This window comes from Streptomyces sp. NPDC044571 (assembly GCF_040647115.1).
GTDB lineage: Bacteria > Actinomycetota > Actinomycetes > Streptomycetales > Streptomycetaceae > Streptomyces.
Genome location: NZ_JBEZBN010000008.1, coordinates 56,980 through 151,220, shown reverse-complemented (window position 1 = coordinate 151,220; position 94,241 = coordinate 56,980). Strand labels below are relative to the sequence as shown.

Genomic DNA, 94,241 nt, shown 5'->3' with positions numbered 1-94,241 from the left:
GTGGGCGGCCGCCGCTGTAACTCGACGGGGGCCCCCCGGCGGGGGGCCGGGCGCCCCTTCGCGTACGTCGTGACGGCTACGCCGACTTCTCCTGGGGGCCCTGGTCCTTCGGGACGATGCGGGGGACCAGCGTCGGGTTGACGTTCGAGCGGACCACGTCGGCCGTGATGACCACGCGGGCCACGTCCTTGCGGGACGGGACCTCGTACATCACCGACATCAGGACCTCCTCCATGATGGCGCGCAGGCCGCGCGCGCCCGTCTGGCGGAGGATCGCCTGGTCCGCGATGGCCTCCAGCGCCTCGCGCTCGAAGTCCAGCTCGACACCGTCGAGTTCGAACAGCCGCTGGTACTGCTTGACGAGGGCGTTGCGGGGCTCGATCAGGATCTGGAGCAGGGCCTCGCGGTCGAGGTTGTGCACCGAGGTGATGACGGGCAGACGGCCGATGAACTCGGGGATCATCCCGAACTTCACCAGGTCCTCCGGCATGACCTCCTGGAACTGGTCGCTCGCCTCGATCTCCCGCTTCGAGCGGATCGTCGCCCCGAAGCCGATGCCCTTGGCGCCCGCGCGCGACTCGATGATCTTCTCAAGGCCGGCGAAGGCGCCGCCCACGATGAAGAGCACGTTCGTCGTGTCGATCTGGATGAACTCCTGGTGCGGGTGCTTGCGGCCGCCCTGCGGCGGCACCGAGGCCGTCGTGCCCTCAAGGATCTTGAGCAGGGCCTGCTGGACGCCCTCACCCGAGACATCGCGGGTGATCGACGGGTTCTCGCTCTTGCGGGCGACCTTGTCGATCTCGTCGATGTAGATGATCCCGGTCTCGGCCTTCTTGACGTCGTAGTCGGCCGCCTGGATCAGCTTGAGCAGGATGTTCTCGACGTCCTCGCCGACGTACCCGGCCTCCGTCAGCGCCGTCGCGTCGGCGATGGCGAACGGGACGTTCAGCATGCGGGCGAGCGTCTGGGCGAGGAGCGTCTTGCCGGAACCCGTCGGGCCCAGCAACAGGATGTTGGACTTGGCGAGTTCGATCGCGTCGTCGCGGCCCTGCGCGCCGCCGTTCTCGCCCGCCTGGACCCGCTTGTAGTGGTTGTAGACCGCTACCGAGAGCGCCTTCTTCGCCGGCTCCTGGCCGACGACGTAGCTCTCCAGGAACTCGTAGATCTCACGAGGCTTGGGGAGTTCCTCCCAGCGGACCTCGGAGGTCTCGGCGAGCTCCTCCTCGATGATCTCGTTGCAGAGGTCGATGCACTCGTCGCAGATGTACACACCGGGTCCTGCGATGAGCTTCTTCACCTGCTTCTGGCTCTTTCCGCAGAACGAGCACTTGAGCAGGTCGCCGCCGTCACCGATGCGTGCCACGAGGTGCTTCCCCTTCGCCTGGGAGACGCCTGGTTCAGCGGCTCCTGGTGCCTCATATCCGACGGTACCTTGCCGGGGGCCCCGTACGGGGCCCCCTTGACGTGGTTCACATCGCTGAATGCGACTGCGTGCCCACGCCAACTGGCGGCAAGGATCAGCCCGCGCTGCTCTTGCGGGTCGAGACGATCTGGTCGATCAGGCCGTACGCGAGCGCGTCCTCGGCCGTCAGGATCTTGTCGCGCTCGATGTCCTCGCGGATCTTCTCGATCGGCGTGGTCGAGTGCTTGGCCAGCATGGTCTCCAGCTGGTCGCGCATGCGCAGGATCTCGTTGGCCGCGATCTCCAGGTCGGAGAGCTGCTCGCGGCCGGTGCCGCCGGACGGCTGGTGGATCAGCACGCGGGCGTTCGGCAGGGCCATGCGCTTGCCGGGGGTGCCCGCGGCGAGCAGGACCGCGGCGGCGGAGGCCGCCTGGCCCATGCAGACCGTCTGGATGTCCGGCTTCACGAACTGCATCGTGTCGTAGATGGCCGTCAGCGCGGTGAAGGAGCCGCCGGGGCTGTTGATGTAGATCGAGATGTCGCGGTCCGGGTCCATCGACTCCAGGCACAGCAGCTGCGCCATGACGTCGTTGGCGGAGGCGTCGTCGATCTGCACGCCGAGGAAGATCACGCGCTCCTCGAAGAGCTTCGCGTACGGGTCGTACTCGCGGATGCCCTGCGAGGTGCGCTCGACGAAGCGCGGGACGACGTAGCGGTTGTCCAGCGGCGCGCCGGTGTAGAGGCCGCTCGCGGGAGAGAGGTTGTTCATGTGCATCTGGGTGTTCACCGTCCTGGTGGCGTTCTGCGGGCTGAGGCTTGCCTGGTACGGGCTGGCGGGGTCGTACGGGAGTGCACGCGCCGCCGGGGCCGGGATCAGGCCCCGGTGCCGCCGCCGCCGGGGACCAGGGACGCGGCCGAGATGATCTCGTCGATGAGGCCGTAGTCCTTGGCCTCCTCCGCCGTGAACCAGCGGTCGCGGTCGCCGTCCCGGATGATCGCCTCCACGGTCTGGCCGGAGTGGTGCGCGGTGATCTCAGCCATGCGCTGCTTCGTACGCAGCAGGTACTGGGCCTGGATCTTGATGTCCGAGGCGGTGCCGCCGATGCCGGCGGAACCCTGGTGCATCAGGATGTCGGTGTTCGGGAGCGCGAAGCGCTTGCCCTGGGCACCGCCGGTGAGCAGGAACTGGCCCATGGAGGCCGCCATGCCCATGCCGATGGTGACGACGTCGTTCGGGATGTACTGCATGGTGTCGTAGACCGCCATGCCCGCCGTCACGGAGCCACCGGGGCTGTTGATGTACAGGTAGATGTCCTTCTCCGGCTCGGCGGCCAGGAGGAGGAGCTGCGCGGTGATCTTGTTCGCGATGTCGTCGTCGACCTGCTGCCCGAGGAAGATGATGCGCTCGCCGAGCAGCCGGTTGTAGACATGGTCGCCGAGGCCGCCACCGATGGACGGCTCACCCGCGGCGTAAGGCTTCAGATTCGTCACGTATCCACCTGCTCGTCTCCGACGGCCACATGCCGTCTCAGCGTCTCGTTCTGGGGCGCGGACCGGTCGGGGCGGCGGTGGCCGCCGGCGTCCGGGTACTCCCGTGCCCTCGTATTCATGGACCCTAACGCGCAGGTCGGACAACGCCATCCCGCTTCCCGAACTGTTCGCTCGGAGCGCAAGCTCCGGGGGCCGGGCGCAGACCGTGCGCAGACCGTGCGGCGGCCGGGCGGACGGCTGCGGAAGGGCCGTGCGGAGGCCGCGCGCGGGCCATGCGGAGGGCCCATGCGGAGCGCCATGCGGAAGGGCCCGCACGCGGCTGCGTACGGGCCCTCCGGGGCACTGCTCAGCGGGCTTTCGCCCGGGGTGTCACTTGGCCTCGTCGGCCGCGTCCTCGGCGTCACCCTTGGCGGCGGCCTGCTCGGCGGCCTCGTCCTCGTCCTCGTCGGACAGGTCGACGACCTCACCGTTGGTGTCGGTGACCTTGGCGGCCTCGACGACGACCGCGAGGGCCTTGCCGCGGGCGACCTCGCCGACGAGCATCGGGACCTGGCCACCCTCGACGACGGCCTGCGCGAACTGGTCGGGGGACATGCCGGAGGAGGCGGCGCGGCGCATGAGGTGCTCGGTGAGCTCCTCCTGGTTGACGCCCAGCTTCTCCTTGTTGACCAGCGCGTCGAGGACGAACTGGGTCTTGATGCCCTTGACCGCCTGCTCCTTGGTCTCGGCCTCGAACTCCTCGACCGTCTTGCCCTGGAACTCCAGGTACTTCTCCAGGGTCAGACCCATCTGGCCGAGCTGGTGGTGCTCCAGGTTGTGCTTGCGGGTGTTGACCTCGTCCTCAAGCAGCTTCTCGGGGATCGGCACCTCGACGAGCTCCAGCAGCTTCTCCAGGACGCGCTCCTGGGCCTGCGTGGCCTGGTCGTACTGCTTCATGTTCTCAAGGCGCTTGCGGCTGTCCGCCTTCAGGTCCTCAAGGGTGTCGAACTCGCTCGCCATCTGCGCGAACTCGTCGTCCAGCTCCGGCAGCTCGCGGGCGGAGACCTTGGTGACCTTGACGGTGACCTCGGCGTCCTTGCCCTCGGCGGAGCCGCCCTTCAGCTGGGAGGTGAAGGTGGCCTCGCCACCGGCCTCCAGGCCCTTGACGGCCTCGTCGATGCCGTCGAGGAGCTCGCCCGAGCCGATGGTGTACGAGACGTCGGAGGCGACACCGTCCGGCAGCACCTCGCCCTCGACCTTGGCCTCCAGGTCGATGGTGACGACGTCGCCGTCCTGGGCGGCGCGCTCGACGTCCTTGGTGGACGCGAAGCGGCCGCGCAGCTGCTCGACCGACTTCTCGACGTCCTCGTCGGAGACCTCGACCGCGTCGACCTCGACCTCGATGCCGGAGTAGTCCGGGATCTCGATCTCGGGGCGGACGTCCACCTCGGCGGTGAAGGCCAGCAGCTCGCCGTCCTTCAGCTCCGTGATGTCGACCTCGGGCTGGCCCAGCGGGTTCAGGTCGGCCTCGTTGACGGCCTCGGTGTAGAACTTCGGGAGCGCGTCGTTGACGGCCTCCTCCAGCACCGCACCGCGGCCGAAGCGCTGGTCGATGACACGGGCCGGGATCTTGCCCTTGCGGAAGCCCTTCACCGTGACCTGCTGGTTGATCTTCTTGTAGGCCGCGTCGAGGCTGTCCTTGAGCTCCTCGAAGGGCACCTCAACAGTGAGCCGAACCCGAGTCGGGTTCAGGGTCTCCACGGCGCTCTTCACGGTTCGGTCTCCTTGTGGCTGACTGCTGGGGGTCTCTGCTGTCGCTGCGATTCAGCGGTTCAGCGGATTCGGCCCGGCATCAGACACACGGGCACGCAGCTTGCATAGTAACCGCAAGCGGCAATCAGCCCACAACGCGATCACCGTGGACGGCGGTACCAGTGGTGCCGGTGTTGCTGGTGGTCGGGGTGGCCGGATTCGAACCGACGACCTTCCGCTCCCAAAGCGGACGCGCTACCAAGCTGCGCCACACCCCGTCGGTGCGACACGTAGGGTACATGCCCGGAGACCCTCTGATGCGCGGGGTTTCCCGGCCCACCCCCGCGCCACGACCCTGCCGGGGCGAAAAGCGGTGTGCACTCCCCCGCCTCGACCCGCTAGGATGCTGTCCGTGCCGCGGCCTCCGGACCTGCGGCGCACGTCATGCGGGCGTAGCTCAATGGTAGAGCCCTAGTCTTCCAAACTAGCTACGCGGGTTCGATTCCCGTCGCCCGCTCTGAACGACGATGGGCCAGGTCAGAGGATGTTTCCTCGACCTGGCCCACCGTCGTTCCGGAGCAGGGGGAGCCGGGGCGGGCGGTGAGCCGCCGCCGGGCGCGCCTCAGTGTTGGACCGTGGTGCAGGCGACCGTGGTCTTGCCGTCGGCCGTCTTGACGACGTACTTGCCCCCGCTGAGACCGCCGAGGTCGAACCTTCCCGACTTGTCGATGGGGACCGAGCCGGAGGTGGATCCCGAGTAGGTCACCGTCGTGCCGGCGGGGAATCCCAGACCCCACAGGTGGTACTTGCCGACCGAATCCTTCTCGACCTTGCACGCCGCGCCGGCCACGGCGCCGGGGGCGGCGGTGGCCGAGGCGTGCGCGGCAAGGGCAGGGCCCACCGCGAGAGCGGGGGCCACCACGAGCGCGAGTGCTGCAAGACGACGTGTCCGGTTCATCATTCAACCTGCCTTGGACGCTGACGGGGCGGCCGGTCAGGCGTGACGGCTCCGGTCCCCGGGCAGCGGCCGCCCGGACGCCGAGGGACGCTCTCGGTCCGTTCTGCCATGCTGATGCCGGTTCAAGCCTATAGTCCGGTTTGCCCCATGGCATCTCGCGGCGGTCCCTCGAAAGCGTGACGCCCCGTACGGCACGGCCGGGCTCCGGCTCCGTCGCTAGAGCTTGATGCCCGCGATGGTGTCCGCCAGGGAGTTGAGGAAGCGGTTGACGTCCGGGGCGATGGAGCTGGACGCCAGGAAGAAGCCGAAGAGGACCGCGACGATCGCAGGTCCGGTCTTGAGGTGGCCGCCGCGGACGAGCACGACCAGGATGACCAACAACAGAACCACCACTGAGAGCGAAATGGCCACTACTGATCACACCTTCGGTCGTCCCCTGGTCGGCCGGGGCGCACGGCCACGCACGCTCCCCTAGGGACCATCCTCCCACCAACAGGGCTCGGCTATCCGCCCCGTGGCCAAACCGCATCGGCTCTTTCGCGCCAACCGGGCGTGCGCGAGGCATATTTCGGGAGGGCGGCGCGGGTCACGGGATGGTGAGGCCGAGCAGAGAGCGGACATACGCGTACTTCGCGGACAGCCGCTCGCGCGTGGGCCCGTCCAGTACGGCGAGCCGCGCCGGATCCGCGTTGTGCGCGAGGTCGGCCTCCTTGACCAGGAGGGCGCCGGGGGTGGCGAGGATCCGGGCCGTGTACTCCTCCAGCGGTTCGCCCGGGCGCTTGGTGACCGCGAGGACCATGTCCTTCACCGGCTGCGGGAGAGGGGCGGAGTCCAGCCACTCCCGGGACAGGGCGTCGTCCTCTACGGCGTCGTGCAGCCAGGCCGCCGCCTGCTGTTCGGGGCTGCCGCCCCGGGCGCGGACGCCCTCGGCCACGGCCGCCAGGTGCTCCGCGTACGGCCGGCCGGCCTTGTCGGTCTGGCCCTCGTGCGCGGCGCGGGCCAGGGCTTCGACCTCCAGGAGGGTCAGGGGCCGGCTCGTCATGCGATCTCCCTTGCTGCCGTACGCAGGGCCTCGGCGGCCCGGCGCACATCGGACTGCGTGGTACGCCAGTTGGAGAACGCGGCGCGCAGGGCGGGGGTTCCCGCGTAGACGGTGGGGGTGACGAAGACCTCCGACCGGATCGCCTCGCGGATGGCCGTGAGGCGAGCCGCGGTGGGTTCCGCGGCGAGGGTGAAGCAGACGACGTTCAGGCGGACCGGGGCGAGCAGGCGGAAGGCGGGGTCCCGGTCAAGGGCTGCGCCGAGGGCCTCGGCGCAGGCGATGTCGCGTTCGACGATCTCCCGATGGCCTTCGCGGCCGTACGCGCGCAGCGTGAACCAGGCGGCGAGGGCGCGCAGCCGGTGGGAGTTCTCGGGGGTGAGGTGGACCAGGTCGGGGTGGTCACCGAGGGGGCCGAGGTAGGCGGCGGCGTTCTGGAAGACGCGGGCCTGCAGGTCGCGGCGGCGGGTGAACTGGACGGCGCTGTCGTACGGGACGTTCAGCCATTTGTGCAGGTCGACGCAGAGGGAGTCGGAGGCGTCGAGGCCGGCGGCGAGGTGGGCACGGGCCGGGGAGAGTGCGGCGAAGGCGCCGAAGGCGGCGTCGGTGTGCAGCCAGAAGTCGTGGTGCTCCTTGAGGGCGGCGACGGCGCGGAGGTCGTCGAAGTCGACGGTGTTGACGGTGCCCGCGTTGGCCACGACCACGGCGGGGCCGGGGGTGTCGGCCAGCGCCCGGTCGAGGGCGGCCGGGTCCACGGCCTCGCGGCCGGGCAGGGTCGGGACGGCCACGAGGGAGCTGCGGCCGAGGCCGAGGACGGAGAGCGCCTTGGCGATGGAGGAGTGCGGGGCGCCGGAGAGGACCCGGACCGGGCCGAGCGCTGCCGCGCCGTCTTCGGCCGGGGAGACGCCGAGCCGTTCGCCGAGCCATTCGCGGGCGATGGCGAGGCCGGTGGTGTTGGACATGGTGGCGCCGCTGACGAAGGTGCCGGTGTGGGCGGGGCCGAGGTGGAAGAGCTCGCGGAGCCAGCCGACGGTCTCGCGTTCGAGGGCCTGGCCGGCGCCGTCGAGGGCGGAGTTGGAGTTCTGGTCGTGTACGGCGGTCAGCCAGTCGCCGGCGAGGGCGGCGGGGGTGGCGCCGCCGGTGACGAAGCCGAGGTAGCGGGGGCCGGCGGAGGCCGACAGGCGGGGGGCCCAGCGGTGTTGGAAGGCGGCGAGAGCCCCGTCCGCACCGGCGGGGCGGTCGGGGAGGGGCTCGTGGTGGGGCTCCGGCCCTTCCGGCCCCTCCGGCTCCGCACGGGGTACGACCGGACGCGCGTCGAGGGTCGCGAGGGTCTCGGCGGCGGTGCGGTGGGTGGCGGCGAGGAGCTCGGGGAGCCGGGCGAGGTCGGCGGCGAGGGCGGGGTGCATGGGGGAACGGTAGGAGCGGGCCGCCGCCCGGGGGCGGGCCAATCCGGCCCAAGTGGCCCGCCACCACCCGCACGGCGCCACCCGCACGGCTCCGCCCCTCGCCCACGCCGGCGTCGCGTCGGCGTCGGCGTCGGCGGCCCAAGTCCGGGGCCGTGCAGGGGTGCTGGGGCGGGAGGGGCGCCGTAGGGTCGGAGGATGAACGGGATGCGGTGGGTGGCGGGTGTGGTCGGTGGGGCCCTGGCGGCCGGGCTCCTGGCGGGGTGCGACGCCCCGCCGCCACCGAGGGCGGCGCCGGGGCCCACGGCCGGGACCGGCTCCGCCGGGACTCCGGGGCCGGTACGGCCGGAGTCGCCGTACGGCAGCGCCCCGCGGAGCGCGCCCGCCCCGGACGGGCCGTGCCCCGAGGGCGGGGTGCGGCTGCGCGAGGGGACCGGCGATGCCGCCATGGGGCTGCGGGTCGCGGACGTGCAGCTGGTGAACTGCGGTACGCAGCCGTACGCGCTGGAGGGCTATCCGGAGATCCGGCTGCTGGACAAGGCGCGTAGGCCCGTCGAGGTGACCGTCGGGCACGGGTCGAGCGGCATCACCACGGGCGCCCCCGCGATGGACGAGCCGCCGCGCCCGATGACGCTGGAGCCGGGGCAGGCCGCCTCGGTGGGGCTGGTGTGGCGGAACCTGGTCACCGATACGACCCGCCCGGCCGCCGAGGGCTGGGTGCTGGAGGTCACGCCCCGCCCCGGCGCGCCCCGGGTGGCGCTGGAACTCGCCCACTCCGTCGATCTGGGGAACACCGGGAAGCTCGGCATCGGCCCCTGGACCGGCATCGCGCGCTGAGCCCCGCCGGGCGTCGGCCTCCGAGCCCCGCTGCGCGTCGGCCCCGGCCAGCGGTCGGGGCGGTCAGGGCGAGCGGCGGAGCAGGAGGAGGGCCCGGTCGTCGTTGACGTCCTTGGCCACCTTTTCGATCAGGTGCCAGGCGGCGCCCTCCCAGCCGGCGGCGACGTAGCGGTCGGCTTCGCCGGTGAGGCGGTCGATGCCCTCGCCGATGTCACGGTCGGCGGTCTCGACGAGTCCGTCGGTGAACAGCATCAGGACGTCCCCGCGGCGCAGGTTGCCGCAGGCCGGTTCGAAGGCGGCCCCGTCGTAGACGCCGAGGAGCGGGCCCTCACCGGACACCTCCTGCCAGCGGCCGGTTCCGGCGGAGAGCTGGAGGGCGGGCAGGTGCCCGGCGGAGAGCAGTTCGTAGTCGCCGGTCTCCAGGTCGAGGACCAGGTGGATGGAGGTGGCGAAGCCCTCGTCCCAGTCCTGGCGGAGCAGGTAGCCGTTGGCGGCGGGCAGGAAGCCCTCCGGGGGCAGCGCGCCGAGCAGCCCGCCGAAGGCACCGGACAGCAGCAGGGCCCGCGAGCCGGCCTCCATGCCCTTGCCGGAGACGTCGGTCAGCACCACCTCCAGCGTCCGGCCGCCGTTGGTGCGGGCGGCCACGACGAAGTCCCCGGAGAAGGACTGGCCGCCGGCCGGGCGCAGGGCCATCTCGCGGTGCCAGCCGCGCGGCAGGGCGGGCAGCTTGCTCTGGACCCGGATGCGTTCGCGCAGGTCGAACAGCATGGTGCCGCCGCGGCGCCAGGGCACGCCGACGCGGCTGCGGAACTGGGCGATCACCAGCCCGAAGAACCCGCAGGCGGCGACGACCAGGACGGTGCCGGGGGTGACCCGGGCCGGCCCCTGGGTGTACGGGCCGAGGACCAGGGCTTCGACGATCAGGGCCGCGGCGGAGGCCGCGTACAGCCCGAGCAGGCTCGCGGGCCGCAGCAGCAGGCCGCCGGCGACGATCGGCAGGACGAGGGCGGAGGGCGAGAACCAGACCGGCAGCATCAGCGTGCCGCAGGCGATCGCGGGAATGGTCAGGAGCAGCCCGCCGAACGCGAGCCAGTCGGAGGCGTCGCCGCGGAAATAGTCGACGGCGGATTTGCGCAGGCTGGTGCGGACCCGGGCCGACAGCATGCGGGCCCGGGCCGTGAGCGTCTCCATGCGTGCTCCGGCCATTGCATCGGGACCCTATCCATCCTGGCCGTGCGCGCGCAGCGGGACCCCCTCAGCCGAGACGCACCTGAGATCACCCTCGAACACAGGCGCGTCGAACGCCGTGCCGGACGGCGGTCCTACGGCGCCTGGCAGGTGGGGCACCAGAAGAGGTTGCGGGCGGCCAGGCCGGCGGTGCGGATCTCTCCCCCGCAGATGTGGCAGGGCATGTTCGCCCTGCGGTAGACGTACACCTCGCCGCCGTGGTCGTCGACGCGGGGCGGGCGGCCCATGGCCTCGGGCAGGTGCTCGTCGCGGACGGTGTCGATCCGGTTGTTCCGTACGCCCTCGCGCATCAGGGCGGCCAGGTCGCGCCACATGGCGTCCCACTCGCCGCGGGTGAGGTCCTTGCCGAGGCGGTACGGGTCGATGCCGTGCCGGAAGAGGACCTCGGCGCGGTAGACGTTGCCGACGCCGGCGACGATCTTCTGGTCCATGAGCAGCGCGGCGACGGTGGTGCGGGAGCGGGAGATCCGCTCCCAGGCGCGGTCCGGGTCGTCGCCCTTCCTGAGCGGGTCGGGGCCGAGCCGGTCGCTTATCGCCTGCTTCTCCCCGTCCGTGATCAGGGCGCAGGTGGTCGGACCCCGCAGGTCGGAGTAGTGGCCTTCGTGGGCGATGCGCAGGCGGACGGTGTCGGTGGGCGGCGGTGCGGGGGCCGTGCCGATGGCGTACTTGCCGAACAGGCCCAGGTGGATGTGGACCCAGCCGCCGCCCTGGAAGCCGAGGAAGAGGTGCTTGCCGTGCGCGTCCACCCCGTCGAGGACACGGCCGTCGAGCAGCGCCGCGCTCTCGGCGAAGCGGCCCTGGGGGCTGCTGACCCGTACCTCCCGGCCCGCGAACCGGTCGCGGTGGTCCTGCGCCAGGCGGTGGATCGTATGCCCCTCGGGCACGGCTGTTCTCCTCGGATGTCCTCGAAGCGGGCCCGCCCCGTGCCGCCGGCCCCGCGGGCCCGGCGGCACGGGCGTGTCCTACTGGTCCTGCGGGTGGTGGGCCGGGATCGGGGGGAGCTCGCCGGTCTGCTCGTAGGCCGAGAGCATGTCGATGCGGCGGGTGTGGCGCTCCTCGCCGGAGTACGGGGTCGCCAGGAAGGCCTCGATGAAGGCGACTGCCTCGTCCTGGGTGTGCATCCGGCCGCCGACGGAGATCACGTTGGCGTTGTTGTGCTCACGGCCGAGCTTCGCGGTCTCGACGCTCCAGGCCAGGATGGCGCGGACGCCCTTGACCTTGTTCGCGGCGATCTGCTCGCCGTTGCCGGAGCCGCCGATCACGATGCCGAGGCTGTCGGCGTCCGCGGCTGTCTTCTCCGCGGCGCGCAGGCAGAACGGCGGGTAGTCGTCGACGGCGTCGTAAATGTGGGGCCCGCAGTCGACGGGCTCGTGGCCGTTGTTCTTGAGCCAGTCCACGAGGTGGTTCTTGAGCTCAAAGCCGGCATGGTCGGATCCGAGGTACACGCGCATGGGACGAGTGTGGCATGAGCGGCTCCGCCGACCCTCAGCGGGTGTCGCGTAAGTCACTTCTAAAGCTCAAGTAAACCCAAAGAGCGCAGATGAGACACCGTGGGACCAAGGTCCCGGACCTTGGTCCCTCCGCAACGATCCGGATTGAGGTCTTCCGCCCGCCTTCATCTCGGGTTTGAATGCCGCAACTCGTAACCCGAGAAACCTAAGGATTCGTCCATGAGCACCACGACGACCCTTCAGAAGGCAGGCGACCCGTCCGGTAACTCCGGTGACGCCACGCCCTCCGATGGTCTCAAGGCCGGTCTCAAGAACCGCCACCTGTCCATGATCGCCATCGGCGGTGTCATCGGCGCCGGACTCTTCGTCGGCTCCGGCGGCGGTATCGCCAAGACCGGCCCCGCCATTCTGATCTCCTACGCGCTCGTCGGCGCGCTGGTCGTCTTCGTGATGCGGATGCTCGGCGAGATGGCCGCCGCCAGCCCGAACTCGGGCTCGTTCTCCGCCTACGCCGACCGTGCGCTGGGCCGCTGGGCCGGCTTCTCCATCGGCTGGCTGTACTGGTTCTTCTGGGTCGTCGTGCTGGCCGTGGAGGCCACCGCCGGTGCGGTGATCCTTGAGGGCTGGGTCCCGGCGGTCCCGCAGTGGGCCTGGGCCCTGATCGTGATGGCGGTCCTGACCATCACGAACCTCGGCTCCGTCTCCTCGTACGGCGAGTTCGAGTTCTGGTTCGCCGGCATCAAGGTCGTCGCCATCGGCGCCTTCGTCGTGATCGGCATGCTCGCCGTCTTCGGCGTGCTGCCGGGCTCCGACAACCCGGGCGCGGGCTTCGCGCACCTGACCGACACCGGCGGCTTCATGCCGAACGGCTGGGGCTCGATCCTCACCGGTGTGCTGATGGTCGTCTTCTCCTTCATGGGCAGCGAGATCGTCACCCTGGCGGCCGGTGAGTCCGAGGACCCGCGCCGCGCGGTCACCAAGGCCACCAACTCGGTGATCTGGCGCATCGGCGTCTTCTACCTGGGCTCGATCTTCATCGTGCTGACGCTGCTGCCGTGGAACGACGCGTCGATCGTCAAGAAGGGCTCGTACGTCGCCGCCCTGGACTCCATCGGCATCGCGCACGCCGGCCAGATCATGAACGTGATCGTCCTGACGGCCGTGCTGTCCTGCCTGAACTCGGGCCTCTACACCGCCTCCCGCATGGCGTTCTCGCTGGGCGAGCGCGGTGACGCGCCGAAGGCCTTCGCCAAGGTCAACGCCAAGGGCGTGCCGACCGCCGCGATCCTCGGCTCCGTGGTCTTCGGCTTCGTCGCCGTCTACTTCAACTACGCCTTCAAGGACACCGTCTTCAGCTTCCTGCTGAACTCCTCGGGTGCGATCGCGCTGTTCGTGTGGCTGGTGATCTGCCTGACGCAGCTGCGGATGCGCAAGATCCTGGTGCGCGAGGCGCCGGACAAGCTGACGGTGAAGATGTGGCTCTTCCCGTACCTGACCTGGGCCACCGCCGCGATGATCACCTTCGTCCTGGGCTACATGGTCTACGACAAGGACAACCGCGAGACCGTGATGCTGTCCCTGCTGGTCGCCGCCATCGTGCTGGTGATCGGTGTCGTGCGCGACGTCCGCCGCAAGGCCGCCGAGCGCGCGTAGGGACCCGCCCGTACGTACGACAGCAGCCCCGGACCGCCGCTCGCGGTCCGGGGCTGCCGTGCAGTCGGGGGCTGCCGCGCAGGCAGGTGCCTCAGCTGCGGCCGGCCAGCTTCCACGCGGCGGGCAGCAGGCCCATCGCCAGGGCGGCCTTGAGGGCGTCGCCGATCAGGAACGGGGTCAGGCCCGCCGCCACGGCCGCGCCGAAGGACATCCCGGTGGCCAGGGCGAGGTAGGGCACGCCGACCCCGTAGATGATCGCGGAGCCGAGCGCCATCGTGCCCGCCGTGCGCAGCACCGAGCGGTCGGCGCCGCGCCGCGCCAGGGCTCCGACGACGGTGGTGGCGAGCAGCATGCCGAGGACGTAGCCGAAGGAGGCGCCGCCCGCGCCGGAGGTGCCGTTCGCGAACCACGGCACGCCGGCCATGCCGACGAGGGCGTACAGGGCCAGCGAGAGGAAGCCGCGTCCGGCGCCGAGCGCCGTGCCGACGAGCAGTGCGGCGAAGGTCTGGCCGGTGACCGGGACCGGTGAACCGGGAACGGGTACGGAGAGCTGCGCGGCCAGACCGGTGAGGGCGGCTCCGCCGACGACGAGCGCGATGTCGCGCACCCGGCTCGCGGGCAGCAGGTCCGCGAGGACGGCGCCGGGGCGGAAGGAGACGGAAGCAGTGCTCATCAAGGGCTCCGCGGGATGAGAGGGGACGGGACGATCACCGACGCTAGTGCGCGGTCCGCCGCCGCCCCACCGCCGCCCGGGACAAAGCCGTACTCCCCGGTTTGGTGGGGAGTGCACAAAGAGCCGGGTTCACACCCGAGTTGTAGTGATACGCATCACGAGCCAGATCCAATCACACGTCCGTTTTGCGCGGACGGGCTCCGCCCGGCGAGACTGTAGGTTCCCGCCAATCCCCCGGCCACGACTGCCGGAGGTACCCGCACTGCGGAGCCCCCACCGCCGCATCGAGCACGAGAGACACGAGCATCCACTCATGCGCGACCGCTTGTCCGACACCCCAGCGACCGGGCAGGACCTGCCCGCGGAACCTCTGAGCCACAGCCTCAAGCAGCGCCACCTGACCATGCTGGGCCTCGGCGGCGTGATCGGCGCCGGGCTGTTCGTCGGCTCCGGAGCGGGCATCGGCATCGCCGGCCCCGCGATCATCTGCTCGTACCTGCTGGCGGGCGCGCTCGCCATGCTGGTCATGCGGATGCTCGGGGAGATGTCCGCCGCGATGCCCGCGTCCGGTTCCTTCTCCGTGTACGCGGAGCGTGCGCTGGGCCGCTGGGCCGGTTTCTCGGCGGGCTGGCTGTACTGGTTCCTGCTGGTCGTGGTGCTCGCCGTGGAGGCGACCGGCGCCGCGAAGATCGCGAACGGCTGGCTGCCGTCGGTGGACCAGTGGGTCTGGGTGCTGGTCTTCATGGTGGTCTTCACCGTGAGCAACCTGGCCGCCGTGAAGAACTTCGGCGAGTTCGAGTTCTGGTTCGCCGCCCTCAAGGTCGGCGCCATCGTGCTCTTCCTGATCCTCGGCACCCTTGCGGTCTTCGGCCTGCTCCCCGCTGCGTCCGATTTCTCTGGCGATCCCGTCGGCGCGGTCAACCTGAGCGGGCACGGCGGCTTCTTCCCGAAGGGCGCCGGAGGTGTCATCGCGGGCATGCTCGCCGTCGTCTTCGCCTTCGGCGGCCTGGAGGTCGTCACCATCGCGGCCGCCGAGTCGGACGACCCGGCGCGCTCGGTGGCCCGCGCCGTGCGCAGCGCCGTGTGGCGGATCCTGTTCTTCTACGTCGGCTCGATGGTCGTCATCGTGACCCTGCTGCCGTGGGACTCGCTGAAGCCGGGTCAGAGCCCGTACGTCGCGGTGCTCGACTCCATCGGCATCCCGGCGGCCGGCCAGATCATGAACATCGTGGTCTTCGTGGCGCTGCTGTCGGCGCTGAACGCCAATCTGTACGGGTCCTCGCGCATGGTGTTCTCGCTGGCCGAACGGGGTGAGGCGCCCAAGGCACTGCTGAAGGTGTCGGGCGGCGGGGTGCCGCGCCGGGCCGTGTTCGCCTCGGTGGCCTTCGGGTTCGCGTCGGTGGTGCTGAACCTGCTGTGGCCGGACACGGTCTTCCTCTACATGCTGAACGCCGTCGGCGCGGTGCTGCTGTTCGTGTGGGCGCTGATCGCGGTGTCCCAGCTGAGGCTGCGCGGGCGGTTGGAGCGGGACATGCCGGAGCGGCTGACGCTGCGGATGTGGTGCTTCCCGTACCTGACGTGGGCTGCGCTGCTCGGCATGGGCGCGGTGTTCGTCCTGATGCTGTTCGACGACTCGGCGCGGCCGCAGCTGCTGTGGTCCTCAGGAGCGGCGGCCGTGGTGCTGGTGGTGGCGTGGGTACGGGAGCTGCGCGCGGCGAAGTCCTGAGGTCGGCGTCTCCCCGCCTCCGCGAAGCCCCCCGTGCACCCGGCGCGGGGGGCTTCGCGCATCAGGTGCGCAGGTAAGAGGCGCCGTTGACGTCGAGGACCGCACCCGAGCTCCAGCGCGCGGCGGGCGAGGCCAGGTGGAGCACGGCGGCGGCCACCTCCCGCGGGGTGCCGACCCGGCCGAAGGGGCTCTGCGCCCGGATCCGCTCGCCCTCCTCGCCGTCGAGCCGCCCGGCGACCCGTTCGGTGGCCACGAAGCCGGGTGCCACGGAGGCCACGGCGATGCCGTGCGGCGCCAGGGAGACGGCGAGCGACTGGCCGAGTGCGTGCAGGGCGGCCTTGGTGGCGCCGTAGGCCGGGTGATCGGGCTCGCCACGGAAGGCCCCGCGCGAGCCGATGTTGACGATGCGGCCCTCCCGTCGGCCGTCGATCATGTGGCGGGCCACGCAGTAGGAGAGGTGGGCGGGGCCGAACAGGTTCACGGCGGCCGTGTGCCGCCAGGCGTCCTGCCACGCGTCGTAGGAGGTCGTGGGCAGCGGGTGCGCGACCATCACCGCGGCGTTGTTGACGAGTACGTCGACCGCGCCGAGCGCCTCCTCGGCCCGGGCCGCGAGCGCCTCCACCTCAGCCGGGTCGCCGAGATCGCCGGTGACGAGGACGTGGCCGTCGCCCGGCAGGTCCGCGAGGGTGCGCTCGGCGTCCGCGTGCCGGACCGTGCAGTGCACCGCGACGCGGTCGCCCTGCTCGGCGAAGGCCGCGGCGATGGCCCGGCCGATCCCCCGGGACGCTCCGGTGACGAGTACGCCCCGGCCCGTCGCGGCCAATTCCCGTATGCCGTGGTCCATTCGGTCTCCTGCCGCCCGTCACCCGTGTCCTGCCGCCAGCGTACGGGGGTGATCACGGCCGGTCATTCGGCTGTCCGGATAGCGGACTCCTCCCATCCGGAGATCGGACAGAGGTGAGACTGGGGCACTTCACCCCGTCCACCCGCACACCGGACAGGCACGCACCCTCATGAGCCAGACCACCGTCACCCCTCCCCGCGCCCCGGGCGCGCCGCCCGCGGGCGCCTCCGGATCGTCCCTCGGCAACGGCCTCAAGCAGCGGCACCTTTCGATGATCGCCCTCGGTGGGGTGATCGGGGCCGGGCTCTTCGTCGGCTCGGGCGCCGGCATCGCCGCCGCGGGGCCCTCGATCGTCCTCGCGTACGCCGTGTCGGGGCTGCTCGTGATGTGCGTGATGCGGATGCTCGGCGAGATGTCCGCGGCGAACCCCGCCTCCGGCTCCTTCTCCGTGCACGCCGAGCGGGCGATCGGGCCGTGGGCCGGGTTCACGGCCGGCTGGATGTTCTGGACGCTGCTGTGCGTGGGCGTGGCCATCGAGGCGATCGGTGCGGCGCACATCATGACCGGCTGGTTCCCCGGCACCCCGTCCTGGATGTGGGTGCTGGCCTTCATGGCCTTGTTCTGCGGGACCAATCTGGCGGCGGTCTCGCACTTCGGCGAGTTCGAGTTCTGGTTCGCCACGCTCAAGATCGGCGCCATCGCGCTGTTCCTGGGCCTGGGCGTGCTGGCCGTGCTGGGCCTGCTGCCCGGCACCTCGTCCCCCGGCGCCGCGAACCTGGTCCACGACGGCGGCTTCCTGCCCCACGGGGTGGACGGCCTGCTGGTCGGCGTGCTCGCCTCCGTCGTCGCGTACGGCGGCCTGGAGACGGTGACCATCGCGGCGGCCGAGTCCGACGACCCCGTCAAGGGCGTGGCCCGGGCCGTGAGGACCACCATGTGGCGGATCGCGGTGGTCTACGTCGGCTCGATGCTGCTCATCGTGACACTGCTGCCGTGGAACGACCCGGCGGTGGCCGAGGACGGTCCGTACGCGGCGACCCTCGACCACCTGGGCATCCCGGCGGCGGGGGAGGTCATGAACGTGGTCATCCTGATCGCCCTGCTGTCCGCGATGAACGCGAACATCTACGGCTCCTCGCGGATGGCCCACTCGCTGGTGTCCCGCGGCCAGGGCCCGAAGGCGCTGGGCAAGGTCAGCGGCCGGGTGCCGCGCCGGGCGGTGCTGGCCTCCTGCGGTTTCGGCTTCACGACCGTGCTGCTGTCGTACTGGTACCCCGACACCCTCTTCGCCTGGCTGCTGAACATGGTCGGCGGGGTCGTCCTCGTCGTCTGGGGCTTCATCGCCGTGTCGCAGTTCGTGCTGCGGCGGCGCCTGGAGCGCGAGGTGCCCGGACAGCTCGCCGTGCGGATGTGGGGCTTCCCGTACCTGACGTGGGCGACGCTCGCCGGGGTCGTCGGCGTGCTGGTGCTGATGGCACTGGGCGAGGACACGCGGGTCCAGGTGGTCTTCACCGGCGGACTGACCCTCGCCCTGGCGGCGACCGGATACGCCGTGCAGCGCCGGGAGGTGGCCGGCAGCTGACCCGCCGTGAGACCGAGGACGGCCCCGTGCGGATGCACGGGGCCGTCTGCGTTCCGGTGAGGCAAGCCTTACGTGTTGACTGGAATAGATACTGCTAGCGTGCAGTTGCGCATAACTTGCAATAAGAAGTTGGCACGCCGAGGGGACCGGACACACGCATGGCCATCTACACGCTTCCCGAGCTTCCGTACGACTACGCGGCGCTGGAGCCGGTGATCAACCCGCAGATCATCGAGCTGCACCACGACAAGCACCACGCGGCCTACGTCGCGGGCGCCAACTCCACGCTGGAGCAGCTGGAGGAGGCGCGCGACAAGGAGAACTGGGCCGCGCTGAACGGCCTGGAGAAGAACCTCGCCTTCCACCTCTCCGGCCACATCCTGCACAGCATCTACTGGCACAACATGGCCAGCCCGAAGACGGGCGAGGGCGGCGGCGAGCCGACGGCGGCGGATGGCCTCGGCGAGCTGGCCGACGCGATCACCGAGTCTTTCGGCTCCTTCGCGAAGTTCAAGAAGCAGCTGACCTTCGCCTCCTCCGCCACCCAGGGCTCCGGTTGGGGCGTGCTCGCCTACGAGCCGGTCAGCGGGCGCCTGATCGTCGAGCAGATCTACGACCACCAGGGCAACGTGGGCGCCGCAAGCACCCCGATCCTGGTCTTCGACGCCTGGGAGCACGCCTTCTACCTCCAGTACAAGAACCAGAAGGTGGACTTCATCGAGGCGATGTGGAACGTCGTCAACTGGCAGGACGTGGCCCGCCGCTACGCCGACGCCAAGGCGCACACCCCGCTGCTGATCCCCGCCAAGGGCTGATCCCCGTCACGGGCTGATCACCACCCCGGCCCGTCCGCTTCGTGATCGTCTTCTCACCTTTCACCGGCGGACGTGTACAGCAGGAGACCCCCGCGATGACGTGAATCGCGGGGGTCTCCTGTGTCTGCGCGGGGCTGTGCGGGACTGCTACTCGAAGCTCGGGCCCTGGGTCCGGCTGCGCTTGATCTCGTAGAAGCCGGGGGTGGAGGCGACGAGCAGGGTGCCGTCCCACAGCCGGGCGGCGGCCTCACCCCGCGGGGTGGGCGTGACGACCGGACCGAAGAAGGCCACATCGGAGCCGTCGGCACCGGGCACGGAGATCACCGGGGTGCCGACCTCCTGGCCGACGCGGTCGATGCCGTTGTTGTGCGACTCGCGCAGCACCTCGTCGTACTCGTCGGAGTCGGCGTAGGCGAGCAGCTCCGCCGGGAGGCCGACCTCCTCCAGCGCGGCGGCGATGACCTCGCGGGTGTTGCCGAGGTCCTGGTTGTGAATGCGGGTGCCGAGCGCGGTGTAGAGCTTGCCCGTGACCTCGTCACCATGCTTCTGCTGGGCGGCGATCACGACGCGCACCGGAGCCCAGCCCTTGGGGCCGAGCAGTTCGCGGTAGCGCTCGGGCAGCTCGTCGAGCTTGTTCTCGTTCAGTACGGCAAGGCTCATCACGTGCCAGCGGACCTCGACGTCACGGACCTTCTCGACCTCCAGCATCCAGCGGGAGGTCATCCAGGCCCAGGGGCAGAGCGGGTCGAACCAGAAGTCGACCGGGGTCTTCTCTCGCACCTGGGTGTCGGGCATGGCTCTCCTCGAATCGCATAAGGGCATCACAGGTCGTGTTCACCCTCGCCAACCAGGCCGGAGGCGTGCGCATTCCCCCGTGGGAGGATTCGATCCGGTATAGCGAACACGCACGAAGGAGTGCACGTGCCCGGAGAGAATCTGTCCCGTGACGAGGCCCGCGAGCGGGCGGAGCTGTTGTCCGTCGACGGGTACGACGTGGTCCTCGACCTGAGGTCCGCCGTGGACGAGGCCGAACCGGCCGAGGGCCCGCGGACCTTCCGCTCGGTGACGACGATCCGCTTCCGGGCCGCCGCCCCCGGCTCCGCCACCTTCGCGGACCTGATCGCCCCCTCCGTCAACTCCGTCGTCCTCAACGGCCGCGAGCTGGACCCGGCCGCGGTCTTCGACGGGGCGCGGATCGCCCTGGAGGGACTGGCCTCCGAGAACGTCCTGGTGGTGGACGCCAACTGCGCGTACAGCCGTACGGGTGAGGGTCTGCACCGGTTCGTGGACCCGGAGGACGGCGAGGTCTACCTCTACACGCAGTACGAGCCCGCGGACGCCCGGCGGGTGTACGCGAACTTCGAGCAGCCCGACCTGAAGGCGCCCTACCGCTTCGAGGTGACCGCGCCCGAGGGCTGGCAGGTATGGAGCAACGGCGCGGAGGAGTCCCGGGAGGGCGGGGTCTGGCGGTTCGCCGAGACCGCGCCGATCTCGACGTACATCACCTGCGTGGTGGCCGGCCCGTACCACTACGTGACCGACACCTACCGGCGCGGGGACCTGGTGATCCCGCTGGGCGCGATGTGCCGCAAGGGGCTGGCCAAGCACTTCGACGCGGACGACGTCTTCCTGGTCACCAAGCAGGGCTTCGACTTCTTCCACGAGCACTTCGACTACCCGTACCCCTTCGGCAAGTACGACCAGGCGTTCGTGCCCGAGTACAACCTCGGCGCGATGGAGAACCCGGGGATGGTGACCTTCCGCGAGGAGTACATCTTCCGGGGGAAGGTGACACGGGCGGCGTACGAGCGGCGCTGCAACACGATCCTCCACGAGATGGCCCACATGTGGTTCGGCGACCTCGTCACCATGAAGTGGTGGGACGACCTGTGGCTGAAGGAGTCCTTCGCGGACTTCATGGGCTCCTTCTCGCAGGTGGAGGCGACCCGCTTCGACCAGGCGTGGGTGACCTTCGCGAACAGCCGTAAGGCCTGGGCCTACGGGGCCGACCAGCTGCCGTCCACGCACCCGATCACGGCCGACATCCGTGATCTGGAGGACGCCAAGCTGAACTTCGACGGGATCACCTACGCCAAGGGCGCGGCGGTGCTCAAGCAGCTCGTCGCGTACGTGGGCCGGGACGCCTTCCTGGAGGGGGCGCGGCGCTACTTCAAGGCCAACGCGTACGGGAACACGACGCTGGACGACCTGCTGTCGGTCCTCGGGGAGGTCTCCGGGCGGGACATGGCCGAGTGGTCGCGGGCCTGGCTGCAGACGGCCGGCGTGAACGTGCTGACGCCGGTGGTGACGTACGACGCGGGCGGCCGGGTGACCGAGCTGGCGGTCGTCCAGGACGGCGAAGAGCTCCGCCCGCACCGGGTGGCGGTCGGCCTGTACCGGCGGGAGTCCGGCGCGCTGGTGCGCTACGCGCGGGCCGAGGCGGACGTGGCCGGCGTACGGACGGTCGTGGCGGAACTGGCCGGACAGGAGCGGCCCGACCTGGTGCTGGTCAACGACGAGGACCTCACCTACTGCAAGATCCGCTTCGACGAGGCCTCGCTGGAGACGCTGCGCGCGCACCTGGGCGAGCTCACGGACCCGCTGGCGCGGGCGCTGTGCTGGTCGGCGCTGTGGAACCTGACGCGGGACGGGCTGATGCCGGCGCGCGACTTCGTCTCCTTCCTGCTCGCCCACGCGGGCCGCGAGAGCGACGTGGGCGTGCTGCAGATGCTGCACTCGCAGGCGCTGACCGCGGTCACCCACTACGCGGCGCCCGGGTGGCGCGAGCAGGGCGGCAAGGCGCTGGCGGCGGGTGCGCTGCAGGAGCTGCGCAGGGCGGAGCCCGGCTCGGAGCACCAGCTGACCTGGGCCCGCTTCTTCGCGGCGGGCGCGACGACGGAGGGCGACTTCCAGCTGCTGCTGGGGCTGCTGGACGGTTCGGCGCGGATCGACGGCCTGGAGGTGGACCAGGAGCTGCGCTGGGACTTCCTGCTGCCGCTGGCCGCGCACGGCGCGGTCGACGAGTCGGTGCTGACGGCGGAACTGGCGCGGGACGACACGGCCTCGGGCAAGCGCCACCAGGTGCGGTGCCTGGCGGCGCGCCCCTCGGCGGCGGTCAAGGACCAGGCGTGGGCGGCGGTGGTCGAGTCGGACGCGCTGTCGAACGCGCTGGTGGAGGCGACGATCGCGGGGATGCAGCAGTCTTCGCAGCGGGCCCTGCTGGCACCGTACACGGAGCGCTACTTCGAGGTGATCGAGCGGATCTGGGCGGAGCGTTCGATCCAGATCGGCATGCACGTGGTGCGCGGGCTGTACCCGGCGCTGCAGGACGACCGGGCCACGCTGGAGGCCACGGACGCCTGGCTGGCGGCCCACGCCTCGGCCGCCCCGGCCCTGCGCCGCCTGGTGCTGGAGGCCCGCGACGACCTGGCCCGGGCCTTGCGCGCCCAGGCGTGCGACGCGGCGGCGGGCGCCTGACGGAGTCCTGGTGCCGCCCGCTTCCCGGCGGGGCCGCAGTGCGGCCCCGCCGGGAGCGACCGGGGGAGGCGAAAGGCAGAGGCGAACGGCGGTATCGGTCATCGAACGTCCGTACTTTAGCCCCAGCTTGTCCGGATTTGTCGACGGGATCGTAACAGGGGTTAGCGGGGCCGGGGCCAGCGGGAATCTCCGCAGCATGAACCACAACGCACCCCTCCCCCTCGCCCACCTCACCGCCAACCGCCCCCGGGTGATGACCCTGGCGCAGCTGCGCGAGCACGGCGTCACCGCTTCCGACGCCGCGGGGCGGCCCTGGCAGGAAATCCTGCCGGGGGTGTTCCTCCTCCACCCGGGCGCGGCCACCAGCGAGGAACGGCTGCACGCCGCCCTGCTGTACGCGGGCCGCCGCGGCGGCGAGGTCATGATCACCGGGCTGGCGGCCCTGGCCCTGTACCGCTTCGGCTCCGCGCCCGCCCTGCTCGGCCTCGCGCAGATCGACGTCCTGGTCCCGCACACCCGCCGGCTGCGCTCCGTCGGCAGCGTGCGCATCGTCCGGGCGCACACCCCTCCCCTGCCGCAGGAGGTGACCGGCCTGCCCGTGGCCCCGGTGGCGCGGGCGGTCGCCGACGCCGTCTCGCAGCTCTCCGACGCCGGGAGCGTACGCCGGCTGCTCAGCGAGGCGGTCCGCGGCGGGCACTGCGAACCGGCCGCGATCGTCCGGGAGTTGACGGTGGCCCGGCTGCTGAACCGGTCACATGTCGTGGACGCGGTCGAGTCCCTGCTCGCGGAGGGCCGGGCCATCGCCGAGGACCGCCTCTACCAGCTCGTACGGGGCTTCGAACTGCCCGAGCCGGTCTGGAACGTGGACCTGCGCGTGCCCGGCGGCCCGCACCTCGGCGGGGTCGACGCGTACTGGCCGGAGCAGGCGGTGGCCGTGGAGATCGACACCCGCGCCCCCCGGCAGGGCGAGGACGAGCAGTGGTCGGAGGCCGTGCGCAAGCGCGAGACCCTGGAGCGGCTCGGGGTGACCGTCATCCACATCACCCCGCGCAAGCTCCGCGACTGGCCCGAGCAGCAGGCCGCGGTCGTCCGGACCGCCCTGACGGCGTCCGGCGACCGCGAACCCGCCGCCTACCTGGTGGTGCTCCCCCGGTGAACCGGGAGCGCCGGGTTGGCCGGGGAGTACTCCGGCGCACTCCAGCGCAGCCGCCCGGGATGCAGTGCCTCCACCACCGATTCGACGGTGAAGCGGACACTGCGGGCCCCGTCCGCGGCGAACCCGGTCCGGGCCCGTCCGCTGAGCTGGAGCACCGACCCGCTCTCCCAGTCGGGGAACAGCAGCCCGGCCCGCGGATCCGCCGCCAGGTTCCCCAGCGTCAGGAACATGGCATTGCCGGGGTAGTCCGGCCAGGCCAGCTCGACCGGCGAGAGCACCTCCACGAAGCCCGGGAACCCGCCCCGGTGGCTGGCGTCGGCCCCGTCCTCGGCGGTGGTCGCGACGAAGAAGGTGTCGGCGAGGCGGACCGCCCGCTCCTGGCCGGGGGTGAGGGACCGCCCGCGCCGCACGACGCCGGGCCCTTCGTCGACGCGCTCCAGCGGCTGCCGCTTCTGGAGGTACTTCGGGCAGTTGGAGAAGACCTGCTCGGCCTCGACCGCGAAGCCGCCCCCGGTCACCTCCAGGGTTCCGTTGAGCCGCATCCGGCGCCGGGTGCGCGGGTCCAGGGCGATCGTCCCGACGCGGGTGCCGGCGGTGGCCAGCGCCTCGGCGAGCGGATCACCGACCGGCAGACCGCCGGCGACCGCGATCCGGTGCGGACCGGTGGCCCGTACGAATCCGGGCGCGCCGGTGAGCAGGGAGGCCCACAGGGCCCCCGCGGGGTCGGCGGCGCCGACGACCAGGTGCGGTTGCTGCTCCAGGAAGGCTGCGGCGACCTCGCGGATGCCGGTGCCGATCGAGCGGCCGACGTGCTCGGCGGCCGCGCGTACGCCGACCCGCTCCTGCACGGCCAGCGAGCCCTGGTTGTAGGGGCCGGGCATTAGAAGAATCCGCAGGTCGGAGCCCCCGCGGTGGGGGCGGGCGCGTTCTCGGCGCCGGCCGGTACGGAGATCTCCAGGCGGGTGCCGTCGGGGTCGTGGAAGAAGATGCCGCCGGAGGCCGCGCCCTCGCGGTGGGCCACGACGCCCTCGTAGGCGAAGTCGGTGCCCAGCTCGCGCAGGCGCGCCTCGTACTCCCGGACCTGCTCGATCGTGTCGGCGGCCAGCGCCAGGTGGTGCAGTCCGGCCGTGGCGGGGACGTACGCGCCGTCGGCCTGCTGCCACAGCGTGAGGACGAGCTCGCCGTCGTGGCCGAGGAAGGCGAAGCGGCGGCCGTCCTCCTTGCCCTCGCCGAGGAGGGCGAAGCCGAGGGCGTCGCGGTAGAAGGCGAGCGAGCGGTCCAGGTCGGTGACGTTGAGGCCCACGTGGCCGGTGCGGAGCGTGCTGATGGCGGTCGACATGACAGTCCCTTCCCCGGGGCCGAGCCCCGGGAATCCGAGATTTCTAACCTTCTAAATCGAGGTTAGAGGTTATACAGGGAGGCGTCAACCGCTCACGTACTCTTGAGGGGTTAGCGGCACGCAGGAGGCGGACATGACGACGGCGGACCCACGCCCCCTGACCGGGGAACCGGTCTCCCTCGACCTGCTGAACACCCGCTGGATGCGGGAGGGCGAGCTCACCGACCTGTTCGCCGGCGCGTTCGGCCTGAGCCGGGTCGAAGGACTCGCCGTCTGGCTGCGGAGCACCGGGCTGGACGACCGCTTCAGGGCCGACGCCGCGACCCTGGTCCACCTCATGACCGCCCGCGAGGCACTGGCCCGGGCGGTCGCCGACCCGGCCGACGAGAGCGCGCGGGCACTGGTCGACGCCGTACTGGAGCACGGCCGCATCCGGGCCACGCTGACCGCCGAAGGGCCGGGCGAGCGGGCCGAGTTCGACGATCCGTCCTGGGGGCCGGCCTGGACGGCCGCCCGCGACTACCTGGAACTGCTGCGCACCTCGCCCGAGCGGATCCGCGCGTGCGCATCCGAGACCTGCGTGCTGCACTTCCACGACACCTCGCGCAACGGCACGCGGCGCTGGTGCTCGATGGCCGTCTGCGGGAACCGGGCCAAGGCGTCACGCCACTACGCGCGCACGCGCGAGCGCTGAGAAGCCAAAAGTTGTCACACCCCGCCCTCGACTGAACGCGGTCCCACCCTCGTCACGCAGTCGGGAAGTCTACAAATCCACTCTTCAACCCCTGGGATTCGTAGGGGTATGCCCTGGTACGGCGCCGATGGCGGCTCCTCCGAGCTGGCGAGAGTCCGCCATGGCAGGTCTCGGTCAATGACAAGGCTCCCCAAACAGCTGTCACGTACGCAAAGCTGACCGGTCATCCGGCACCGAAATCCGGACCGTATCTTTCACTTATCCAGGGATGCTGATGACCCTCGAATCCCCCAGCTCCATATCCGGGGCCAGACGCGTCGCACGCGTCGCGGCCGCGGCCGGCCTGGTCGCCGCCCTCGCGACCGCGGGCGCCGTGCCCGTGTTCGCGGCGACCGGCACCGGCGCGGGCACCCCGGGCACCGGCCCGGCGGTCAAGTCCGCCGACCAGAAGCTCGGTTCGGCCGATGCCGAGCTGCTGCAGGAGGCCAAGGCCAAGGGTGACGCGACCGTCACCGTCATGATGGCCACGGCCCCCGGCCAGACCAAGCAGGTCGCCGACCAGCTCGGCTCGGTCCAGGGCGCTTCCGTAGGCCAGACGAACGACAAGCTCGGCTACGTGCGCGCCACCCTGCCCACCGGCAAGGCTGACGCCGCCCTCAAGGCCGCGGCCAAGCTGTCGTCCGTGCACGGCATCGACCTGAAGCACGAGATCCAGCTGCCGGACCCGCGCCCCGACGCGGGCAAGGAGTCGGGCTCGGTCCTGAAGACGGCCTCCGAGACGTACCCCGGGCCGGACAAGAACACCCCGGCGAAGAACCCGTACAACCCGTCCTTCGAGACCGGTGCGGTGGACTTCGTCGCCAAGAACCCGCAGGCCGACGGCCGCGGGGTCACCATCGGCATCCTGGACTCCGGCGTCGACCTCGGTCACCCCGCGCTCCAGAAGACCACCACCGGCGAGCGCAAGATCGTCGACTGGGTCACCGCGACCGACCCGATCCTGGACAACGACGCCACCTGGCGCGCCCAGATCACCCCGGTCACCGCCGGCGGCGGCTCCTTCACCGCGGGCGGCCAGAGCTGGAAGGCTCCGGAGGGCTCGTTCCAGTGGAGCCGCTTCACCGAGTCGATCACCGCCAACGGTGACATGAAGGGCGACGTCAACCGGGACGGCGACACCACCGACCGGTTCGGCATGCTCTACGACCCGGCCGCCGGCACCGTCCGCGTCGACACCGACCAGGACGGCGACTTCACGAACAACGAGCCGATGAAGCCGTACAAGGACGGCTACCAGATCGGTTACTTCGGCACGGACAACCCGGCGACCGACGTCGCCGAGCGCATCCCGTTCGTGATCCAGATCCGCAAGGACGTCCCGATGGACCCGCTGGGTGGTGACTGGGTCGGCAAGAAGGCCGACTTCGTCAACATCGGCATCATCGAGTCCGAGCACGGCACGCACGTCGCGGGCATCACCGCCGCCAACAGCCTCTTCGGCGGCAAGATGAACGGCGAGGCGCCCGGAGCGAAGATCGTCTCCTCGCGCGCCTGCTCCTGGGCGGGCGGCTGCACCAACATCGCGCTGACCGAGGGCATGATCGACCTCGTCGTGAACCGCGGCGTGGACATCGTCAACATGTCCATCGGCGGCCTGCCAGCGCTGAACGACGGCAACAACGCGCGCTCCGAGCTCTACAAGAACCTCATCGACACCTACGGTGTCCAGCTCGTCATCTCGGCGGGCAACGAGGGCCCCGGTGTCAACACCATCGGCGACCCCGGTCTCGCGGACAAGGTCATCTCCGTGGGCGCCGCGGTCTCCAAGGAGACCTGGGCCGCCAACTACGGCTCCGGCGTGGCCAAGAAGTACAACATGTTCCCGTTCTCCTCGCGCGGTCCGCGTGAGGACGGCGGCTTCACGCCGACCATCACCGCCCCCGGCGCGGCCATCAACACCACCCAGACCTGGCTGCCCGGCGGCCCGGTCAAGGAGGCCGGCTACGACCTCCCGGCCGGCTACTCCATGCTGCAGGGCACCTCGATGTCCTCGCCGCAGGCGGCGGGCGCCGGCGCCCTGCTGATCTCGGCCGCCAAGCAGCAGAAGATCGCGCTGACCCCGGCGAGCCTGCGCGTGGCGCTCACCAGCACCGCGAAGAAGATCGACGACGTCCCGGCGCACGCCCAGGGCGCGGGCCTGATCGACATCAACGCCGCGTGGGAGTCCATCCAGCGCGGTGCCAAGGCCAACGAGTTCACCGTCAAGGCGCCGGTCGACACCGCGATCGACCAGTTCCTGAAGACCCCGGGCTTCGGCACCGGCCTCTACGACCGCGAGGGCGGCCTGAAGGTCGGCCAGAAGAAGGTCTACGACGTCGTCGTGACCCGCACCACGGGCGTCAAGTACGGCACCCGGCACAACCTGAGCTGGCGCAACAACGACGGCACCTTCAAGGTCGTCGGCGGCTACGACTACGTCACCCTGCCGCTGAACAAGCCCGTCACCATCAAGGTCGAGGCCAACGTCAAGTCGGCCGGCGTCCACAGCGGCATCCTCCAGCTCGACGACGAGACCACCGAGGGCATCGACAAGCAGATCCTCGCCACGGTCGTCGCCTCCACCCCGCTGGCCAAGCCGTCGTTCACGCTGTCGGACACCTCCTCCGTGCAGCGCAACAGCCACAAGTCGTACTTCGTCACCGTGCCGCAGGGCGCGAAGTCTCTTGAGGTCGCCCTCGGCGGTCTCGCGGCGGGCAGCCAGACGCGCTTCATCTCGATCCACCCGTACGGTGTGGGCGTCGAGGACAGCGCCACGACCCAGTGCTACCCGAACTACGACAACCCGGCCAACAAGTGCCGCCCCGACCTGCGCTCGTACGAGAACCCGCAGCCGGGCGTCTGGGAGATCGAGGTCGAGTCGCGCCGCACCTCCCCGCTGCTCGACAACCCGTTCAAGCTGGACGTCAGCGTCCTCGGCGCGGCCTTCGACCCGGCGGTCAAGGTCCTGCCCGAGGTGAAGCAGGGCACCCCGGCCCCGGTCCAGTGGACCGTCAAGAACGAGGCCGCGGCCATCACCGACGGCAAGCTCCAGGGCGGCCCGCTCGGTTCCGCGAAGGTCGCCAAGCCGACCATCGGCAACGGCGAGCAGCAGACCACCACCGTCACCATCGGTGAGGGCGTCTCCCGCCTGGACGTCGCCATCGGCAAGGTCTCCGACACGGGTGCCGACCTCGACCTCGACGTCTTCAAGGACGGCGTGAAGGTCGGCTCCTCCGCGGACGGCGACTCCGAGGAGGCCGTGAGCCTGCTCAACCCGGCGGCCGGCACCTACACCTTCGTGGTCACCGGCTACGCGGTCCCGTCCGGCTCCACCACGTACGACTACCGCGACGTGTACTTCTCCTCCGCCCTGGGCTCCGTCCAGGTGGACGGGGCCGCCGCGGTGAACCTCGCCAACGGCGCCTCGGCGAACGTCTCGGCGAACGTCGTGGTGAACAGCGCGGCGCCCGAGGGCCGCCAGTTCTTCGGCCAGGTCAGCCTGCTCAACGCCCGCGGCACGGCCGCCGGCACCGGCAGCGTCCAGATCGAGAAGGTCCTCCCGTAGTTCCACCGGTTCCAGACCGGAGGGGCGGTGCCGACCCGGCACCGCCCCTCCGGGCTTCTCCGACCCGGCGGCGGGCGGCCGGCGAGCCCGGCTACCTGACGGTAACCGGATTCACATTCAGGACACTGTCCGTTCCTCGGACAATGGATTGGACAAGCCTCGTGGGGTCGAACGCATGATGGCTTCACGCGCGCCCGCGTCGTACGGAGCAGAAGGAGTCACCGTGAGGGTCGGAATCGTCGGAGCCACCGGTCAGGTCGGCGGAGTCATGCGCGGCATCCTCGCCGAGCGCAAGTTCCCGGTGGACGAGCTGCGGCTGTTCGCCTCGGCCCGTTCCGCGGGCTCCACCCTGGAGTGGGAGGGCCGGGAGATCACCATCGAGGACGCCTCGACGGCCGACTACACCGGCCTGGACATCGTGCTCTTCTCCGCTGGTGGCGCGACGTCCAAGGCCCTCGCCGAGAAGGTCGCCTCCCAGGGTGCGGTCGTGATCGACAACTCCTCCGCGTGGCGCCGCGACCCCGACGTGCCGCTCGTCGTCTCCGAGGTCAACCCGCACGCGATCAAGAACCGCCCCAAGGGCATCATCGCGAACCCGAACTGCACGACCATGGCCGCGATGCCCGTGCTCCGCCCCCTGCACGACGAGGCCGGCCTGACCGCGCTGGTCGCCACCACCTACCAGGCCGTGTCCGGCTCCGGCCTGGCCGGTGTCGCCGAGCTCGACGGCCAGGTCAAGGCCGTCGCCGGCGAGGCGACCGCGCTCGTCCACGACGGCGAGGCCGTCGCGTACCCCGAGCCGGGCGTGTACAAGCGTCCGATCGCCTTCAACGTGCTGCCGCTGGCCGGCTCGATCGTGGACGACGGCTCGTTCGAGACCGACGAGGAGCAGAAGCTCCGCAACGAGTCCCGCAAGATCCTGGAGATCCCCGACCTCAAGGTCTCCGGCACCTGCGTGCGCGTGCCGGTCTTCTCGGGCCACTCGCTCCAGGTCAACGCCCGCTTCGCCCGGCCGCTGAGCGTGGAGCGCGCGTACGAGCTGCTCAAGGACGCCCCCGGCGTCGAGCTCTCGGAGATCCCGACCCCCCTCCAGGCGGCGGGCAAGGACGCCTCGTACGTGGGCCGCATCCGCGTCGACGAGACGGCCGAGAACGGCCTCGCGCTGTTCCTGTCGAACGACAACCTCCGCAAGGGCGCCGCCCTGAACGCGGTCCAGATCGCCGAGCTGGTGGCCGAGGAGCTCCGCGGCTGATCCCGCATACACGACGGAGGGGCGGCACCATGACGGTGCCGCCCCTCGCCGCGTCGAGAGCGACTCCGCTGCCCCGGTGCCACGGCGCTGCCGCTGTCGTGCCCGCCCCGGCTTTACTCCGGCGCGCAGATCCCGCCCGCATGGAAGGATGGCCCGGCAACGTCACCATCGAAGGAGATGACCGCGTGCCAGGCACGAACCTCACCCGTGAAGAGGCTCAGCAGCGGGCGAAGCTGCTCACCGTCGACTCGTACGAGATCGAGCTAGACCTCCGCGGTGCGCAGGAGGGCGGCACGTACCCCTCCGTGACCACCGTGCGCTTCCAGTCCGCCGAGGCGGGCGCGGAGACCTTCATCGACCTGGTCGCCCCGGCCGTGCACGAGGTCGTCCTCAACGGCAAGGCGCTGGACGCGGCCGCCGTCTTCCGGGACTCGCGGATCGCGCTGTCCGGTCTGGCGGCCGGGCCCAACGAGCTGCGGGTCGTCGCGGACTGCGCGTACACCAACACGGGCGAGGGCCTGCACCGCTTCGTCGACCCGGTGGACCAGCAGGCGTACCTCTACACCCAGTTCGAGGTGCCGGACGCGCGGCGGGTCTTCGCCAGCTTCGAGCAGCCCGACCTGAAGGCGACGTTCCAGTTCACCGTGACGGCCCCGGAGGGCTGGACGGTCATCTCGAACTCCCCGACCCCCGAGCCCGCGGACGTCAAGGACAACGTCTGGCGCTTCGAGCCGACCCCGCGCATCTCCACGTACATCACCGCGCTGATCGTCGGCCCGTACCACGCGGTGCACAGCTCGTACGAGGGTCCGAACGGGCAGTCCGTCCCGCTCGGCATCTACTGCCGTCCCTCGCTGGCCGAGTTCCTCGACGCGGACGCGATCTTCGCGGTGACCCGGCAGGGCTTCGACTGGTTCCAGGAGAAGTTCGCCTACGACTACCCGTTCGCCAAGTACGACCAGCTCTTCGTCCCCGAGTTCAACGCGGGTGCGATGGAGAACGCGGGCGCGGTCACCATCCGCGACCAGTACGTCTTCCGCTCGAAGGTGACGGACGCCGCGTACGAGGGCCGCGCCGAGACCATCCTGCACGAGCTCGCGCACATGTGGTTCGGCGACCTGGTCACCATGGAGTGGTGGAACGACCTGTGGCTGAACGAGTCGTTCGCGACGTACACCTCGATCGCCTGCCAGGCGTACGCCGAGGGCACGAAGTGGCCGCAGGCGTGGACCACGTTCGCCAACTCGATGAAAACCTGGGCGTACCGGCAGGACCAGCTGCCGTCCACGCACCCGATCATGGCGGACATCCGTGACCTGGACGACGTCCTGGTCAACTTCGACGGCATCACGTACGCCAAGGGCGCCTCGGTGCTCAAGCAGCTCGTCGCCTACGTCGGCACGGACGCCTTCTTCAAGGGCGTGCAGGCGTACTTCAAGGCGCACGCCTTCGGCAACACGCGCCTGTCGGACCTGCTGGGCGCCCTGGAGGAGACCTCGGGCCGCGACCTGGCCGCCTGGTCCAAGGCGTGGCTGGAGACGGCCGGCATCAACGTCCTGCGCCCGCAGATCGAGACGGACGCGAACGGCTCGATCACGGCCTTCGCCGTGCGCCAGGAGGCCCCGGCGCTGCCCGCCGGCGCCAAGGGCGAGCCCACGCTGCGCCCGCACCGGATCGCGATCGGCCTGTACGACCTGCGCGACGGCAAGCTGGTGCGCACCGACCGGTTCGAGCTGGACATCGACGGTGAGCTCACGGCGGTGCCGGAGCTGGTCGGCCGCGCCCGGCCGGCCGTCGTCCTGCTGAACGACGACGACCTGTCGTACGCCAAGGTCCGCCTCGACGAGCAGTCCCTGGCCGCGGTCACCGCGCACCTCGGCGACTTCACCGAGTCGCTGCCGCGGGCCCTGTGCTGGGCCTCGGCGTGGGACATGACCCGCGACGGCGAGCTGGCCACCCGCGACTACCTCTCCCTCGTCCTGTCGGGCATCGGCAAGGAGTCGGACATCGGCGTGGTCCAGTCGCTCCAGCGGCAGGTCAAGCTGGCCATCGACCTGTACGCCGACCCGGCCTGGCGCGAGCAGGGCCTGGCCATCTGGACCGAGGCGACGCTGGAGCACCTGCGCGGCGCCGAGCCGGGCAGCGACCACCAGCTGGCGTGGGCCCGGGCCTTCGCGGCCACGGCCCGCACCGAGGGGCAGCTGACCTACCTGTCCGCGCTGCTGGACGGCGCGGCGGAGATCGAGGGCCTGGTCGTCGACACCGAGCTTCGGTGGGCGTTCCTGGAGCGCCTCGCCGCGACGGGTGTGGCGGACGAGCCCGCCATCGCGGCGGAGCTGGAGCGCGACCGTACGGCGGCGGGCGAGCGCCACGCGGCCACGGCGCGGGCCGCGCGTCCGACGGCCGAGGCCAAGGCGGCGGCGTGGGCGTCGGTGGTGGAGTCCGCGGACCTGCCCAACGCGGTCCAGGAGGCGGTGATCGGCGGCTTCGTGCAGACCGACCAGCGCGAGCTGCTGGCCCCGTACACCGAGAAGTACTTCGCGGTGGTCAAGGAGATCTGGGCGACCCGCAGCCACGAGATCGCCCAGCAGATCGCGGTGGGCCTCTACCCGTCCCTGCAGGTCTCGCAGGAGACCCTGGACGCGACCGACACCTGGCTGGCCTCGGCCGAGCCGAACGCGGCCCTGCGCCGCCTGGTCTCGGAGTCCCGTGCGGGTGTGGAACGCGCCCTGAAGGCCCAGGCGGCGGACGCGGCCGCCGCGTCCTGACGACACGGGCCGCCGTACGGGGGACGCCCCCGGTGCACACCGCACCGAGGGCGTCCCCCGTTGCGCCCCCGAACACGTCGGATCAGGCCAGGCCGGCCCGGGCCGCCGACACCGTGCGCAGGGCGGCGACCACATGGGCCAGGGCGGGGGCGTTCTCCGAGCCGCGGCGCAGCGCCGCGACCACGTGCCGGGTCGGCCGGTCCCGGGACAGGACCCGGACCGCCACGCCCGAGGCCCGGCTCGACACCATCCTCGGCACCAGCGCCACCCCCATCCCCGCCTCCACCATCGCGAGGATCGCGGTCCAACCCGAGGCGGCGTGGGCCTGTTCGGGTACGAATCCCGCCGCCTCGCAGGCCGTCCGCGCGATCTCCTGCCACGGTCCGCTGCCGCCGTAGATCCACGGGGCCTCGGAGAGGTCCGCCAGCCGCAACTCCGGTGCTTCGACCAGCGGGTGGTCGGGGGGCAGGGCCACGTCGAGGGGGTCCTCCAGCAGCACCATGCGGGTGAAGCGCGGGTCCCGGGCCGTCGGGGCGTGCGCCGCCAGGGACAGCGCCAGGTCGACGGCCCCGGCGGAGAGCAGCTCGTACGATTCCGCGGCCTCGGTCTCCCGTACGCGCACCGCCACCCCCGGGCGGGTCCGGCGCAGCTCCGCCACCGCCGGGACGACCAGCGCGGGCACGGCGGTGGAGAAGGTCCCGATCCGGACCTCCCCGGCGTCCCCGGCCAGGTACCCGGCCAGCTCCGCGTCGGCCCGTTCCAGCTGCGCGAACACCGCTTCGGCGTGCCGCAGGACGAGGTGGGCGGCATCCGTGAGGCGGACCCGGCGCCCCTGCGCCTCCAGCAGCGGCACCCCCACCTGGCGGGCGAGGTTGGTGAGCTGCTGTGAAACGGCCGAGGGCGTCATGTGCAGCGCCTCGGCCGTCGCGGTCACGGTCCCTTGTTCGGCCAGGGTCCGCAGGATCCGCAGCTTCTTGATGTCCCACTCGGTCATGGGAGCGAACCTACCGCCGGCGGCGCGAGGCGCTCCCGAGGCCCACACCGCCCAGGATCAGCGCCATGCAGAGCAGCTGCGCCGGACCGGTCGGCTCGTCCAGCAGCAGGTAGCCGAGCCCCGCGACACACACCGGCTGGAGGTAGTAGACGACGCCCGCCCGGGCGGCCCCGATGATCGAGATGGCTTTGTTCCAGGCGAAGAAGGCGACCGCCGAGGAGAAGACGCCCACGTACAGCAGCGGTCCGACCGTCCCGGTGGTGGGCTCGAAGCCGCCCTGGACCGAGAGGGAGACGGCGTAGGCGGGCGCCAGCATCAGCGCGCCGAGGGCGAAGGTGGTGATCAGGAAGGCGAGTCCGCCCAGTGCGGCGGGCTTGCGCCGCAGCAGGGCGCTGTACGTGGCGAACGACAGGGCGGCGGCGAACATCCACAGGTCGCCGGCGCCGAAGTCGAAGCCGAGGGAGCCGTCCCCCACCAGCAGCAGCACCCCCAGCGCGGCGATCAGCAGTCCGACGGTGCGCCGCGGGCCCAGCCGCTCGCCGCCGAGGCGGGCGTACAGCGCCATCACGACCGGCGAGGCAGCCATGATCATGCCCATGTTGGAGGCGGAGGTGGTCAGTCCGGCCTGGTGCACCAGCGTGTTGTAGAGGGCCACCCCGAAGAACGAGGCGAGGGCGATGTAGCCGAGGTGGCGCCGGATCAGCTCCCGCTGGAGCCAGGCCTGCCGGGCCGCGAAGGGGGTGACGGCGAGGCCGGCGATGATCCAGCGCCAGAAGACGGCCTGGACGGGCGGGACGGTGTCGGCCATCCCCCGGGTGGCGACGAAACTTCCGGACCAGACGACCGTGGCGATCAGGGCGAGGAGGACGCCGAGTCCCGCGGCCCCCTTCCGGGCGGCATGACCGGCTCCGGCGGTGCTGTGCGGGACGGTGCGGACGCGGTCCTGGACGGCCACGGTGTGTCTCTCCTCTGCTCGGGCGGGTCGAAGTGGACCTACCGTCGCACCCTTTCATCGGTCAGGTCCATCGAAATGTTCCGATCGATCTTTTCAGAAGAACTGAAAGAACGTGCGGCGAACAGCTGCCCGGCGACGGTGGCGCCGAAGGCGATCGCCATGCCCAGGAGCTGTACGGGAGAGAGCACCTGCCCCAGGGCCGCCCAGCCGATGACCGCGGCGGTGAGCGGCGAGAGCGGGCCGAGCAGGGTGACCGAGGTGGCGGTGAGCCGGCCGATGCCGCGAAACCAGAGCCAGTACGCGATCCCGGTGTTGATCAGCATCATGTACCCGTAGCCGAGGAAGGCCTTGCCGTCGAGCGCGGGCGGCGCCCCTTCGACGAGGGCGGCGACCGGGATGATGACCAGGCCGCCCGCGGTGAGCTGCCAGCCGGTCAGGGCCAGCGGGCCGACGCCCTCCGGACGGCCCCAGCGCTTGGTCATGACGGTGCCCGCGGCCATGGAGGCGGAGGAGACGACACCGGCGAGTATGCCGACCGCGTCCAGCCGCGCCTCGGCGGTGAGCACGACCATGCTCACGCCCAAGGCCCCCGCGACGGCGGCAAGTACGGTACGCAGCCGTGCGCGCTCACCCAGCACCAGGGCGGCGAGCCCGACGACGAACAGCGGACCGGCCGAGCCCAGCACGGCCGCGACACCTCCGGGCAGCCGGTAGGCGGAGAGGAACAGCAGCGGGAAGAAGGCGCCGATGTTGAGCGTGCCGAGGACCGCGGACTTCCACCACCACTGCCCCCGGGGCAGCGTGCGGGACAGGGCGGTGAGCAGCAGTCCGGCGGGTAGGGCCCGCATCACACCGGTGAACAGGGGCCTGTCGGGCGGCAGCAGTTCGGTGGCCACGGCGTAGGTCGAGCCCCAGGAGACGGGGGCGAGGGCGGTCAGGGCGACGGTGGCGAGGCGCTTCATGACGGGTGACTCCTCGGGCAGGTGTGGGCGCGGAAGGGAAGAGCGGGGCCTGGCTCCCGGATCGGGCCGGGCCTCAGGCGGTGGTGGGGGCGGCCGCATCCCGCGGCTGGGCGCCCGCGACCGCCACGGGCGGCTCGGCGCGCACGGCTTCGGCCGGCAGGTGCCGCTCCAGCCGGACCAGCGCCAGGGCGGCGCCGGTCGCAGTGAGGGTGAGCAGGGCCCAGGGCAGGCGGCCGTCGACGGAGAGCAGGGCGGTGAAGAGGGAGGGGGCGAGGGCGGTGGCCAGCGAGTAGGACAGCTGGTAGGTGGCGAGGTAGCGGCCGCGGACGGCTTCGGGGGCGGCCGAGACCGACAGGGCGCCGCCCGAGGGGCTGTGCACCAGCTCGCCGAGCGTGTAGAGGACCACGACGGCCAGCAGGGCGACGAGGGTGGCGCCCTGCCCGGGGCGCACCGTGCCCAGCACGATCTGCCCCACGAAGGCGGCGGCGAAGAGCAGCGACCCGAGGGCGGCCGAGCGGGTGCGGCGGGCGCCGGAGCGGCGGACCCGGCCCGCGACGAGGACGCCGATCCCGGCGCATAGGACGGTATTGAGGGTGAACGCCGCTCCGGTGAGGGAGTCGGGGCCGTGCAGCCAGGTGGTGATGTAGAGCGGGAAGAGCACGGACAGGGCCGCGTAGCCCAGCGCGGCCAGGAAGTTGGCGGCGGTCAGCCCGAGGAAGGGACGGTCGCGCAGCACCATCCGGTAGCCGGCGGGCGGCCGCTTGGCGGAGGTGGACCGGGCACCGCGCACCGGCCGGACCCGGCTGACGAGCAGTCCGGCGAGCGCGAAGGCCAGCGCGTTGCCGTAGGCGGTGTGGCCGAAGGCGCCGGTCCCCCACAGGGCCAGCACCCCGGAGACGATCATGGCGCCCGCGCCCATGCCGGCGTTCTGCAGGGCCCGCAGGGAGGCCTGGAGCCGGTCCTGGGCTCCGCCGTGCGCCACCTCTCCGATCAGGGACTGCTGGGCGACGGGGAACGAGCGGTCGGCGAGGGCGGTGACGAGCGCGACGGCGGCGAAGGCGGGCAGGGAGTCGGCGAAGGGGTAGAGCGCGAAGCCGAGCGTGCGCATCGCGTACAGCGCCAGGGTGACCCGCCGGGCGCCGAAGCGGTCCACGGCCGAGCCGGCCATCGGCATGAACGCCAGGCCGGCCAGGCCGGTCACCGTGAGCACCAGGCCGACGGCGGCGAAGGAGAGGCCGGTGACGTGGTGGAAGAAGACCAGGGAGAAGGGGACGTACATGCCGATCCCCACCGCGCTGACGCCCGCCGCGACGAGCAGGGGCCGCTCCCCCGGGACCCGTACCTCTGTGGACGCCGCCATCGTTTCCTCCCCCAATAGGTTGCTTGATGGAAAGTAGCTTACTCCTAAGCTACTTTTCGTCAAGCAACTTTCTTGCGAACGATCGGGAGGAGGCCGGATACTGCGCCCATGACCGAGCCCAACAAGGACGCAGTCGACGCGATCATCGACCAGTGGCACCTGGTGCGACCGGACCTGGAAACCACTCCCATGGCCGTCTTCGGCCGCATCTACCGGATCGCCCGGGCCATGGGAGACGAAATGGAACGGGCCTACGCCCGCTTCGGGATCTCGCGCGGCGAGTTCGACGTGGTCGCCACGCTGCGCCGCTCGGGCGCTCCGTACACGCTCTCGCCGCGCCAGCTCTCGGCCACGCTCATGCTCACGACGGGCGGAATGACCGGGCGCCTGGACAAGCTGGAGAAGGCCGGCCTGCTTTCGCGCAAGCCGGACCCGCACGACCGGCGCGGCCTACAGGTGACGATCACCGACCGCGGGCTCGCGCTCATCGACGAGGCGGTCGCCGCCGGCCTGGAAGTGCAGCGCGCCGCGCTCTCCGGGCTCGCGGACGAGGAGGTCGCCGTCCTGACCGGCCTGCTCCGTAAGCTGCTGGCCGGGGTCTAGACAGCACGACGGGGCGCCGGGGGTCCGCACCGGATGCGAACGCATCGGCGTGCGGACCCCCGGCGCCCCGGAAGTCTCAGTGGCTGCTCGACCCGCTGGGTCAGCCCTGGTTCTGCTGCTTGCGCGACTTGTCGCCCACCATCACCAGACCCGCGATCACCACGAACAGCAGGATCGGCAGACCCACGTACAGACCGAGGGTCTGGGCGATGCTCAGGCCCGGGCCCGGGTCGTCGCCGTCGTCGCGGGTCAGCGCGAGCGCGGGAGACGTCATCAGCAGCATCATCAGCGTCGATCCGGCCGTGACGGCGCCGGCGCGCAGAGCGTTCTTCTTGTCCACGGTGCAAACGTAGCGAACACCTAAACGGCCCGCGCGCCCGGGGGTGCCGTACGGGCGCACGCACCCTCCCGCACGGCGCTCAGCAGGGCGTTCGCCCGGCGCGACGCGACGAGCGCCTCCAGGGTCAGCGGCCGGCCCTCCGCGTCGGCCAACGGCAGCCGCCAGTTGGGGTACTGGTCCCAGGTCCCCGGCAGGTTCTGCGGCCGCCGGTCCCCCACGGCATCCGGCAGCCAGACACCGACCAGCCGCGCGGGGGTGCGCAGCAGGAACGCGTACAGCGCCCGCACGGCCGCCTCCTCGCCCTTGGTGTCCAGGCCGAGGTCCTCCAGTACGTCCAGCCACTGGGCGGTGTCGGCGGCGTCCTGCGCCCGTTCCTGCTCCAGCGGGCGGGTCAGCAGACCGAGCCGGTCGCGCAGTTCCACGTGCGCACCCGCCAGCTTGGCCGCCGTGGGCGGCAGGTCGTGGGTGGTGGCGGTGGCCAGGCAGTCGGCCCGCCAGTCCGCCGGGGCCAGCGGCTGCCCGTCGCCGGCCCAGTCGCGCTCGAACCACAGCACGGAGGTGCCGAGCACCCCGCGGCGGGCGAGCGCCCGTCGGACCCGCGGCTCCACCGTCCCGAGGTCCTCGCCGATCACGAGTGCTCCGGCGCGGTGGGCCTCCAGGACCAGCACCGCCAGCATCGCCTCGCCGTCGTACGCCACGTACGTGCCGTCGGCGGGCGGGGCGCCCTCCGGGATCCACCACAGCCGGAACAGGCCCATGACGTGGTCGATCCGCAGCGCGCCCGTGGCCCGCAGCACCCCGCGCAGCAGTGCCCGCAGCGGCGCGTACCCGGAGGCGGCCAGCGCATCGGGCCGCAGCGGCGGCAGCCCCCAGTCCTGGCCGCGCGCGTTGAAGGCGTCGGGCGGGGCGCCGACCGTCGAGCCGGTGGCGTGGACACCGGGGGCGGTCTGGACGTCGGAGCCCGCCGGGTGCACCCCGACGGCCAGGTCGTGGACGATGCCCACCGCCATCCCGGCTTCCCTGGCGGCCCGCTGGGCGGCGGCGAGCTGGGTGTCCGTCAGCCAGACCAGCCAGCGGTGGAAGTCGGCCCGCGCCGGGTCATCCCCGGTGGCGGCGGCGCACCAGGCGGCGTGCCGGTCCAGCGGCTCGCCCTGCTCGGCACAGAACTCCCGGTAGGCCGCCTCCCGTTCGGGGGTGCGCGGGACGGCGTACAGCAGCTCCAGGGCCGTGCGCTTGAGGGCCCAGACGGCGTCCCGGTCGATCAGCGCCCCCTTCTCCAGGACCCCGCGGCGCAGCTCCCCGCCCCGGGCGGCCAGTCGGGCCAGGGCCTCCTGGTCGGGGCAGGCGGCGTGTTCGGGGAGGTCCTCGACCCGCAGGTGCACGGGGTCGGGGAAGCGCCGGGAGGACGGCCGGTACGGGGAGGGGTCGGTCGGGGCCCCCGGCACGGCCGCGTGCAGCGGGTTGACCTGGATGAAGGCGGCCCCGTGAGCGCGCCCGGCCCAGCGGGCCAGCTCGGCCAGGTCACCGAGGTCGCCCATGCCCCAGGACCGCTCGGACAGCAGCGAGTACAGCTGGACGAGCAGCCCGTGGCCCCGGCCGGGTGCGGCCGGGGCCCGCTCGGGGGCCACGATCAGGGTGGCGGCTCCGGAGCGGCCGTCCGGGGTCTCGGCGTGGAGCCGGTGCACGCCGAGCGGAGGCACCCCGCCCGGCTCGGCGCCCGCGGCCCCGTCCCCCTCCAGCTCCAGCCGGGTCCGGGTCCCCGGGGGCAGGGCGGCCAGCGCCGCGGGCGGCTCCGAGCCGGCCCACCACACCAGCACGGGCGGCAGCAGGCGCCGCGCCCGGGCCCGCTCCGCCTCGGCCAGGGCCTCGCGCACGGACTCCGGGGTGGCGGCGTCCACCCCCAGCTGCCCGAGCACCGCGGCGACGGTGGCATCCGGAACCCGGAGGGTGACGTCCTCGGAGGGCTGGTAGGAGGTGGCGACGCCGTGGAGTGCCGCGAGCCGGGCGAGGTCGTCCATGTGAGTCCCTGAGGTCGGTCGCCTGCGGCGATGTCCGGTCTTATGCCGCGACGGTCGCGGCGGCGAGGGTCGGCTCGCTCGTCAGCGGGGCCTCGTCCGTGAGCGGGGGCTCGCTGGTCAGCGGTGTGTACGCGGAGCCGGCGAGCGGGGGCTCGCTGGTGAGGAGTTCGCTGGTGAGGGCGGTTTCGGCGGGCCCGGCCTGCGCGGGCAGGTGGGCGAGCGGCGGACGTTTGATCGGGTGGGTGGCGATGGTCTGCAGGGTGCGGGCTGCGGCGTCCATGGTGTGCACTCTCTTTCTTCCGTCGGGACTATGAGTGTGTGTCAGACCCTTGGAACGACGCCGGGGAATTACGCATGTATGTCAGACCCGCGGGACAACGCCGGGAACATCGCAGCCATACCCAGTCGGCAGCCTCGCATTCCTGGCGTATCCCGGTCAGAACACCCGCCCGCAATTGACACCCCGGCCGCACGGGTGGTGGGCTCTGGCTGATTCGTACGACCGGGGGAACGACTCGGGACGGGGAGGCTCCGTGCAGCTCAGGGGCAGCAGGCGGACGACGGCCGCGGCCATCGCGGTCATCGGGACGCTGCTCGGCGGCGCGGCGGCCGCGGGGCCGCCGGCGGCGTTCGCGGTGCCGACGGCGCCGGTCGTACCGGTTCCCGACCCCGTTCCCGACGCCGGCCGCGGCCCCGGTTCCGGTTCCGGCGGGCCGGGCGCGGCACCGGTGCTCGATCCCGGCTCCGATGCACCGCGAGCGGCCTCCGAGGGGCCCGCGGTGTGGCCCCGGCCCCAGTCGATGACCGCCGAGGCGGCACGGGACCTGCCGTTGGGGGCGGAGGCCGTACTGGTCCTGGCGGCGGACGCCGACCCGTACGCGGCCGAGGTGATCCGCACCGCCCTGCGCGGGGCGGGCGTACGGACCCTGCACGAGACGGCCCCCGGGGCTCCCCTGCCCGAACGGGGGACCGTCGTACGGCTCCAGGGGCCCGACGCGCAGGACGCGCTGCGGGTGCTGGGCGCGGCCACCTCCGCGGACCTGCCGAACGGCGGCTACCGGCTGGCGGTGGGACGGGCCGCCGGCCGGGACACGGTGGCGCTGGCCGGCGTCGGGGAGGAAGGCCAGTTCCACGCGGCCCAGACCCTGCGCCAACTGCTGGCCGCGGGGCGGGCCAGGGTGCCCGGGGTGCTGGTGCGGGACTGGCCCAGCTCGCCCGTACGCGGGATCACCGAGGGTTTCTACGGGCAGCCGTGGACGCGGGAACAGCGGCTCGCGCAGCTCGACTTCATGGGCCGGACCAAGCAGAACCGGCTCCTGCTCGCGCCCGGCGACGACGCGTACCGCACCACGCAGTGGCGAGAGGAGTACCCCCGGGAGCAACAGGAGGAGTTCCGGGCGCTGGCCGAACGGGCCCGCGCCAACCGGGTGGTGCTGGGGTGGGCGGTGGCCCCCGGCCAGTCGATGTGCCTGGCCTCGGCGGCCGACCGGGCGGCCCTGGCCCGCAAGCTGGACGCGATGTGGGAGCTGGGATTCCGGGCCTTCCAGGTGCAGTTCCAGGACGTCAGCTACACGGAGTGGGGCTGCCGGGCGGACCGGGTCCGGTACGGGACGGGGCCGGCGGCGGCCGCAAAGGCGCACGCGGAGGTCGCGGGCGAGCTCGCGGCCCACCTGGCGGCCCGGCATCCGGGGGCGGCGCCGCTGTCGCTGCTGCCGACGGAGTACCACCAGAAGGGCGCGACGGCGTACCGGACGGCGCTGGCCTCACGGCTGGACGCGCGCGTGGAAGTGGCCTGGACGGGCGTCGGCGTGGTGCCGCGCACGATCACCGGGAAGGAACTCGTCGGGGTGCGGGGCGCCTTCGGACAGCGCCCCCTGGTCACCATGGACAACTACCCGGTCAACGACTGGGACCCCGGCCGCATCTTCCTCGGACCGTACGCGGGCCGCGAACCGGCGGTGGCGAGCGGCTCGGCGGCCCTGCTGGCCAATGCGATGCCCCAGGCCGCGCTGTCGCGGATCCCGCTGTTCACGGTGGCGGACTTCGCGTGGAACCCGAACGGGTACCGGGCCGGGGCCTCCTGGGCGGCGGCGGTCGCCGACCTGGCGGGGCCGGACCAGCGGGCCCGCAGGTCGCTGGCGGCGCTGGCCGGGAACTCGGCGTCCTCGACGCTGGCCCAGCCGGAGTCGGGGTACCTGCGGCCGCTGGTGGAGGAGTTCTGGCGGACCCGCGCCTCGGGGGATCCGGCGGCGGCGGACCGGCTGCGGGCGGAGTTCACCGCGATGCGGGAGGCACCGGAGCGGCTCTCGGGGCTGCCGGGGCTGGGCGGTGGGGCCGGCGGCTCCGGCGAGGGCGGGCCGTGGGTGGCGCGGCTGGCGGCCTACGGTGCGGCGGGAGAACTGGCGCTGGACGTACTCCAGGCCCAGGCCCGCGGTGACGGGGCGACCGCCTGGAAGCAGGCGCAGGCGCTGGCGCAGGCCCGGCGGGGGCTCGCCGAGCCGAGCGCGGCCCGCGTGGACAAGGCCGTACTGGAACCGTTCCTCGCCCGCGCGGCGGCCGAGTCGGACGCGTGGACGGGAGCCGCGCGGCAGACCGGCAGGGTCTCGCAGGAGCCCCAGGCGTGGACGGTGCAGTGGGACGGTGCCCGGCCGGTGTCCGTGGTGACGGTCATGACGGACCCGCTGCCGCCGGGAGCGCGGGGCGCGGCGGTGGAGGCGCACGTTCCGGGCGAGGGCTGGCGCAAGGTCGGCGAGGCCGCGGCGTCCGGCTGGACCCAGGCGGACGTCGGCGGTCTGTGGGCGGATGCCGTCCGGCTGACCTGGTCGGGGCCGGCCCCGGCGGTGCACCGGGTGGTGCCGTGGCTGGCGGACGGGCCGGAGGCCACGTTCGACCTGGCGGCCGAACCCGTCGACGTGGAGATCGGCGGAGCACCGCGGGTGGTCTCGGCGGAGGTGTCCGCGCTGCGGCCCGGCGAGGTGCGCGGGCCCGTCTCGGCGGCGGCGCCGGCGGGGGTGCAGGTGGTGGTGCCCGGCGAGGCCGTGGCTCCGCGGGGGGCGCGGGTGTCGGTGCCCGTCTCGGTGACGGTGCCGGCGGGTACGCCCGCGGGGACGTACCCGGTCCCGGTCACCTTCGCGGGCCAGACCCGGACCCTCACCGTCCGGGCGGTCCCGCGGACGGGGGGCCCGGACCTGTTCCGCTCGGCGCGGGCCTCGTCGTCGGCCGACGAGACGCCGGCCTTCCCGGCGTCCGCGGCCGTGGACGGCTCGGCGACGACCCGCTGGTCGTCCCCGGCGGTGGACGGGGCGTGGTGGCAGGCGGAGCTGGCGGCGCCGGCGCGGGTGGGACGGCTGGCGCTGCAGTGGCAGGAGGCGTACCCGTCGGCGTACCGGGTCGAGACCTCGGCGGACGGGGTGACGTGGCGGCCGGCGGCCAGGGTTGCGGCGTCGCGGGGCGGGGCGGAGTCGGTGTACCTGGCCCCGGACCCCGTGCCGAGCCGCTTCCTCCGCATCACCTGCGAACGCCGCGCCACGCGGTACGGCTGCAGCCTCATCACGGCGGAGGCCTACGCGACGACCCCGTAACGGGGCCGACCGCCGTCCGGGTCGGGCGCCGGCTTCGCCGGGCTGTGGTGTCGTTGCACGGGAGCGGCCCCGGGGCGGGCTTCGCGGGCGGTGACGCCGCTGCGCGGGATCGGCCTCGGGGCCGGGGCGGGCTTCGCCGGCCGTGGTGTCGTTGCACGCCAGCGTGCGGCGGCGGGGCGGGCTTCGCGGGCTGTGGTGACGTTGCACGGGAGCGTGCGGTGGTGGGGCGGTGCCACTCCGGAAGTTCGTCTCGGCTCGCGGATCCTGGCGGGATCGAGAACGGACTCGGCGGTGACCGCTCATCCTCGACTCACCACCGCAGTGTCCCCACCCCACCCGCCAATGCCACGGCCCAGCCGGAGCCCCGCAATTCACCCGTAGACGCGGGCCTCAAAGTCCAGCCCCGCCCAACCCTTTGAGGCACCGGCCCGCCAAATCCAGCCCCGCCCAGCCCTTTGACGCACCGGCCCGCCAAATCCAGCCCCGCCGGCGATTGAGGCGCAGGGGTTCGGGCGCCGGCCCCCGCAACGGCGCCGCACGGGCAACCGAGCCTCCTCGGCGTCGGGACACGGGCCCGCCAATCCTGCCCCGCTCCAGCCTTCAGGCACCGGCCCGCCAATTCAGCCCCGCCGGCGATTGAGGCGCGGGGGTCCGGGGGGCTCCGCGGCGGGGCCTGGCGTGCGGGCGGGTCCGGTTAGGAGGCGGCGCCGATGCGGGCCAGCGCGTCGTCCGCGCCGTACGGCTGGAGGTACGGCATCCACCGGGGGTCACGGTGCCCCGTGCCGATGATCCGCCACGCCAGCCCCGACGGCGGAGCCGGCTGGTGCCGCAGGTGCCAGCCGAGGTCCACCAGGTGGCGGTCGGCCTTGACGTGGTTGCAGCGGCGGCAGGCGGCGACCACGTTGTCCCACACGTGCTGCCCCCCGCGGCTGCGCGGGATCACGTGGTCGACACTGGTGGCCACCGCGCCGCAGTACATGCAGCGCCCCCCGTCGCGGGCGAACAACGCGCGGCGGGTGAGTGGAACGGGCCCCCGGTAGGGGACCCGCACGAAGCGCTTGAGCCGGACCACGCTGGGAGCGGGGACGGCCCGGGTCGCGCTGTGCAGAAAAGCGCCGGATTCCTCCAGGGAGACTGCCTTGTTCTCCAGGACGAGGACGAGCGCGCGGCGGAGCGGTACGACGCCGAGGGGCTCGTACGACGCATTGAGGACCAGGACGTGCGGCACGGACTGCCTCCTTGTACGCCGGCGGCGCGTGGCTCGCGCCGGGACGATCTGCTCTCCAGTCTCTCCTTACGGCTGGTCGAAGCGCCACCACGCGCCCGTAACGGGTCGGAGGTGTTTTCAACCACACCCCTTTTCTCCCCGGGTGAGCCTGGTCTCTCCCTCGAACAGGACAACGGGGTAACCGGAATGCCCCGTTAGTGTGGTGGGGCGACCCCGTTCTACCTGGAGGTTCCCGTCGTGCCCTGGCCCGCCGCCCTGCTGCCCCTGGCTGCCGCCACCCCGGACCCGGCCGGATCCGTGAAGGAGGCTCACGAGAGCGTCACGAACGCCGCCAGTTTCATCGAGGAGAACTGGGCCGGATGGCTGTACCTCGGCCTGCGGATCCTGCTGATCGTGGTCATCGCGGCCGCGCTCCGCTCGGTGGTGCGCAAGTCGCTGACGAAGCTGATAACGCGGATGAACCGCGGCGCCGAGGCCGTCGAGGGTACGGCGCTCGGCGGGCTGCTGGTCAACGCCGAGCGGCGGCGGCAGCGCTCCGAGGCGATCGGCTCGGTGCTGCGGTCGGTGGCGTCGTTCCTGATCCTCGGTACGGCCGGGCTGATGGTGCTCGGCGCCCTGGACATCAACCTCGGCCCGCTGCTCGCGAGTGCCGGTGTGGCCGGTGTGGCGATCGGTTTCGGCGCGCGGAATCTGGTGACGGACTTCCTGTCCGGTGTGTTCATGATCCTGGAGGACCAGTACGGCGTCGGTGACAAGATCGACGCGGGTGTGGCCTCGGGCGAGGTCGTCGAGGTCGGCCTGCGCGTCACCAAGCTGCGCGGGGACAACGGCGAGATCTGGTACGTGCGCAACGGCGAGATCAAGCGGATCGGCAACCTCAGCCAGGGGTGGGCCACCGCGGACGTCGCCGTGCAGGTCAAGCCGGCGGAGAGCCTGGCCCGGATCCGCGAGGCGGTCAAGTCGGTCGCCGACGCCATGGCGAAGGAGTCCCCCTGGGACGAGCGCCTGTGGGGCCCGGTGGAGGTGCTGGGCCTGGACGAGGTGCTGCTGGCCTCGATGACGGTGAAGGTGCAGGCCAAGACGATGCCGGGGCAGCAGTTCGCCGTGGCGCGGGAGCTGCGCTGGCGCATCAAGGAGGCCTTCGACGCGGCGGGCATCGGGATCATCGGCGGGGCCGCCCCGGCCGCCGAGGAGGAGGAGCCCGCCGACCCGTCCGCGGCCGTGGCGCCGCCGTCGGTGCTGGCGAACCCGGCCTCCCCGCAGTCCCAGGCGACGGCGCCGATACCGCCGCCGGCCGCCCCCGGAACGGCCCGGATCACCAAGTAGGACCCCGGCGACCCCACTGCCCCCGCGGATCATTTCCGCGGGGGCAGTGCCATTGACACGGCTCCCACACTGACAGGAAACTTACCTAACAGTTTCTGCGGATGGAGAGCGCCCATGCCCGGCCCCACGACGCCCGCCCCCGGCACGCCCAGCCTCCTGCGCGTGATGAACGACCGCGCCGCGCTGGACCTGCTGCTGGTGCACGGGCCCCTGTCCCGGACCCGGATCGGCCGGCTCACCGGGCTCTCCAAGCCCACCGCCTCCCAGCTGCTGGCCCGCCTGGAGGCCGCCGGGCTTGTCGTGGCCACCGGCACCGACGGCGGCAGGCCCGGCCCCAACGCCCAGCTGTACGCGGTCAACCCGCGCGCCGCCCGGGTCGCCGGTCTCGACGTCACCCCGGGCCGCGTCCTCGCGGCCGTCGCCGACCTCACCGGCGAGGTGATCGGCAGCCACGAGCTCCCGTACGCGCCGGGCACCGGGGCGGTGGAGCAGGTCACCCGGGCCCTGGGCGAGGCCGTCAAGGACGCGGGGCTCGCGCTGTCCGACATCCACCGCACGGTCATCGCCACCCCCGGTTCCTTCGACCCGCGCACCGGGGTGCTGCGCTACGCCGACCACCTCCCCGGCTGGCACTCCCCCACGCTGCTGGAGGAGCTGGCGGCGGCGCTGCCGATGCCGGTCGAGTACGAGAACGACGTGAACCTCGCCGCGGTCGCCGAGCAGCGGCTCGGCGCGGCCCGCGGGCACGAGGACTTCGTGCTGCTGTGGAACGAGGAGGGCCTCGGCGCCGCACTGGTGCTCGGCGGCAGGCTGCACCGCGGCTGGACCGGCGGCGCGGGCGAGGTCGGCTTCCTGCCCGTGCCGGGGCATCCCCTGGTCCGCCAGGTCACCCGGGTCAACTCGGGTGGCTACCAGGAGGTGGCCGGCGTCCAGGTGCTGCCCGGGATGGCGGCCGCGCTCGGGATCGAGGCGCCGCCGCACGCCGGGTCGGGGGCGGGGGCGGTGCACGGAGCCGTGCACGGGGCGGAGTCGGGGGCCGTGGTGTCCACGGCGGTCGCCCTGCTCGCGCAGGCCGCCGAGCACCCCGAGGGGGCGCACCTGGATCTGCTGCGGCAGTACGCCACGGCGCTCGCCACCGGTCTCGCCGCGCTGGTCGCCGTACTCGACCCGGAGGTCGTGGTGCTCTCGGGCGCGGTGACCGCGGCGGGCGGGGCCATCCTGCGGGAGCTCGTCGAGGCGGAGCTGGCCGATCTGGCCCCGTCCCGACCCCGCCTGGTGTCGGGCACCGTACGCGAGCGGCCCGTCCTGCGCGGCGCGCTGGAGAGCGCCCTGGCCGCCACGCGCGACGAGGTCTTCGACACCTCGCGCCGCTGATCCCACCGCCCGGACCATCCAACCCCGGCTCCGCACCCCCTGGCACCTCCCGGAACGTTCCTCCCCGCACAGAGAGTGAGCACCGCCATGCCCAGAAACCGCCGCCTGACCGCCGCCGCCACCGCACTGGCCGCGATATCCGTCCTCGCCGGGGGGTGTACGGGCCAGAGCGGGTCCGGGGCGGCCGACGACCCCGACAAGGAGACCGTGATCAGCTTCTGGCACGGCTGGTCCGCGCCGGGCGAGGTCAAGGCCATCGAGGAGAACATCGCACGCTTCGAGAAGGCGCACCCCCGCATCAAGGTCAAGGTCACGGGCAACATGACCGACGACAAGATCAACCAGGCGCTGCGTGCGGGCGGGGACAAGGCCCCGGACGTGGTGTCCTCCTTCACCACGGACAGTGTCGGCAAGTTCTGCAACTCGGGTGCCTTCGCCGACCTGAACCCCTTCCTGGAGAAGTCCTCGATCGACCCGGCGAAGGTCTTCCCCAAGACCCTGCTGGAGTACACCCGGTTCCGCGGCAACCAGTGCACCCTGCCGCTGCTGAACGACGCGTACGGCCTCGTCTACAACAAGGACGCCTTCAAGGCGGCGGGCATCACCGAACCGCCCAGGACCTGGAGCCAGTTCACCGAGGCCGCGCAGAAACTGACCAAGCCCCACGGGGACTCGTACGACCAGCTGGGCATCATGCCCACCTACCACGGCTACGAGACCACCCCCATGCGGCTGGCCGCCCAGTGGAGCCCGACGTACTTCGGCGCCGACGGCAAGGCCAACCTCGCCAAGGACCCCGCCTTCGCGAAGATGCTGGCCGCCCAGAAGGACCTGGTGGCGAAGCTCGGCGGCTACGAGAAGCTGGAGAGGTTCCGCGCCGGCTTCGGCGACGAGTGGAGCGCCGAGCACCCCTTCCACCGGGGCCGGGTCGCCATGCAGGTCGACGGCGAGTGGCGGGCGGCGATGGCCGAGGAGGCCGGGGTCACCTTCGAGATCGGCACCGCGCCCCTGCCCGTCCCGGACGACCAGGAGGCCGACTACGGCAAGGGCTACCTCTCGGGCACCGTCATGGGCATCGCCTCGGGCAGCAGGAAGCAGAACGCGGCCTGGGAGCTGGTCAAGTACATGACCACGGACACGGAGGCTGTCGTGGCGTTCGCCAACGCCATCCACAACGTGCCCTCCACGCTGGCGGCGCTGGAGTCCCCGGACCTCCGGGTGACCCCGCAGTTCAAGACCTTCCTGGACATCGCCCGCCACCCCAAGTCGAACACCACCCCGGCGCAGGCCGACGGCGGCACCTACCAGCTGACCTTCCAGGACCTCGCGTACGGGGTCGAGAAGGGCGAGGTCACCGACATCCCGGCCGCCCTCGCCAAGGCCGACCGGCAGATCGACACGGACATCGCGAAGGCGAAGTAACCAGCGATGACCCTCGTCTCCCCGCACGCCCCGCGATCCCCACATGCCCCGCGATCCGCACGCGCACCGCACGCCCCGCGCTCCCTGCGGGCCAAGCGCCGCAGAGCGGCCCTGCGGACGGCGGCCTTCCTGTCGCCCTGGCTGATCGGGTCCGGCCTGTTCTTCGGCTACCCGCTGCTGTCCACCGTGTACTTCTCCTTCACCCGGTACGACGGCTTCCGGCAGCCCGTCTTCAACGGCCTGGACAACTGGACGTACGTCTTCACCGACTATCCGCTGTTCTGGCCGGCGATGCGCAACACCCTGTGGCTGGTGGTGGTGATGGTGAGCTGCCGGGTCGTCTTCGGCCTCGGCATCGGGCTGCTCATCACCCGGGTGAAGACGGGCGCCGGGATCTTCCGGACGCTGTTCTACCTGCCCTACCTGGCCCCGCCGGTGGCCGCGACCCTGGCCTTCGTGTTCCTGCTCAATCCGGGCACGGGCCCGGTCGACACCCTGCTGGAGGCGGTGGGCCTGCCGGCGCCGGGCTGGTTCACCGACGCCGACTGGTCCAAGCCCGCGCTCACCGCGCTCGCGCTGTGGGGAGTGGGCGACCTGATGGTGATCTTCATGGCGGCGCTGCTCGACGTGCCGAAGGAGCAGTACGAGGCCGCCGAGCTGGACGGGGCCGGGCCCTGGCAGCGCTTCCGGCACATCACCCTGCCGAACATCGCGCCGATCGTCCTGTTCGCCGTGGTCACCGGGATGATCCAGGCCATGCAGTACTACACGCAGCCCCTGGTGGCGGGGAAGACGGCCGCCGGGGTCATCGGCGGCTCGGGCCAGCAGTTCGAACCGGGCTACCCGGACAAGTCCACGCTGACGCTGCCGCAGGTCGTCTACAACGTCGGCTTCCAGCGGTTCGACTACGGCAGCGCCTGTGTCGTCGCGCTGGTCCTCTTCGCCCTCTCCATGGCCTTCACCGCGCTGCTGATGCGCCGCCGCGGCGGACTGATCGGGGCAGGTGACTGAGGTGAGCGACATGACCCGCACGGCTGTGACGCAGCCGCACCGCAAGGCCGTACTGCACTGGGTCGGGGTGCACTCCCTCGCCGTCGCCGCCGCCCTGTTCTTCGCACTCCCCTTCGTCTTCCTGTTCCTGACCTCCCTGATGAGCGACCAGCAGGCACTGACCCGCGACCTCGTCCCGGACACCTGGGAGTGGGGCAACTACGCCAAGGTGTGGCACACCCCCGGGTTCTTGACCTGGTGGCGCAACACCCTGCTCTACGCGGGCCTCGGCACCCTGCTGACCGTGCTGTCCTCGGTGCCCGTCGCCTACGCCCTCGCGAAGTTCCGCTTCCGCGGGAGGCGGCTCGCGCTGCTGCTGGTGATCGCCATGATGATGCTGCCGCCCCAGGTGGTGGTCATTCCGATGTACCTCTTCTGGGCGAAGCAGCTGGACCTGTCGGGCACGCTGTGGCCGCTGATCATCCCGATGGCGTTCGGCGACGCGTTCTCCGTGTTCCTGCTCCGCCAGTTCCTGCTGACCATCCCCGACGAGTACCTGGACGCGGCCAGGGTCGACGGCTGCGGCGAGCTGCGCACACTGCTGCGCGTGGTCCTGCCCATGGCCAGGCCGGGCATCGCCGCCGTCGCGCTGTTCCAGTTCTTCTGCGCCTGGAACGACTACTTCGGCCCGCAGATATACGCCTCCGACAACCCCGCCGCCTGGACGCTCAGTTACGGACTGGAGTCCTTCAAGGGGGCGCACCAGACCAACTGGAACCTCACCATGGCGGCAACGGTGCTGGTCATGGCACCGGTGATCGTCCTCTTCTTCTTCGCCCAGAAGGCATTCGTCGAAGGCGTCACCCTGACCGGAGTGAAAGGCTAGTGACCATGAAACTCGCAGTGGTGGGCGGCGGTTCCACCTACACGCCCGAGCTGATCGACGGCTTCGCGCGGCTCCGCGACACCCTGCCGGTGAGCGAGCTGGTGCTGATCGACCCGGCCACCGAGCGGCTGGATCTGATCGGCCCACTGGCCCGGCGGATCTTCGCCCGGCAGGGGCACCACGCGGTGGTCACGACGACCGCCGATCTCGACGCCGGGGTCGAGGGCGCCGACGCCGTACTGCTCCAGCTGCGGATCGGCGGGCAGGCGGCCCGCCTGCGGGACGAGACCTGGCCGCTGGAGTGCGGCTGCATCGGGCAGGAGACCACGGGGGCGGGCGGGCTCGCCAAGGCGCTGCGCACGGTCCCGGTGGTGCTGGACATCGCCGAACGGGTCCGGCGCGCCAACCCGCAGGCGTGGATCATCGACTTCACCAACCCCGTCGGGATCGTCACCCGGGCCCTGCTCCAGGCCGGGCACAAGGCGGTCGGACTGTGCAACGTGGCCATCGGCCTCCAGCGGAAGTTCGCGGCGCTGCTCGGTCTCGCGCCGGCCGACGTCCACCTCGACCACGTGGGGCTCAACCACCTCACCTGGGAGCTGGGCGTGCGCCGGGGCGGCCCGGACGGGGAGGACCTGCTGGCGGGGCTGCTCTCCGCGCACGGGGAGGCCGTCGCCGCGGACCTGCGCCTTCCGCGCGCGGTGCTGGACCGCCTCGGCGTCGTCCCCTCGTACTACCTGCGGTACTTCTACGCCCACGACGAGGTGGTCCGCGAGCTCGGCGCGAAGCCGTCGCGGGCCGCCGAGGTGGCCGCCATGGAGCAGGAACTGCTCGCCCTCTACGCGGATCCTGCCCTCGACGAGAAGCCGGAGCTGCTGGCCCGGCGGGGCGGGGCCTTCTACTCGGAGGCGGCCGTGGACCTGGCGGCGGCGCTGCTCGGCGACGGCCGGGGCCGCGGCGGCCCGGTGTTCCAGGTCGTCAACGTCCGCAACGACGGGACGCTGCCGTTCCTGCCCGACGACGCGGTCGTCGAGGTGCAGGCCCGGGTGGACCGCAGCGGCCCGGTGCCGCTGGCCGTGCCCCGGCTCGACCCGCTGCACGCCGGGCTGGTCGCGCACGTCACGGCCTACGAGGAGCTGGCGCTCGACGCGGCCCTGCGCGGCGGCCGGGAGCGGGTCTTCCGGGCCTTGCTCGCGCACCCGCTGGTGGGGCAGTTCGACCGCGCGGAGGGGTTGACGGACCGGCTCCTCGCGCACAACAAGGAGCACCTCGCATGGGCCTGAACCAGCCCGCCCCGGCCGCCGGGGCGGCCGCGCCCGCCCGGCCGGCGGCGCCCGGGGTGTCCGGGTCCGCGCGGCCGGCGGTCCTGGCCGTCGACGCGGGCAACAGCAAGACGGACGCGGCGCTGATCGCCGCGGACGGCACCGTCCTCGGCTGCGGACGCTCCGGCGGCTTCCAGCCGCAGCGGGACGGCGTCGAAGCCGCGGTCGACGTCCTCGGGCAGGCCGTCGCGCAGGCCGCCGAGGCGGCCGGACTGCCCTGGCCGCGCCCCGGGGTGCCGTACGCCGACCAGGTCTCGGCCTGTCTGGCCAATGCCGACTTCCCGGTGGAGGAGCAGCAGTTCGCCCGGGCGATCGGCAGCCGCGGCTGGGGCACGGCCACGCAGGTGCGCAACGACACGTTCGCGGTGCTGCGGGCGGGGCTGGACGGGCCGCGCGGGGTCGCGGTGGTGTGCGGGGCCGGCATCAACTGCGCCGGCATGCTGCCCGACGGGCGCACCGCCCGGTTCCCGGCGGTCGGGCGGATCTCCGGCGACTGGGGCGGCGGGGGCTTCCTCGGCCCGGAGGCCCTGTGGTGGGCGGCGCGGGCCGAGGACGGCCGCGGCGGGCCGACCGCGCTGGCGGCGGCGCTGCCCGGCCACTTCGGGCTCGGTTCCATGGCCGCCCTGATCGAGGCGCTGCACCTGGGCACCGTGGCGCAGGGACGGATCCACGAACTGGTGCCGGTGCTGTTCGCGGTGGCCGCGGCGGGCGATCCGGTGGCCTCGGCGATCGTGGAGCGGCAGGCGGACGAGGTGGTGGCCCTGGCCGCGGTGGCGCTGACCCGGCTGGACCTGCTGGAGGAGGAGGCTCCGGTACTGCTCGGGGGCGGGGTGCTGGCGGCCGGGCATCCGCAGCTGATCGGGCGGATCACGGCCGGTCTGGCCGAACGGGCTCCCCGCGCCCGGGTGTCGGTGGTGGCGGCGCCTCCGGTGCTGGGGGCCGGCCTGCTGGGACTCGACGCGCTGGGGGCGGCGGGCGGGGCCCGCGAAAAACTCCGTGCCCATTTCGGGTGAACCTGCCCGGAGCGGCCGCAGGTCTGGAACCGTGGCGGCGGTGCAGACGTATTCACGGTGAAGGAGGGGCGGGGGGCACCGGCGGGCGGTGGTTCGTCAAGATCCAGCATCGGGTGCTGTGGTTGACCGCCGGTACGGCCATACTGCTGCGATGGGGGTACCCCCGGCGGCAGCCGGGGGCAGTCAGGACCGAGGGGGAGGTCACGGTGGCCATCACATCACGCGCGCACGCGCCGGGTGGTGGTGCCGTCGTGCCGCCGGCGGGGCCGCCCCCCGGCGGGCCGCCGCCCCGGGGCACCGCCTGGGCCGAGGGCGTGCAGCGACTGCGCGAGGCCGCGACGACCGAGCCGGGCCGACTGCGGATCATCGGCGCCGTGCTCGCGGCGCTGGTGCTGCTGTTCGGTGCCGTGACCCTGTGGCAGATCGCCGGCCGGGTGGGCGCCGCGGACGACGTGGTGGGCCGCAGCCAGCCGCTGAGCGCGGACGCGGCGAGCATCTACCGCTCCCTCGCCGATGCCGACACCGCCTCGTCCAGCGGCTTCCTCGCGGGCGGGGACGAGCCGCGCGAGGTCCGCGAGCGGTACGAGAAGGACATCGCCAACGCCTCCCGGCTGCTGGTGAGCGCGGCCGCCAACACCGGGGCGGACGAGGACTCCCGCAAGCAGATCACCCTCCTGAGCGAGCAGCTTCCCCGCTACACCGGCCTGATCGAGCAGGCGCGGGCCACCAACAAGCAGGGCCTTCCGCTCGGCGGCGCCTATCTGCGCTATGCCAACGAGCAGATGACCACGCAGCTGCTGCCCGCCGCCCAGCGGCTGTACGAGGCGGAGACCGACCGGCTCTACACGGACTACGACGACGCCCGCTCCCTGCCACTGGCCGCCCTCGGCGCGGGCCTGCTGGCGCTGGTCGCCCTCGGATGGGCGCAGCGCCGCAACTACCTTCGGACGAACCGGGTGTTCAACCAGGGACTGGTCACGGCGACGGGCGCCTCCCTGGTGGTCCTGCTGTGGCTGACCGTCGGGCACACGGTCGCCCGGTCGGAGCTGCATACCGCCCGCGCCGAGGGGCAGGAGTCGCTGAAAGTGCTCAACGACGCGCGGATCGCCTCGCTTCAGGCGCGCGCCAGTGAGAATCTGACGCTGATCGCCCGCGGCGCCGTACAGACCGCGGACAACAAGTCGGACAAGTACGACGTGGACTTCACCAAGAACATGAAGGAGCTGGACGCGGGGCTGGCGACGGCGCTGCGGCTGGCCGAGGACGCCGGCGGACGGGCGCCGGTCACCCGTGCCGCCGACGGGGTCAAGCAGTGGAAGCAGCGGCACGCTGCGGCCCGGGAGACCGACTTGAGGGGCGACTACCAGGACGCCTTGCCCCAGGTCATCGGGGACAAGGACCACAAGGACAGCAGCGGGGCGTCGTTCGACACGGTCGACGCCTCGCTGGAAGAGGCAGTGGCCCATGAGCAGCGAGAGTTCACCCGGGCGGCCCGCGACGGGCTCGGTGCGCTGAGCGGTCTGATGACGGGTGCGGCGGTCCTGGCGGCCATCGGTGCCGCGGCGGCACTGCTCGGCATCGGGCGCCGGCTTTCGGAGTACAGGTGACGGCGATGCGGATACGCGTGAGGCGTGAGGACGAGGGCCACGGCGGTGGCCGCCGCCCGGCGAGCCGGCTGCGCGGCTGGGGCGGGGTGAGCGCGATGGCCGCGGCCTGCGCGGTGACGGCCGCCGCCGTGCTGCTGCCGCTGGCACACGCCGCCCCGGAAGCCACCCGCCCGGCGGTCGTGCACCAGCCGGCCCCGATCGGAGCCGCTCCCTGGACGCTCACCGACACCTGCCAGGACCCGGAGGCCAGCCTGCGCCCCTCCGTGGTGGACGGGCCGACCATCGAGCGGATCCGCAGGGCGGGCAAGCTCGTCGCGGGCGTCGACCAGAACAGCTTCAAGTGGGGCTACCGCAACCCGGTCGACGGCCGCCTCGACGGTTTCGACATCGCGCTGGTCAAGGCCATCGCCAAGGACATCCTGGGCGACGAGAACGCGGTGATCTACCGGGCCGTCCCCACCAGCCAGCGCATCCCCGCCCTCCAGGACGGCCGCGTCGACGTGGTCGTACGGACCATGACGATCAACTGCAAGCGGCTGGAGGAGGTCGCCTTCTCCACGGCCTACTTCGAGGCCGGCCAGCAGGTGCTGGCCCCCAAGGGCTCGCCGATCACCGGGTACGACCCCTCACTGAAGGGCCGCAGGATCTGCACGGCGGCCGGCTCCACCGCGGAGGCGGCGCTCAAGGCCCAGTCGTACGGCGCGGTTCCCGTCAGCGTGCCCAACCAGCTGGACTGCCTGGTCCGGCTCCAACTCGGCGAGGTCGACGGCATCATCACCGACAACGCGCTCGCGGCCGGCCAGGCCGCGCAGGACCCCTCGGTGCGCCTGGTGGGCTCCCCCTTCACCCGCGAGTTCTACGGGGTGGCCATGAACAAGGGGGCCACCGACCTGGTGCGCCGGGTCAACAAGGTGCTGGAGAACTACCGCGCGGGCGGCGACAGCAGCCCCTGGATGCAGGCCTACGTCACCCACCTCAAGCCCGTGCTGCCCGGCGTGGCCGGGCCGCCCGCACCCAAGTACCGGGACGGCTGAGGCCGGTGGCGGGGACGCACCCCGGGGTCGGGAGGGCGAGGTCGCAGGCAGACGCGCAGACGGAGGCGGAGGCGGGGTCGGTGGAGGCGGGATCGGGAGCGGTGGAGGCTGGTTCGGCAGTGATGGACCGGGACGACGTCGACCGCGCCCTGGCCCGGCTCGGCGCGGAACACGAGGCGGTCGAGACCTCGCTGCTCGCCCTTCAGGACCACGCCGGGCGGCGGCTCCTGGAAGGAGCCGCGCTGACCGGGGTCACCAAGGAGCGCTGGGCCGCCGCCGACGCCGCCATCACCCGGCTGTGGACGTACTTCGACGCCTACAGCGGCGCCCTGGACGCCGCCCGCAAGATCCGGGAGCGGCGCCGCTGGCCGGGCCGTGAGGACCTGGTCGAGCTGACGGAGCGGCTGCGCGGGCCCGGGGTGCTGATCGCGGGCGCCGGCGCGGAGGGCGTGGCCCTGGCGGAGCGGCTCTCCCTCGCCGAGCTGGTGACCCGGATGAACCAGCTGTACGCGAGCTCGCTCGACGTGGTGGTCGCCGCCGACGCGGTGTGGTCGGCCCTGCCCGCCCGGATCGACCTGCTCGCGGCGGAGCTGCACCGCACCCGTTCGCTGGCCCACTCGGTGGGGGTCCGCCCGGGGGAGCACCCCTCGGGGGACGACCTGGAGGCCATCACCGCCGAACTGGCGCAGCTGCGGGCGCAGGTGATCGCGGACCCGCTGGCCTTCTGGCAGCCGGCCTCGGGGAGCTCCGCCCCGGGCGGCGGCCGCCCGGACACCGCCCGCTACGACCGGGCGGCGCTCGCGCTGGAGGACGTACGCCGGGAGATCGAGGCGGTCCTGGCCGTACGGCAGGATGCCGAGCAGCGGCTGATGGGCCTGCGGGACGTGCTCTCGCGGGCCGACCGGACCCTGGCGGAGGCGCGGACGGCCCGCGGCGAGGTCCTGGCGAAGATCGCGGCGTCCGAGGTGCCCGCGGTGAGCGGCCCGCCGACCGTGCTGCAGGAGCAGCTGGCGGCGGCGGCCGAGTACCGGCGGCAGGCGCAGTGGCACCGGCTCTCGCCGCTGCTGGAGTCGCTGGAGGAGCGCGCCGAGGAGGAACTGCGGCGGGCCCGCGCATCGTTGACGGCGGTGACGGCCCCCCTGGCCGTACGGGCCGAGCTGCGCGGGCGGTTGGACGCCTACAGGGCGAAGGTCGCCCGGCACGGCTTGGCGGAGGATCCGCTCCTGATCGAGCGGTACGACGCGGCCCGGCGGATGCTGTGGAGCGCGCCCTGCGATCTGCGGGTCGCCGAGCAGGCCGTGCTGCGCTATCAGCAGGCCGCGGCCGAAGCACTCGCGCCGCAGCAGCACCGGCAGGACGAGCCGGGGAAGGAGGACGCATGAGCCTGGTCGGAACCGCGTGCATGCGCCCCGGCTGCCCGGGGACGTACGAGGACATGGGCGGCGGCGAGGTCTACTGCGACACCTGCGGCCTGGCGCCCGTCGGCGCCGTGTCGGCGGGTGCGGAGAAGCTGGTGTCGCCGCCGACCGGGTTGACCAGCGCGGCGCGCCACGGGGAGGGCGGGGGTCACCGCTCGCAGAGCTCGGGCCGGTCCTCCTCGGCCTCGGCGCGCTCCTCGCACTCCGCCCGTTCCTCGCGCTCGTCCTCCTCGCGGCGTTCGGTCTCGGGCCGGCTGTCGCGCTCGCTGTCCGGGGCGGCGTCCAGCCGTTCCGTGTCGGTGCGCAGTTCGGGTTCGGGCTCCGCGGCCTCGGGGCGCGGCAGGCTCGGCGCCGGGCTGGTCAGCGTCCCGGAGGTGCCGCGTCCGGATCCTTCGACCGCGGTCCTGGAGAACCCGGAGGTGCCCGAGCGCAAGCGGTTCTGCTCGCGGTCGGACTGCGGGGCTCCGGTGGGCCGGGCCCGCGGGGACCGGCCGGGCCGGACCGAGGGCTTCTGCACCAAGTGCGGGCACCCGTACTCCTTCGTGCCCAAGCTGCGGGCGGGCGAGGTCGTCCACGGGCAGTACGAGGTGGCCGGCTGCCTGGCGCACGGCGGTCTGGGCTGGGTGTACCTGGCGGTGGACCGGGCCGTGTCGGACCGGTGGGTGGTGCTCAAGGGCCTGCTCGACACCGGCGACCAGGACGCGATGGAAGCCGCGATATCGGAGCGGCGCTTCCTCGCGGAGATCGAGCACTCCAACATCGTGCGGATCTACAACTTCGTGGAGCACCTGGACCAGCGGACCGGTTCGCTGGACGGGTACATCGTCATGGAGTACGTCGGCGGCAAATCGCTGAAGGAGATCGCGAACGAGCGGCGCCGGCCGGACGGCCGCCGGGACCCGCTGCCGGTGGAGCAGGCGTGTGCGTACGGGATCGAGGCGCTCGACGCACTCGGCCACCTGCACAGCAGAAACCTCCTGTACTGCGACTTCAAGGTCGACAACGCGATCCAGCAGCAGGACCAGCTGAAGCTGATCGACATGGGCGCGGTCCGGCGGATGGACGACGATGAGTCGGCCATATACGGCACCGTGGGGTACCAGGCGCCGGAGGTGGCCGAGCTCGGCCCCTCGGTGGCCTCCGACCTCTACACGGTGGCGCGCACGCTGGCCGTCCTGACCTTCGACTTCCAGGGCTACACGAACGTGTTCGTGGACTCGCTGCCCGATCCGGAGCACATCGAGGTGTTCCGGCGGTACGAGTCCTTCTACCGGCTGCTGGTGCGGGCGACCGACCCGGACCCGGGACGCCGGTTCTCCTCCGCGCAGGAGATGGCGGACCAACTCACCGGTGTGCTGCGCGAGGTCGTCGCCCTGCAGACGGGCCGCCCGCGGCCGCAGCTCTCCACGCTCTTCGGGCCGGAACTGAGGGTTCCGGACACCCGCCTGTTCGCCGAGGCGGCGGGGGCGGAGGTCTCCCGGCTGGGAGTCCGGACGGTGGCACCGCCGCGCCGGACGGGGCTGGCGGCGCTGCTCCCGGGCCGCGGTCCGGCTTCGGGTTCGGGTGCGGCTACGGCTACGGCTCCGGCCCACGTCCCGGCTCCGTCGTCCGGCGGGGTCGCGGTGGGCGGACCGGGGGTCGCGGGCTCCGCTGAACCGCTCGGGGGTGCGGCGACGCACCGGGCCGGCGGGCCGGGCTCCGCCGTACCGGCTCCGCGGCAGCCCCCCGCGGCGCCCACCCCGGCGGCGGTGCCGGCGGCCGCCGCGCCCCTGCCGCGGAACACCGCCCTGGCCGCCCTGGACACCCGGGACACGGCGCTCGCCCTGCCGGTGCCGCTGGTGGACCCGGCCGACCCCAATGCCGGTTTCCTGGCGGGCCTGCTGGCCTCCGCCCCGGCCGACCTGCTGGCCGCGCTCGGCTCGGCGCCCGCCGACTCGGCGGAGCTGCGGCTGCGCGAGCTGAGGGCCCGGCTGGAGCTGGGCGAACTGCCCGCGGCCGGGGCTGCCCTGACGGATCTGGAGGCCCTGCATCCGGACGACTGGCGGGTGGTGTGGGCCCGCGGGATCGCCTCGCTGGCCACCGGTGACGACGAGGTCGCGGCGCTGTCCTTCGACGCGATCTACGACGCGTTCCCGGGCGAGCCCGCGCCGAAGCTGGCGCTCGGCCTGTGCGCGGAGATCCTCGGGCAGCTGGACAACGCCGCCGAGTACTACCGGCTCGTGTGGACCACCGACCCGGGCTTCGTGAGCGCCGCCTTCGGGCTGGCCCGGGTCCAACTGGCCGCCGGGGACCGGGCCGCAGCGGTGCGCGCGCTGGAGTCCGTACCGGAGGCGTCGATCCACTACACCGCCGCACGGGTGGCGGCGGTACGGGCACGCCTGCGCGACCGCTCTCCGCAGCAGGCCCTGCTGCCGGACCTGGTGGCGGCTGCCGCGCAGGTGGAGGCGCTGGAGCGGTTCGGCTTGGACCCGGTGCGGTACGAGCGGCTGTCGACGGAGGTTCTGGGCGCGGCCCTGGACTGGGTACTGTCGGGTAGCCGGGGTGCCGACCCCGGCCGGAACTCGCTGCTCGGCAGTCAACTGGACGAGCGGGGCCTGCGCTTCGGCCTGGAGCGCTCGTACCGCGTGCTCGCGCGGCTGGCGCAGCGGGGCGAGGACAGGATCGAACTGGTGGAGCGGGCAAACCGTTTCCGTCCCCGGACGTGGGTGTGAGTGATGTCGATGCATCGGCCGTCTGGCTGCCCCAGCTGCGCGGAGCCCCTTGAGGAGGGTGACCGTTTCTGCGGCGTCTGTGGCTCCCCCGTCACCGCTGTGCCGGCCCCTCCCGCCGGGGACCGCCCCACCCTGCGCCTTCCGGTGCCCGACGCCCACGCGGCGCCCCGGTCGACGGGCCGCTCCGGCGGCGGCGACGCTCCGGCCGGCGCCCCCGCCCGGCCGGCCGGCTCCTCCGCCCCGTGGGCCGAGGCCGCCACCCGCGCGGCCGGTGCCCAGGCCCCTGCGGCCCGGGCCCCGGAGGCCGACGGCCCCGGCCACGCAGCCGGCCACTCCGGTTCGGCGGGCCAAGCCGTGCCGCGAGGGGCGAGCGGCCGGCCGGCCGAAGCCGGCGCCTACGCCGCCGTGGCCCACTCGCCCGCTCCGGGCGGATACCCCGTCGCCCCGTCGGCCGGTCAGTTCGGCGCCGTGCCCGAACCCGCCCCCGCCCGGCGGGAAGCGGCCGGGCCGCCGGAGCCGCAGTCCGCGCCCCCGGCGGGCGCCCCCTTCGGCCCGGGTCCCGAAGCCCCGCGCCCCGGCACCGAAGGCGGCCACGGCCCGCACGTCTCCGGGCCCGCGGAGCCGAGCCGGTCCGCGGAGCCGAGCCGGTCCGCGGAGCCGAGCCGGTCCGCGGAGCCGAGCCCTTCCGCCCCCGCGCCGGAGCCCGCGCCCGGGTGGGGCGGGGTGGGGGAGGCGCCGCCGACGCTGGTCGACGGAGCACCCGCGGAGCCGGGCCATGCGGCCCCGCCGGCCCACGAGCCGACGTACGACACCGCGCCCGGCGCGGCCACGGGCGGCCCGCACGGCAAGACCTGCGTGGCCTGCCGGGCCGGCCAGGTCGACACCGACGGCTACTGCGAGCACTGTGGGCACGCCCAGCCCCGCGAGCGCGACCACCTGGAAGAGGAACTCGGCAGCGTCGCCGCCGTCAGCGACCGGGGCCTGCGCCACCACCGCAACGAGGACTCGTTCGCCGTGGCGGCCACCGCCCTGCCCGATGGCTCCGCCGCCACCGTCGCCATCGTCTGCGACGGCGTCTCCTCGGCCAGCCGCCCCGACGAGGCGTCGGCCGCCGCGGCCGGCGCCGCCAACGAGGCCCTGCTGGAGGCGCTGCCCCGCGGGGCCCACCCCCAGGAGGCCATGCACGACGCGATCCTGGCCGCTGCCGCCGCCGTGAACGCCCTGGCCCCCGAGGTCCCCGGCGCCCAGAACGCCCCCGCCTGCACGCTGGTCGGCGCCGTCGTCAGCGGCGGCCTGCTCACCATCGGCTGGGTCGGCGACAGCCGCGCGTACTGGGTCCCCGACGACCGCGCCGCGCTCCCCCGCCGCCTGACCGAGGACGACTCCTGGGCGGCCCAGATGGTCGCGGCCGGCCTGATGGGCGAGGCGGAGGCCTACGCGGACGTCCGCGCCCACGCCATCACCGGCTGGCTCGGGGCCGATGCCTACGACCTGGAGCCGCACACCGCCATCTTCAAGCCGGACCACCCGGGCGTCGTGGTGGTGTGCACGGACGGCCTGTGGAACTACGCCGAGTCCGCCCGGGACATGGCGCAGGTTCTGCCGCCCGATGCCGCCACCCGCCCCCTGCACAGCGCGCAGGTCCTGGTGGGCCACGCCCTCGACGGGGGCGGCCACGACAACGTGACGGTGGCCGTCGTCCCGTTCACCGCGCCGCAGCCCCCGGAGCACCCGGCCGCGCCGGCGCCCCCGGCCGCGCGACCGGAACCGGTACCGCAGCCCGGAACGGAGCCGCAGGCCGCAGCCCGCCCGCAGGCCTGACCCGCTCCACCTGCGCTCCACCTCCCCCAAGCCTCTGTCCTAGGAGTCCGACCGATGGCGAACTTCGCCAAGCCGAGCGCCCCGCGCTTCAGCGTGGAGGTGTACCAGAACGAGTTCCTCCCCGAGGGCGGGCGGGACGTCCACGCCATCGTCACGGTCACCTCCACCGGCGGCGCCACCGCCACCCGCATCGCCGACCGGGGCAGCGCCGCCGTCGTGATCATGGTGGACTGCTCGGGGTCCATGGAGTACCCGCCCGACAAGATGCGCGGTGCCCGCGAGGCCACGGCCGCCGCGATCGACACGCTGCGCGACGGCACCTCGTTCGCCGTCATCGCCGGTACGCACGTGGCCAAGGAGGTCTACCCGGGCCAGGGCCGCCTCGCCGTCGCCGACCCCGCCACCCGCGCCCAGGCCAAGGAGGCGCTGCGGGCCCTGAGTTCCGGCGGCGGCACGGCCATCGGCACCTGGCTGCGCCTCGCCGACGGCCTGCTGCGCCAGTCCACCGCGACCATCCGGCACGGCATCCTGCTCACCGACGGCCGCAACGAGCACGAGGACCCGGCCGCCCTCCGCGCCACCCTCGACGCGGTCGCGGGCCGCTTCACCTGCGATGCCCGCGGGGTGGGCACCGACTGGGAGGTCAAGGAGGTCACCGGCATCGCGAGCGCGCTGCTCGGCTCCGCCGACATCGTGGCCGATCCCGCGCACCTCACCGAGGACTTCACACGCATGATGGAGAACGTCATGGGCAAGGAGGTCGCGGACGTCGCGCTGCGGCTGTGGACCCCGGTCGGCGTCGAGATCCAGTACGTGAAGCAGGTCGCGCCCACCCTCCAGGACCTCTCCGACCGCCGCAGCGAGGCGGGCCCGCGCGCCGGTGACTACCCGACCGGTTCCTGGGGGGACGAGTCCCGCGAGTACCACGTGTGCGTCCGCGTACCGGCTGCCCACGTCGGCCAGGAGATGCTGGCCGCCCGGGCCACGCTCGTGCTGCCCGGCGCTGCCGGGGAGCCGGCGACCACGCTCGCCCAGGGACTGGTGCGGGCCGTGTGGACGAACGACCTGGCCGCCTCCACCGCCATCAACCCGCAGGTGGCGCACTACACGGGTCAGGCGGAGCTGGCGCAGGCTATCCAACAGGGCCTCGAAGCCCGCAAACTGGGCGATGTCGGCGGTGCGACGGCCAAGCTCGGCCGTGCCGTGCAGCTGGCGAGTGCCTCCGGAAACGCGGACACGGCCAAACTGCTGGCGAAGGTGGTGGATGTCGTCGACGCCGCGGCGGGTACTGTGCGGCTGAAAGCAAAGGTCGCGGATGCGGACGAGATGACTCTTGAAACGCGTTCGACGCAGACCGTTCGAGTGAAGAAGACCTGAGACACCTGAGAAGACCTGACGCGATGACGCAGGCTGAAGGGGGAAGAGCCGCCATGCCGACCTGCCCGAACGGGCACCAGTCCGCCTCCGACGACTGGTGCGAGGTCTGCGGCCACCGCATGGCTGCCGGCCCGGCTCCCTCCTACGGCTACCCGCCCACCACCGGCGAGCCCACGGCCCAGGCGGAGCTCTGCCCGCAGTGCCGGACGCCGCGAGAGGCCATGGCCCCGTTCTGCGAGGAATGCCGGTACAACTTCCTGACGCGTACGCCCACCGGCGCCGGGTTCACCCCGCCGCCGCCCCCGCCGCCGCCGGCGGCCCAGGCCCCCTTCTCCCAGGACCACTTCGAGTACCAGGGCTCCCGCCCGTCCCGGGTCAACCGGCCGGCCGAGCCGCTGCAGCGCGAGGACGACTGGCTGCTGCCGCCTCCGGCGCACGAGCAGCACCAGATGCAGCCGACGCAGGGGGTGCAGGCGATGCACCAGGGGCAGGCCCAGACGTCTGCGCCGCCGTACCAGCAGCAGACCCCTGCGCCGCAGGAGTACCACCAGCCCTTCCCGCCCCAGAACGGCGGTTCCTGGACCGCGACGATCGGCCCCGACCGCTCGTACTTCATGGCGATGATGCAGCGCAGCGGCCCCGAGGCGGCCGGGCTCAACCTGCCCGCGTACTCCCCGGAGCAGCACCTGCCACTGTCCGGCAGCCAGATCACGATCGGCCGCCGCCGCGCCTCCACGGGCGAGTCCCCGGACATCGACCTGTCGGTGCCCCCGGAGGACCCGGGCGTCTCGCACCAGCACGCGGTGCTGGTCCAGCAGCCCGACCGCAGCTGGGCGGTGGTGGACCAGAACTCCACCAACGGCACCACCATCAACGGCGGCGAGGAACCGATCCAGCCGTACGTCCCGGTCCCGCTCTCCGACGGGGACCGGGTCCACGTGGGTGCCTGGACCACGATCACCATCCGCCGGGGCTGAGCGAGCCGGCCTAGGAAGGCTGCGGCTCCCCCAGGGGCCACACGTAGGGACCCTGGGGGTCGTCGAGCCACGACCACTGTCCCTCGGCGCTGACGGTCACCCCGAAGCGCTCCCGGGCAGGGCGGCCCTCACCGCGCCACAGGTCCAGTGCCTCGCGGGGGTGCAGCGTCCCCGCCGTCAGCAGCAGCATGAACTGGAAGCGCTCGTTCTCCACCATCTCGTACGGCAGCTCGTGCGCCGCCCCGGACAGCTCGGCGGGCGCCGCCGTGGCCCCGCGCAGCGGGACGAAGTACGCCGGGGTGTGCAGGAAGCGGCCTTCCGCGAAAGCGGCGTCCCGGACCGTCAGCGCGATCAGCCCGGTCGACAGCGGGGCCAGGATCCGCGCCCCAGGCCGGCACTGGCCGAGCCACGCGTGCGGGATCAGCGGCAGGGTGCAGGTCACCAGGATCCGGTCGAAGGGGGCCCGGGAGGGGCAGCCGCGCGCGCCGTCGCCGGTGACCACGGTGGGCCGGTAGCCGAGCCGGGCCAGGTGCTCCCGGGCGGATTCGGTGATCTCCTCGTCGAGGTCCACGGTGGTGACCCGGTCGTCGCCGAGCCGGTGGCAGAGCAGGGCGGCGTTGTAGCCGGTGCCCGTGCCGATCTCCAGGACGCTGTCCCCCTCGCGCACGTCCAGCGCGTGCAGCATCTTCGCCATCAGGGAGGGCTGGCTGCTGGAGGACACCAGCAGGCCGTCGCGCAGCCGGGTGGCGAGCGGGGTGTCCGCATAGACCCCGCGCAGCCAGCGGGCCCGTTGGGCGGGGTCCGGGTCCTCGCCCCACAGCCTCTCGTGTCCGGCGCCCCGGCCGGTGAAGAAGTACGGGACGAAGACGTGCCGGGGCACCGCCGAGAAGGCCGCCCGCCAGGCGGGGTCCTCCAGCACCCCGGCGGCGGTCAGCTCACGCACCTGGGCGGCGTGCGCGACCTCCCGCAGGTCCCGCGCCTCGGCGGGTGCGGTGCTGCCGTGTGTGCGTGCGGAGCGAGCGGAGTGGGCACCCATGGGTCCACTGTCCTGCGCGCGGGCCCGGGAGGCGAACTCATGGGCCCGCGTACGGGCGAACGCACGTCCCGCGCCCCGGCGGACGGAGCAGCTGACGTACCGGTCCTAGGACCCCGGTCCTCCGTCCGGGTGTCTGAGACGATGGTCGGGTGAATGAGATTCCGCGGGGCACGCTTCAGGAGCAGACCTTCTACGAGCAGGTGGGCGGCGAGGAGACCTTCCGCCGTCTGGTCCGGCGCTTCTACGAGGGAGTCGCGCAGGACCCCCTGCTGCGCCCGATGTACCCGGAGGGGGACCTCGGTCCGGCCGAGGAGCGGTTCGCGCTGTTCCTCATGCAGTACTGGGGCGGGCCGAACACGTACAGCGAGAACAGGGGGCACCCGCGCCTGCGGATGCGGCACGCCCCGTTCCAGGTGGACGCGGCGGCGCACGACGCCTGGCTGGGGCACATGCGGGTCGCGGTGGACGAGCTCGGCCTGGCGCCGGAGCACGAGGCGCAGCTGTGGCGCTACCTGACGTACGCCGCGGCTTCGATGATCAACACGGCGGGCTGATCCGGCGCCGGGCCCGGGCCGGAGCGCTAGACCGGCCGGAGCGCTAGACCGGCCGGACCTGGAGGGCGCCCAGCGCGCCGGTCCCGCCGGGGCGGCGCAGCGCGATCGACCCGTACGGGGTCCGCAGCCGCAGCCAGCCGCCGGAGGCGAGCAGCGCCACCGGCTCCGGGGCACCGCCCGGTGCGGGCGCCCCGCTGGAGACGGTCGAGCGGACCGGCCGCAGGAAGCCGAGCGACTGCGCGGCGTGCACGGCGCGCAGGGGCAGTTCGGTGTCGCCCAGTGTCCGGGACCAGATCTCGCGGCCGATGCGGTCCCGCTCGGACCGGGTCCGGTGCTGCGGGGGCAGGGCCTCGTCGCGGGCCCGGAACTCTGCGACGGCGCCGGCCACGGCGGCCCGGATCGCCTCGGGGCGGGGCAGCCCCGGCACCTGCTGCCAGCCGCCGCGCGGCGGGAGGACCCCGGCCCACGGCGGGCCGGTGACCGGCCCGGGGACGAGGGCGCTCGCGGAGCCCTCGTCCACCGACTCCAGCAGCTCGCCGGCGGACACGGTGAGGTCCAGCGGCAGCGCCGCGAGTGCGGCGAGCCGCACCGTACGGATGGCGAGGACCTCGAACGACGGCGGGCGCCCGAAGACGGCGAGCGCCGGTCCGCCGCCCGCCTGGAGCCGGACCGCTGCGGCCCGGTCGTAGTGCACCAGCCGGCCCAGGAAGGCGGCGAGGTCCGCCGCCTCCCCGGAGTCGGCGAAGCGCAGCTGTCCGGTCATGCCGCGATGCGCCCTTCGGAGGTCTTCCGGGCGGCCGGCGCGGGCTCGTCGAGGTACTCCTCCAGGAAGCGCCTCTCCTCGGCCGTGATGCGGCGGGGCCGCCCCTCGGCGAGGTTGAAGGGCACGACCACGGTCTCCGCGCGGACGTAGACCGTCTCCGGCCGGTCCTCGGTCGCCTCGTCCTTGACCTCGTAGCGGATGGTCAGGGAAGCGGCGCCGATCCGGGTCACCCAGGACTCGATGAGGACCGGCTCGTGGCGGTGCACGAGGGGCAGCTTGTAGTCGATCTCGTGGCGGGCCACGACGGAGCCGCCCGTGAAGGACTCACTGCCCTCCCCGGGCGCCAGGCGGAACATGAAGTCGATCCGCGCCTCCTCCAGATAGCGGAGGAAGACGACGTTGTTGACGTGCCCGAAGGCATCCATGTCCGCCCAGCGCAGGGGGCACCGGTAGTGGTGTCTGGCCATGGTGTCGGCCTCAGCCTCGCGTGAGCTTCTTGTAGGTGGCACGGTGCGGACGGGCCGCGTCCGGGCCGAGACGCTCGATCTTGTTCTTCTCGTACGACTCGAAGTTGCCCTCGAACCAGTACCACTTGGACTCGCCCTCGTACGCCAGGATGTGCGTGGCGACGCGGTCGAGGAACCAGCGGTCGTGGGAGATGACCACGGCCGCACCGGGGAACTCCAGCAGCGCGTTCTCCAGCGAGGACAGGGTCTCGACGTCGAGGTCGTTGGTGGGCTCGTCGAGGAGCAGCAGGTTGCCGCCCTCCTTGAGCGTCAGCGCCAGGTTGAGGCGGTTGCGCTCACCACCGGACAGGACGCCGGCCGGCTTCTGCTGGTCCGGGCCCTTGAAGCCGAAGGCGCTCACGTACGCGCGGGACGGCATCTCGACCTGGCCCACGTTGATGTAGTCCAGCTCGTCCGACACGACCGCCCAGAGGGTCTTCTTGGGGTCGATGTTGGCGCGGGACTGGTCGACGTACGAGATCTTGACGGTCTCGCCGACCTTGATGGCGCCGGAGTCCGGCGTCTCCAGACCCTGGATCATCTTGAAGAGCGTGGTCTTGCCGGCGCCGTTGGGGCCGATGACGCCCACGATGCCGTTGCGCGGCAGCGTGAAGGACAGGTCGTCGATGAGGACCTTGTCGCCGAACGCCTTGGAGAGGTTGTTGACCTCGACCACGATCGAGCCCAGACGCGGGCCCGGCGGGATCTGGATCTCCTCGAAGTCCAGCTTCCGCATCTTGTCCGCCTCGGCCGCCATCTCCTCGTAGCGGGCGAGTCGGGCCTTGGACTTGGTCTGGCGGCCCTTGGCGTTGGAGCGGACCCACTCCAGCTCTTCCTTGAGGCGCTTCTGGCGCTTCTCGTCCTTGCGGCCCTCGACCTTCAGACGCGCGGCCTTCTTCTCCAGGTAGGTGGAGTAGTTGCCCTCGTACGGGTGGGCGCGGCCGCGGTCGAGCTCCAGGATCCACTCGGCGACGTTGTTCAGGAAGTACCGGTCGTGGGTGACGGCCACCACGGCGCCCGAGTACTTGGAGAGGTGCTGCTCCAGCCAGTTCACCGACTCGGCGTCGAGGTGGTTGGTGGGCTCGTCGAGGAGGAGCAGGTCCGGGGCCTCGATCAGCAGCTTGCAGAGCGCGACGCGGCGCTTCTCGCCACCGGAGAGGGTGGTGACGGGCCAGTCGCCGGGCGGGCAGCCCAGGGCGTCCATGGCCTGCTCCAGCTGCGCGTCGAGGTCCCAGGCGTTGGCGTGGTCCAAGTCCTCCTGGAGCTTGCCCATCTCTTCGAGGAGTGCGTCCGAGTAGTCGGTCGCCATCAGCTCGGCGACCTCGTTGAAGCGCTTGAGCTTCTTCATGGTCTCGGCGGCGCCGTCCTGGACGTTCTCCAGGACGGTCTTCGACTCGTCGAGCTGGGGCTCCTGCATGAGGATGCCGACGGTGAAGCCGGGCGACAGGAAGGCGTCGCCGTTGGACGGCTGCTCCAGGCCCGCCATGATCTTCAGGACGGTGGACTTGCCGGCGCCGTTGGGGCCGACCACACCGATCTTCGCGCCGGGCAGGAAGTTCAAGGAGACGTCATCAAGAATCACCTTGTCGCCGTGCGCCTTGCGCGTCTTGCGCATGGTGTAGATGAACTCAGCCAAGAGAAACCGTCCGGCAGATCGATGGTGGGCAGATACACCCCATCTTGCCTGACGTCCACCCCACGGGGGAAACCCGTTCCGGCTCGGGAGGCGGGTGCGGGTGATGCCGCGGGGCGGTGTTCCGGCAGGTCAGCGGAGGCGGGGCGCGTCCGGGGCGGCCCCCGCGAAGTCGTCCGCCGGATCCCGGCCGGCGCCGGCCCGTCCGGCCGGGCGCGGTCCGAGGCCCCGGACCGGGGCCGGCCGGGGGCGCCGGGCCGCGGGCGCCGGGCCGCGGGCGCCGAGCCGCGGGCCGGGCGGCTCTCCTCCTGTCCGCCGGGCGTCAGCGGGGGCGGTAGACGGTCAGGGCGTCCGGAAGTTTGTCGAGGACCAGGGCGGCCGGGGCCTCGGCGTATTCCCCGTCGTACGCGAAGGGGGTGCCCGGCGGGATGTCCGCGATGCGCAGGCTGCGCAGGTGGGTGGCGGTGTGGACCGGGGAACGGCTGAGGGGGCCCGCGAAGGCTGCGGCGAGCAGCCGGGGGCCGGGGCGGCCGCCTCCGTAGACGAGCCGGAGGTCGAGCACGTCCTCGCCGAGGTGCTCGCGGCGGCGGGGGGTCGGGCCGGTGCCGTGGTAGGTGCCGTTGCCCGCGAAGAGCAGCCACACCCTGCGGGGCCGCCCGGCCAGCCGCAGCCCCACGGGGCGCTCCGCCCGCAGCACTCGCCACGAGGCGAGCAGCGCGGCCGGGCCGCCGCCGATGCGGGGTGCCCAGCGCAGCCGGTGCCGCAGCAGTTCGGGGTAGGCGCCGATGCTGAAGGTGTTCAGGAAGTAGCCGGAGTCGTCGTCCGCCGGGCCGGTCTCCCCGCGGGGGCCGGGCGTGAAGCGGCCCACGCCGACGCGCACCGCCTGGCCCGCGGCAACCGCGCGGCAGGTGTCCTCGGCTCCGGTGAGGCCGAGGTCCAGCGCGAAGTGGTTCAGCGTGCCCCCGGGGAACACGGCGAGCGGCACCCCGGCCCGCAGCGCGGCGGTCGCGGCGGCGTTGACGGTGCCGTCGCCGCCGCACACCCCGAGCACGGTGGCCCGGGAGGCGGCCGCCGCCAGTTCCCCGGGCAGGTCCGCGCCGTCGCACTCGACCACCTCGGCCTTGGGCAGCCGCGCCCTCAGGACGTCGACCCCGGCGTCGTCGGCCGTGCCGGACCCGGTGTTGACCACCACGACGAGCCCGGACCCGTCGGGAAGCGCGGGGGCCCCGGAGGCGACCCGCTCGTCGCCGGGTACGACCCGCGCCTCCTCGACACCGCGCGCGATCCGCCGTACGAGGAACCCGGCGCCCACCCCCAGCGCCGCCCCGGCGAGCACGTCGGAGGGGTAGTGCACCCCCGTGTAGACGCGGGAGAACGCCACCGATGCGGCCACCGGAGCCACGACCGCGCCCCAGCCGGGCGACTCCAGCGCCAGCCCGGCGGCGAAGGCGAACGCCGATGCCGAGTGCCCGGACGGGAACGAGGTGGTCTGCGGCTGCGTCGCCAGCTGCCGCACGGCGGGCACCCCGTCCAGGAGGGGCCGGGGCCGGCGTACGGACCATTTGCCGACGGTGTTGATGGTCGCCGAGGCCAGCGCCAGTGAGGCGGCGCCCCGCAGCGCGGCCTTCCGGGCCCGGGCCGAGCCGAAGACGGCGATCGCCGCGGCGGCCCCGCCCCACAGCACTCCGTGGTTGGCCGCCCGCCCGAGCCGCGGCAACACCCGGTCGGCGCCGGGCCAGTGCCGCCGGGCCACCGCGTCGAACAACGCCCGGTCATACCGCGCTGCCGCACCCCGCCAGGTCAGTTGTTGATCACCCATTGCCTTCGCCTACCCCGCGCCCCACCCCCCGAATCAACGCCCCGTCCAGACCCCCGGGCGGCCCAGGCGCGGGCCGCGACGCGGTGGGTCCGCCGCCGACCCGCGGGCGCGCCGGCCGGCTACGCCTGGTCTTCCTCGTCCAGGGGACGCTTGCGCACCAGGAGGACCACCAGACCGCCCAGCACCACCAGGCCGACCGCCAGCGAGGCGATGACCGGGGTCGCCGCCGAGCTGCCGCTGGTGGCGAGGCGCTCCTCGCCGGTGCCGGCCGGGCTTGCCGGGGCCGCAGCGGCGGCGGAGGCCTGGTTCGCGGGCACCGCTTCGCCCCGGGCCGCCTCGGCCACCACCGGCTGCGGCCAGACCGCGGTCGCCGTCGCCGCTGCCGAGGACTGGCTCGATCCGGCGACGATCTGCGCCTGCGCCGGGACCCCGCTGCTGAAGACGCGTCCCACCGGGACCCTGGTCGAGCCCTGGACGGTGACCGAGGCCGTGCCGTCCGGCGTGCCGACGGGGACCTCGAAGTACAGCCGGCTCCCGTTGGCAGCGCTGGTGAGCGGCTGCCCCTCCGAGTCGACCACCCGCACCCCCATCGCCACGGCCGCCGCGTCGGGGGCGACCGCCACGCTCTGCGCCCCCGTCCGCACGGTGACCGGGCCGATCCTGGTGCCCACCGCGCCCGAGACGCTGCCCGGCTCCAGCCTCAGCGAGGCCGGGGGCTCCGGAAGCCGCCCCGCCGACCGCTGGAGGTAGTCGGCGAGCTTCTGCGCGGCCGGGTCGGCGGCCTCCACCTGTGCTCCGTCCGCCAGCCGCCAGATCGCCACCTGGGTCCCGGCCGCGGCGCTCTCCGCGGTGAGCGCCCCGGCACCGGCCGCCTTCGCCAGCCCCGCCAGGTCGTTCAGCTGGGGGTAGGAGTGCTCCAGCACCCAGCGGATGCGGCCGGCCTCGCCGTTCCCGGCGAGCGGGCTGCCGCTCCAGCCGCTCTCCGTGTAGTGGGCCTGGGGCTGTGCATTGCCGGCCACGCCGACCCCGTAGGTCTGGAGCATCCCGCCACCGTCGACCCGCATCTCGTAGAGCCCGGCCGGGATCTGCCGGACCGAGCCGTCGCGGGCGTGCAGGACGGCCTGCCCGTACGTCTTCAGCCCGTCCAGCACGGCGCTCGCGCCCTCCGGGGTTCTGGACGCGGGCCCTCCGGAGTCGGCCGCCGCCGATGCGCCGGGTGCGGCGGCGAGGGCCGCGGCCAGCAGTGCCACCGCCAGCGGCCGCCGCGCGGAACCGCGTACGGGCGCTGTCGGCACCACCCGGGCAGCAGGTCCCGCGCCGGCCACGGGGACAGCAGGAACCGCAGGGACGACAGGAGCCGCAGGAGCGACCGCCGGCGCGCCGGGAGGCGTGGCGGCACGGTGGAGCGAAGAAGGAGCGGAACCAGGAGCGGAGGATGCGGGAACGGCAATCGACACAGTCTTCCCCTTCGGGCCAAAGACCCAAGTGCCCGTGAGTACCGGGGAATCCTAGCTGCCTCGAACACTCAGACCACCGCCGCCTTCTGAGTGGCCATCAGTGCCGGTTCCGCCTTCACGACCCGGCGGAACGCCGCCGTACCCCGGTTCAGGTCGTGCCCGACGGCGGTGGCGTCGATCTCCGCCGAGAACCACCCCCGGTTGCCGTCCCCGTCGGGCGGGTCCTCACGGACCCGCAGCCGTCCGTGCACCACCAGCGGCTCCCCGACCGATACGGAGCCGGCGAGGTTCACGGCGAGGGTGCGCCGGGCCCACACGGTGTAGAAGCTGGTGGAGCCGTCGGCCCAGGCGTCCTTGCGCCGGTCGAAGTACCTCGGCGTGACGGCGAACCGGAAGCGGGCCGAGGGCCCGCTCACCGTCTCCTTGTAGTCGATCTGCGTGGCCACATGGCCGATCAGCGTCACCACGGTGTCGTTCATCGCGGCCGCCCTCCCCCGCACGTCCTCACCCGTACGGACCGTCCGCACGCGCTGGAACCCATGCTGGAGCCGGCCGCCGGTCCCCGCTCGGGCCTGTGGACTACTGGCGGGTTGTGGACAACTTGTTCCCCCCTGCGGCGACCGCCGCGTACTGTTCGCGCACCTCCCGGTAGCGCAGCAGCTCCGCCGCGACCGGCTCCAGTACCCGGGCCCGGCCGCAGCCGGCCGCCGCCTGCCGCAGCCGTCGCTCCGCATCCTGCCCGTACCGCCGTGCCGGGCCCCGGGCCGCGAGCGAGCAGGCCCACTCCACCAGCGGCCCGCCGACGATGCCCGCCACCATCAGCAGCACGGGCGGCAGCAGGCGCGGCTCCAGCACCCCCACGATCTGCCCGGACAGCCACAGCCCGCCGAAGATCTGCAGCAGGGTCATGGCCGCCTGCGCCAGCACCGCCGCCGGCCACCATGCGGGGCGCGGCGGCTTGACCCGCGGCGCCGTGACGGCCGCCCCCAGCGTCACCGCGATCTCGTCCAGCGCCTCCGGGAGGTCCTCGGCCCCGCGGACCGCGGTTTCGCGTACCGCCTGCGCCCAGGGGTCGGGCAGCCCGGCGGCCGCCGCGTCGGCGACCGTCCGTACGGCCTGCTCCACCCGCTGCCGGGCGGTGACCTCCTCCTCGTCCGGCCCGTCCGGGCCGGCGGTCCCGCGGCCCATGGCCGCCAGTGCGGCCAGCCCGGACAGCGTGCGCGGGGCGCGCCGGCTCTCGTACCACCGCCACAGCCGCAGCCACGGTGTGCCGCACGCCTTGCCCGCATTGCGCCGCCAGGCCCGCTCCGCGGCGAGCCCGGCCGCATGCGCGCCGACCGCCTCCGCGAGCCGGTCCTCGAAGTCGGCGCGCGCCGCCTCCCCGATCTCCGGTGCGGGGCGACCATCGACGACGTACAGCGGGCGCAGACGCAGCGCCGCACGGTCGAGATCGGCGGAAATGCGCCGGGTGGCGGCCCCCTTCTCCTGGGTGAACTGTCCGAGGAGCTCGCGCAGTTCCCCGACGCCCTCTCCGGTCAACGCGGACAGCCCGAGGACGGTGGCCCCGGGCTCGTCGTGCTCACCGAGCGCGATGCCGTCCTCGTCCAGCAGGCGCCGCAGGTCGTCGAGGACGAGGTCGACCGCGTCCGCGGGCAGCCGGTCCACCTGGTTCAGCACGACGAACGTCACCTCGGCATGTCCGGCCAGGGGCCTCAGGTACCGCTCGTGCAGCACCGCGTCCGCGTACTTCTCCGGGTCCACCACCCACACCACCGCGTCGACCAGCGCCAACACCCGGTCCACGTGTTCGCGGTGGGCGCCGACGGCGGAGTCCAGGTCCGGGAGGTCGACGAGGACCAGCCCGCGCAGCGCCTCGGCCTCCGAGGTCTCGCGGGGCCGCCGGCGCAGCCGTCCCGGGATCTCCAGCCGGTCGAGCAGCCCGGCCGCCCCGTCCGACCAGCTGCAGGCGATGGGCGCGGCCGTCGTCGGCCTGCGCAGCCCGGTCTCCGAAATCTGCACACCGGCGAGTGAATTGAAGAGCGTGGACTTGCCGCTTCCGGTGGCTCCGGCGATCGCGACGACCGTGTGTTGCGCCGACAGCCCGCGCCGCGCGGCGGCCTCGTCGAGAACCCGGCCCGCCTCGGTGAGGCTCTTGCCGTCGAGGATGCGGGTACGGGACAGCCCGACGAGCTGGCGCAGCGCGTCGAGGCGCACCCGCAGGGCCTGCGCCTCGGGGCTCGGCGGCGGTGAGGGGACCTTGCCGCCGTCGCTTCCGGCCCCGGACAGGGCCCGTACCAGCGCGTCGTCATCGTCGCCGTCCTCGTCCGTCCGCTCGCCGATCCGGCGCGAGCGGGCGATGAAACCGTCGTCCCAGCGGTCTTCGGCGCGGTCGGCCAAGGCGCTCACCGCGTCACCTCTCCTTCTGCAGTACGGACAGCGCGGCGATCAGCTCGGCCTGTGGTTCCGGGCTCACTTCGAGCGCCTCCAGCGGCGCGAGCCGGCGGTCCCGTTCGGCGCGCAGGACCTGCTCCAGGTGTTCGCCGACCAGCTCGCCGCCCCGGTCGCGCAGCCGCACGGCGCTCTGTACGCCGATGCGCTCGGCGAGCTTCTCGCCGGCGGGCCGGGCGCGCCTGCCGCCGAGGAGGGCGGCGACCAGCAGGGCGGCGACCCCGTCGGGGTCGGGGGCGGGCTGCTTGTCGAGCCGGGCGACCTCCTCCTCGGCGAGCTCCTCCAGGACGCGCCGCCAGCGGCGTACGGCCAGGCCGATGCGCTCCGCCGCCTCCCGGTCGGGTGCGGGCAGCGGTACGGCCCCCGCGGCCGGTTCGCGCCGCCAGGCCTCGGCGATGCGCTCGTCGGCGGCGGCCACGGCGCACTGGAGGAGGGCGGCGAGCGATTCGGCCAGCGAATCGAGCAGTTCGTCGGGGGTGGTGTCGAGGGGGTACCCGCGCCACCGGGTCAGCGCGTCACCGGCCAGTACGGCACCCTCGTCGAGCCGGTTGCGGACCCGCTTGCCCTCCGTGCGGAACGCCTCCTCCACCGCCGTGGTCAGCCGTACGGCGGCGGCGTGCTGGGCGGCGACGGCCGAAGCCAGCTCCGGCATCCGGCGCCCGAGGGAGTCCAGCGCGCCCAGCGCCGTGCGCCCGACGGCGTACTGGCGGGCGGCCGGATCCTGCGCGTGGTGGGCGAGCCAGGCGTACAGCGGGGCGACGGCACTGGCGGGCAGCAGCCCGCCCCCGCCGGCCGACTCGGGCAGCTCCGGCACGGTGAACCGCGGTACGTCGCCCAGCCCGGCCCGCGTGAGCAGCGCCCCGTACTGCCGCGAGACCTCGGTGAGCACCTGGTGCGGGACGCGGTCGAGGACGATGACGAGGGTGGCCTTGTACTGCTTGGCGGTGCGCAGCAGGTGCCAGGGCACCGCGTCGGCGTACCGCGAGGCGGTGGTGACCATGACCCAGACGTCGGCGGCGCAGATGAGCTGGGCGGCGAGGGTGCGGTTCTCGACCACGAGGGAGTCGACGTCGGGGGCGTCGAGGAGGGCGAGTCCGCGCGGCAGGGTGGCGACGGTCTCGATGCGCAGGTCGCGGGTGGCGGCGGTCTTCCCCCGACCGGGTCCGCGCGGCGGGTTCCGCTTCGGGGCGGGGACCGGGTCGTCCTCTCCGGGAGGCGCCCAGACCCGCAGCAGATCGGGCAGGACCCGCTTCCCCGCGAACCAGTGGTGGTCATCCGGATGGCAGACGAGTACGGGGACGCGCGTCGTGGGCCGCAGCACGCCGGCTTCACTCACCTGGCGGCCGACGAGGGAGTTGACGAGGGTGGACTTGCCGGCCCCGGTGGACCCGCCCACGACGGCGAGCAGCGGGGCCTCGGGCGCCTTCAGGCGGGGTACGAGGTAGTCGTCGAGCTGGGCGAGCAGCTCGGCTCTGGTCTGGCGGGCGCGGGGAGCGCCGGGCAGAGGCAGCGGCAGACGCACGGACGCGACCCGGTCGCGCAGGGCGGACAGGGCATCGAGCAGCTGAGGCCGAACATCCAAGGTCACCACATGCGAAGAATGCCCAATTTAGGGCCATTTTTGAAGCTTATACGTCCTCTGCGCGCCGACCGCGACTCCAGGGGGACCTTTTGGATAGAGCGGACGAGTGGGACGCAGGCATAACGAGTGCACAACACCCAGGGCGCCGCGGCGCAAAAGCGGTGCGAGAATCGCACCTGCCTGCGATTATCGGGACCGCTTCACCGAACCTCCACATCGTGGCACGCGAGTGAAGCAACCGGGACAAGGCAACCGGAGCCCTATCCTTGACCCGGCACGGACCGCAGTCCCACCCCCACCCCGGGGCTCCAGGCCACCACGGCCACCTTCCGGCCCCCGTAGCTCAGTGGATAGAGCAGGTGCCTTCTAAGCACTTGGCCGCAGGTTCGAGTCCTGCCGGGGGCACTCTCCACTTCGCACCTCAAGCCCTCCCCCCGGGGAGGGTTTTTTGCTCATGCTCGTCGGGCACGACTTCCCGCACCTTGGTCCAGACGCGCCGGAAGCCCGATCCGGCCATGGCCGGCGTGAGCCTGTACGCACGCGCCCCTGCCCTGGCGAGGCCGCGGGCGGGGCGCATGGGCTCGGTCTCCCGCACGGCGATCAGGGGTGTGGCGGCAAGGGGCCGGTCGCCCGGAATTCCGTGCCGGCGTATGCCTCGATGGCTTCGGCAATGAACTGGCGACTACTGTGCGGACTCAGTGCCTGTGCCTGCACATACGCATACATGCCGCTGTAGAGCCGCACGTCGGATCGTTTCTCCAGATAGAGGTCGCTGGTGAATCTCTCCAGATACACCACGCTCACATCAGTGGCGTCGGTGAATTCGAGCAGCGAGAACTGTCCCGATACACCCGGGTGCGCCCCCACCTCGTGAGGAAGAACCTGCACGGTGATATGCGGCTGGGCGCCGAGGTGGGTCAGATGCTCCAGCTGCTCGCGCATGATGTCGCGGCTGCCCACGGTGCGCCACAGCGCGGATTCGTCCAGTACGGCCCACAGGCGCAGCGGGTTGCCGGGGGCAGCCAGTCGGTCCTGGCGCCGCAGCCGTACGTGCAGGCGTGCGGCGGCCTGGTCGGCGGTGGCATGAGGGATCGTTCCTGCGATGACCGCCCGGGCATACGCGGGCGTCTGCAGCAGGCCCGGAATCACCAGGGGCTCGTAGGTCCGGATCGCGGCGGCCTCGGCCTCCAAGCCGATGTAGGCGCCGTACGGGACGTCACCGTAGGCGTTCCACCAGCCCTGTCGGGCCGATTCCCGGGCCAGCCGCATCAGGTCGTCGACGAGCCGCTGGTCCTCGACTCCGTACAGCAGGCAGAGATCGCGCACGTCGCGCGCCTTGATGAGGCGGCGGCCGTTCTCCAGGAGGCTGATCTTGGGTTGCGAGATCAGCAGGTGCTCCGCCACCTGCTGCGTCGTCATGCCGCTGATCTGCCGGAGCCGGCGTAGCTCCGATCCCAGTCGGCGTCTGCTGACGGTGGGGTTGATGTGGGCGCCCACGGGATGCGTGCCTCCGCTCCGAGAACCTTGCTCTGGCGAACAGGCTCCCATGGTCCGGGGGCAGTTGGACCTGCCGTGGCGCCGTGTCGCGCACTGGCGCCAAGCAGTTCGGTTCCGCCGTCGCCTCACGAATTCTCACAGCTCTCGCCGAGGCGCACAGGAATTCCCACTCCCCCCCACGGGACCCATTGGGTCAATTCAGCAATTATATTATTTGCCTCTTGGCGCGAATGGCGGATCGTGCGGAAATCGCCGAGCAAATCCCGGCCCTTTGCATTTTTCTGCGTAATATTCCAGCGACAATGTGACGGTCCTGTGTGACCGAGACCGCCCATTACGCCACCACCCCCTCACAGGAGTTGGCCCCTCGATGACCCTGAATCTCTCTGGCACGGCGCTGAGACGCACAACGCCGGTCTGGATCGCGACGGTACTCGCCACGGTGATCGCCACTGCCGTGGTCGCGGTGACGCCGACCCGGGCACATGCGATCGCAACACCTGTACCCCTGGGCACAGCCGCCAGCTTTGCCGTGCTGGCCGGCTCGGAGATCACCAACACCGGCCCCTCGGTGATCACCGGCGACCTCGGAGTGAGTCCGGGAACAGCCATCAGCGGATTCCCGCCCGGCATCGTGTTCGGTACTCAGCACTCCGGCCCGGTTGACCCTGTGGGCCTCCAGGCCAAGAGCGACCTGGTCGTGGCGTACAACAACGCCGCAGGACAGTCCACGGACGCGATTCTTCCCCCGGACGCCGGGGGCCTGACGCTGGTTCCGGGTGTGTACACCGCCCCTTCCACTCTCGGACTCACCGGCACCCTCACACTGAACGCCCAGGGCAACCCCAACGCCGTGTGGGTGTTCCAGGTCGGTTCGGGTCTGACGACGGCGCCCTCCAGCAACGTCTCCCTCATCAACGGGGCCTCACCCTGCAACGTGTTCTGGCAGGTCGGGAGTTCGGCCACGCTCGACACCGAGACCAACTTCATCGGCACCATCATGGCCCTGACCTCGATCACCCTGAACACGGGTGCGGACATCATCGGACGTGCGCTGGCCCGTAACGGCGCGGTGACGATGGACACCAACACGATCAACCGTGGGACGTGTGACGCAGGCACCACCGGCGGAACCACGGGCGGTATGGTCACGGGCGGCGTCGTCGCCGGCACCACGACAGGCGGCACCACGACGGGCAGCCCGACCACCGGCGGCACCACGACGGGCAGCCCGACCACCGGCGGCACCACGACGGGCGGCGTTCTCGGCGGCCTGCTCGGCGGCGTGACGACGGGCGGCACCAATGGAGGCCTTCTCGGCGGCGTACTCGGCGGGGTGACCACGGGCGGCGGCCTCATCGCAGGTACCACCTCGGGTGGCGTCACGGGCGCGACGACGGCCGGAACCAACGGTGGCGCAACCGGCGGTATCCCCAAGCCGCCCGGCAAGCCCGGCAAGCCCGGCTGGCCTGGCCATGACATCCCCGGCTGGCCCGGCGACGACAGGCACGACAAGGGCGACAAGGGCGACAAGGGCGACAAGGGCGACAAGCACGAAAGCCAGGGCAGGCCCGACCACGGGGATCACGGCGGACCCGACGACAGGCATCACGAGGGGCGCGACTACGGGAACCACGAAGGCCCCGAGTACGGGAAGCACGACGCGCCTGACTCCGAGGACCACGAGGGTCCCGACCACGGTCAGCCCAAGGAATCCGACCACGGGGATCGTGATCAGTACGAGGAGCACGGCGAGCACGACGGCTGGGGACGCGACGAGTGAGTACCCCGCACGCAGGGCGGATCGAACCGTGAATCGCGCGTAGCTCCCGCAGCGGCCTGACGCCCGGGCCGTCACACGCGACACACGAGTAGGACGGGTGGCGCGCGACGGATCGTTCTCGGTTCCGTCGCGCGCCTCTCGCGCAAGCCGGAAGGAGCGGACATGAGCAGTCGGGATGGGAAGGCCGGGTGGGATCGTGCCGGGTGGCATCGCGTCAGCGGACGTGAAGGAAACGGAGCCCTCAGGAGCCGCGCCGGCAGTGAGGGGCCATGACGGCGGTCCGGAATCACACTCGGGGGATTCCGGACCGCGCCGCCCGCTGGGGGTGGGCACAGGGGCCGTCATCGTCCTGTGCCTGGCAACGACGCTGATCCATGTGCTCGTGGTCTTTCTGCACGTGGCGCCGGCGAATGCCGTCTCACAGCTGTACAGCGGGCCGATCAACGCGTGGGTCTATCCGCTCTTCGAGCAGAACTGGCGCCTCTTCGCCCCCGATCCGGAGTCGGTCAACCGGCAGATTTCAGCGAGGACCAGGTACACCGCCCCTGACGGCAGCGTGCACGAGAGCGGATGGTTCGACCTGAGTGCCGTGGACGACTCCGCCGTCGAGCACGACCCCTTCCCGAGCCACACGGCGCAGAACATGCTGCGCCGGGCCTGGAGTTCCTACCTCGAAGCGTTCGGCGGTGACGATGAGCCGCATTCGGAGCGGGCCGTGATGATGCGGACGTACCTGCGCAACATCGCGGCGGACCGCGTCGCCGCCCACCGGCGCGGATCCTTCGACTCCATCCAGCTGCGGGTCATCACACTCCCCGTCACTGCCCCGGACGCATCAGGCGCCACCCGCCCTGCCGCGCCCATCGACACCCGTTACCTGCCCTGGTGGAAGGTGGCCCCCCATGGAACAGACTGAGCCGGCAGCGGCACCGGGACCGGCTCCGGCCGCCGCGACCACCCGACCGGCGGGGCAGCGCATGCTCGACCGCATGGGCAGGCTCGTTGCCCTGCTGGTCGAGCGGCCGGTCTCCTTGTACGCCGCGGCGGTCCTGCGCATCGGGTACGGGCTGCTCTACCTCGTCTTCCTGCTGCGCGAGTTTCCGCACCGTGACGAGATCTGGGGTCCGGGGTCACCGTGGACGCCGGCGCTGGCGCGGCAGCTGTTCGACCAGACCGAGTGGTTCAGCATCCTCACCCTGTCCGACAGCCGGGCGTACTTCGAGGCCTGCTACGCGACTGCCGTCGTAACGTCGGCACTGTTCATGCTGGGTTGGCGGACCAGGGCGGTGTCCGTGCTGTTCGCGGTCGTGGTGGCGTCGTTCCACGCCCGGGCGGTCTTCATGACGGACGGAGGCGACAACCTCTTCCTTCTCATGGCCGTGTATCTCGTCTTCACCGCGTGCGGCCGCCGCTGGTCCCTGGACGCCCACAGGAAAGCGTTCCCGGCAGCGGACGACGGCCGCCACCGGCGCCGGTTCCGTGAGTTCCGCGAGTTCCGCGACACCGCGAGCACCGTGCTGCACAACTGCGGCATGTTCGTCATCGCCGCCCAGGTCTGCTTCCTCTACGGATCCGCCGGCCTGTACAAGGTGCAGGGAAGCTCCTGGGGCAACGGTACCGCCCTCCACTACGTGCTGAACCTCGACCTCTTCCGGCCATGGCCCGGGCTGTCCCTCCTGTTGGACGAACACGCGGTCGCGGTCGCCATCGCCGGCTACTTGACGGTGCTGCTGCAGGTCGCGTTCCCGTTCGTCCTGTTCGGCAGGCTCAAATACCCCGTCCTGATCATGCTGGTGGGCCTGCACCTGGGGATCGCGGTCCTCTTGGGGCTTCCGGTCTTCTCCGGAGTGATGATCGTCGCGGATGCCGTGTTCCTTCCGGACCGCTTTTACCGGTCCCTGGGGCGCCTGTGGCCGCGCTCTTTCCGGCCCGCCGGCTCGGGCAAGACGCCGGCACCGGCCCGAGGGGAATCCGCGCTCGTACCGGCTCAGCCCGGGCCGGCGGGCTCGGTCAGGCCGACCGTCGAAGCCGTGAGCCGGCCACCGGGGCGGTGACCGGAACCGTCGACTTCCCCGACGGCGGCACGACCACTGAGCCACGTGCAGCCACGCCGCACGACGGTCTCCGGCATGGATGCCCTTCCCGGTCCGCCTCCACCCGGACAAGGGCTTCACCCACCAAAGTCCCACTGCCGGAATGTCGCCAGGGGGCATATGCTCATAAACAGGTCGCCGCACTCTCACGTGTGGCGCCCGGAAGGGCGACCCCGGCGTGTGAATGCGCCGGGGTCGTTGCCATCACCGTTGTCGCGCCGCAGGGGACGAGGCGTGATCCATTTCAGCTGATGTGCGCGAGTGGCGCGACTGTGACGTCCTCGATGCGAAAGGGCACCGGATCGGCGCTCTCGAAGCCATTTACGTGGACGCCGCCCCCGATGGACCGGCCATGACCCGGAGGTGGGGTTTGTCGGGTTTGCCCTGGTGGGTCAGCGGGACGTCCTTCAGCCAGTGGACCGTAGTCGGGCGGTGGGCCGGGGAGAGGGTGCGGGTGACCAGGTCGCAGGCCTCGGCGGCCGTCGTGGGGCTCGGGGGGTGGCCCGGGGCCGGGACCAGGAAGGCGCAGACCTCCTCGCCCGTCAGCGGGCTGGTACGGCCCACCACCACCGCCTGGGCCACCCCCGGATGGCGGGCCAGGGCGGCTTCGACCGGCAGGCAGTAGATGTTGTCGCCGTCGACCATCACCACGTCGGCCGCCCGGTCGTCGAGGTGGAGGTAGCCGTCCGGGTCGAGGTGGCCGAGGTCGCCCGTGCGCAGCCAGCCGTCCCGGATCACCTCCGCGGTCAGGTCGGGCCGGTTCCAGTAGCCCGTCATCATCGCCGCGGACCGGATCCACACCTGGCCCGTGCGCCCGGCCGGCAGCGGCCGGTTCCGGTCGTCGCGGACCTCCGTCTCCACGCCCGGCGCGGGCCGGCCGACCGAGGCGAGCAGCTCCGGCCGGTCCGCCACCGCCCTCTCGTGGTCGGCGGGGGTGAGGCGGCAGATCACCGCCGCCTCGTTCATGCCGTACCCCTGCTGCCAGCGGCCGCCCCAGCGGGTCACCGCCTGGCGCAGCCGTTCGGGCAGGACCGGCGCGGCGCCGTACGAGATCACGCTCAGCCCGCGGATCCCCTCGGCCAACGCGGGATCGTCCAGCAGGCGATAGATCATCGACGGCATCAGGTAGGTCGACACCGGTCCGAGGCGGCGGCAGGCGGCCGCGAACTCCCCGGTGGTGAAAGGCGCCAGGAGCTCCACCCGGCCCCCGGAGCGCAGTTCCTCCAGGCAGCGGCCGCCGGAGCGCTGGGCGAGCGAGGTGACCGACAGGTACGTCGGCCGCTCCCCGCCCTCCCGGCTGCGGCGGCCGTCGGTGCGGGCTGCCAGCGCACGGAAGGTGGAGGCCACGCCCTTGGGGGTGCCCGTCGTACCGGCGGTGTACGTCACACGGGCCAGGTCGTCCTCCCCCGCCCGGACGGGCAGCGGCTTCGCCTCGCCCGCCGCTGCCGCGCGCAGCAGCTCGTCCAGGGGGAGCCGGGCCGCGCCCGTGTCGGGCACCGGCAGGTCGTGGACGACGAGGTGGGGGCGGCAGTCCCGGAGGACGAACTCCACGCCGTGGGTGCTGGGGTCGGTGACGATCTGGGTGAGCCGCGCGCCCAGCAGGTGGGCGGCCAGCCTGACCTGCACCACCTCGGCCCGGTTGCCGCCGAACACGCAGGCCAGGCCGGTACCGCGCGCCACCCCGCGATCGGCGAGCACACCGGCCAGCCGGTACACGAGGGCCAGCAGCCCGGAGTACGTCAGCGGGGACGAGCCGGGGCCGCAGGTGCCGAGCGCCGGCCGGTCCGCGTACCGCTCCAACGCGCTGATCAGATCGGTGACGTAACGCGCGGTCATGGTGTCCGCCTCTCGGGGAACGGGGGCACGTCAGGAGATGCCGAAGGCCTTGACCGCCTGGTAGTACGTCCATGCCGTGCTGTCGCAAGCGGTCTTCTTCGCCGGCGGGTACCCGGCGCAGACCCGCCTCATGTCCGCGTGGAAGGCGTCGTCGATACGGGACTTGTGGGTCTCGTACGTGCCCGCCGCCCGGTAGTTGCGGTAGCCGAAGTCGTGGCGGGCGCAGGCCAGGTGGAAGGGGAAGCCGAACGGGTTGTCGGGCGAGGCGGTGCAGAGGTCGGTCGACCAGTCGAAGCGGTACGCCGCCCACCTGGCCCGGTCCGTGCGCGCCCGGGCCCAGGCCTGGTAACTGGCGGCGCTGGTCTGCGTCCATCCGATCAGCACCAGCGGCTTGTCGGCCGGGACGGCCGACGTGGCCGAGGTGGCCGCGGCAGCCGCGGCGGGCGGCGCCAAGGCGAGCACCCCGGCCGCGACCGCGGACGCGAGGACGGGGGCGAGACGGCGGCGGCGCATGGGCGTTTCCCTCCGGGACGGCCGGTACGCAGCTATAACGCCACCTGGCGGCAGGGGTGTCGGAGCGTCGCCCGGCCGGTGGAGCCACCTCTGAGGTAGGGGGCGCGAGCCGTCAGCCGGCACTCAGGTAGGGGGGGCCGCATCAGACCTCAGTCAGAGAGAAAGCTCGTCCTGGGGTGTGACGCGCAGACGGGGCTCCAGGGCCGAGACTGGATCACATGAAGCGCCGTCCCCTCGCCATCGCCACAGGCACCGTGGGCGTCCTCGCCACGGTTGCGTTCGCCCTCCCCAACCTTCCGCCCAATCCGGTGACCGACTCCGTCAACGACACGCTGTTCGAGGAGAAGAGCAGGCATTTCGTGACGGCTGCGGACGCGCCCCGGCACGAGAAGCGGGCGTTCGCCCTGCCGGCATGGATACCCGCGGACGCCACCGACATACGCATACGCGAGCGCAGCTCCGGCAAGGCCCGGGTGATCCGCTTCACGCTCGGCGCGACGCCGCTGGACGGCCCGCAGTGCGCCTCGGGTACGCCGAAGCAGCAGAGCGGGCCGAAGCTGGGTGCCACGTGGTGGCCGCGCGGCACCCGCGCCGAGGAGCGGCCCGAGTGCCGGGACTTCTACCAGTACCAGGTCACGGTGCGCGGGAAGCGGGTCTACGCCTGGACCGACGGGACGCCGTCACCCACGGCCGGCTGAGCGCGGCCCCGGTCGGCGCCGCACTCCGAACTCCCCTGGCCGGCCGGGGCATCGGGAACAGCCGCAGCCGGGCCTGCCGGGAGCGGCTCGTCTACCCTCGTCGGGTGAGGACGTACGTGAACCAACTCGACGCGGGCATGCCGCGGATCGGCGCGCTTCCGACGGGTACGGCCGTGGCGGTGTGGTCCCTGGACACCACGCGGGGGGTGGTCGGCGGCCACCGGGTCGCCGAGGCGCTGCCGATGCTGGACGCGAACGAACGCGAACGGGCCGGGCGGCTGTTGCGGGACGCGGACCGGCAGCGCTACCTGGCTTCGCACGTGGGGCTGCGGGTGCTGCTCGGCGGCTACCTCGGGCTGGCGCCGGAGAAGGTGGAGCTGGTCCGGGAGGACTGCCCTTGCTGCGGTGAACCGCACGGGCGGCCGGCGGTGGCCGGGGGCGGGGTGCAGTTCTCGCTCTCGCACAGTGACGACCTGGCGTATGTCGCGGTGTCGGGCGTGACGGTCGGGGTGGACGTGGAGGTGCTGCCGGGTGCGGCGGCGGTCGCGGACGTGCTGCGGACGTTTCACCCGGCGGAGACGGCGGAGCTGGAGGCGCTGCCGGAGGCGGAGCGGCGGGTGGCGCTGGCTCGGGTGTGGTGCCGCAAGGAGGCCTACCTCAAGGCCACGGGCACCGGTCTGGCGGCGGGACTCGCGGAGCCGTACGTCGGCTCGGGCCGGGTGCCCGCTGCGGTCTCCGGCTGGACCCTGGCGGACCTGGCCGCGCCGGAGGGCTACGCGGCGGCCCTGGCGCTCCGCGCCTGACCCGGGCGGAGTGGCGGGCCGGCTTCCCGGGAGGCCCGCCACGCCGTGTCGAAATCACGGTCGCCACTGGTCATACGGCCATTATCGTGACCGGCATGGACATCCGCCCCGCCCGTACCATCGCCGAACTACAGGCCGCGGAAGGGCTCTTCGACGGCCCCGTCCGCCTCGACCGGTCCGAGAAGTTCCTGGCCGCGCCCGGACACCTGATGCTCATCGCCTACGTCGACGACGTGCCGGCCGGCATGGTCTCGGGGGTTGAGATGACCCACCCGGACAAGGGCACCGAGATGTGCCTGTACGAGCTCTCCGTGGACGAGGGCTACCGGCGCCGCGGGATCGGCCGCGCCCTGACCGAGGCCCTCGCCGCCGAAGCCAGGGCGCGCGGCTGCTACGGCATGTGGGTGGGGGTCGACACCGACAACGAGGCGGCCCTCGCCACGTACGGGTCCGCCGGAGCCCGCGACGAGGGCGTCTTCGCGATGCGCGGCTGGAGCTTCTCCGGCTGACCCGTACGGCGGCGTGTCGTGCGGCCACTCGGCGCACCCTCCGCGCGCCGTGCCCGTGCCTCGCCGAGCATCGGCCGCATGACCGCAATCACCGCGCTGCTTCCGGCCGCCGCTCTGCTGGCGGCGGCCACCGCCCTGCCGCCACACACCGCCGCCGCCACCGAAACGCCCACCGCCGCCTACGTCGTCGTCCTCAAGGGCAGCTCCGCACGCGCGCCGGCCCTCACCCTGGCCAACCAGGCCGCCGAGGCCGGCGACGACGTCGGGGCCGTCTACGACACCGCCCTGGACGGCTTCGCCGTCCGCACCACCGCGGCCCGGGCCGCCGCGCTCGCCGCCGACCCGCGGGTGGCCTCGGTGGAACCGGACGCCGAGTTCCGGATCACCGGCACCCAGACCCCCGCGCCGTGGCCCCTGGACCGGATCGACCAGCGCGACCTGCCGCTCGACGGCTCGTACACGTACGCCACCGGCGGGCGCGGTGTCACCGCGTACGTGGTGGACACCGGGATCAACACCGTGCACCGGGAGTTCGCAGGCCGGGCCCGGGCCGGGTACAACGGGGTGCGACGCGAAACCTCCGCCGACTGCAACGGGCACGGCTCGCACGTCGCGGGGACCCTGGGCGGGGCCACGTACGGGGTGGCGAAGGAGGTCACGCTCGTCGGGGTGAAGGTCGCCAACTGCAAGGGCTCCGGCTCGCTCACGTCCATCCTGGGCGGCCTGGAGTGGATGGTGAAGGACGCGAAGGCGGCCGCCGGCATCCCTGCCGTGGCCAACATGAGCATGGGCGGCAGCCGCAGCTACGCCCTGGACGCGGCGGTGAAGCGGGCGATCAAGGCCGGGATCACCTTCACCGTCGCCGCGGGCAACGCCGCCGGGGACGCCTGTGCGGGATCGCCCTCCGGCGTCACCGCCGCCGTCACGGTGGGCGCGACCGACGTCGCGGACCAGTGGGCGTCGTTCTCCAACCACGGCCGCTGCGTGGACCTGTCCGCGCCGGGCGTGGCCGTCACCTCGGCCTGGAAGGACTCGACCACCGCCCTCGCCCGGACGTCCGGCACCTCCATGGCCGCCCCGCACGTGGCGGGCGTCGCCGCGCTGATCCTGGCGCAGGGTCTGGCGAAGACCCCCGCCGAGGTGGCCGCGGTGCTCGTACGGGACTCCGTACCGGACCGCATCACGGCCGTCCCGGCCGGTACCGCCAACCGGATGCTGCACATCCCGGCCGCGGCACGCTAGGGACCGCGCACGCCAGGACCCGCGGCACGCGGCACGCCGGAGCCCGCCCCCGCGCATCCCCCGGGCCCCCCGCGCACCCCCGGGCCCCCGCGGCACGCCTGCCGCCCGGGCCCGGCCGGGTCCCGCAGCCCTGCCCTGATGGGACATCAATTTCTGTGCGCTTCCGGCGAAAGGAATCCATTGACTTCTCATCACCGCGACGCGTCAATGTCGGCCACCGCACCGGCTCGGCCTCCCCCACACAGCGGGTGGGGGGAGGGTTCGTCTGACGAAGGAGTCGCGACCCAGTGAGTACAACGTTCCGACGAAGAGTTCTGGCCGGGGCGGGCGCCCTGTCCCTGGTCCTGGCGGGCGGCGTGGTGGGCACGGCGGGCACCGCGCAGGCGGCGACCAAGACCACCCCCGTCTTCGAGAACTGTGACGCCCCGGCGCCGCAGCCGGACGGTTCGGGCAACCAGAACTACACGATCACCCTGCCCGACACGGCCAAGGCGGGCGATGTCGTCCCGATCACGATCGACCCGGGTGCGAGCCCGCTGATCCCCGGCTTCTCCGTCACCACGGTCAACACCACCAAGATCACCCTCAAGGTCGGCTCGACGACCCAGGTGGTCACGAGCCCGCCCGAGACCGTCAGCGTCGTGGCCGGGACCCCTCTGGACCCGAAGGCGTTCTCCGGCACCATCAAGATCCCCGACGGCACCGAGGGCACCACGGTCGAGGTCAGGCTCGACCAGGCGGTCACCGACGCCGACCTCAGCGGTTCGGTCTTCACCACCACGTGCATCCCGGCGCCCCGCCCGAGCGCCCCCATCGGCTCGGTCGCGGTGGAGGCCCTGCCCAAGGACCCGGTCACCACCAAGTTGACGCCGAACAGCGGCAAGGCCGGCACCGCGGTCACCGTCTCCGGCGCGAACTTCCCCGCCGGGGCGGTCACCTGCTCCGCCCTGCTCGCGGGCGCGGCCACCGGTGACACCGGCACCGGTACGGCGGATGCCTCGGGCGCCGCCACCTGCAACCTCACCGTCACCAAGAAGGCCGACGCCATCAAGATCGACGGCTCGGTCACCCCGTACAAGTCCTTCGTGTACCTGGAGGACCAGACGGGCGTGAAGAACCCGGTCGACATCGAGGTCCTCCCCGGCCCGCTGGCCCTCGGCCCCAAGGACGGCCAGCCGGCCGTCGCCTTCCCGTCGGTCACCATCAACGGCAAGGCCCAGTCGGTGGTCGGCGTCTTCAACGCCGCGACCGTGCAGGACTTCCGCGGCGGCACCCTCGGCTGGGACGTGACGGCGACCCGTACGCCGTTCCTGAACCAGACGACCGGCCACGCCATGGCAAAGGCGCAGCTCGGCATCCAGCCGTCCTGCACCGTGACCAACCCGGACAGCCCGAGCACCTGCACCGCGGGCGCCCCCGGCGCGATCACCGACACCCCGATGAAGGTGGCCTCGCAGGCCGCCGGCGGGGACGAGCTGACCGGTGGCGAGTTCGCCGTCGGCGGCGCCGGGATGATCCAGCTCCCGCCGTTCATGTTCGCCGACACCTACCAGACGGTCGTCACCTTCTCGATCGCCTGATCACTGCCCTCGCGCCATCCCGGGTGGTGCGGCGCTCACGCGCCGTACCACCCTTCCGCCATCCCGCGCCGCGCGCCCCGCCGCCGCGTACGCCGTGTCCGCCGTGTCGCCCGACTGGAGACCGCCCATGCGCTCCCGCACCCGTCCCCCTTCCGCGTACGGTCTCCTGCTCGGCCTGTTGCTGCTGGGCGCGGGCCTGTTCCTCCCGGCCGCCCCGGTGGCGGCCGCGGACAACGGCACCTGGGCGGTGTTCCCGACACCCCCGGCCGGAGCCGCGACGGCCGACCGGGCGTACTTCTTCCACCAGGGCGCGGCCGGGACCACGGTCGACGACAGCGTGACGATCCTGAACTCCTCCGACACGGAGCTGACCTTCCGGGTGTTCGCCACGGACGCCGGGAACACCCCGACCGGCGGGGCGTTCGCCCTGCTCCCGGTGGACCGGAAGCCGCAGGACGTCGGCGCGTGGGTCGCGCTCGGGCCGCAGGCAGCGACCACGGTGACCGTGCCGCCCAAGGGCCGCAAGGACATCCCGTTCACGGTGAAGGTGCCCCAGGACGCGGTGCCGGGCGACCACGTCGGGGGGATCGCCGCGCTGAACACCGCCCTGGAGGGCGCCCGGCAGGACGGCAAGGTGCGGGTGGCGGTGCAGCGGCAGGTCGGTGCGCGGCTGTACTTCCGGGTGCCGGGGCCGCTGGCACCCGGGCTGAGCGTGGAGGACGTCCGGGTCAACCGCTCGGCTCCGGTGCTGCCCTGGCTCGGGAAGGCCCGCGCCACGGTCTCGTACACCCTGGTCAACCGCGGCAACGTGGTGGTGGAGCCCAGGGTGGCCGTGTCCGCGCGGGGTCTGTTCGGCCGGACGCTGCGGGACGGGTCGGCCCGCGAGCTGAAGCTGGTGCTGCTTCCGGGCCGGCGGGTCGAGCTGACCGAGCCGTGGCCGGACGCTCCGCAGTCGGACCGGGTCACGGTGACCGTCGTGGCGGGGGCCGCCGCCTACCCGGACCTGGCCTCCGAGGCGGAAGCGGAGTTCCTCGCCGTGCCGTGGCCGGCGGTGGGTGCGCTGCTGGTCCTGGCCGGCACGGGGGTCACCGTACGGGTCCTGCGCCGCCGGCGTGGCCGCGCCGGCGGCGACGCAGCCGAGCCCGCACCGGACCTGGCGGGGGCACGGGCGCGCTGATGCGGCCGGGCGGCGGCCCGGGGACGGACCCGCCCCCCGTGTGAGGGTTGCGGGGGGCGGGCCGTTCCACCGGGCGGGCCGTCAGCGGCAGCCGCCGTCAGTGGTTGCGCGGGAAGCCGAGGTCGACGCCCGCCGGGGCCTCCGACGGGTCCGGCCAGCGGGTCGTGACGACCTTGCCCCGGGTGTAGAAGTGGATGCCGTCGTTGCCGTAGATGTGGTGGTCCCCGAAGAGGGAGTCCTTCCACCCGCCGAAGGAGTGGTAGCCCACCGGCACCGGGATCGGCACGTTGACACCGACCATGCCCGCCTGGATCTCCAGCTGGAAGCGGCGGGCGGCGCCGCCGTCGCGGGTGAAGATGGCGGTGCCGTTGCCGAACGGCGAGGCGTTGATGAGCGCCACGCCCTCCTCGTAGGTCTCGGCGCGCAGCACGCACAGCACCGGGCCGAAGATCTCGTCGCGGTAGGCGTCGGAGTCGGTCTTCACGCGGTCCAGGAGCGACAGGCCGATCCAGTGGCCGTTCTCGTAGCCGTCCACCGTGTACCCGGTGCCGTCCAGGACCACGTCGGCGCCCTGGTCGGCCGCACCCTTGACGTAGGAGGCGACCTTGTCGCGGTGGGCGGCCGTGATCAGCGGGCCCATTTCGGAGGTCGGGTCGTTGCCCGGGCCGATCTTGATCTTCTCGGCGCGCTCGCGGATCTTCTCCACGAGGGTGTCCGCGATGGAGCCGACGGCGACGACGGCGGAGATCGCCATGCAGCGCTCGCCGGCCGAGCCGTAGGCGGCCGAGACGGCGGCATCGGCGGCCGCGTCCAGGTCGGCGTCGGGCAGGACCAGCATGTGGTTCTTGGCGCCGCCCAGTGCCTGGACCCGCTTGCCGTGGGCGGAGGCGGTGGTGTGGATGTGGCGGGCGATCGGGGTCGAGCCGACGAAGGAGACGGCCGCGATGTCGGGGTGGGCGAGCAGCGCGTCGACGGCCACCTTGTCGCCGTGGACGACGTTCAGGACGCCCGCCGGCAGACCGGCCTCGGCCGCCAGCTCGGCCAGCTTGTTCGAGGCCGACGGGTCCTTCTCGCTCGGCTTGAGGATGAAGGTGTTTCCGCAGGCCACGGCCAGCGGGAACATCCACATCGGGACCATTGCCGGGAAGTTGAAGGGGGTGATGCCCGCGACGACGCCCAGCGGCTGGCGGATCGCCGAGACGTCGACCCGGTTGGACACGGACGTCGACAGCTCGCCCTTGAGCTGGGTGGTGATCCCGCAGGCCAGCTCGACGATCTCCAGGCCGCGCGCCACCTCGCCCAGCGCGTCCGAGTGCACCTTGCCGTGCTCGGCGGTGATCAGCTCGGCGATGGCGTCGCGGTTGGCGTCCAGCAGGGCGCGGTAGGCGAACAGCACCTTGGTGCGGGCGGCCAACGAGGACTGGCCCCAGCTCTCGAAGGCCTCCTTGGCGACCTGTACGGCGGCGTCGACCTCTTCGGCCGATGCCAGGGCGACCTGCGTGGTGACCTCGCCGGTGGCCGGGTCGGTGACCGGGCCGTAGTTGCCCGACGCGCCCTCGACGGTCTTGCCACCGATCCAGTGGTTGACGGTCTTCATTGCCTTGCTCCTTCACAGATGGCGACGTCGCTGCGCGGCTTGCCGGTCGTACTCTTCGCGGGCTCGGACCGCCGCCGCACGGGTCGCGGTCTCGGCCACAGGAACATCCCACCACGCCTGTGCCGGGGGCGGGCCCGACACAGTGTCGGGTGTTCGGGTCTGTGCGTAGACACATGTGGGCCGGTCCGCCGCACGCGCCTCGGCGAGGGCTTTGCGCAGGTCACCAAGGGTGCGGGTGCGGATGACGGCCATGCCGAGGGAGGCCGCGTTGGCCGCGAGGTCCACCGGCAGGGGGGCACCGTCGTAGGCGCCGTCCGGCCCGCGGAAGCGGTACGCGGTCCCGAAGCCCTCGCCGCCCACCGCCGCGGAGAGCCCTCCGATGGAGGCGTAGCCGTGGTTGTCGAGGATCACCAGCTTGATCGGGACACCTTCCTGCACGGCGGTGACGATCTCGGTGGGGTTCATCAGGTACGTCCCGTCGCCGACCAGCGCCCAGACGGGGCGGCCGGGCGCGGCGAGGGCGGTGCCGAGGGCAGCGGGGATCTCGTAGCCCATGCAGGAGTAGCCGTACTCCACGTGGTACTGGTCGGCCGAGCGGGCCCGCCACAGCTTGTGCAGGTCGCCGGGGAGGGAGCCGGCGGCGTTGATCAGGATGTCGTCGGCGTCGACGAGGCCGTCGAGCAGTCCGAGCACCTGCGCCTGGGTGGGCGGGGCGTCCTCCTCGGCGGCCGGCACGGCGTACGCCTGGTCGACCCGCCGCTCCCAGGCCCTCTTGGCCTGCTGGTACGCCGTCTCGTACGCGGGGGCGACCCGGTGGCCCGCCACGGCGTGCCGGAGCTCGTCCAGGGCCTCCCGGGCGTCGGCGACCAGGGGCCGGGCGGCGAGCTTGTGGGCGTCGTACGCGTCGAGGTTGAGGCCGATGAAGCGGACGGCCGGGTTCTGGAACAGGGTGGCCGAGGCCGTGGTGAAGTCCGTCAGCCGGGTCCCCGCGGCGATCACCAGGTCGGCGCCGCGGGCCAGCTCGTCGGCGGTGGCGGTGCCGGTGTGCCCGACGCCGCCGACATCGGCGGGGTGGTCGTACGGGAGGGCGCCCTTGCCGGCCTGTGTGGAGGCCACCGGGATCCCGGTGGCCTCGGCGAACGCGGCCAGGGCCGCCTGCGCCGCGCTGTGCCGGATGCCGCCGCCGGCGATGAGGAGGGGGCGCGCGGCGGCCCGTACGGCCCGGGCGGCTTCGGCGAGCTCCTCCCGGTCGGGCCGGGGCCTGCGGACGTGCCACACCCGCTCGGCGAAGAACCCGGGCGGCCAGTCGTGGACTTCGGCCTGGACGTCCTGGGGCAGGGCGAGGGTCACCGCGCCCGTGTGCACCGGGTCGGCGAGCACCCGCGCGGCCTGCAGGGCGGCCGGGATCAACGCCTCGGGGCGGGTGATCCGGTCGAAGTACCGGGAGACCGGGCGCAGGGTGTCGTTGACGGAAAGGTCTCCGGCGTAGGGGATCTCGATCTGCTGGAGCACCGGGTCGGCGGGCCGGGTGGCGAAGGTGTCGCCGGGCAGCAGGAGGACCGGGATGCGGTTGACGGTGGCGAGGGCGGCGCCGGTGACGAGGTTGGTGGCGCCGGGGCCGATGGAGCTGGTGACGGCGTGCGCGGACAGCCGCCCGCACTGGCGGGCGTATCCGACGGCGGCGTGCACCATGGCCTGCTCGTTGCGGCCCTGGAGGAAGGGCATGGCGTCGGGGCCGGTCTCCAGCAGCGCCTGTCCGATGCCCGCCACGTTGCCGTGCCCGAAGATCCCCCAGGTGGCGGCGATCAGCCGGTGCCGGCGGCCGTCGCGTTCGGTGTACTGGGCGGCGAGGAAGCGTACGAGGGCCTGGGCGGTGGTGAGCTTCACCGGGTCGCGTCCTCCGTTCGGTAGAAGGGCAGCCGGGGGTCGATGTCCTGGTCCGGCCAGTCGTCCCGGATCCATCCGTGGTCGGGGTGGTCGCGGATGAGCCACTGCCGGGGCTGGTCCGGCGGGCCGGCCATGACGTTGAGGTAGTACATGTCGTGTCCGGGGGCGGCGATGGACGGCCCGTGCCAGCCGTCCGGGATGAGCACGGCGTCTCCGGTGCGCACTTCGCCGAGGATGTCGGTCTTCCCGGCCGGGGAGGGGCTGACACGCTGGTAGCCGAGGCCGGGGACCTGCCCGTGCGGGGCGATCTCGAAGTAGTAGATCTCCTCCAGGCGCGATTCCCGGCCGGGGTGGTACTCGTCGTGCTTGTGGGGCGGGTACGAGGACCAGTTCCCGCCGGGGGTGAGGACTTCGACGGCGATGAGGCGGTCGCAGGTGAAGACGCCGGCGGCGGCGAAGTTGTTGACCTGGCGCGAGCAGGTGCCGGCCCCGCGCAGCTCGACGGGGACCTCGGAGGCCGGCCCGTGGCGGGCGGGCAGGACGTTCTCGCACCGGGCCCCGGCAAGCGCGAAGCGCCCCCCGGCGGGGGAGGTGATCGACGCGTGCCCGTCCCGGGGGAGGTACGCGAAGTCGGTCGCCGCCGTGAACACGCTGTCCCGCCCGCGCAGTTCGATCACGGCCTCCGCTGCGGGGGGCCCTCCCCGGGCGGGCTCCGCGCAGCGGACCCGGCAGGCTCCGGCCAGCGGGAGCACGATCCACTCCGCGT

General features: G+C 72.7%; 76 protein-coding genes, 3 tRNA genes and 1 pseudogene (1 of these 80 running past the window's edge). 40 read left to right on the top strand and 40 right to left on the bottom strand.

The window, feature by feature from the left end; translation table 11 throughout:
* Positions 1-76: 76 nt before the first annotated feature.
* From clpX to AB0B01_RS06835, 5 genes are all read right to left on the bottom strand, one after another.
* Positions 77-1,363, bottom strand: a complete 1,287-nt coding sequence (clpX, locus tag AB0B01_RS06855) for an ATP-dependent Clp protease ATP-binding subunit ClpX (protein WP_048479338.1) — start codon at positions 1,361-1,363, stop codon at positions 77-79.
* 154 nt (positions 1,364-1,517) lie between these two features.
* Positions 1,518-2,171 (bottom strand): ATP-dependent Clp protease proteolytic subunit, encoded by a 654-nt coding sequence (locus tag AB0B01_RS06850; protein ID WP_361713659.1) that lies wholly within the window; start codon positions 2,169-2,171, stop codon positions 1,518-1,520.
* Positions 2,172-2,275: 104 nt separating this feature from the next.
* Positions 2,276-2,893: an ATP-dependent Clp protease proteolytic subunit gene (locus tag AB0B01_RS06845; protein ID WP_351884830.1), complete on the bottom strand. Its 618-nt coding sequence runs from the start codon at positions 2,891-2,893 to the stop codon at positions 2,276-2,278.
* A gap of 369 nt (positions 2,894-3,262) precedes the next feature.
* On the bottom strand, positions 3,263-4,645 hold the full coding sequence (tig, locus tag AB0B01_RS06840) for a trigger factor (RefSeq protein WP_361713657.1): 1,383 nt from the start codon (positions 4,643-4,645) through the stop codon (positions 3,263-3,265).
* 180 nt (positions 4,646-4,825) lie between these two features.
* Positions 4,826-4,902, bottom strand: a tRNA-Pro gene (locus AB0B01_RS06835).
* A 168-nt stretch (positions 4,903-5,070) separates the two neighbouring features.
* Between AB0B01_RS06835 and AB0B01_RS06830 the strand changes: the two genes are divergently transcribed.
* Positions 5,071-5,141: transfer RNA gene (locus AB0B01_RS06830), tRNA-Gly, on the top strand.
* A 105-nt stretch (positions 5,142-5,246) separates the two neighbouring features.
* Here the strand turns inward: AB0B01_RS06830 and AB0B01_RS06825 are convergent.
* From AB0B01_RS06825 to AB0B01_RS06810, 4 genes are all read right to left on the bottom strand, one after another.
* Positions 5,247-5,582 carry a hypothetical protein gene (locus AB0B01_RS06825; RefSeq protein ID WP_361713655.1) on the bottom strand — a complete coding sequence of 112 codons (336 nt, stop codon included), beginning with the start codon at positions 5,580-5,582 and terminating at the stop codon, positions 5,247-5,249.
* A gap of 216 nt (positions 5,583-5,798) precedes the next feature.
* Positions 5,799-5,993, bottom strand: coding sequence for a hypothetical protein (locus AB0B01_RS06820; RefSeq protein WP_356850590.1), 195 nt, complete (start codon positions 5,991-5,993; stop codon positions 5,799-5,801).
* Between the two features lie 175 nt (positions 5,994-6,168).
* The gene (locus tag AB0B01_RS06815; protein WP_361713653.1) at positions 6,169-6,624 is read right to left on the bottom strand and encodes an HD domain-containing protein; all 456 of its coding nucleotides are present in this window, start codon (positions 6,622-6,624) and stop codon (positions 6,169-6,171) included.
* Positions 6,621-8,027, bottom strand: coding sequence for a pyridoxal-dependent decarboxylase (locus AB0B01_RS06810; RefSeq protein WP_361713651.1), 1,407 nt, complete (start codon positions 8,025-8,027; stop codon positions 6,621-6,623). The genes AB0B01_RS06815 and AB0B01_RS06810 overlap by 4 nt, the downstream gene beginning before the upstream one ends.
* A 195-nt stretch (positions 8,028-8,222) precedes the next feature.
* Between AB0B01_RS06810 and AB0B01_RS06805 the strand changes: the two genes are divergently transcribed.
* Positions 8,223-8,861: a DUF4232 domain-containing protein gene (locus tag AB0B01_RS06805; protein ID WP_361713649.1), complete on the top strand. Its 639-nt coding sequence runs from the start codon at positions 8,223-8,225 to the stop codon at positions 8,859-8,861.
* Between the two features lie 63 nt (positions 8,862-8,924).
* On the opposite strand, the gene AB0B01_RS06800 is transcribed toward AB0B01_RS06805, so the two are convergent.
* From AB0B01_RS06800 to AB0B01_RS06790, 3 genes are all read right to left on the bottom strand, one after another.
* Positions 8,925-10,052 (bottom strand): PP2C family protein-serine/threonine phosphatase, encoded by a 1,128-nt coding sequence (locus AB0B01_RS06800; RefSeq protein ID WP_361713647.1) that lies wholly within the window; start codon positions 10,050-10,052, stop codon positions 8,925-8,927.
* A gap of 131 nt (positions 10,053-10,183) precedes the next feature.
* A complete protein-coding gene (locus tag AB0B01_RS06795) occupies positions 10,184-10,993 on the bottom strand; it encodes a DNA-formamidopyrimidine glycosylase family protein (RefSeq protein WP_361713645.1) in 810 nt (269 codons plus the stop codon).
* Between the two features lie 78 nt (positions 10,994-11,071).
* Complete coding sequence (locus tag AB0B01_RS06790; RefSeq protein ID WP_361713643.1) at positions 11,072-11,560, bottom strand: ribose-5-phosphate isomerase; 489 nt, start codon at positions 11,558-11,560, stop codon at positions 11,072-11,074.
* A gap of 219 nt (positions 11,561-11,779) precedes the next feature.
* Here AB0B01_RS06790 and AB0B01_RS06785 point away from each other — a divergent pair, with 219 nt between their 5' ends.
* Positions 11,780-13,213: an amino acid permease gene (locus AB0B01_RS06785; protein WP_361713641.1), complete on the top strand. Its 1,434-nt coding sequence runs from the start codon at positions 11,780-11,782 to the stop codon at positions 13,211-13,213.
* A gap of 91 nt (positions 13,214-13,304) precedes the next feature.
* Here AB0B01_RS06785 and AB0B01_RS06780 read toward each other — a convergent pair whose 3' ends face one another.
* A complete protein-coding gene (locus AB0B01_RS06780) occupies positions 13,305-13,886 on the bottom strand; it encodes a biotin transporter BioY (protein ID WP_361713639.1) in 582 nt (193 codons plus the stop codon).
* Positions 13,887-14,199: 313 nt separating this feature from the next.
* On the opposite strand from AB0B01_RS06780, the gene AB0B01_RS06775 reads away from it, so the two are divergent.
* A complete protein-coding gene (locus AB0B01_RS06775; protein ID WP_361713637.1) occupies positions 14,200-15,612 on the top strand; it encodes an amino acid permease in 1,413 nt (470 codons plus the stop codon).
* A gap of 61 nt (positions 15,613-15,673) precedes the next feature.
* Here AB0B01_RS06775 and AB0B01_RS06770 read toward each other — a convergent pair whose 3' ends face one another.
* A complete protein-coding gene (locus AB0B01_RS06770) occupies positions 15,674-16,456 on the bottom strand; it encodes an SDR family oxidoreductase (RefSeq protein ID WP_361713635.1) in 783 nt (260 codons plus the stop codon).
* A 169-nt stretch (positions 16,457-16,625) separates the two neighbouring features.
* Between AB0B01_RS06770 and AB0B01_RS06765 the strand changes: the two genes are divergently transcribed.
* Both AB0B01_RS06765 and AB0B01_RS06760 read left to right on the top strand, forming a co-directional pair.
* Positions 16,626-18,038: an amino acid permease gene (locus tag AB0B01_RS06765; protein ID WP_361713633.1), complete on the top strand. Its 1,413-nt coding sequence runs from the start codon at positions 16,626-16,628 to the stop codon at positions 18,036-18,038.
* A 158-nt stretch (positions 18,039-18,196) separates the two neighbouring features.
* A complete protein-coding gene (locus AB0B01_RS06760) occupies positions 18,197-18,853 on the top strand; it encodes a superoxide dismutase (protein WP_361713631.1) in 657 nt (218 codons plus the stop codon).
* A 147-nt stretch (positions 18,854-19,000) separates the two neighbouring features.
* Here the strand turns inward: AB0B01_RS06760 and AB0B01_RS06755 are convergent, their stop codons facing one another.
* Entirely contained in the window at positions 19,001-19,648 is a 648-nt protein-coding gene (locus tag AB0B01_RS06755) for a DsbA family protein (RefSeq protein ID WP_361713630.1), read from the bottom strand.
* 126 nt (positions 19,649-19,774) lie between these two features.
* On the opposite strand from AB0B01_RS06755, the gene pepN (AB0B01_RS06750) reads away from it, so the two are divergent.
* Positions 19,775-22,330, top strand: a complete 2,556-nt coding sequence (gene pepN / locus AB0B01_RS06750; RefSeq protein ID WP_361713628.1) for an aminopeptidase N — start codon at positions 19,775-19,777, stop codon at positions 22,328-22,330.
* 196 nt (positions 22,331-22,526) lie between these two features.
* Entirely contained in the window at positions 22,527-23,486 is a 960-nt protein-coding gene (locus AB0B01_RS06745) for a hypothetical protein (RefSeq protein WP_361713626.1), read from the top strand.
* Here the strand turns inward: AB0B01_RS06745 and AB0B01_RS06740 are convergent.
* Positions 23,462-24,367, bottom strand: a complete 906-nt coding sequence (locus AB0B01_RS06740; protein WP_361713624.1) for a pyridoxamine 5'-phosphate oxidase family protein — start codon at positions 24,365-24,367, stop codon at positions 23,462-23,464. The two genes, AB0B01_RS06745 and AB0B01_RS06740, sit on opposite strands and share 25 nt — an antisense overlap.
* Entirely contained in the window at positions 24,367-24,825 is a 459-nt protein-coding gene (locus AB0B01_RS06735; protein WP_361713622.1) for a VOC family protein, read from the bottom strand. Before AB0B01_RS06735 ends, AB0B01_RS06740 begins: the two co-directional genes overlap by 1 nt.
* A 133-nt stretch (positions 24,826-24,958) precedes the next feature.
* Between AB0B01_RS06735 and AB0B01_RS06730 the strand changes: the two genes are divergently transcribed.
* From AB0B01_RS06730 to pepN (AB0B01_RS06715), 4 genes are all read left to right on the top strand, one after another.
* On the top strand, positions 24,959-25,519 hold the full coding sequence (locus AB0B01_RS06730) for a CGNR zinc finger domain-containing protein (RefSeq protein WP_361713620.1): 561 nt from the start codon (positions 24,959-24,961) through the stop codon (positions 25,517-25,519).
* 274 nt (positions 25,520-25,793) lie between these two features.
* A complete protein-coding gene (locus AB0B01_RS06725) occupies positions 25,794-29,123 on the top strand; it encodes a S8 family serine peptidase (protein ID WP_361713618.1) in 3,330 nt (1,109 codons plus the stop codon).
* 223 nt (positions 29,124-29,346) lie between these two features.
* Positions 29,347-30,375 carry an aspartate-semialdehyde dehydrogenase gene (locus AB0B01_RS06720; RefSeq protein ID WP_361713616.1) on the top strand — a complete coding sequence of 343 codons (1,029 nt, stop codon included), beginning with the start codon at positions 29,347-29,349 and terminating at the stop codon, positions 30,373-30,375.
* A 185-nt stretch (positions 30,376-30,560) separates the two neighbouring features.
* Positions 30,561-33,143: an aminopeptidase N gene (gene pepN / locus AB0B01_RS06715; protein ID WP_361713614.1), complete on the top strand. Its 2,583-nt coding sequence runs from the start codon at positions 30,561-30,563 to the stop codon at positions 33,141-33,143.
* Positions 33,144-33,225: 82 nt separating this feature from the next.
* Here pepN (AB0B01_RS06715) and AB0B01_RS06710 read toward each other — a convergent pair whose 3' ends face one another.
* The 4 genes from AB0B01_RS06710 to AB0B01_RS06695 form a co-directional block, all read right to left on the bottom strand.
* Positions 33,226-34,137, bottom strand: coding sequence for a LysR family transcriptional regulator (locus AB0B01_RS06710; protein ID WP_361713610.1), 912 nt, complete (start codon positions 34,135-34,137; stop codon positions 33,226-33,228).
* 10 nt (positions 34,138-34,147) lie between these two features.
* Complete coding sequence (locus AB0B01_RS06705) at positions 34,148-35,092, bottom strand: DMT family transporter (protein ID WP_361713608.1); 945 nt, start codon at positions 35,090-35,092, stop codon at positions 34,148-34,150.
* Between the two features lie 38 nt (positions 35,093-35,130).
* Positions 35,131-36,054 carry an EamA family transporter gene (locus tag AB0B01_RS06700; RefSeq protein ID WP_361713606.1) on the bottom strand — a complete coding sequence of 308 codons (924 nt, stop codon included), beginning with the start codon at positions 36,052-36,054 and terminating at the stop codon, positions 35,131-35,133.
* A 73-nt stretch (positions 36,055-36,127) separates the two neighbouring features.
* A complete protein-coding gene (locus AB0B01_RS06695; RefSeq protein ID WP_361713604.1) occupies positions 36,128-37,414 on the bottom strand; it encodes an MFS transporter in 1,287 nt (428 codons plus the stop codon).
* Positions 37,415-37,522: 108 nt separating this feature from the next.
* Between AB0B01_RS06695 and AB0B01_RS06690 the strand changes: the two genes are divergently transcribed.
* Positions 37,523-38,017 carry a MarR family transcriptional regulator gene (locus AB0B01_RS06690; RefSeq protein ID WP_361713602.1) on the top strand — a complete coding sequence of 165 codons (495 nt, stop codon included), beginning with the start codon at positions 37,523-37,525 and terminating at the stop codon, positions 38,015-38,017.
* A 100-nt stretch (positions 38,018-38,117) separates the two neighbouring features.
* On the opposite strand, the gene AB0B01_RS06685 is transcribed toward AB0B01_RS06690, so the two are convergent.
* Genes AB0B01_RS06685 through AB0B01_RS06675 form a run of 3 tightly spaced genes read right to left on the bottom strand, consistent with a single transcriptional unit; the run spans position 38,118 to position 40,655 of the window.
* The gene (locus AB0B01_RS06685) at positions 38,118-38,357 is read right to left on the bottom strand and encodes a hypothetical protein (protein WP_361713600.1); all 240 of its coding nucleotides are present in this window, start codon (positions 38,355-38,357) and stop codon (positions 38,118-38,120) included.
* A gap of 20 nt (positions 38,358-38,377) precedes the next feature.
* Positions 38,378-40,375, bottom strand: coding sequence for a 4-alpha-glucanotransferase (locus tag AB0B01_RS06680; RefSeq protein WP_361713598.1), 1,998 nt, complete (start codon positions 40,373-40,375; stop codon positions 38,378-38,380).
* 40 nt (positions 40,376-40,415) lie between these two features.
* Positions 40,416-40,655, bottom strand: coding sequence for a hypothetical protein (locus AB0B01_RS06675; protein ID WP_361713596.1), 240 nt, complete (start codon positions 40,653-40,655; stop codon positions 40,416-40,418).
* A gap of 253 nt (positions 40,656-40,908) precedes the next feature.
* Between AB0B01_RS06675 and AB0B01_RS06670 the strand changes: the two genes are divergently transcribed.
* On the top strand, positions 40,909-43,956 hold the full coding sequence (locus tag AB0B01_RS06670; RefSeq protein ID WP_361713594.1) for a beta-N-acetylglucosaminidase domain-containing protein: 3,048 nt from the start codon (positions 40,909-40,911) through the stop codon (positions 43,954-43,956).
* Positions 43,957-44,650: 694 nt separating this feature from the next.
* On the opposite strand, the gene AB0B01_RS06665 is transcribed toward AB0B01_RS06670, so the two are convergent.
* A complete protein-coding gene (locus AB0B01_RS06665; protein ID WP_356850619.1) occupies positions 44,651-45,184 on the bottom strand; it encodes an HNH endonuclease in 534 nt (177 codons plus the stop codon).
* Positions 45,185-45,421: 237 nt separating this feature from the next.
* Between AB0B01_RS06665 and AB0B01_RS06660 the strand changes: the two genes are divergently transcribed.
* From AB0B01_RS06660 to AB0B01_RS06595, 14 genes are all read left to right on the top strand, one after another.
* Positions 45,422-46,510: a mechanosensitive ion channel family protein gene (locus tag AB0B01_RS06660; RefSeq protein ID WP_361713593.1), complete on the top strand. Its 1,089-nt coding sequence runs from the start codon at positions 45,422-45,424 to the stop codon at positions 46,508-46,510.
* A 114-nt stretch (positions 46,511-46,624) separates the two neighbouring features.
* A complete protein-coding gene (locus tag AB0B01_RS06655; RefSeq protein WP_361713592.1) occupies positions 46,625-47,884 on the top strand; it encodes an ROK family transcriptional regulator in 1,260 nt (419 codons plus the stop codon).
* 87 nt (positions 47,885-47,971) lie between these two features.
* Positions 47,972-49,306, top strand: coding sequence for an ABC transporter substrate-binding protein (locus AB0B01_RS06650; protein ID WP_361713591.1), 1,335 nt, complete (start codon positions 47,972-47,974; stop codon positions 49,304-49,306).
* A 6-nt stretch (positions 49,307-49,312) separates the two neighbouring features.
* The gene (locus tag AB0B01_RS06645) at positions 49,313-50,317 is read left to right on the top strand and encodes a sugar ABC transporter permease (RefSeq protein ID WP_361713589.1); all 1,005 of its coding nucleotides are present in this window, start codon (positions 49,313-49,315) and stop codon (positions 50,315-50,317) included.
* Positions 50,318-50,327: 10 nt separating this feature from the next.
* Positions 50,328-51,182: a carbohydrate ABC transporter permease gene (locus tag AB0B01_RS06640; protein WP_361713587.1), complete on the top strand. Its 855-nt coding sequence runs from the start codon at positions 50,328-50,330 to the stop codon at positions 51,180-51,182.
* Between the two features lie 5 nt (positions 51,183-51,187).
* Positions 51,188-52,465, top strand: a complete 1,278-nt coding sequence (locus AB0B01_RS06635; protein WP_361713585.1) for a 6-phospho-beta-glucosidase — start codon at positions 51,188-51,190, stop codon at positions 52,463-52,465.
* Positions 52,456-53,517 carry a BadF/BadG/BcrA/BcrD ATPase family protein gene (locus tag AB0B01_RS06630; protein WP_361713583.1) on the top strand — a complete coding sequence of 354 codons (1,062 nt, stop codon included), beginning with the start codon at positions 52,456-52,458 and terminating at the stop codon, positions 53,515-53,517. Before AB0B01_RS06635 ends, AB0B01_RS06630 begins: the two co-directional genes overlap by 10 nt.
* Positions 53,518-53,723: 206 nt before the next feature.
* Positions 53,724-55,124 carry a hypothetical protein gene (locus tag AB0B01_RS06625; protein ID WP_361713581.1) on the top strand — a complete coding sequence of 467 codons (1,401 nt, stop codon included), beginning with the start codon at positions 53,724-53,726 and terminating at the stop codon, positions 55,122-55,124.
* Between the two features lie 5 nt (positions 55,125-55,129).
* On the top strand, positions 55,130-56,158 hold the full coding sequence (locus AB0B01_RS06620) for a glutamate ABC transporter substrate-binding protein (RefSeq protein WP_361713579.1): 1,029 nt from the start codon (positions 55,130-55,132) through the stop codon (positions 56,156-56,158).
* Between the two features lie 122 nt (positions 56,159-56,280).
* On the top strand, positions 56,281-57,540 hold the full coding sequence (locus tag AB0B01_RS06615) for a hypothetical protein (RefSeq protein ID WP_361713577.1): 1,260 nt from the start codon (positions 56,281-56,283) through the stop codon (positions 57,538-57,540).
* On the top strand, positions 57,537-60,287 hold the full coding sequence (locus AB0B01_RS06610) for a tetratricopeptide repeat protein (RefSeq protein WP_361713575.1): 2,751 nt from the start codon (positions 57,537-57,539) through the stop codon (positions 60,285-60,287). Before AB0B01_RS06615 ends, AB0B01_RS06610 begins: the two co-directional genes overlap by 4 nt.
* A 3-nt stretch (positions 60,288-60,290) precedes the next feature.
* On the top strand, positions 60,291-62,108 hold the full coding sequence (locus AB0B01_RS06605; protein ID WP_361713573.1) for a protein phosphatase 2C domain-containing protein: 1,818 nt from the start codon (positions 60,291-60,293) through the stop codon (positions 62,106-62,108).
* Between the two features lie 54 nt (positions 62,109-62,162).
* The gene (locus tag AB0B01_RS06600; protein ID WP_361713571.1) at positions 62,163-63,485 is read left to right on the top strand and encodes a VWA domain-containing protein; all 1,323 of its coding nucleotides are present in this window, start codon (positions 62,163-62,165) and stop codon (positions 63,483-63,485) included.
* A 53-nt stretch (positions 63,486-63,538) separates the two neighbouring features.
* A complete protein-coding gene (locus AB0B01_RS06595; protein WP_361713569.1) occupies positions 63,539-64,462 on the top strand; it encodes an FHA domain-containing protein in 924 nt (307 codons plus the stop codon).
* Positions 64,463-64,472: 10 nt separating this feature from the next.
* Here the strand turns inward: AB0B01_RS06595 and AB0B01_RS06590 are convergent, their stop codons facing one another.
* Positions 64,473-65,498, bottom strand: coding sequence for a methyltransferase domain-containing protein (locus AB0B01_RS06590; RefSeq protein WP_361713567.1), 1,026 nt, complete (start codon positions 65,496-65,498; stop codon positions 64,473-64,475).
* Positions 65,499-65,647: 149 nt separating this feature from the next.
* Between AB0B01_RS06590 and AB0B01_RS06585 the strand changes: the two genes are divergently transcribed.
* Positions 65,648-66,052, top strand: a complete 405-nt coding sequence (locus tag AB0B01_RS06585; protein WP_356850635.1) for a globin — start codon at positions 65,648-65,650, stop codon at positions 66,050-66,052.
* Positions 66,053-66,095: 43 nt separating this feature from the next.
* Here the strand turns inward: AB0B01_RS06585 and AB0B01_RS06580 are convergent, their stop codons facing one another.
* The 8 genes from AB0B01_RS06580 to AB0B01_RS06545 form a co-directional block, all read right to left on the bottom strand.
* Positions 66,096-66,815 carry a hypothetical protein gene (locus AB0B01_RS06580; protein ID WP_361713565.1) on the bottom strand — a complete coding sequence of 240 codons (720 nt, stop codon included), beginning with the start codon at positions 66,813-66,815 and terminating at the stop codon, positions 66,096-66,098.
* The gene (locus AB0B01_RS06575; protein WP_361713563.1) at positions 66,812-67,282 is read right to left on the bottom strand and encodes a thioesterase family protein; all 471 of its coding nucleotides are present in this window, start codon (positions 67,280-67,282) and stop codon (positions 66,812-66,814) included. Before AB0B01_RS06575 ends, AB0B01_RS06580 begins: the two co-directional genes overlap by 4 nt.
* Before the next feature lie 10 nt (positions 67,283-67,292).
* Positions 67,293-68,957 carry an energy-dependent translational throttle protein EttA gene (ettA, locus tag AB0B01_RS06570; RefSeq protein ID WP_361713561.1) on the bottom strand — a complete coding sequence of 555 codons (1,665 nt, stop codon included), beginning with the start codon at positions 68,955-68,957 and terminating at the stop codon, positions 67,293-67,295.
* A gap of 319 nt (positions 68,958-69,276) precedes the next feature.
* Complete coding sequence (locus tag AB0B01_RS06565; protein ID WP_361713559.1) at positions 69,277-70,773, bottom strand: phosphatase PAP2 family protein; 1,497 nt, start codon at positions 70,771-70,773, stop codon at positions 69,277-69,279.
* A 119-nt stretch (positions 70,774-70,892) separates the two neighbouring features.
* Positions 70,893-72,071: a thioester domain-containing protein gene (locus tag AB0B01_RS06560; protein ID WP_361713557.1), complete on the bottom strand. Its 1,179-nt coding sequence runs from the start codon at positions 72,069-72,071 to the stop codon at positions 70,893-70,895.
* Between the two features lie 227 nt (positions 72,072-72,298).
* Positions 72,299-72,709, bottom strand: a complete 411-nt coding sequence (locus AB0B01_RS06555) for a single-stranded DNA-binding protein (protein ID WP_356853714.1) — start codon at positions 72,707-72,709, stop codon at positions 72,299-72,301.
* A gap of 100 nt (positions 72,710-72,809) precedes the next feature.
* A complete protein-coding gene (locus AB0B01_RS06550) occupies positions 72,810-74,636 on the bottom strand; it encodes a GTPase (RefSeq protein WP_361713555.1) in 1,827 nt (608 codons plus the stop codon).
* A gap of 4 nt (positions 74,637-74,640) precedes the next feature.
* Positions 74,641-76,260 carry a dynamin family protein gene (locus AB0B01_RS06545; RefSeq protein ID WP_361713553.1) on the bottom strand — a complete coding sequence of 540 codons (1,620 nt, stop codon included), beginning with the start codon at positions 76,258-76,260 and terminating at the stop codon, positions 74,641-74,643.
* Positions 76,261-76,592: 332 nt separating this feature from the next.
* Here AB0B01_RS06545 and AB0B01_RS06540 point away from each other — a divergent pair.
* A tRNA-Arg gene (locus tag AB0B01_RS06540) sits at positions 76,593-76,665 on the top strand.
* A gap of 195 nt (positions 76,666-76,860) precedes the next feature.
* Here AB0B01_RS06540 and AB0B01_RS06535 read toward each other — a convergent pair.
* The gene (locus tag AB0B01_RS06535; protein ID WP_361713551.1) at positions 76,861-77,757 is read right to left on the bottom strand and encodes a helix-turn-helix transcriptional regulator; all 897 of its coding nucleotides are present in this window, start codon (positions 77,755-77,757) and stop codon (positions 76,861-76,863) included.
* Between the two features lie 370 nt (positions 77,758-78,127).
* Here AB0B01_RS06535 and AB0B01_RS06530 point away from each other — a divergent pair, with 370 nt between their 5' ends.
* The 4 genes and pseudogenes from AB0B01_RS06530 to AB0B01_RS06515 all read left to right on the top strand — a co-directional run.
* Complete coding sequence (locus tag AB0B01_RS06530; protein ID WP_361713549.1) at positions 78,128-79,540, top strand: ice-binding family protein; 1,413 nt, start codon at positions 78,128-78,130, stop codon at positions 79,538-79,540.
* Positions 79,541-79,916: 376 nt separating this feature from the next.
* Positions 79,917-80,456, top strand: a complete 540-nt coding sequence (locus AB0B01_RS06525) for a DUF5819 family protein (protein WP_361713548.1) — start codon at positions 79,917-79,919, stop codon at positions 80,454-80,456.
* 61 nt (positions 80,457-80,517) lie between these two features.
* A complete protein-coding gene (locus AB0B01_RS06520) occupies positions 80,518-81,594 on the top strand; it encodes an HTTM domain-containing protein (RefSeq protein WP_361713667.1) in 1,077 nt (358 codons plus the stop codon).
* Positions 81,595-81,874: 280 nt separating this feature from the next.
* Positions 81,875-82,006, top strand: a pseudogene (locus AB0B01_RS06515) (PRC-barrel domain containing protein); the annotation flags it as partial.
* On the opposite strand, the gene AB0B01_RS06510 reads toward AB0B01_RS06515, so the two are convergent.
* Together AB0B01_RS06510 and AB0B01_RS06505 are read right to left on the bottom strand one after the other, a co-directional pair.
* Positions 81,955-83,469: an AMP-binding protein gene (locus AB0B01_RS06510; protein WP_361713546.1), complete on the bottom strand. Its 1,515-nt coding sequence runs from the start codon at positions 83,467-83,469 to the stop codon at positions 81,955-81,957. The pseudogene AB0B01_RS06515 and the gene AB0B01_RS06510 overlap by 52 nt on opposite strands.
* Positions 83,470-83,499: 30 nt before the next feature.
* Complete coding sequence (locus tag AB0B01_RS06505) at positions 83,500-83,982, bottom strand: phospholipase (RefSeq protein WP_361713544.1); 483 nt, start codon at positions 83,980-83,982, stop codon at positions 83,500-83,502.
* 218 nt (positions 83,983-84,200) lie between these two features.
* Here AB0B01_RS06505 and AB0B01_RS06500 point away from each other — a divergent pair, with 218 nt between their 5' ends.
* The 6 genes from AB0B01_RS06500 to AB0B01_RS06475 all read left to right on the top strand — a co-directional run bounded on the left by AB0B01_RS06500 (position 84,201) and on the right by AB0B01_RS06475 (position 89,991).
* Positions 84,201-84,680 (top strand): hypothetical protein, encoded by a 480-nt coding sequence (locus AB0B01_RS06500; RefSeq protein ID WP_361713542.1) that lies wholly within the window; start codon positions 84,201-84,203, stop codon positions 84,678-84,680.
* A 104-nt stretch (positions 84,681-84,784) separates the two neighbouring features.
* Positions 84,785-85,483: a 4'-phosphopantetheinyl transferase superfamily protein gene (locus tag AB0B01_RS06495; protein ID WP_361713540.1), complete on the top strand. Its 699-nt coding sequence runs from the start codon at positions 84,785-84,787 to the stop codon at positions 85,481-85,483.
* Between the two features lie 95 nt (positions 85,484-85,578).
* Positions 85,579-85,992: a GNAT family N-acetyltransferase gene (locus AB0B01_RS06490; protein WP_361713538.1), complete on the top strand. Its 414-nt coding sequence runs from the start codon at positions 85,579-85,581 to the stop codon at positions 85,990-85,992.
* Between the two features lie 78 nt (positions 85,993-86,070).
* Positions 86,071-87,234: a S8 family peptidase gene (locus AB0B01_RS06485; RefSeq protein WP_361713536.1), complete on the top strand. Its 1,164-nt coding sequence runs from the start codon at positions 86,071-86,073 to the stop codon at positions 87,232-87,234.
* Between the two features lie 287 nt (positions 87,235-87,521).
* Positions 87,522-88,814, top strand: coding sequence for a hypothetical protein (locus AB0B01_RS06480; RefSeq protein WP_361713534.1), 1,293 nt, complete (start codon positions 87,522-87,524; stop codon positions 88,812-88,814).
* A gap of 127 nt (positions 88,815-88,941) precedes the next feature.
* Positions 88,942-89,991, top strand: a complete 1,050-nt coding sequence (locus AB0B01_RS06475) for a DUF916 domain-containing protein (protein WP_361713532.1) — start codon at positions 88,942-88,944, stop codon at positions 89,989-89,991.
* Positions 89,992-90,088: 97 nt separating this feature from the next.
* Here the strand turns inward: AB0B01_RS06475 and AB0B01_RS06470 are convergent, their stop codons facing one another.
* The 3 genes in view from AB0B01_RS06470 to iolB are tightly spaced (at most 12 nt apart) and all read right to left on the bottom strand, a layout consistent with a single transcriptional unit that may run on beyond the window.
* Positions 90,089-91,588 carry a CoA-acylating methylmalonate-semialdehyde dehydrogenase gene (locus AB0B01_RS06470; RefSeq protein WP_361713530.1) on the bottom strand — a complete coding sequence of 500 codons (1,500 nt, stop codon included), beginning with the start codon at positions 91,586-91,588 and terminating at the stop codon, positions 90,089-90,091.
* A 12-nt stretch (positions 91,589-91,600) separates the two neighbouring features.
* Positions 91,601-93,475, bottom strand: a complete 1,875-nt coding sequence (iolD, locus tag AB0B01_RS06465; protein WP_361713529.1) for a 3D-(3,5/4)-trihydroxycyclohexane-1,2-dione acylhydrolase (decyclizing) — start codon at positions 93,473-93,475, stop codon at positions 91,601-91,603.
* On the bottom strand, positions 93,472-94,241 hold the 3' portion of the coding sequence (gene iolB, locus AB0B01_RS06460; RefSeq protein ID WP_361713665.1) for a 5-deoxy-glucuronate isomerase. It continues 67 nt past the right edge of the window; only the last 770 of its 837 coding nucleotides appear in the window; its start codon lies off the right edge, out of view; the stop codon is at positions 93,472-93,474. The genes iolD and iolB overlap by 4 nt, the downstream gene beginning before the upstream one ends.

Excerpts from the sequence above, each read along its gene's own strand:
- AB0B01_RS06850 (WP_361713659.1), bottom strand. The coding sequence starts at position 2,171 with ATGAACAACCTCTCTCCCGCGAGCGGCCTCTACACCGGCGCGCCGCTG.
- AB0B01_RS06825 (WP_361713655.1), bottom strand. The coding sequence starts at position 5,582 with ATGAACCGGACACGTCGTCTTGCAGCACTCGCGCTCGTGGTGGCCCCC.
- AB0B01_RS06815 (WP_361713653.1), bottom strand. The coding sequence starts at position 6,624 with ATGACGAGCCGGCCCCTGACCCTCCTGGAGGTCGAAGCCCTGGCCCGC.
- AB0B01_RS06810 (WP_361713651.1), bottom strand. The coding sequence starts at position 8,027 with ATGCACCCCGCCCTCGCCGCCGACCTCGCCCGGCTCCCCGAGCTCCTC.
- AB0B01_RS06805 (WP_361713649.1), top strand. The coding sequence starts at position 8,223 with ATGAACGGGATGCGGTGGGTGGCGGGTGTGGTCGGTGGGGCCCTGGCG.
- AB0B01_RS06800 (WP_361713647.1), bottom strand. The coding sequence starts at position 10,052 with ATGGAGACGCTCACGGCCCGGGCCCGCATGCTGTCGGCCCGGGTCCGC.
- AB0B01_RS06790 (WP_361713643.1), bottom strand. The coding sequence starts at position 11,560 with ATGCGCGTGTACCTCGGATCCGACCATGCCGGCTTTGAGCTCAAGAAC.
- AB0B01_RS06785 (WP_361713641.1), top strand. The coding sequence starts at position 11,780 with ATGAGCACCACGACGACCCTTCAGAAGGCAGGCGACCCGTCCGGTAAC.
- AB0B01_RS06780 (WP_361713639.1), bottom strand. The coding sequence starts at position 13,886 with ATGAGCACTGCTTCCGTCTCCTTCCGCCCCGGCGCCGTCCTCGCGGAC.
- AB0B01_RS06775 (WP_361713637.1), top strand. The coding sequence starts at position 14,200 with ATGCGCGACCGCTTGTCCGACACCCCAGCGACCGGGCAGGACCTGCCC.
- AB0B01_RS06770 (WP_361713635.1), bottom strand. The coding sequence starts at position 16,456 with ATGGACCACGGCATACGGGAATTGGCCGCGACGGGCCGGGGCGTACTC.
- AB0B01_RS06765 (WP_361713633.1), top strand. The coding sequence starts at position 16,626 with ATGAGCCAGACCACCGTCACCCCTCCCCGCGCCCCGGGCGCGCCGCCC.
- AB0B01_RS06760 (WP_361713631.1), top strand. The coding sequence starts at position 18,197 with ATGGCCATCTACACGCTTCCCGAGCTTCCGTACGACTACGCGGCGCTG.
- AB0B01_RS06755 (WP_361713630.1), bottom strand. The coding sequence starts at position 19,648 with ATGCCCGACACCCAGGTGCGAGAGAAGACCCCGGTCGACTTCTGGTTC.
- AB0B01_RS06745 (WP_361713626.1), top strand. The coding sequence starts at position 22,527 with ATGAACCACAACGCACCCCTCCCCCTCGCCCACCTCACCGCCAACCGC.
- AB0B01_RS06740 (WP_361713624.1), bottom strand. The coding sequence starts at position 24,367 with ATGCCCGGCCCCTACAACCAGGGCTCGCTGGCCGTGCAGGAGCGGGTC.
- AB0B01_RS06735 (WP_361713622.1), bottom strand. The coding sequence starts at position 24,825 with ATGTCGACCGCCATCAGCACGCTCCGCACCGGCCACGTGGGCCTCAAC.
- AB0B01_RS06730 (WP_361713620.1), top strand. The coding sequence starts at position 24,959 with ATGACGACGGCGGACCCACGCCCCCTGACCGGGGAACCGGTCTCCCTC.
- AB0B01_RS06725 (WP_361713618.1), top strand. The coding sequence starts at position 25,794 with ATGACCCTCGAATCCCCCAGCTCCATATCCGGGGCCAGACGCGTCGCA.
- AB0B01_RS06710 (WP_361713610.1), bottom strand. The coding sequence starts at position 34,137 with ATGACCGAGTGGGACATCAAGAAGCTGCGGATCCTGCGGACCCTGGCC.
- AB0B01_RS06700 (WP_361713606.1), bottom strand. The coding sequence starts at position 36,054 with ATGAAGCGCCTCGCCACCGTCGCCCTGACCGCCCTCGCCCCCGTCTCC.
- AB0B01_RS06695 (WP_361713604.1), bottom strand. The coding sequence starts at position 37,414 with ATGGCGGCGTCCACAGAGGTACGGGTCCCGGGGGAGCGGCCCCTGCTC.
- AB0B01_RS06690 (WP_361713602.1), top strand. The coding sequence starts at position 37,523 with ATGACCGAGCCCAACAAGGACGCAGTCGACGCGATCATCGACCAGTGG.
- AB0B01_RS06680 (WP_361713598.1), bottom strand. The coding sequence starts at position 40,375 with ATGGACGACCTCGCCCGGCTCGCGGCACTCCACGGCGTCGCCACCTCC.
- AB0B01_RS06675 (WP_361713596.1), bottom strand. The coding sequence starts at position 40,655 with ATGGACGCCGCAGCCCGCACCCTGCAGACCATCGCCACCCACCCGATC.
- AB0B01_RS06655 (WP_361713592.1), top strand. The coding sequence starts at position 46,625 with ATGCCCGGCCCCACGACGCCCGCCCCCGGCACGCCCAGCCTCCTGCGC.
- AB0B01_RS06650 (WP_361713591.1), top strand. The coding sequence starts at position 47,972 with ATGCCCAGAAACCGCCGCCTGACCGCCGCCGCCACCGCACTGGCCGCG.
- AB0B01_RS06645 (WP_361713589.1), top strand. The coding sequence starts at position 49,313 with ATGACCCTCGTCTCCCCGCACGCCCCGCGATCCCCACATGCCCCGCGA.
- AB0B01_RS06640 (WP_361713587.1), top strand. The coding sequence starts at position 50,328 with ATGACCCGCACGGCTGTGACGCAGCCGCACCGCAAGGCCGTACTGCAC.
- AB0B01_RS06635 (WP_361713585.1), top strand. The coding sequence starts at position 51,188 with ATGAAACTCGCAGTGGTGGGCGGCGGTTCCACCTACACGCCCGAGCTG.
- AB0B01_RS06630 (WP_361713583.1), top strand. The coding sequence starts at position 52,456 with ATGGGCCTGAACCAGCCCGCCCCGGCCGCCGGGGCGGCCGCGCCCGCC.
- AB0B01_RS06620 (WP_361713579.1), top strand. The coding sequence starts at position 55,130 with ATGCGGATACGCGTGAGGCGTGAGGACGAGGGCCACGGCGGTGGCCGC.
- AB0B01_RS06615 (WP_361713577.1), top strand. The coding sequence starts at position 56,281 with ATGGACCGGGACGACGTCGACCGCGCCCTGGCCCGGCTCGGCGCGGAA.
- AB0B01_RS06610 (WP_361713575.1), top strand. The coding sequence starts at position 57,537 with ATGAGCCTGGTCGGAACCGCGTGCATGCGCCCCGGCTGCCCGGGGACG.
- AB0B01_RS06605 (WP_361713573.1), top strand. The coding sequence starts at position 60,291 with ATGTCGATGCATCGGCCGTCTGGCTGCCCCAGCTGCGCGGAGCCCCTT.
- AB0B01_RS06600 (WP_361713571.1), top strand. The coding sequence starts at position 62,163 with ATGGCGAACTTCGCCAAGCCGAGCGCCCCGCGCTTCAGCGTGGAGGTG.
- AB0B01_RS06595 (WP_361713569.1), top strand. The coding sequence starts at position 63,539 with ATGCCGACCTGCCCGAACGGGCACCAGTCCGCCTCCGACGACTGGTGC.
- AB0B01_RS06590 (WP_361713567.1), bottom strand. The coding sequence starts at position 65,498 with ATGGGTGCCCACTCCGCTCGCTCCGCACGCACACACGGCAGCACCGCA.
- AB0B01_RS06580 (WP_361713565.1), bottom strand. The coding sequence starts at position 66,815 with ATGACCGGACAGCTGCGCTTCGCCGACTCCGGGGAGGCGGCGGACCTC.
- AB0B01_RS06575 (WP_361713563.1), bottom strand. The coding sequence starts at position 67,282 with ATGGCCAGACACCACTACCGGTGCCCCCTGCGCTGGGCGGACATGGAT.
- AB0B01_RS06565 (WP_361713559.1), bottom strand. The coding sequence starts at position 70,773 with ATGGGTGATCAACAACTGACCTGGCGGGGTGCGGCAGCGCGGTATGAC.
- AB0B01_RS06555 (WP_356853714.1), bottom strand. The coding sequence starts at position 72,709 with ATGAACGACACCGTGGTGACGCTGATCGGCCATGTGGCCACGCAGATC.
- AB0B01_RS06530 (WP_361713549.1), top strand. The coding sequence starts at position 78,128 with ATGACCCTGAATCTCTCTGGCACGGCGCTGAGACGCACAACGCCGGTC.
- AB0B01_RS06520 (WP_361713667.1), top strand. The coding sequence starts at position 80,518 with ATGCTCGACCGCATGGGCAGGCTCGTTGCCCTGCTGGTCGAGCGGCCG.
- AB0B01_RS06510 (WP_361713546.1), bottom strand. The coding sequence starts at position 83,469 with ATGACCGCGCGTTACGTCACCGATCTGATCAGCGCGTTGGAGCGGTAC.
- AB0B01_RS06505 (WP_361713544.1), bottom strand. The coding sequence starts at position 83,982 with ATGCGCCGCCGCCGTCTCGCCCCCGTCCTCGCGTCCGCGGTCGCGGCC.
- AB0B01_RS06500 (WP_361713542.1), top strand. The coding sequence starts at position 84,201 with ATGAAGCGCCGTCCCCTCGCCATCGCCACAGGCACCGTGGGCGTCCTC.
- AB0B01_RS06490 (WP_361713538.1), top strand. The coding sequence starts at position 85,579 with ATGGACATCCGCCCCGCCCGTACCATCGCCGAACTACAGGCCGCGGAA.
- AB0B01_RS06485 (WP_361713536.1), top strand. The coding sequence starts at position 86,071 with ATGACCGCAATCACCGCGCTGCTTCCGGCCGCCGCTCTGCTGGCGGCG.
- AB0B01_RS06475 (WP_361713532.1), top strand. The coding sequence starts at position 88,942 with ATGCGCTCCCGCACCCGTCCCCCTTCCGCGTACGGTCTCCTGCTCGGC.
- AB0B01_RS06470 (WP_361713530.1), bottom strand. The coding sequence starts at position 91,588 with ATGAAGACCGTCAACCACTGGATCGGTGGCAAGACCGTCGAGGGCGCG.